Below are 114,897 nucleotides of genomic sequence, written 5' to 3' on the forward strand. Positions count from 1 at the left end.
GGAGCCGCGTGGGGGAATCGAACCCCCGACCTGCTCATTACGAGTGAGCCGCTCTGGCCGACTGAGCTAACGCGGCAGCAGGCCCAGTGTAGCGGCATGCGCCACGTCACTTCCTACCCCACCCGTCGTTAGTCCCCCGGAGGCATGTCACGCCGTTTCTGGGGAGGCCTTCCACATGTCCAGACGTCTGTCCCGCACGCTGGTTCTTCCGGTGACCGTCGCCGCGCTGCTGGCCGGATCGGCTCCGGGAATCGCGGGCGCCGTCCCACGGCGGGGACAGGCGGAGCCGGGACAGACGCAGCCCGGGCACGCGGTCGGCGGCGCCGGGGCGGCGCTGGGTGTGCTCAGGCTGCTGCCAAGTGCGGTGCCGACGAGTTCGATTCTGCCCGGAGTCGCCGATCAACCAAGCAAGTCGGCGCTGGAGGCAGGCGTCGCCGTGTCGACCGCGCGCGCCGATTCGGAGTCCGCGCACGACTACGAACGCGCGATCGCGCAGTCCGCGCCGGCCGCTGTGACCTTGGCTGGGGACGTCCTGAAGACGCCGGGCAGCCTGGCGCAGACCGCGTTGCCCGACAACCCACAGCCACTGGCCGGAGGGCTGACCGCACCACAAAATTCGCTGCTCAACGTCGGCGTGCTGAGCGGCAGCGTGCGCGCCCGCTGGAGCCCTACACTCGGGCCGTGCGTGGGCACCATCGCCGACGCACGCACCTCGGTGGCAAGCCTGGCTCTGCTCGACACCATCCCGACCCTGCCGAACCTGCCGATCGACAAGCTCGCCAACCTGCCGCAGCTCGCCAGTGGCTTCGACCCGGCCAAAGGCCTGCAGACGCTGGGCGGGCTGCTCACGGGTGCGGCTCAGACCGCCACGGACGGCACCGGCACACTGCTGAGCCTGCCGAACACGTTCTCCTCGCGGTCGGTGGTCCAGTTGGTGGACCTGCCGGACTCGCCGAACAAGGCGGTCCAGTCGGAATCCACGTTGCAGGCGGCGGACATCGAGATCCTCAAGGGAACACCGCTGGCCCTGACCTTGAAGATGGTGAGCCAACCAACGCTCCGGGTGACCTCGACCGGCGATCAGTCGACGTCGAAGGTCGAGTACAGGACCCCGGTGATCACCATCGAGCGCCAGGGGCAGGTGCTCTACACGCTCGACGCCGCGCATCCCACCAAGGACATCCCGATCGGACTGCCGCTCAAGGCGCTCACGGACCAGCTCGGGACTGCCGTGCAGAGCCTCCCGGTGGTGGGCGGCCTGGTGGCGACGGTGAACCAGGGACTGCAACAGCTGACCGACACCTCGGGCACCGTGCTCGACCTCGGAGTGCTGCGGCTGAGCATCGCCGAACTGAACGAGAAGGGCCAGCGGTCGGCGAACCCGTTCGACGGCTACCAGCTCTCGGCGTCGGCTCGGCTACTCGACCTGCAGGTGCTGCCCACGTCGGCGCTCAAGAACCTGCTTCCGGGCAGCTCGCTGCCGTCCTCGCTGGCGCAGCTCTCCCTTGGCGAGCAGGTCGGCCGTGCCTACGCCCCGACGGGTGGCGTGGTGTGTCGCGACAGCGCACCCCCGGCGGGCAACGCCGCGCCAGGAGCGCCCGAACAACTCGCCTACACCGAGGGCGCGTATTCGGCGATCCCGCTGTTCTGGGCCGGCACCACCATGCTGCTGGTCGGCGCGATCCTCGTCGCCGCGTTGCCCGCCCGCCGCCGGGTGGCTCCGGTCAAGCCGTCTCCGCGCCCGCGTTCCTGATCACTCAGCCGTGGCGGAGGGCGGTGACCATGGCCTCCACGGCAATCCGTGGTTTGACGTTCCACAGGATCGCTTCCCGGCACGCGAGTACGGCCTCGAGCCGGCGGAGGGTGGATTCGGCGGTCCACTGCCGGGCCGCGGTCGCAACCTGGGATGCGTGGTCGGGGTGGGTGAGGACGGCCTTTGCACCGCTCGCGGTGACCAGCACATCCCGGTAGAAGCCCGCCAGGTCGACCAGGGCCAGGTCGAGGGTGTCCCGCTGGGTCCGGGTCGCCCTCGACTTCTGCCGCTTCTCCAGTGCCTTAACGGCGGCTTCCGCGGCACGTTTCGCGGCAGCGACGCCCTTGCCGGTCGCGTCGCCGCCCATAGCCGTGCGCAGTTCGGCCTTCTCAGCCTCGTCACGGGCCTTGCTCGCCTCGGTCGCGTCACCCTCGGCCGCGTTGATCAACTCGTCGGCGCAGGCGAACACGTCTGCCGGGCGGCTCAGACCCAACGGGATGCGCAGCACGGCCTCGCGTCGCTTGCGGGAACTCTCGTCGGTCGCGAGCCGCCGAGCCCGACCGATGTGCCCGCCGCACACCGACGCGGCCCAACCGGCGAGTTCGGCGTCCACCCCGTCCCGCTCGACGAGTACCCGCGCGATCGCCTCGGGCGGTGATGTTCGCAGGTTCACCAGACGGCACCGGGACCGGATGGTCACCGACACGTCCTCGGGGTGCTCGGAGTGCGCGCAGAGCAGGAACACGGTGCGTTTTGGCGGCTCTTCGACCGCCTTGAGCAGGGCGTTCGAGGCGCCTTCGGTGAGCCGGTCGGCATCCTCGATGACCACCACCTGCCATCGCCCGGTGGTGGGCCTGCGCGCCGCCGTCTGCACCAGCGCCCGCATTTCCGCTACCGAAATGGACAAGCCCTCCGGCACCACGAGCCGCACGTCCGCATGGGTTCCATGCAGGGCGGTTCGGCAACCGGGACACTCGCCGCAGCCGGTTCCCGTCAAGCACTGAAGGGCCGCGGCGAACGTTCGTGCCGCCACCGAGCGCCCGGAACCGGGTGGACCGGTGAGCAGCCAGGCATGGGTCATCGCCCCGGACAACGCAGGCTCCCCGGCCACGATGCGTGCCGCGGCGGCAGCGGCCGAGGACAACATCTCGACGGCGGGCTCCTGCCCGACCAATTGCGACCAGACCGAGCTCACGCTTGTCTCTCCGCGATTGTGCGCGAGACCGTGATCGTGTCGCCAGGGCGCTCCTCACGAGCACACGTCGGCACACCGGGAAGGATGGCCTGCCGCACCGATAGCGGCAAACCGCGCGCCTTGTGGTCATCTTGATTGCCGCGGCTTGGTGCCAGGATGCTCACACCCCCACCGCCTCGATCGGAGCCAGCCCCGACCGCCGACCGACCAGCACGGCCTTCACCGCCGTCCGCACCCGGCCGGCGACCTCGTCCTCGGTGCCGTCGCCATCGACCACCACGTAGTGATCGGGATCGGCGGCAGCCATCTCGCTGAGCAGGTTCTGCACCCGCCAATGGTCCTCGACCGAGATCGGACCGGCGGTGGCTTCGCCCGGATCGGCGTCCAGGAGCACGGTCACGTCGGGCCGCAACCGGCCGGTCGCCCAGTCGGCGAGCCCCTCGAGTTCCTTCGCGTCCAGCCCCGCGACCGCGGAAAGGTGCGCCAGCGGCGAGTCCACGAACCGCTCCATCACGACGATCGCGCCCGCGTCGAGGGCGGGCTGCACGTCCCGTTCGACGATGTCGGCGCGCACCGCCGCCGCGGCCAGTGCCTGCGCCCGCGCGCCGGACAGCGACGCGCCGCTCACCAGCTTGGCGAGCCGCTTGTCGTCCAGTGCCGGATCAGCGGCCAGCACCACCGGCCGGGGACCAGCCGCACGCAACCAGTCGGCGAGCCGTGCCGCCTGGCTCGCGGTGTCCGCCGCTGTCGTGCCCTCCAGCGCGATGAGCAAGCCGTTGACCCGGCGCGGGCGGCGGCGGATGGCGTTGCGGAGATCCGCCATGATCGTCTCGGACCGGCGCGTGTCCATCTGGCGGTAGGCGATCACGCCGACCAGCGCGGCGAGAATCCCGCCGCCGAGCATGACCGGCCGCGTGCCGTCGATGATGATCTCGTTGCCCCACACCGTGATGGTGCGGGGCCTGGTCAGGCCGATCAGCACCGGGACGATCGCGGTCGACCCGAACACGATGATCTTCATCATGGACTGGTAGATCGCGTTGATCCGGCCGCGGATGGAGTCGTCGACCTGGGAGCCGATGATCGTCACGCCGGTCAGGAAGGCCGCCCCGGCGCACGCTCCGACGATCGGCACCGCGACCAGTGAAACGGCGAGATGCGGTGAGATGGCGACCAGGATCAGCGCCAGCCCGGCCAGCACGATCGAGATCCCGAAGAGCCGCTCGTGCGGAAGGCGCCTGGCCAGCTTCGGGGCCCCGCCCAGACCGGTGGCCAGGCCGAGGAAGACCGCCACGACGAGCAAACCCCAGGCCGAATCGCCGGCCAGGAGGCTCGCTGCATACGGCTGGGCGGATCCGACCACCGCCCCGCCCGCGGCGAACGCGCCGGCCGCGCCGATCAGCAGCCCCCGCACGAGCGGAGTGCTCCGGATGAACCCCGCGCCGTCCCGCACCAGGGCGACGAACCCCGCGGGCTTTTCGGCCTTCGGCTTCGGCGCGACCATCGGGGACGCGTGCACGTTGCGCAGGGACAGTTCCGGGATCCGGGTGAGGATCATGATCGCGCTGGTCAGGTAGAGCAACCCGATCAGCACCACGATCACCTTGGCGAAACCGAGCTGGCCGAACACGTTGGCGGGCAGGTGCAGCGTCGGACCGATCCCGGTCACCACGGCATAGATGCCGCCGGCACTGATGACGGCGAGGCCGTAAGTCATCACCATCCCGAGCTGGTTGGCGACCTCCACCTGGTCCGGCCTGCGCAGCAGGTTCGGCACCGCGGCGTCCTTGGACGGGATCCACATCATCGCGCTCGCGCTGGCCAGGAAGTTCGCGATGTAGAGCCACCAGACCGTGCCGACCAGCGCGATCGACATGATGAACCCACAGCGCAGCAGGTCCGCGCAGAACATGATCTTCCGCCGGTCGAACCGGTCCGCGAGCAGGCCACCCGCGGGCGCGAACAGCAGTCCCGGCAGCAGCGCGGACAGCAGCACCCCGGTGAACGCGAAATTCTGCGCGGTGTAGTTCTGGGTCAGCTTGGTCGCCATACTGGTGACACCGAGAATCGTCAGCCAGTCGGCGACGCTGCACAGGTAGGTAACCCCCCACAGCCGACGAAAAGGGCCGATCGCCAGCACGCGCCGGGCCCGGTAAATCGTGGACGCCTCCCGGCCGGCAGGCGCGTCCACCTCAGGTTTGGTCTGCACGACTTCGCTGATCCGACCCACCCCATTAGCTTCCGTGCGCCGGTGTACCCGCCCGGTCGCTAGGGCAATCGGGTCACCAAATGGTGTGGCCAGGGTAGCTCTGTCAACCTGAGGACGGTCAGCCTGTGCTGAATTTCGCGCACCCTCCCGCGCGTTCCCCGCCCGGGCAAGATCGAATCCCGCCCTCGCGATCAGCTGAACAGGCCGGTGATACCGGTGACCAGACTGGCCACGAATTCGATCGCGAGCACCACGAACACGATCACCAGCAGCACCGCGATGATGATCCCCGTCGACCCGCTCGAGGGCTTCACCCGGCGCACGGTGGTCGGATCGGGCATCGAGATACGGGGGATGCGGAAGGCCGGACGGCGCAGTGCGGGCCGGGTGCGGCGCTGGCGTGGGAGCATGCCGAGCGGGGCGGCCGGCGGGATCGGCTCGGCCGGCGCGGCGGGTGGCGCGCTGTCGTCGGTCACCGGGGCATAGGCGGCCGTGCGGCCAAGCCTGTCGCTGGCCAGCTCGGCTTCCACCAGGTCGCGGACAACACCCGGGTCCGGTTTCACCGGCGAGGCGACCCGGGTCAGCTTGAAGTCCTCGGAAGCATCGCTGGCCTGACCGGACAGGGGGTCGCGGAACGCCGGCGCCTGCGTGCCGTCGTCGAAGCGGGCGTCGTCGTCCTTGGCCATCTGGACCACTCCTTCTCCGTCGGGCAGCGCGCGAGCGGAGGCGGGCAAGCACCCCGGTAACCCTCCGTTTCACGTAGCTCCCTTGACTACCGAGAGCTTCCTCTCCAGCGTAGTGGGCATATGGCAGTGATACCGCGCCCAATCGGGCTAGCTGTACGGGATGAGACATGAACACTGCGTTACTCCCGCACGGTCGCCCTGGCCACGCATTCGGCCAGGAACCAGGAAAGCCAGTGGTCGTCGACCGGACCGCAACACGATCATGGTGCCCGTCGAGACGAGCGCATGGCTGGCCGAGCGCGTTGTCGGCTCGGTCGTCCCAGGAACGGGAAGCCGGCAAACGAAGGCGCTCCACGTCGGCGTCGGTGGCGTTCGGGGCGTAGCTGTCGTCGCACAACGGACGGCGGGGCACCGCGTCGAGCACGGGCCGGGCAGCCTCGTCAAGCAGTTCTCGAATAGCGGTCATGGCGCTCAGTGTGCACCCGACCACCGACAGTTTTGGGAACGCCTGCTCGAGGCGGCTACTTCTCCTTGGTCTTCCTGGTGGACGCCTTGCGCTTCGGCGCCGGGCCCTTGGCGCGCTTGTCGGCGAGCAGTTCGGCCGCGCGCTCGGCGGTCAGCTCCTCGATGCTGTCCGTCTTGCGCAGGGTCGCATTGAACTCGCCGTCCGTGACGTACGGGCCGAAGCGGCCGTCCTTGACGACCATCGGCTTGCCCGACACCGGATCGTTGCCGAGCTCCTTGAGCGGCGGCTTCGCCGTGCCCTGCCGTCCCCTGCGCTTGGGCTCGGCGTAGATCCGGAGCGCATCCTCCAGCGTGATCGTGAACAGCTGCTCCTCGCTGTCCAGCGACCGCGAATCGGTGCCCTTCTTCAGGTACGGCCCGTACCGGCCGTTCTGCGCCGTGATCTCGTCCCCGGACTCCGGGTCCTTGCCCACCACGCGCGGCAGCGAAAGCAGCTTCAGCGCGTCCTCCAGGGTCACCGTCTCGACCGACATGGACTTGAACAGCGACCCCGTGCGGGGCTTCGGCTTCCTGGCCTTGCTGGTCTTCTTCCCGTCGACGGGTTCCTCCGGCTCCGGCAGGATCTCGGTGACGTAGGGCCCGAACCGGCCCTCCTTCGCCACGATCTCGTGCCCGGTGACCGGGTCCGTGCCGAGCACCCGGCCCTCCTGCGGGGTCGCGAACAGCTTCTCGGCGATCTCGGTGGTCAGCTCGTCCGGCGGCAGGTCCTCCGGCAGGTTCGCCCGCTGAGAAGTACCCTCCACCTCACGCTCGAGGTAGGGCCCGTAACGGCCGACCCGGACGTACACGGTGCGGCCCGCGTCGTCGTCGAACAGCGGGATCGAGTTGATCTCCCGGGCGTCGATGTCCTCCACACCCGTGCCGACCAGCTTCTTCAGCCCGCCGAGCCGGCTCACCGACCCGTCGACCCCGGTGTCGCCGCCGAAATAGAACTTCGACAGCCATCGTGTGCGCTGCTCGTGACCGGCCGCGATGCGGTCCAGCTCGTCCTCCATGGCGGCGGTGAAGTCGTAGTCCACCAACCGCTCGAAATGCCGCTCCAGCAGCCCGACCACCGCGAAGGCGACCCACGACGGCACCAGCGCGGAGCCCTTCTTCCAGACGTACCCGCGGTCCTGGATGGTCTTGATGATCGAGGCGTAGGTGGAGGGCCTGCCGATGCCGAGCTCCTCCAGCTTGCTGACCAGGCTGGGTTCGGTGTAGCGGGCGGGCGGCGAGGTGGTGTGCCCGTCCGGGGACAGCTCGGTCGCCGTCAGCCCCTGGTCCTTGGCCAGCTGCGGCAGCCGGCTCTGCTTGTCGTCGGCTTCACCGCCGGCCTCGGCGTCCACGGCCTCGACGTAGGCCTTGAGGAAGCCGGGGAAGGTGATCGTGCGGCCGGACGCGGCGAAGGTGCATTCCTCACCGCTCGTGGCCGTGCCGACGATGCGCACGGACATGGTGGTGCCCTTGGCGTCGGCCATCTGGGAGGCGATGGTCCGCTGCCAGATCATCTCGTAGAGCCGGAACCCGTCGGTCTCCAGCTCACCCGCGACCTGGCCCGGCGTGCGGAACACCTCGCCCGCCGGCCGGATCGCCTCGTGAGCTTCCTGCGAGTTCTTCACCTTCCGCGTGTACTGGCGGGGGCTCGGCGAGACGTACTCGGCGCCGTAGAGGGCCGTAGCCTGGTTGCGGGCCGCGGTCAGCGCCGTCTCCGACAGCGTGGTCGAGTCGGTCCGCATGTAGGTGATGTAGCCGTTCTCGTAGAGCCGCTGCGCGATACGCATGGTCCGTTCGGACGAGAACCGCAGCTTGCGGCCCGCCTCCTGCTGGAGCGTGGAGGTCATGAACGGCGCGTACGGCCGGCGCGTGTAGGGCTTTTCCTCGACGCTGGCGACCCGGAAGTCCCGCTCGCGCAGCGCCGCTGCGAGGCGGTTGGCGTCCGCTTCTTCGAGCACCCGCACGTCCTTGGCGGACGACTTGAGCCTGCCGTCGGAGGCGAAGTCCCTGCCGGTGGCCAGGCGAGCGCCGTCGACCGAGACCAGCCGGGCGGGGAAGGTACGCGGCGACGCGTCCGCACCAGCGTCCATCGTCGCCGCGATGTCCCAGTACGAGGCCGAGGTGAAGCGCATCCGCTCGCGCTCACGCTCGACGATGATGCGGGTGGCCACCGACTGGACCCGGCCCGCCGAAAGTTTCGGCATGACCTTCTTCCACAGCACGGGCGAGACCTCGTAGCCGTAGAGCCGGTCGAGGATGCGCCGGGTCTCCTGGGCGTCCACCAGGTCCGAATCCAGGTCGCGGGTGTCCGCCGCGGCGGCGCGGATGGCCTGCTCGGTGACCTCGTGGAACACCATGCGGCGCACCGGGACCTTGGGCTTGAGGGTCTCCAGCAGGTGCCAGGCGATGGCCTCGCCCTCGCGGTCGGGGTCGGTGGCCAGGTACAGCTCGTCGACGTCCTTGAGCAGGTTCTTCAGCTCGGTGACCTTGGACTTCTTGTCCGGGGTCACCACGTAGAGCGGCTCGAAGTCGTGCTCGACGTCGACCCCGAGGCGGGCCCACGCCTCGCCCTTGTACTTGGCCGGCACGTCGGCGGCACCGCGCGGGAGGTCGCGGATGTGCCCGACCGAGGACTCGACCACATAGCCGCCGCCGAGGTAAGGAGCGATCTTCTTGGCCTTCGTCGGCGACTCCACGATCACGAGCCGCCGCCGGGCCGCCCCGTTCGCCCCGGCGTCGTTCTTCTTGGTCCGTGCTCCTGCCACGCTGTCCGCTCTCCTGCCCGTTCCCGTCGCTGCCGCGCGACCTGTCAACCCGCCAGTGTGCACGCTGATGGCCGGTTGTGTCCGCCCAGGCGGCCCAACACGCCGTCCACAACATGTCAAGCGCATCGGCGCCGGGGAGGGCGGCGTTTCCTTTCCACACCTAGCACGTGAGAGTCACCACATGCTCCCCGGGGCCGTCCGGTGACGACCCGGCCACGCTCCGACGTCTGGAATTCGGCCCCACTGTGGTCCTGGTTACCCGGTTGGCCACGGTCACCGCTGCCGAACCTGCCCACGGCGGGTGAGGTGATCGTCGGCTCGTCCGGTCACCGGCCCCGTAGCACCGCCAGGACCTGGGGATACCTACCAGATCGTCGCATGCGTCGGACTCGGCAGCGACCCCGGCCTTGCCCGGCGGGGCCGCCCACCGCGCAGGCCCGCCGCGACCGCCCTGCCGGCCAAGGCACCGGCCGGGGCAGGCCACGCGGGCTCGGCGACGGGTGGCGGCGTGCCGAGCAATTCGGCGAGGGTGGCCAGACGGCGGCGACCGGTGACGTGGATCGCGGGGCCGCCCGCCTTCGGGCCGACGACCCGCACGGGCAGCCCGAGCCGGCAGAAGGCGTCCGCGAGCGGGCAGTGCGTCTCCGGGGACCGCTCGTCAAGCGCGAGCAGGTAGCCGTGCTCCGCGGGCCCGCCTGCCGCGAGCGCCCACAGCCGGAGCGCGGCGCCCGTCAACCGGAACCCGGAGGGAAGCACCTTTTCCTGACCGCACTGCCAGGCATTGGCCAATCCGATCAGATCGATCCGGAACGCGGTGCGCAAAAGCGGCCGCCCGTTCTCGGCACCGACGCCGGCCTCGACCCCGCGGCGACCGAATTCCGTGGCCAGAATTCTCGCGCGCCACTGGTTGTCCACGGCCACGGAAAGCCGGGCCGCGGTGCGCCCGAAACTGACGATCTGCGCCGGCCCGCACAGCAGCCCGGCGAGGTCGGCGAGTTCCGGCCCGCTCGCCTCCGCCGAGAAGAACGAAATCTGGTCCACCCGGCAAGGATAGAACGATAGTTCGATTTGAGCGAGAGTCGCGACCCGACGACTGGCGTGCAGATGGCCAGTTCGAGCCGGGCTCTCATTCGCGTGGAACGTGGCGTAATCGTAGGCATGGCAAGCCCCGCACAGGATGGTGCGGGGTCTTTCGGCCTGACCCGCCGACGACGACTTCGTGCCGATCCCACCGGTTCGCGTTGACGGTTGCCCGGCCATGATCCAGTTCGTCGCCGGTTTACGGCGGGGGCTCTCGCGTGAGGAGTTGTTCGCACACGGGTGCGTGTTCGCTCGCCGTGAGCAGTTCGGGAACAGTCGTGAAACCATTCAACAAGTCGATTTTGGACACCTCGTTGAGCGGATCACGTGCCGCACCGAGGGTCTGCTGGTCGATCTGGGTCGCGTCCCGTGCCTTGTCCAGCCGCTTCTTCGCCTCCGCGGCGTGCTCACGTACCACCGTGAACTGGGAAACCGCGTCCCCGCGCACCTTGTCGCCACCCGCGACGGGTGAAGGCGGCAAGTTGTGCAAGCCCTGCACGGCCTTGTCGAGCCCGCTGATCATCGAGGCAAGCAAATCGCTGGAAGTTCGCACCGCGCGTTGCGGCGAGCTCGGGTCCACACTCGGCATCGTGGCCAACTCGTCGACCAGCGAGCCCACCGCGACGCAGTAGTCGTTGGCCCACCGCGACGCCGCGTCCTGACGGTCCACGTCGTCCTTCGACAGCCCTGGCCCGCCGGGCACTATCCCAGCGGAGGGCGCGGGTGGTCGGCCACACGCCCCGAGTACCGCGCACAAACCGGTCAGCACCACAAGGAAAAGGGCCTTGCCGGCTGGCACGCGAACACCTCCTGACTACGACACCTCCACTCCGAAGGTACCGACCGGCCAACAGTTCGCAAGTCCCGGGCGCGGGAAGTGCGACGGGGCCCGCCGCGTGGTTTTCGCGGCGGGCCCCCGGGTTGTCCCTGCCTATCCGGCCTTGGCGGGCTCGGCCTTGCTGGGCGTGTCCGCGATCGCCGTGCTGCGGCGCTTGGAGACCACCACCGCCGCGACGATGACGGCGACGGCGACCACCGCGATCGCGATCCGCACGGTCACGGAGGCGTCCGGGCCGATCGAGAACTGCACGACCGCCGGCGCGATCAGCACCGACACCAGGTTCATCACCTTGATCAGCGGGTTGATCGCCGGGCCCGCGGTGTCCTTGAAGGGGTCGCCGACCGTGTCGCCGATGACGGTGGCCGCGTGGGCCTCGGAGCCCTTGCCGCCGTGGTGACCGTCCTCGACCAGCTTCTTCGCGTTGTCCCACGCACCACCCGAGTTGGCGAGGAAGATCGCCATCAGGGTGCCGGTGGCGATCGCGCCGGCCAGGTACCCGGCGAGCGCGCCGGTGCCCAGGCCGAAACCGACCGCGATCGGGGCGAACACCGCAAGCAGACCCGGGGTCGCCAGCTCACGCAGCGAATCGCGGGTGACGATGTCGACGACCTTGCCGTACTCGGGCCGGGTGGTGCCCTCCATGATCCCCGGGATGTCCCGGAACTGCCTGCGCACCTCGTAGACGACCGCGCCGGCGGCCCGCGACACCGCGTTCACCGCGAGACCGGAGAACATGAACACCACCGCGGCACCGATGATCACGCCGACCAGGGTGTTGGCGTTGACGATGTTGTTCAGGAACGTACTCGGCAGGCTCGCCGCGGCCTGACCCGCCGTGACCAGTGCCTTCGCGATCGAGTCGGAGTAGGACCCGAACAGCGCCGTCGCCGCGAGCACCGCGGTGGCGATCGCGATGCCCTTGGTGATCGCCTTGGTCGTGTTGCCGACCGCGTCCAGCTCGGTCAGGATCTGCGCCGCGTTCTCGTCCACGTCACCGGACATCTCCGCGATGCCCTGCGCGTTGTCCGAGACCGGGCCGAAGGTGTCCATCGCGACGATGACGCCGACCGTGGTGAGCAGGCCGGTGCCCGCGAGCGCGACCGCGAACAGCGCGACCGAACCACCCAGCAGGTAGGCCCCGAACACCGCGGCGCCGATCACGAGGGCGGTGTACACGGCGGACTCGAAGCCCACCGAAATGCCGGACAGGATCACCGTGGCCGCGCCGGTCTCCGAGGTCTTGCCGACGTTCTTCACCGGCCCGTGCTCGGTGCCGGTGAAGTAGCCGGTCAGCCGCAGGATGACCGCGGCCAGCACGATGCCGATGATCACCGAGACGGTCGCGATGACCGCCGGGTTGCCGCCGATGCCCGCGTGATCGGCCCCGAAGTCGGCGAAAGAGCCGGGCAGGAACACGAACGCGGCGATGGAGCACAGCACCGCGGAGATCACCGCGGAGATGTAGAACGACCGGTTGATGGTGACCAGGCCGTTCTCCCCGGAGCGGGCTTTGGTGATGTAGACGCCGATCACCGCGGTGATGACCCCGATGGCGGGCACGATCAACGGGAACAGCAGGCCGTCCTTGCCGAAGGCGGTGCTGCCCAGGATGAGCGCGGCCACCAGCATCACGGCATAGGACTCGAACAGGTCGGCCGCCATGCCCGCGCAGTCACCCACGTTGTCCCCGACGTTGTCGGCGATCGTCGCGGCGTTGCGGGGGTCGTCCTCGGGGATGTTCTGCTCGACCTTGCCGACCAGATCCGCACCCACGTCCGCGGCCTTGGTGAAGATGCCGCCACCGACCCGCATGAACATCGCGATCAGCGCGGCACCGAACCCGAAGCCTTCCAGGACCTTCGGTGCCTGGCCGGCGTAGGCGAGCACCACTACCGCCGCGCCGAACAGACCGAGCCCGACCGTGATCATGCCGACCACGCCACCGGTCCGGAACGCCACGCGCATCGCCGTCTCACGGCCACCGGACTCGCGCGCCGCCGCCGCGACCCGCAGGTTCGCCTGGGTCGCCAGCCACATGCCCAGGTAACCGATGGTGAACGAGAACACCGCGCCGACGAGGAAGAACACTGAGCGGCCGATACGCTCGCTCCAACTGTCCGCCGGTAGCGCGAACAACAGCAGGAACACCACCACGCCGAAGATGGAGAGGGTGTTGCGCTGCCGCTTGAGATAAGCGGCCGCCCCTTCCTGCACCGCCTTGGCGATCTCCTGCATCTTGGCGGTGCCCTGGCCAGCGGCCAGCACCTCCTTGAGCAGGACGTAGCCAATCGCCAGTGCGGAAAGGGCGACCACGGCGACCACGGCCACGATGCCGTAGTCACCTCCGGAGAGCTCGAGGCCCTCCGCGAGGAATTGCCGGGACATCCGTCCTCCTGGAAACGTCGCCTGTTGCCAACGACGGCTTCGCTGCGGACAGCCTTGCCGGCGCTGGCAGGGGATCTGCACCACATGTGGTGCCGGTTTGCCGGAGTGTATTGGTACTGGTTGCGGCGCGGTCAGGGCGTCCTGCAACGAACACGCTCCGTGCATGTGAGTCTGCTCACTGTTCATGATCGCGTCCGGCGCCCTGCTCGGGTGTCGTACCCCTGTGCGACCCTGGGAAACGTGGCCGAAAGCCTGTCGCCGAACCATCAGCCCGCCCCCGCGGTGGCGACCGAGCGTGCGCGGCGGCTGCTCGGCCGGGTGACCTCCGGGATCCCAGAGGAAGCCAACCCCGTCACGCACGTGGCCGAACAACCGGCGCGGCCCGCGCGGCACGCCGATTGGCCCGCTTGGGCGGACCCGCGCGTGGTGGCCGCGTTCTCCTCCTGCGGAGTGGAACAGCCCTGGGCCCACCAGATCGAGGCCGCCTCGCACGCTGCCTCCGGGCGGCACGTGGTGATCTCCACCGGGACCGCGTCCGGCAAGTCACTGGCCTACCAGCTTCCGGTGTTGTCCACGCTCGCCACCGACGACCGTGCCTGCGCGCTCTACCTGGCGCCGACGAAGGCGCTCGGGGCCGACCAGCTGCGCGCCGTGTCTACCTTGGACATACCTGGGGTGCGTGCGGCCTCCTACGACGGCGACACGCCGATGGCCGAGCGGGACTGGGTTCGCGCCCATGCGCGGTGGGTGTTCACCAACCCCGACATGCTGCACCGCGGCATCCTCGCGGCGCACTCCCGATGGGCTCGGCTGTTTCGCAAGCTCGCCTATGTGGTCGTCGACGAATGCCACAGCTACCGCGGGGTGTTCGGCTCGCATGTGGCCCTGCTCCTGCGGCGGCTGCGGCGAGTGGCACGGTGTTACGGCGCCTCACCGGTGTTCGTCCTCGCATCCGCGACCACGGCGTCCCCCGCCGAGTTCGCCACCCGGCTCACCGGGGAGGAATGCGTGCCGGTGGCCGACGACGCATCACCGCGTGGCGCGCGGGTCGTCGCGTTGTGGGAGCCGCCGCTGCTGGACGACTTCTCCGGCGAGAACGGAGCACCGGTGCGGAGGTCGGCCGGGGCCGAGGCCGGCCGGATCCTGGCCGAGCTGGCCATCGAGGGCGCCAGGACACTTGTCTTCGTCCGGTCCCGCCGGGGCGCCGAACTCACCGCGCTGGGTGCCCGCCGAATACTGGCCGAAGTGGACGCCAAACTGGCGACGCAGGTCGCGGCCTACCGTGCCGGCTACCTACCCGAGGAAAGACGTGCGCTGGAACGCGCGCTGCTGTCCGGGGAACTACTGGGCGTCGCGACGACCAACGCGCTGGAACTGGGCGTGGACATCGCCGGGCTGGACGCCGTCGTACTGGCGGGATACCCGGGCACGCTCGCGTCGTTCTGGCAGCAGGCCGGGCGCGCGGGCCGGGCGGCCGACGACGCGCTTGTCGTGTTCGTGGCCCGTGACGATCCGCTGGACACGTATCTGGTGCACCACCCGGCGGCCATTTTGGACCGTCCGGTGGAGACGGCGGTGCTGGACCCGGCGAACCCGTACGTGCTCGCACCGCAACTGGCCTGCGCGGCCGCGGAACTGCCGATCACCGCGGGGGAACTCGGCACCTTCGGCGGGGCGGCGGCGCGAGAGGTGCTCGACTCGCTGGTCGCGGACAAGGTCCTGCGGAGACGGCCAAGCGGGTGGTACTGGACTTCCCGGGACCGGCCACAGTACGACGTGGACATCCGGGGCTCCGGCGGCGAGCAGGTCGCGGTCGTCGAAGCGGACACCTCACGGCTGCTCGGCACGGTCGATCCCGGCTCGGCGTGCACGACGGTGCATCCCGGGGCGGTGTACCTCCACCAGGGTTCTTCGTATGTGGTGGACGAACTCGATTTGGAGTCGGGGATCGCGCTGGTGCACGCCGAGGATCCCGATTGGACGACCTCGCCACGGGAGGTCGCGGACATCGCGGTGTTGAGCACGCATGAACGGATCGACTACGGCGGGGTGAGCGTCTGTCTCGGAGATGTGGCGGTGAGCTCGCAGGTCGTCGGGTATCTGCGGCGCCGGCCGTCGGGTGAGATCGTCGATCAGGCGCCACTGGACCTGCCTGCGCGGAAACTCCATACCCGCGCCGTCTGGTACACGCTGTCCGCCGAGCTGCTGGAAAGTGGCAGGGCGCCGGGGGGCGCCGGATTGGATCCGGCGCGCGTCCCCGGCGCCCTGCATGCCGCCGAGCATGCCGCGATCGGCCTGCTACCGCTGTTCGCTACCTGCGACCGCTGGGACATCGGCGGGGTTTCGACCGCGTTGCACGGTGACACCGGGGAGGCGACGGTGTTCGTGCACGATGGCCATCCCGGCGGGGCGGGATTCGCCGATCGCGGTTTTGCCGCATTGGTCCCTTGGCTGGCCGCTACGCGGGAGGCGATCGTCTCCTGCGAGTGCCCGGCGGGTTGCCCGTCCTGTGTGCAGTCACCGAAGTGCGGGAACGGTAACGATCCACTGGACAAGGCGGGGGCGGTGGCCGTACTGGACACCGTGCTCGGGGCGGTGCGTCAGCACGGCGAACGGCACGGCCACGTCATTCATGCCACGGCGGATGCCGCCACGAGCCGCTGACTACGAACCTCCCTGCTCTCGGCCTGGTCGAGAGCACGGGCGAGCACCGAGTGAACGGCTTCGGCCGCCGGGAGCCGCCAGCCCCAGACGTCCGGCTTGACCCGCCAGTGCACGACACCGTGGTGGTAAGGGGTAGGCGGCAGCGGAACGAAACTGCCGTCTCCGTGCCAGCGGACCTCGCCGCTGGTGGCGAGCCGCTCCGGCAACTGGTCGGCCACGGTGGTCAGGAACAGCCAACGGCCGTCGGGCGTCGCCACGATCGGCGCGGGGTGACCCGTCGCCCGGAGCAGCCCCGCGGCACGCTTGCCGAGTTCGATGTCCACCTCGACCGCGTCCAGCACCTTGCCGGTCGCGACGAGCAGGCTGTAGGGCTTGGTCCACCACTCGGCGACCTCGGCCGGGTGCACGCCGAACCGCTCAGCCCAGTCCGCGTGCACCGGCTCAGGACCGGCCCAGGTCGTTTGGCCACCGTCCGGGGTAGCCGGAAAGGTGCCGGGCAGCACCGGCCACCCGTGGCAGGCGAGCCCGATCGCCTCCGCACGCAACTCGATGCGGAAAGCGCTCCGCCAGCCATCCGACCAATCCGTGTCCAACATCAGTTACAACTCCTCGTTTACTCCACCGCCCGCGGTGGCTCCTGGATTCACTTAACGACAACTCGCGAAGTGCCGATAGTGCCCACTCGACAACCGGCCGCTAGAGAACGACGAGCAACTGATGGCACACCGCCCGGGCTGAACGCCGTCCAGTGACCATCGCGCGACGACCGACCGCATCGGGCCTATTCAGGTCACCGTGACGACAACCACAGTTTTTCCTTACGCCGCAATGGCTTTACCGCGTAATGCGGCCCGTTGCGGCGGTATGCTCCCGACCGTTCGCCGCGCGTGAACGACCGCCCGTCACGCCGCCCATCGCCTACACCGCCGACCAGCGGCTGCCGTTCGTCGCGGGGACAGGCCCCGCCCTCGCGTGCGCGGAGACGACACCCAGGCCGCCCGGCGCGATCGCCTCCACCTCGACGAGGGCATCCCATTTCTCCAGGCGGCAACCCACGAGACGGACCGCCATGTTCTCGGTCACCGACCGTGCCCGCGCACAGGCCTCGTCGTGACCTCGGTAGGCACGACCTGCGGCGGCGAGCGCCGCGAGATCGGCCGCATCGGTGGCGCGATGCCGCGTGAGCACCACAGAGCCGAAGGCGAACAGCAACCCGGCCACGGCCAGCAGTGCGACGATCGCACCGGCCGTCCATACGGTCGCCATGCCAGAGTCAGGCCGCCGGTCAACTTGTCGCATCGGGTACTCCCAACTCCAGGACGGTTTGGGCGCGGCCACGGAGATGGATGCCGGGCAGGAGGCCGCCTGCCGGTTCGGCACGGACCTCGACGGTCACTTCGTCGCCCACTGTGACGACTACGAGCCGGGCACCCTTCGGCGCGATCCGCGCGACCGCCTGCTCGCCCAGTTGCCGCTCCCCACGGGCGATCAGCCGCGCCGCCTCTCTCGCCGCGTCGGCACACCGGAGCTGGCCGGTCACCGCGGCGATGCCGGTGAAGACCAGCCCGGCTGCCACCAACAGCGCGCACAGGCCGATCGCCGCCTCGACAGTGACCGCGCCACGCTCCGGGTCCGCCATCAGAACGACGCTGTCAACGCGCGCTCGATCAGCGACGTCAGACCGGAGACCACCGAGTCACCGGTGACGATCGCGTAGAGAACCGCAGCGAACGCCGCCGCCGCGAGTGTCCCTATCGCGTACTCAGCGGTACTCATTCCGTCATCGGGCACGGCTCGAAGCCGCCGTCGCACTCTCCTCCAGTCGAGGAACGCCGACCGCCGCCACGGACGTGGCTTGGCGGGGACGGCATGCCTGCCGGAGGACCGGGTTCGCCAGAACATCTTCGGGATCCTTTCTTGTTTGTCTACTTTGGACAGATCAGGGAATCGGGAGCCCGCTTGCCAGCCCGAGCACGACGGGCACCACCCCCAGGCAGAGAAAGGCGGGCAGGAAGCACAGCCCGAGTGGTCCGGCGATGAGCACGCCCGCGCGCTGAGCCCTCGCCTCGGCCCGGTCCGCCGCTGCGGATCGAAGCCGGTTCGCCAGCTCGTCCACGACGTCTGCCAGGGCGCTGCCGGACCGAGCCGTGCGTTGTGCCGCCCTGGCCAGGTCCGCGGTACCGGGACAGGCACGCGCCGGCGCCCATGCGTCACTGGGGGCCGCACCGAGTTCGATCAGGCCGGCGGCCGCCCTGAGCGCGTCGGCTTCCGGTCCGCTCAGGTCTTGGACGACCGCTCGGATCGCGGTCGGCACGGGCAGTCCCGCACGCAGGCAGGCGGCCAGGAGATCCCAGGTGGCCGCGAGCCGGGGGAAGTCGGCTCGCGACCCTCGCCGCACACGCGCGGCCGGGGCAAGCCGCGCGGTCCGGCGGGCCTTGGCGAACAGCCGCGCCAACCGCAGATCAGCGGACGGTTTCCCCGGAACGACAAGCAAGGCCGTCGCGAGAAGCGCCGCCGCGCCGGCCGCGCTCACCGGAACGCCCCCGGGCTGGTCAGGCGAGCGCTCCACGCGACGCCCAGCAGAATGAGCGCGGATCCGATGACCAGGAGCACCTGGCCGGCCGGGGTACCGACGAGCACGTGCAGTCCACCGGCACCCATGGCTTCTCCGAGGAGCAGCCCCAGGCTGGGCAGAGCCGCGAGGACGGCGGCGCTGGCCCGCGGTCCCGACATGCCGGCGTTGACCCTGGTCGCAAACCGCACGGCGGCCAGGATGTCCCGGCGGACGGCATCCAACAGGTCGGCCAGCGGCACGCCGTGCCGGCGGCTGAGCGACCAGGCGGTGGCCAGCGCCCGCTGATCCGGCGCTCCCGCGGGATCAGGCGTGGGCGGATCTCCACCAAGCCGCGCCGTTCCGGCGAGCATCCCCATCGTCGCGGCGGCACGGCCCGCGGAATCGGCGGCGGCAGCTTCGGCGGCGAGCGCGGGTGGCGCACCGGCGCGAAGTTCTGCGATCATCACCCGGATCGCTTCGGCCATCGCCTCGGCCGCGGCGACGTCGGCTTTGGCGCGCCGGGAAACCCGGCGGTGGCACCAGACGGCCGCGCCGAGTAGCCCTGCCGCCAGCACGCCGGCGGGCCCGAGCAACGGAATCGCCGCGACCAGAGCCAGCCCGAGGAACTGCGACCGTCGAAGCCGGACGGCGGGTTTCGGCCTTGGTACTGCTGGAAGTAGCGCCGTCAGCCGGGCTCCAGCGCCGTGTGGGGATGGCCACAACAGCAGCGCCAAGGCCGTGAAAAGCGGAAACAGCGGACTCGCTGAAATCACCACGGCGGCTTCACCCCCCGTTGTTCGAACAGTGCGGAAAGGACGATCCGCCGTTTGGTCCACGTGCCGCCTTCCCACACCGGCAGCACCCGGACGAGGCCCTCCTGGTCACGACTGAGCACCCCTATCTCGGCCAGCCGCCGTTGCCCGGACGCCGACCGTCGCATGTGCAGCACGAGCTGGACCGCCGCGGCGAGTTGGCTGTGCAGGGCCAACCGGGACAACCCGCCCAGCGCGGCGAGTGCCTCCAAGCGGGCCGGTACTTCGGCCGGTGAATTGGCATGGAGCGTGCAGGCGCCTCCGTCGTGGCCGGTGTTGAGCGCGTTGAGGAGCTCGCAGACCTCCCGGCCACGTACTTCACCCACGACGAGCCGGTCGGGGCGCATCCGGAGTGCCTGCCGGACCAGGTCACGCAAGGTGATCTCGCCCGCTCCCTCGATGTTCGGTGGTCTGGCGACAAGCCGGACGAACTGCGGATGGGCGGGCTGGAGCTCTCCGGCGTCCTCGACGCTCACGATGCGCTCCGCCGGCGAGACGGCGCCGAGCATCGCGGACAACAGGGTGCTCTTTCCGGCGCCGGTGCCGCCGGTGACCAGGAACGCCAGCCGGGCGGCCACGACCGCTCCGACGATGGCCACCCCCTCGTCGTCGAAAGTGCCCAAAGCCCGCAAAGCGGGGAGATCATGCGCGGCGGGCCGCAGCACACGGAGCGAGATGCAGGTGCCGTCCGCGGCGATCGGTGGTAGCACGGCATGCAACCGCACCCGACCCCGCGGGCCAGAGCCGGGAAGCCATCCGTCGACGTACGGCTGGGCGTCGTCGAGCCTTCGACCCGCCGCGAGCGCGAGCCGTTGCGCGAGCCGCCGGACCGATTCCTCGCCGGGGAACCGGAGGTCGATACGGCGCAATCCCGTTTCCCCGTCCACCCAGACCTCGTCGGGCGAAGAGACCAGCACATCGGTGACGCCCGGTTCGGCGAGCAACGGTTCCAACGGGCCGGCACCCGTGAACTCCTGCCGCAACACGCGTAGCGCGTCAAGCACGTCGGCGTGCCCGACCGGGCCGCCCGCTTCCGCGCGTATCGCCTCGGCGACCGCCGCCGGATCCGTCCGCGAACCGTTGCCCGCCAAGCGAAGGCGGACCCGTTCAACGAGTTCGGTGTTCATACGCGCTCCTCCACGGCCGCCTGGGACATCTGGAGTCCCGCTCGCGCCTCGGCCAGCACAAGGCGCGCGGCCTTGTCGAGTGGTCCGCGTGGGCGTGGCTCGAACTGACCACTCTCCAGCGCTCTGTCGAGCTGGCGCTCCGGCGCCATCGACGTCAGCAACGGAGCGCCAACGGCCTGGGCGGCATGCTCCGGGCAAAGACCACCCGGTGCCGGACCACGAACGACCAGCCCGATCCGGCCGGTGCGCTCGGCCATCTTCGCCGCGACCCGCCTGGCCGCGGCGCAGGCGCGAACCTCGGCCGGCACCACCAGGACGGCGAGATCGGCCCGCTCCAGCACGACCTCGGCTTCGGGCCCGAGATGACGTGGCAGATCGCAGATGACCGTGTGGCCGGCCCGGCGTCCTGCTTCGACGACGGACGCGATCGCCTTACCGCTTGGCCCGTCGCCCTCGCGGGCACAGGACACGAAGGGCAGCCGGCCGCCACGATGCCGCAGCGCCGGCAACGCTTCGGCCAGCCTGGGCAGCGAAATCCGGCCACCGCCGACCAGTATTCCCGGCCAGCGCAAGCCTTCGCTGCCTTCGGCGCCGAGTAAGAGATCGACCCCACCGCCGAGTGGATCGCAGTCGATGAGCAAGGCGTCCCCCTGACGGCAGGCGACCAGGCCGATGGCCGCCGCGAGCACGGAGGCACCGGCACCGCCGCGACCACCGACCACCCCGACCACCAAGCCCCCAGGCATCCCCGGGCCCTCGGCGATGTCGGCCAGCGTGCTGACGAGAACCGGCTCACCGTCCGGAAGCGAGACCACTTTCTCGACACCCGCTTCGAACACGCGCTGCCACGTTTCCAGCGCGGGCGGGCCCTTGGTGACGAGCAGGATGCCCGGCCTGGCGGGCAACTCGCCCCCCAGCGTCTGCTCGTCGATCAGCACGAGCGGCGCGCGTGCCCAGTGCGGCCGGGCCGCGACGAGGTCCGGGGCGCGCTGGACCGTGCACCCCACAGCCGCGGCGAGCCGCAGGATCTCGTCGACCAGCGTCTCATCGTTGACGACGACGAGCGGACGATCGTGAGTCATCTCGAACCCCCGGAAAACGGTTTGGCGGTGATTTCGGCCTGACTCCACGGTCGCGGGTGGCGCCGGGTCGGACAAGAATGTTTTGCCGCGGCTGTGGATAAGTGAGGCGGTGTGGACAACTCGGACCATGCAGCCCTCGGGCGGGCCGGATTGTCGTTGGGGCGTGGCATAATCCGCGCCCGCCCGCGGGACGGCCGGTGAGGAGCCCGTGCTCGGCGGCCAAAGCCCGGGCACTACCGCCGATCGCTCGCGCCGCGAATTCACCCCGGAAAACACGGGGAAAAAGAAAAGGGGCGACCCCCGCCAGGGGGGAGGGGCGGGGGTCGCCGGGGCTCAGTCCCGGGGGTTGGACTGAACCGCGCCGGTGCACTGCCACCGGATGCGTCCACTGTAACGCCGAATTCAGCCTTTCCGTGCCCGCTGTCCAGCCCACAGTTCGATAACGAAATGAGGCAATCGTTTTCCGGCCAAATGGTAACCAATTTTCGTCCGCGAAACGCCGTTTGTGGCCGGCTCACCAGTTCGAGCTTCTATCCTGAACGCGTGGCAGAACCCAGCGGCTCGTCGCCGAGCCATCCCACCGGTGTCGCGGCGTTCTTCGACCTCGACAAGACGATCATCGCGTCGTCCAGCGCGCTCGCGTTCAGCAAGCCGATGCTCCGGCACGGCCTGATCAGCAGACGCGCCGCGCTGAAGAGCGCTTACGCCCAGCTCGTGTTCTCGTTGTCCGGCGCGGACGAGGACCGCACGGAGCGGATGCGCGCCGAGATCTCCGCGCTGTGCGCGGGCTGGGACGTCGCGCAGGTCCGCGCCATCGTCAGCGAGACCCTGCACGACATCGTCGAGCCCCTTGTCTACGCCGAGGCCGCGGACCTCATCGCGTGGCACCGGGAAAACGGGCACGACGTGATCGTGCTGTCGGCCGCGGGCGAGGAGGTGGTCAGTCCGATCGCCGCAATGCTCGGCACCACCCGCAGCGTCGCCACCAGGATGCAAATCGTCGATGGCCGCTACTCCGGACAGGTGGAGTTCTACTGCTACGGCGAGCAGAAAGCCGTAGCGGCCAAGGAGCTGGCCGCCGACTACGGCTACGACCTCGCCGCCTGCTTCGCCTACAGCGACTCGAGCACGGACGTCCCGTTGCTGGAAACCGTCGGCAAACCGCATGCGGTGAATCCGGACCGGGCACTCCGCCGGGTGGCCACGGAACGAGGCTGGCCGGTGCTCACCTTCACCAACCCGGTGTCCCTGCGCAGCCGGATCCCGGCACCGACGCCGACGACCGTGGCGCTCGGGGTCGGCATCGGGGCGCTGGCGGCGGGAATGACCTGGTACGGGCTGTCCCGCCGGAAGCGCGGAGACGAAACGAGCGCACCAGCATAGTCCCCGAAGGCGCGGTCATCACCAAATCGTGTCTCTTTACCGGTGCACCCGGCAGACCCCTTGAAGTGACCACCGTCACTGAGTAAGAACTACAGGTGCGGACATCTTGTCGGCCAGGGACGGGGCGAAGAGAAGCCCTGATCCACCCCGAAAGATCTCCGTGCGCGGACTCCGGGCACCCACGCACAGCACGCCGCGGGAGGCTTGTCGTCTAGGGACTGCGTATCGGGACGCCGGACGCCGAGTCCAGGTAGGTACGACACGAGTTGCACGCTTGGTCACCCGAGCGGTCCGCGCGGGCGGGCGCCGCCGGCGAAGATGCCGGCGGCGCCCGCGCATGTCCGGGGTAGGTCGTTTGACCAGGATGAGCGTGAGTGAGTAGCTTCCCGATGTCGGCCGTTTCAGGTGGAATTCTTTCCATCTCGGCCGGTCCGTCACCAGGGAGGCCACCGTGGGCTCGAGAGGACACGCCAGACACGCGCTCGCCGCGACGGTCGCCGGGCTGCTCGCCGTGACCGCGACCCCCGCGGCGGCAGCGCCCGGCGTGGACGCGCGAGCCTCGGCTTGGGCACGTGACGTGCTGCGCGGCATGAACCTCGAACAGAAGGTCGGGCAGTTGTTCGTCGCCGACGTGTGGGGCAAGTCCGCGGACGAGGTCAACGCCGGCAACCAGACCAAGTACGGCGTGAACACCGCCGCCCAGGTGGTCGAGAAGTACCACCCCGGCGGGGTCATCTTCTTCAACAACTCGGGCACCGACAACGTCGACGATCCCGCGCAGGTCGCCCGGCTGTCGAACGGTCTGCAGCGGGCGGCGCTGGGCAGTGGCGCGCACCTGCCGCTGATCGTCTCGATCGACCAGGAGGGCGGCCGCGTCACCCGGATCGGCGCGCCGGCCTCCGAGTACCCGGCCAGCATGGCCATCGGCGCGGGCCGCGGCGACGGCGACGCGAAACGGCTGGCCACGATCAACGGGCACGAGTTGCGCGCGATGGGCATCACCCAGAACTTCGCCCCGGACGCCGACGTCAACTCCAACCCGCTCAACCCGATCATCGGCTCCCGCTCGTTCTCCGCCGATCCGGCACTGGCGAGCCGGCTCGTCGTGGCCGAGGTCGACGGCTACCAGAACTCGGGCCCGGCCACGAAAACGGTTTCCTCGGCGGTCAAACACTTCCCCGGCCACGGTGACGCCGCGACCGACAGCCACACCGGGCTGCCGGTGATCAGCCGGACCGTGCAGCAGTGGCGCGAGATCGATCTGCCCCCGTTCCAGGCCGCGATCGACGCGGGCATCGACGTGATCATGACCGCGCACATCACGGTGCCGAGCCTCGACCCCTCGGGTGAGCCCGCGACCCTGTCGAAGCCGATCATGACCGGCATCCTGCGGAACGAACTGCACTACAACGGCGTGGTGGTGACCGACTCGCTGCAGATGGCGGGTGTACGGCAGATGCATTCCGACGCCGAGATCCCCGTGCTGGCGCTGGAAGCCGGGGTCGACCAGATGCTCATGCCGCCGGACCTCGGCATCGCGATCAAGGGCGTGCTGGACGCGGTGTCCAGCGGCAGGCTCACCGAGCAGCGCATCGACCAGAGCGTGCTGCGCATCCTGGAACTGAAGGTCAAGCGCGGCATCCTCGCCCGGCCACTGGTCGACGAGCGCACGGTGACCCGCGAAGTCGGCACTTCCCGCCACCTCGAGGGGATCCAGGCCATCACCGACCGCACGACCACCGTGCTGCGCAACGACGCCGGGCTCCTGCCGCTGAGGAATCCGGGCGGCATCCTGGTGACCGGCTGGAACAACCCGAGTTACCCGGGTTATCCGGCGGAGCCGGTGAACACGCTCGCCGCCCAGCTCGGCGGGATGGCGATGCCGACCGGAGCCGGGCCGACGGCGGCGAAAATCGGCACCGTGACGGCGGCCGCGAAGGACGCGGGCACGGTGATCGTGCTGGCCAACGGCCTGCGGACCAGCCCGCCGCAGCGCGACCTCGTGAACGCGTTGCTCGCCACTGGTAAGCCCGTGATCGCGGTGAGCGTCCAGGAGCCCTACGACCCTGGCTACGCGGACGTGCCGACCTGGGTGGCCACCTACGACTGGCGGGACGTGACCATGAAGTCGCTGGCCAAGGTGCTGCTTGGAAAGATCTCGCCGCGGGGCAGGCTGCCGGTAGCGATCCCCGCCGGGGACGACACGACCAGGACGCTGTTCCCGTTCGGCGCCGGCCTGTCATGGTGAACCGCCGAGGCTTCCTGGCCTCCGCGAGCCTCCCACTGCTCGCCGGGAGCTCCGCGTCGGCCGCTGACTCGCCGGTGACCAAGGTCGTCCCCGGCGCCGACACGCTGGCCGGTCAGGGCTGGCACATGCTGTTGGACCACAAGGTGGGCGTGCTGTCCAATCCGACCGGTGTGCTGGCCGATCTCGACCACATCGTGGATTCGATGGTGGCCGCGGGAGTGCGCCCGGTCGCGGCGTTCGGACCGGAGCACGGCTTCCGCGGCAGTGCGCAAGCGGGCGGGTCGGAGGGCGACTACACCGATCCGCGGACCGGTATTCCCGTTTACGACGTCTACGGCGCGAGCGCCGGCAAACTCACCGAGATGTTCACCAAGGCGGGCGTGGACACCGTCGTGTTCGACGTCGCCGACGTGGGCGCCCGCTTCTACACCTACATCTGGTCGATGTTCAACGCGATGGTCGCGGCGGCCGGGATCGGCGTGCGGTTCCTCGTGCTGGACCGGCCGAACCCGGTGGGTGGCAAGGCAGCCGGGCCCGTGCTGGACCCGGCGTTCGCCTCGGGGGTTGGGCTGAAACCGGTCGTTCAGCAGCACGGCATGACGGTCGGCGAGCTGGCCCGGTTCTTCGCCGGGGAGTACCTGGGGCCGATCCAGCTCGACGTCGTTCAGGTACGCGGCTGGCGGCGGGAGACGCTCTTCGCGGGCACCGGCCTGACGTGGACGCCGCCGAGCCCGAACATGCCCACGCCGGACACCGCGCTGGTGTATCCGGGCCTGGGCATGTTCGAGGGCACCGTGTTTTCGGAGGGGCGGGGCACCACGCGGCCGTTCGAGATCGTGGGCGCTCCCGGCGTGGACTGGCGCTGGCGAGAGGCGCTGACCATGCTCGGGCTGCCCGGCGTGGAGTTCCGCGAGACCTATTTCGTGCCGACCTTCGGCAAGTTCGTCGACCAGACGTGCGGCGGGGTGCAGTTGAAGGTCACCGACCCGAGCGCGTTCGACGCGATCCGCACCGCGGTGGCGATGTTCGTGACGGCGCGGCGGCTGCATCCGGACTCCTTCGCCTGGCGTCCGGACAACTACATCGACAAGCTGTCCGGATCCGCCCGGCTCCGGACCATGATCGACGCCGGCGCCGGCGTGGACGAAATCACCGGCTCGTGGCAGGCCGAACTGGCCGCGTTCGCCGCGAAGCGGCAGCGGTACCTGCTCTACTGGTGAACGGGGGCATCATGCGGATGAGACTGGTCGCCGCGCTCGTCGTCGTGACCATGAGCACCACGGGAGCGACCGCCATCGCCGGAGGATCTTGGATGGGCCGGTTCGACCGGCCCCAGCAGGGTTTCGCGTCCGCCGGCACGGTATTGCGTGCCGGCGGCCCCGGCCAGGTCGGCCTCGATCCGGAGCCGATCTCCGACGCCGAGCGGTTCCTGGCGAGCTGGACCCGTAACGACCCGAGCACGGGCCATCCGCGCTTCTCCGGCGCGGTCGGCCTGCTCGCCCACGACGGCGTGGTCGTCGACCGGTACGCCGTGGGCGAGGCCGTCCGCTACGCCGACGCGGCGGGCACGGAACTGCCCACGGACCAGCAGGTGCCGATGCGCACTGACACGATCTTCGACCTGGCCTCGGTCACCAAGCTGTTCACCTCGGTCGCGGTCATGCAACTGGTCGAGCGGGGCCGGGTGGACCTGGACACACCGGTGGCGCGTTACCTGCCCGAGTTCGCCACGAACGGCAAGCGGGAAGTGACCGTCCGGCAGTTGCTCACCCACACCTCCGGCCTGGACGCCGACCCGATTCCCTCGCTCTGGCAAGGCTATTCGGACATTCCCGCGCGCCGGAAGGCGGTGCTCGACAGCCCGCTGAAGAACCCGCCCGGCACCGCCTACCTCTACTCCGACATCAACCTGATGACACTGGGTTTCCTGGTCGAGGAGGTCACGGGTGCCACGCTGGACGTTGTGATCCGCGACCGGATCACCGGGCCGCTGGGCATGGCCGATACCGGCTTCAACCCGCCCGCGAGCGAACTCGGCCGGATCGCGGCGACGGAATACGAAGCGAACCCTCCGCGCGGCATGGTGCGTGGACAGGTGCACGACGAGAACGCGTGGGCGCTGGGTGGTGTCTCGGGGCACGCCGGAATCTTCTCCACCGCCGGTGACCTGGCCATCCTCGCGCAGGCCATCCTCAACGGCGGAACTTACCGGGGCGCGCGGATCCTCGGCCACGAGACGGTCCAGCGGATGCTGACCAACTACAACACCGCCTTCCCCGGCGACGAGCACGGCCTCGGCGTCGAGCTGGACCAGATGTTCTACATGGGCGGCCTGTCGTCGCCGATGACCGCGGGCCACACCGGCTACACCGGGACCACTCTGGTCATCGACCTGAAGTCACGGTCGATCGCGATCCTGCTCACCAACCGGGTGCACCCGACCAGGAACTGGGGATCGATCAATCTCGCCCGCGAGCGGTGGGCGACCGCGCTGGCACGGGCCCTGGCGGTGTTTCCGGCCGAGGGGCGGGACTTCTGGTTCAGCCAGATCGGCAACCGGGAAACCGCGACCGTCACCACCCGGCCACTCGGCGCGGGCAGCCCGCTGAGGATCGGCTTCGAGGCCTTTGTGGACACCGAGGCGACGGATCCGCTCGTCCTCGAGTCCAGCCCGGACGGCACGAACTGGCAGCCGGTCCCCATGCGCGCCTGGGGACCCGGCGCACCGGCGGGCGCGGTGTACGAGCTCAGTGGTCACGGGCATCGCGCCTGGTGGCGGGTGACGGCCGAAATACCGGCGGCCACTCAGGTGATTCTCCGCTGGCGCTACAGCACCGACGACTCCTACACCGGCCGTGGGGTTTGCCTGGATGGTGTCCGAGTAACCAGCACCAACGGGCTCTTGGTGGACTCTGAACGCGACCCGTCATCACTGAAAGTAGCCGGTTGGCAGCTGAAACACCGGTGAAACACGGAGATCTTTTCTTCCGACACGCGTCATATCATCGAACGTGAGCACTCCATACCACCGAAGCACGACTCGGGATACCGACGAACGTCGGCTGTTTCGGGAACCTCACGAAGTTGCCAACTCGTTAACTAGTAGACGTTAACAGCACTGACCTGGTTGGCGACTTTCTGGGCAACTGAGTCAGCGCAGCTCGGGCGTGCAGGGGCGTACGAGTTGCGATCATCCCGGAGGATGTGGGTAGCCTTGTCTCAAATGCCATCGGTTAGTAACTTTCCCACGGAACTTGATGCCGAATCCGTGACCGCTTCAACACACTCAGGCACGGTTTCCGCAGGTCGTGAGCCCGAGGCGAGCCCGCTGGTGCGCATTCGCTCGCTGCTGCCCGGTTTGGCACGCGCTGAGCAGCGTGTGGCGAAAGTCGTACTCGAAGACCCGTCCGCGGTGGCCCGCCGGAGCATCACCGAGGTCGCGCTCGCGGCCAACACGAGCGAAACGACGGTCACCCGGTTCTGCAAGGCTGTTGGCGTCGGCGGTTACCCCCAGTTACGAATCGCGCTCGCAGCGGACACCGCGCGGTCCGAGGCGCGCTCGACGCGGAACATCGGCGGGGAGATCAGCGCCGACGACGACCTGGCCGCCGTCGTCGGCAAGGTCAGCTTCGCCGACGCCCGCGCGGTCGAGGAGACCGCCGACCAGATCGACATCGCCGAACTGGAGCGGGTGATCGGGCTCCTCGCCGAGGCACCGCGGGTGGACGTCTACGGCGTCGGCGCGAGCGCGTTCGTCGCCGCGGACCTCCAGCAGAAGCTGCACCGCATCGGACGCGTGTGCTTCGCCTGGTCGGACACCCACATCATGCTCACCTCCGCCGCCGTGCTCAGCCCCGGTGACGTGGCGATCGGCGTCTCGCACACCGGTGCGACGGCCGACACGGTCGAGGCGCTGCGCGTGGCCCGTGAGCACGGTGCCACTACCGTCGCGCTGACGAACTTCCCGCGCTCCCCGATCACCGAGGTCGCCGACCACCTCCTCACCACGGCCGCGAGGGAGACGACGTTCCGTTCCGGCGCGACGGCAAGCAGGATCGCCCAGCTCACCGTCATCGACTGCCTCTTCATCGGGGTGGCGCAGCGGCACATGGAGGCCGCCTCGCAGGCGCTGGACGCGACCCGCGAAGCGGTGGGCGGCCATCGGCTCGGGGTCCGGCCGGACGGCCGGAGGCGACCGCGAGAGACCGGAAAGTGACTTCTGGAACGCCGTGAGTGAAATCGTGAGTTCGGCGAGCGAAGTGAGGCCCATGATGACGGTGCCGCAACAGGTAGTCCACGTCAATTCCCCTACCGAGCAACGCAACCCGCGGACGACCGAGATCGACCGCATGTCGACCATCGGTGTCCTCCGCCTGATCAACGCGGAGGACCGCAGGGTGCCCGAGGCGGTCGCCGAGGTACTGCCCGAACTGGCCCTCGCGGTCGACCTCGCGGTGGAGGCACTGCGCGGCGGGGGCCGGGTGCACTACGTCGGCGCCGGCACTTCCGGTCGCCTCGCCGTGCTGGACGCCGCCGAACTCGTGCCCACCTTCAACGTGCCGCCGGACTGGTTCGTCGCGCACCATGCCGGCGGCGAGCGGGCACTGCGATCTCCGGTCGAAAACGCCGAGGACGACTCGGCGGACGGTGCCGCGCAACTGGCCGCCGCGGTCGAGCCGGGCGATTTCGTGCTCGGCTTGACCGCGTCCGGGCGCACGCCGTTCGTCCTCGGCGCACTCGGCGCGGCGAGCCGGCGCGGCGCCCGGACGGCCCTGGTTTCGGGTAATCCGCAAGGAATCCGGCCCGCCGGGCTCGACGTGCTCATCCCGGTGGGCACCGGGCCGGAGGTGATCGCCGGCTCGACCCGGATGAAGGCGGGCACCGCGCAGAAGACCATCCTCACGGCCTTCTCCACCGCGACGATGATCAAGCTCGGCCGGACCTACTCGAACCTGATGGTCAGCGTGCGGGCGACCAACGCGAAACTGCGCGGCCGCACGCTGCGCATCCTCCGCGAGGCGACCGGGGCCAGCGACCAGGACTGCGCGGCCGCACTCGCCGAGGCCGACGGCGATCTCAAGGTCGCGCTCGTGCGCCTGCTGTCCGGGGTCGACTCGGCCACCGCCACGGCACTGCTCGCGGCCAACGGCGGTCACGTCCGGGAGGCCCTCAGCGCGTGCGCCTACACGCCCTGAATCAACCAGCCGCCTCGGCGATCCCGCGTGCTTCGCGGGCTCCCTTCCGCAGCGTTTCACAACTGAAAAGCAGCCAGTCGCGTACACCGGCAGGCTCGCCCGACGCGAACCGCTCCACGGCTTCGCGGTAACGGCGGGCCTGCCTGAGATACGCGACCTCGGGAACCGTCAGCGACTTGGGGTCCACCCCGGTCGCCACCATCGTCAGCCGGGCCGCCGCCCTGGCCACCACGCCGTCCGCGAGCCCGAACGGCCGCACGGCCATCAGTTCCCCATGGACGACGGCGGTGAGCACCACACCCGGCACGGACGTGCCACCGGTGACAAACCGGGCGAGTAGTTCGAGCCGGGCGGCGGTCCCGGCCTGTGGCCTGCCCAGCGCGTTCAGGTCTTCGGTGAGGTCGGCCGCGGCCAGCACGTGCATGCGGGCCAGCGCCTGCCATGGCGCCCGCCGCCAGGTCGGGAGCAAGGGCTCCAGCGCCTCCGCGACCCGCAGGGCACCCGCGAGGACCGGATCGGTGACGGCCGCGTCCGCGGGGATCTCGGGATCGGCGCCTTCGATGGCCGCCGACGCGCGAGCCGCCCGCACGGACGCCTCGGCGGCGGTCGCCGCGGCTCCCCGCAGGTTCACCGGATGCCGGTGCACCGCGAACACCGCCTCCTGCGCCGACTTCACGGCCGCGGCGACGCCTTCAAGATCCAGCAGCGGAGCCAGTGGATCACTCATGCTCTTCCCTCCGCCGGTTCGCGCGCGACCACGATCGTGTCGGCAGCGCACGCCTTATGGTCACCCTGGCTGCCGCGACTCGACGCTGCGCGACTCATGCGTCGAGGACCTGCCCCTCGCGCTGCAGCACCGGCCCCTGACTGGACCACGGGAAGTTGACCCACTTGTCGGTGCGCCGCCACACGTACTCACACCGGACCTGTGAGTGCGGCTTCTCGTAGACCACCGCGCAGCGCACCTCGGCCACCTGATCGGCGCAGAAGTCGCGCACCAGCTTGAGGGTGGCCCCGGTGTCCGCGACATCGTCGGTGATCAGCACCCTCGCGCCGGCGAGGTCGACCGCGTTGGGCACCGGCGGCAGCACCACCGGCAGGTCGAGCCGCTGGTCGACGCCGGTGTAGAACTCCACGTTCATCACGTGCAGGTTCTTGACGTCCAGCGCGTATCCGAGCGCGCCCGCGACGAACAGCCCGCCGCGTGCGATGGACAGGATCAAGCCGGGCCGGTAACCGCTGTCGGCGATCGAGCGCGCCAGTTCCCGACTGGCCGAACCGAACAACTCCCAGGTGAGCTCTTCCCGCTCAGCCATCCGACCTCCTCGCGCGCGACGTCACCGCGAGCATATGAGTCACGCGAACGTGACCTGAGGCTCACCCGCCGTGGAGGGCGTTAATGCGGTCTTTCGCGGCTGGTACTAGCGTCGATACGGTGCTTCCGGCGTGAGCCAAAGCAAGTCCGAACCTCAGGAGGCCGTCCAAAATGACCGAGCAGTCCCCAACGCTGCAGAACCTGCTGACGGAAAACCGGACCTTCCCGCCGGAGTCCGCTTTCGCCGCGCAGGCCAATGCGAAAGCCGATCTCTACGAGCAGGCCGCGGCCGACCGTGAGGCTTTTTGGGCGAAGCAGGCCGAGCGTCTGCACTGGGACACGAAATGGACGCAGGTGCTCGACTGGGGAGGCGCTCCGTTCGCGAAGTGGTTCGTGGGAGGCAAGCTCAACGTCGCGTACAACTGTGTGGACCGGCACGTCGAGGCCGGGCACGGCGACCAGGTCGCGATCCACTGGGTCGGCGAGCCCGGCGACACGCAGGACATCACCTACGCGCAGTTGAAGGACGAGGTAAGCAAGGCGGCGAACGCGTTGCTGTCTCTGGGCGTAACCGCGCACGACCGCGTCGCGATCCAGCTGCAGATGATCCCCGAGGCGATCATCGCGATGCTCGCCTGCGCACGCATCGGCGCGATGCACAGTGTCGTGTTCGGCGGGTTCTCGCCGACGGCGCTGCGGTCGCGGGTGGACGACGCGCAGGCCAAGATCGTGATCACCTCCGACGGCCAGTTCCGGCGGGGCAAGGCCGCCCCGATGAAGGCCAACGTGGACGAGGCGCTGGCCGGGGCGGAGTCGGTGGAGAAGGTCATCGTGGTGCGCCGCACCGGGGACGAGGTGCCCTGGACCGAGGGCCGCGACGTGTGGTGGCACGACCTGGTCGACGGCCAGCCGGCCGAGCACACCCCGGAGGCGTTCGACTCCGAGCACCCGCTCTACATCCTCTACACCTCGGGCACCACAGGTAAGCCGAAGGGCATCCTGCACACTTCAGGCGGCTACCTGACCCAGGCCGCCTACACCCACCACGTGGTGTTCGACCACAAGCCCGGCGAGGACGTCTACTGGTGCACCGCCGACATCGGCTGGGTGACCGGGCACTCCTACATCGTCTATGGGCCGCTGGCCAACCGGGTGACCCAGGTCGTCTACGAAGGCACCCCCAACACCCCGCACGAGGGCAGGCACTGGGAAATCATCCAGAACTACAAGGTCACCATCTACTACACCGCGCCCACCCTGATCCGCACGTTCATGAAGTGGGGCGACGAGATCCCCGCGAAGTACGACCTGTCCAGCCTGCGCGTCCTCGGCAGCGTCGGCGAGCCGATCAACCCCGAGGCCTGGGTCTGGTACCGCGAGCACATCGGCGCCGGCAAGACCCCGGTGGTGGACACCTGGTGGCAGACCGAAACCGGCGCGATCATGATCTCCCCGCTGCCCGGCGTGACCCCCACCAAACCCGGTTCCGCCCAACGGCCACTGCCCGGTACCTCGGCCGTTGTCGTCGACGACGCCGGCAAGGAGGTGGTGAACGGCGGTGGCGGATACCTCGTGCTGGACAAGCCGTGGCCCTCGATGCTTCGCGGCATCTGGGGTGACGACGAGCGCTTCAAGGAGACGTACTGGGCACGGTTCGCCGACCAGGGCTACTACTTCGCCGGTGACGGCGCCAAGTACGACAAGGACGGCGACATCTGGCTGCTCGGCCGGGTCGACGACGTGATGAACGTGTCGGGACACCGGATCTCCACCACCGAGGTCGAATCGGCCCTGGTCTCGCACGCCACCGTCGCCGAGGCCGCGGTGGTCGGCGCCAGCGACCCGACGACCGGGCAGGGCATCGTGGCGTTCGTCATCCTGCGCGGCAACGCGGTGGACGGGGGCGAGGAAGCGGTCCAGGAACTCCGCAACCACGTCGCCAAGGAAATCGGCCCGATCGCGAAGCCACGGCAGATTATGGTCGTGCCGGAACTGCCCAAGACACGGTCCGGAAAAATCATGCGCCGCCTGCTGCGCGATGTCGCGGAAAACCGTCAGGTCGGCGACGTGACCACCCTCGCCGACTCGAGCGTCATGGACCTCATTTCGGCCGGGCTGAAGTCCGGTAAGTCCGAGGACTGACGCCATTGGAGCGGGTGAGCCCGGTGCGGGCCCACCCGCTCCAAGTTCTCACTCAGCCCGTGACGTCGAGGTGGGCCTTCACCGGTGTCGGCGCCGGGGCCTTGCCGTTGGGCAGCGCCCTGTCACCCGCCGGGCCGGCGCCACCACCACCACCACCGGCCGCAGACGAGGAAGCCGGCGCGCTCGTGCGCGAACTCGTCTTGGTACTGCTGGTCGGCTTGGTACTGGTGGAACCGTCGTCACCGTCACCGGGAACGCACGTGGCGGAGGCGAGGTCCAGCTTCTGGATGCCGTCGACATTGATCGAAATCGCGGTCACGGTGACCGAGCCGTCCGGGTGGGTGGTCTGCTTGTTCAGCACGACCGACAACAGCCCTGGCACGGAAACGCCGGTGTTCGGCGGCACCTGGACAGCCAGGTTGACGTCACCGATCTTCGCCTTGGCCAGCGACGACGACACCTTGCCGTGGTGGCAGGAGGCCTCGATCGCGGAAGCACTCAGCAGCGGTTTGCCGACGCCGAGGCCGACCGACACGTCCGCGACGGCCGCCCGCGCCTGGCCAGCACCGGCCTTCGCGGTCAGCAGCCTGAGGTCGAGCAGCGCCGGCGGCAGCTTGAGCTCGGCGAGCGACTGCTGGGCGAAGCCTTCGGAGCTGTCGACCGACGGCGTCGGGTCGACCTTGAGCAACCCGGAGGCGGAGATGGCGAACGCCGAGTCCACCCCGGAGTTCTTGGCCTCGGCGGCACCCGCCGCGGGCGCGAGCACGGCACCGGCCACCAGCGCGGCGGACAGCACGCCGACACCGCCGGCGACAGCCTTCTTCCTGGACAAGAAATCACCTTTCGTCTTCGTTGGGGATGCGAGGAAAGAGCAGAAAACGTGAGCCTGCTACGTGATGTTCACAATGGTGCCGAGCGGAACCTTGGCGAGCCGGTCGAGCGCTTCCCGCGGCACACGGATACATCCGTCGCTGTTGGCCTTGCCGACATAACTGTCATTGGGCCAGGTGTGCAGCCCCACCGTTCCAGGGCCGCCGCCGAACGTCTCCAGCGAATTCGAGTGGTAACTCAACGGGAGCACGATCGGACTGTAGGTGTTCTTCGTCTCCGCGATCGATGCGATGATATAGGCACGCCCGGACGGAGTCGGATGCTCGGGTTTTCCGGTACCGATCGTCCATTTACCGACCGATTTGCCGTTGGCCAGCAGCTCCAGCGTGAACGCCACTCGGTCGACGTTGATCGCGTAGTCGTCCTGCGCGGACTCCGCCGCGGCGGATTCCAGGTGCACCCAGCCAGTCGAGGCGTTTGGCCTGGTAGGCAACAGAACCTCGGCCCATCCGTCCTTTTCGGATACGACGGGAACCCAGGTCGGTGAGCCCATCTGGACGGTCGGCAGCCTGGCGATCGGGTTGCCGCCCAGGCTGGCGTAGACCACCAGTTCGTTCTTCGGGTGAATCACCTTTCCGGCCATCGCCCCACCGGCCGGCTGGGGATCGGTGGGCGCGCCGGAAACGGTGCCGAAAGTATCCGCCTCGGGCAGCTTGGTCAGATCCTCCTGACTGACCGCGACCGGTTCGACCTCGGCCGAATCATTACCGGAGCAGGCTCCGGTAACCAGGACAAGAATCGTCGCACCGACGGTCGGGAGCAGCCGCCTGGACTTTATGTGCATCTACCTACATTCCTCATGAATTTTTTTCCAAGAGTTCACCCCAGCCACGTTCCGCCACGGGACACGTGGCTCCACCGGTGCAATCTCGTGCGCAATTACTTAGCAGCAGGCTCCACGGCAATCAAGCATCGGGCGGATCATCGAAAACACGACAACCTGGGCCAATACCACGTTTACCCAGGTCGGCACGGGAGGCCGGATGCACCCGATCGAGTGCTGATGTGTAACGCCATGCATCGCCGCACACCTTTCGAGCTACCCCGAATACTCGCCCGTTCGAACGATGATCTTGGGCATAGCGGGCAAGTCCGTTGGCTTACCCCGGGGTAGGCGGAGCGAGCGCCCGCGCGACAATGGGCTGGCAGGACCCCATGTTCCCTACGTCGAACGTCTGTTCTAGAATCGCGCAGTCGTAGCCGGACGACCCCACGAAGAGGGAGACCGCACCCGCAATGAGCCTGGACACCACGACCGCCCCGCAGGAGACCGCCGAGGGCGACAACCCAGCCCCGGCGCAGGAGACGAAGGCCGAGGAGAGCCCGCAGCCCAAGCGTGGTCGCGCGAAGGGCGCGGCGGCGCGCAAGACCCGCACCATCGAACTCACGCTCACGGTGACCGGCACCGCGGACGGCGACTGGCAGGCGGAACTCAAGCACGGCAGCACCTGGGTGGCCCGCGGTCTCGCGGTCTCCTCCGCCGCCGTGTCCCGCGCCGCCAAGGAGCTGCACACGGACCTGTCCACACCGATCGACGAGGTGATCAACCAGGCCAAGGAGCAGCAGCGGGCCAAGGTGGCCCAGCTGGAGGCCGAACTCGAGCAGGCGAAGCAGGCGCTCGCCGACCTCGACTCCTGACCGCGTCGTAACCAGAACTCGTCGGGGCGGATGCTCACTCGATCAGGCATCCGCTCCGACGTCTGTCTATCCACTCGACCGCCGGAGCCGACGCCGTCAGGCTTCAACTCGGCAGCGGTCATACGAGCGCACGTAGCCGCGTTCAACGCCCGCGATCTCGACGGCCTCCTCGCGGGCTTCGCCGATGACGCGCTGTGAGTCACGGGAGCCACCCTTTGCCCGCGGACGCGCGGAGCTGACCGAACTCTTCTCCGGCGCGATGACCCAACTGCTCCCGACCCCGCACACCCAAACCCTGCTCGCCGACGGCGACCGTGTAGCTTGTCAGCCCACCGGGACATTGACGCACGACGGGGTCGAAAGAAGCTTCTCCATCGCCGGGTTTCTACCGGCTCGACAACCGCCGGATCACGTCGGCGAAGATCTGTCGTGAAGGTAACGCCGAGTTGGACTAAGGATAGGCACGGCTTAATAAGGAAAGCCATTACTCGGCTTCCCTTCATGAAATAAAATGCGTCGGCCCGTGCTTCAATATGGACATGACCGAAACCAAGGACGCCGTCGAGACCCATGCGCACGAGCCGCACAGCGATGCCCTTGGCGGCCGGCTGAACTGGCTGAGAGCAGGAGTTCTCGGGGCCAACGACGGCATCGTGTCCGTCGCCGGGCTGGTCGTCGGCGTGGCCGGGGCGACCAGTGACCGCGGCGCCGTTCTCATGGCCGGAATCGCCGGACTGGTCGCGGGCGCGCTTTCCATGGCGGGCGGTGAATACGTGTCCGTGAGTACTCAGCGGGACACCGAACGCGCAGCGCTCAGACTGGAGACCTACGAACTGAAAACCATGCCCGAGGCCGAAGAACGCGAGCTTGCCGAGATCTACGAAGGCAAGGGCCTCTCCCCGGAACTCGCGGCCGAGGTGGCGCGTGAGCTCACCGCCGAGGACGCCCTCCACGCGCACGCCGAAGCCGAGCTCGGGATCGACCCCGACGCGCTGACCAGCCCGTGGCAGGCCGCTTGGGCTTCGTTCGTGTCGTTCTCCATCGGCGCGCTCCTGCCCCTGCTGGCGATCACGCTGCCACCGTCAAGCTGGCACGTGTGGACGTGCGCCCTGGGCGTCGCGCTCGGGCTCGCGCTCACCGGCTACGTGAGCGCACGGCTCGGCAGCGCGAGCCCCGCCAGGGCGGTCCTCCGCAATGTCGCCGTCGGGGCGCTGACCATGCTGATCACCTACTACGCGGGGCACCTGTTCGGCGCGGTCACCTGACCCCGGACATCAGGCGGCGCACCAGTGGGCTGATCGCGGCGAGCACCGCGCCGATCGCGACCGCCACGACCCCGATGACGCCGAAGTACGCGCTCTCGTGCTCGGCGCTGTAGTACTCGGCCAGCGAACCGGAAAGCGCGGTGCCTAGCGACACCGACAGGAAGAACAGCGCCACCATCTGGGTCCGGAACGCCTCGGGGGCCAGTTTCGTGGACAGCGACAGGCCGACTGGCGAAAGCAGCAGCTCGGCGATGGTGAACACGAGCAGGATGCCGATCAGCCCGAGCAGGGGCGCGCTGTTCGGGCCGCCGCCCGCCATCGGCAGGAACAGCAGGAACGCCACGCCCATGATCGACGTGCCGAGCGCGAACTTCATCGGGGTCGACGGCTGCCGCGGCCCCAGCTTCGTCCACAGGGCCGCGAAGACGGGCGCCAGTGCGATGATGAACACCGGGTTGATCGACTGCACCCAGGACACCGGCATCTCCCAGCCGAACAGGTCGCGGTCGAGCCGCTGGTCCGAGTAGATCGTCACCACGGTGAACTGCTGCTGGTAGAGCGACCAGAACGCGGCGCTGGCGATGAACATCGGGATGAACGACAGCACCCGTTTCCGTTCCACCGCGGTGATCTTCCTGCTGGCCAGGATGATCGCGAAATAGCAGACCGCGGCCACGCCGACGATCCACACGACGATGTCGGACAGGTTGGCCGCGGTGACCAGCCCGGTGAGCATGGCGACCAGGACCACCGCCACCACGGCCAGCACGATGCCCACCACCGGAACCCGGCGCGGCGCGGGCAACGGGTTGGGCACCTCGCGAGACTGCTCGGGAAGGTTCTTCCGGCCGAAGGTGTACTGGATCAGGCCGAGCGCCATCCCCACGGCCGCCAGACCGAAGCCGAGGTGGAAGCCGACCGAACTCTGCGCGAGCCCGGTGAGCAGCGGCCCGACGAACGCGCCGAGGTTGACACCCATGTAGAAGATCGTGAACCCGCCATCGCGGCGCTCGTCCTTCCGGTCGTACAGCGTGCCCACGACCGCGGTGGCGTTCCCTTTGACCCCGCCGCTGCCGAGCGCGACGCACACCAGGCCGACGCCGATTCCGGCGTATCCGGGCAGCACGGCGAGCGCGATGTGCCCGAACATGATCACCACCGCGCTGTAGAACAGGGTTCGCTCGGCCCCGAGCAGCCGGTCGGACACCCAGGCGCCGACGATCGTGGACAGGTACACCAGCCCGCCGTAGGCGCCGACGATGCTGGTGGCGGTGGCCTCCGGCATCGCAAGGCCGCCTTCGGCCACCGAGTAGTAGAGGTAGATCGGCAGGATGCCGAGCATCCCGTAATACGAGAAGCGTTCCCACATCTCGACACCGAAGAGGTTCGCGAGCCCCAGCGGGTGCCCGAAGAACTTCGTGTCGCGCTTGACCTCGGTGGTGGCCATATCGCCTTCTCGGTCCGGATGACGTCGCTTTTTCACATCCTAGGTCTTCCACGACCGCACCACGAAACGCTCACGCGCCCACGAAAAGAACCACTAAGCGAGCCTCGGAAAGCGGCACATGGCACGATGGCCCCCGTGAGCAGCCAGGAGCACGAACGCAGCGGCCAGGGCGGCCTCGGGGCCGTGCCCTACATCCCCCTGTCCAGCGATGACGAGCAGACCTTGGAAGGCCAGTCGATCGGGAGCCTGGTCAGCCAGGCGACCCAGCACATGTCGACGCTGGTCAGGGCGGAAGTCGAGCTGGCCAAGTCGGAGGTCGTCCGCGAGGTCAAGAAGGGCGTCACCGGCAGCGTCTACTTCGTCATCGCCGCCGCGGTCGGCCTCTACAGCTCCTTCTTCTTCTTTTTCTTCCTCGGCGAACTGCTCTCCGACTGGTGGGGTCTGCGCTGGCCGGCGTTCCTCACGGTTTTCGGCCTGATGCTGGTGATCACGGTGGTGTTCGCGTTCCTCGGCTACCGCAAGATGAAGAAGCTGCGGGCGCCCGAACGGACGATCAGCAGCGTCAAGGAAACCGCGGCGGCGCTGAAGCCGCGGCGGGAAACCGCAGCCTGATCGCACTCGCCCGTGCAACCACCCGATCCGTCCACCGTCCGGATTGACGGGCCGTGGACGCACCGCGACGTGTCCGCCAACGGCATCCGCCTGCACATCGCGGAGGCGGGTCGCGGCCCGACCGTGCTCCTGCTGCACGGGTTCGCCGAGTTCTGGTGGGCCTGGCGGCACCAGCTGCTTTCCCTGGCCGAAGCCGGGTTCCACGCGGTCGCCGCGGACCTGCGGGGGTACGGGGACTCCGACAAGACCCCGCGTGGTTACGACGGGTGGACCCTGGCCGGGGACATCGCCGGCCTGGTGCGCGCGCTCGGGGAACGGCGAGCCCATCTCGTCGGGCATGCGTGGGGCGGTCTGCTCGCCTGGACCGCGGCCGCGCTGCATCCACGGCTCGTCGAGTCGGTGAGTGTGCTCGGCGGGGCGCATCCGCTGGCGATCCGGTCCGCCGTCGCGCGTCGATCGGCTCAGGCGTGTGCCTTCGGGCATCTGTTCCGGTTCCAGATACCGATGGCGCCGGAACGGCGGCTCGTCGCGAACGGCGCGGCGGCGGTCGAGGACCTGATGCGCTCCTGGTCCGGTCCGGAATGGGCACGCACGGAGGACTTCGCGGAGGCGGCGAAGGCCTTTCGCCAGGCCATGCAGGTGCCCGGCGTGGCGCACAGCGCGCTGGAGTACTACCGGTGGGCGTTCCGCGCGCAGTTCCGCGGCGAGGGCCGGCGTTTCAAGGCCGCGGTCGACGGACGGGTCAGCGCGCCCGTACTGCAGCTCCACGGGGACGCCGACACCTGCGTGCTACCCGACACGGCACGAGCCTCGGCTCCCTGGCAGGGGCCGGGCTCCCGGTTCGAACTCCTCGCCGGCGTCGGGCACTACCCGCATCTGGAAGACCCCGAGCGCACGACCAAGGCCCTCCTCGCGTTCCTGGGAAGGTAAGGGCTCAAGCGGCGCAGGAGCCCGTGCTGACCCGGGTGCTCATGCTGGACGCACCCTCGACAACCGAGCGGACCTGTTTCGCGGTCAGCGTGAAACCGGTGTCGGCGTCCTCCACCGACGCCCCGAACACCACGCCGATCACGTCGCCGGCCGGGTTGATCAGCGGGCCGCCCGAGTTACCCGCCTGGACCTTGGCACGGACCGTGAAAACGTCCCGGCGGACCGTGCGCGACTCATAGATGTCCGGCCCCTGCAAGGTGATCTCGTTACGGATGCGAGCCGCCGTCGCGGTATAGCCACCGTCGAGCGGATAACCGAGCACGACTCCGCTGTCCCCGGTCTTGGCCGTCTCCGCCGCCAGCGTCAGCGCGGGCGCCTGCAGCCTCGGCACGGCCAAGACCGCGACGTCCACCTCGGGATCGAAGTACACCACCCGGGCCGGCAGCCTGCCCTGCTGGGTTTCCACCGAGACCTCGTCGGTGCCCGCCACCACGTGCGCGTTGGTCACCATGCGCTGCGGCCCGACCACGAAGCCGCTGCCCTCCAGCGCCTTGGAGCACTGCGACGCCGTGCCGCGGATCTTCAGCACACTGGTCTTCAACTGCTGCACGATCGCGCTGTCCTGGAGCGCGGTGTCCGGCGGCTCGGTCTCGTTGATCTCGGTCTTCTGGAAAGGGTCCACAATGGACGGGAATCCGGAGACGTCGAGCAGCTTGCGCAGGTCCGACGGCAGGCTCTCCGCCGAGGCCGGCATCGCCCGGTCCACCGCGCCGAGCACCGCCGAGTTGTTGATCGCCTTCGCCAGCCCGGGCAGCGCCGCGACACCGGTCAGCGGCACCGCGATCAGCCAGGCCACCAGCAGCACCACCAGGCCCTGCACGATCGCGCCGAGCGTCTGGTCGATGCCGGTCAGCCTGTCGGTGTTGAACCGGCGCTTGACGGCCTGCTTGAACCGGCGGCCGGCCCACACCCCGATGGTTTCGCCCAAGGCGACCAGGAACACCACCGTGGCGACCGCGAGGGCGACCTTGACCGCCGGATTGGTCACCAGCTCGACCACCAGTGGCGCGAGCCGGATCCCGACGATGGCACCGCCGATCACGCCGACCAGCGCGGGCAAGGCGATCACCACGCCCTGCCGCGCCCCGGAGATCGCCGCGAGCAGGGCCAGTGCGATCACCAGCAGGTCGACCCAGTTCACTTCGTCTCCCACCCCGCGAGGTCGCGGACATCGTCTCGGTCCCACTCGCGTTCCCAGCCGCCGAGGGACAGCAACACCGACAGCAGGCCAGCGGTGAACCCCCAGATGAACAGACCGTTCACGGCGAACGCGGGCCCCTTCCAGTTCACGCCTTCCCGCCGCACCAGAAACCGGTGGGCGGGGTCGGCGAGGTCCGCCACGGCGACTCTGGCCACCGCGGCGGTCTCGGCCGGGTCAACGGCGTGGACCGGCGTCGGGTTCACCCAGTGCGCCAGCACCGGGGTGACCGCGAACCGGGAGACCGGCACGAACAGCTCCGGGAGTACCGCGACCGGCCGGACGCCGAGCGGATCGACCCCGGTCTCTTCTTCGGCCTCCCGCAGCGCGGTGGCGACCGGACCGTCATCGTGCTCGTCCGCCCCTCCGCCGGGGAAGGCCACCTGACCGGCGTGCGAGCCGAGCGTGTCGGCGCGGCGCAGCAGCAGCACATCCGGACCGCCGGAACCTTCGCCGAACAGGATCAGCACGGACGCGGCACGGGTGAACTCGTCCCGTGGCGGGACGAACCGGGTGAAGGTCTTCGAATCCACCTTGCCGCTGACTTCGACCAGCGGGCGCAGCCAGGCCGGCACCGAGGCGGCGTCGACGAGCGGTCCGTTGTTCACTGACCCTCCACCGCGGCACGCACCTGGTCAGCGTTGACGAAGGTCCGTGGGTTCGAGATGAAGTGAATTCGCCCGTCACCCGCCACCAGGTAGGACGCCGGGAGCGCGGAGGGCAGCCTCAACGCGGTGCTCACCGGGCCGTTGGTGCCGGTCCCGTCGTACACGGCGGGCAGGCGCACCCCGAGCCGGGCGAGCAGGGCCAGCCCCTCGGACGGGTCTCCGGCGACCTGGACGGTGAGGACCGTCGCCGCGCCGGGTTCGGCGGCGTAGGCGTTGAGCACGGGCAGTTCGGTTTTGCAGGGCTCACACCAGGTGGCCCAGAAGTTGATCAAAGTGGTGTGCCCGGCCAGTGCGGTGCCCAGGTTTACCGTCGCGCCGTCGCCGAGGCACTGGGCAGTCACGCCCTTCAGGCTCGCGACCTCGCCGCTGCCCGACGGGCACGGCGCGAGCGCGGCCGAGGCGCGCGCGGCGGAAAGATCGGGGGTCGTCGCGACCGTTTCCGGCTGCCGCGAAGTGCGTGGCAGGAACGCGACGATCAGTCCGATCACGAGCACTCCGACCGCCAACGCCCACTTCGCCGTTTTCGTCACTGGGCCCGAACCATGGCGAGCAGATGATCTCGCTCCGGCCCCTTGACCAGCTTGGCCGCCTCGCCGAAGCCGGTCGGGCCCGAGCCGAAGGACGGGCAGTCACGGGCCAGCGGGCAGGCCCCGCACGCGGGCTTGCGCGAGTGACAGACACGGCGGCCGTGGAAGATCACCCGGTGCGACAGCATCGTCCAGTCCTTGCGCGGGATCAGCTCACCGACCGCCTGCTCGACCTTGACCGGATCCTCCTCCCTGGTCCAGCCCCAGCGCCGCACCAACCGCCCGAAATGCGTGTCGACGGTGATGCCGGGCACGTCGAAAGCGTTTCCGAGCACCACGTTCGCGGTCTTGCGTCCGACGCCGGGCAGGGTGACCAGGTCTTCGAGTTTGCCGGGCACCTCACCGCCGAACCGGTCCACGAGCGCGGCGCCCAAGCCCGTCACCGAGTTGGCCTTGGCGCGGAAGAAGCCGGTCGGGCGCAGGTACTCCTCCAGCTCGGTGCGGTCGGCGCCAGCGAAGTCGGCGGCCGTCCGGTACCGGTCGAACAACGCCGGGGTGACCTCGTTGACCCGCTTGTCCGTCGTCTGCGCGGACAGCACCACGGCGACGAGCAGCTCGAGCGGGTTGGTGAAGTCCAGCTCGCAGTGCGCGTCCGGATACGCGTCGGCGAGGCAACGCACCATACGTCGTGCGCGTCTTACCAGCGCTAGCCGAGTCTCCTCACCCTTTCGGGGTGGCTTGTAACGGACGGCATTGGGCACCCCGATAGCCTACGGAAAGGCCCCGGGACGCGTTTACGAGGCCGACGCCGCTAGCCGACCTGACCACCTAGATCGAAGCGCGGTAAGCGAGGATCTGAAGTCGATGACTGTTTGGTTCGTAGTTGCGGTGCCGCTGGTGATGATGTTCTTCGCGCTCGCGATGGAGCGCGTGGAAACCCGCCTCAAGCACGTTGCCGTGCAGGAGGAAGAGGTCGAGGAGTTCCTCGAGCAGGCGAGGCCCAACGAGGTCAGGGCGCTCTACGGGCATGGCATCGGCCGCGCGCTGGAGCTGTTCCGGTTGCGCCGCCTCGGCGGGAGGGCGGCCAAGCTTCGCCCCCGCCGCCTGCGGAGCTAGCCTCGCCTGTCACCAACGCGGCGGTGGCGCTGCGAGGTGCGGTCCTGCCCGGCAGTCCTTTCACCGCACCCTCACACCACACGCTCCGTGTGGCAGTCTTAGGCTGGTTGTTCGTGCGAGATCGTCACCTCTCGCACTAGCGTTAGCATGCTGGCGGGGTGAGCCACGCGGGGTTTTAGCCCGAACGGCTTACACTGCACGCACGTAAGTGACCGGCGCTACGTTATGTGTTACACAGCGTGGTGGCACCGACGAGGAGGCACGAGGTGGACGAGACCCTGGCCCGGGCGGGCATCTTCCAGGGTGTGGAACCAGCCGCGGCCGAGGCGCTCGCACAGACCTTGGAGACCGTGGAGTTCCCGCGCGGCCACGTGATCTTCACCGAGGGCGAGCCAGGCGACAAGCTGTACATCATCCTGTCCGGCAAGGTGAAGATCGGACGAAAGTCCCCGGACGGCCGCGAGAACCTGTTGTGGATCGCCGGCCCGTCGGACATGTTCGGGGAGCTGTCCATCTTCGATCCCGGACCGCGTACGTCGAGCGCGACAACGGTGACCGAAGTGCGCGCCGTGAGCATGGACCGGCCGTCGCTGCGCAAGTGGATCTCCACCCGGCCGGAGATCGCCGAGCAGTTACTGCGTGTGATCGCCCGGAGACTACGCCGCACGAACAACATGGTGGCCGAACTCATCTTCACCGATGTCCCCGGCCGGGTCGCGCGTGCGCTGTTGCAACTCGCGCAGCGCTTCGGCAGCCAGGAAGCCGGGATCCTGCGAGTCACCCACGACCTGACGCAGGAAGAGATCGCCCAGTACGTCGGCGCCTCCCGCGAGACCGTTAACAAGGCCCTCGCCGACTTCGCCCACCGCGGCTGGCTACGCCTCGAAGGCAAGAGCGTCCTCATCCTCGACCCCGAACGCCTAGCCCGCCGCGCCCGCTAAACCCTCGACAGCCCCGAGGACACGGGACTCCCACACCGCAAGCGTGGGACTCGCAAACGGCGAATGTGGAACTCGCGCGCGGCCGAGTGGGACTCGCTATCGCCAGTGCGGGACTCGCACGCGCTGAGTGGGACTCGCAACCCGTCCGAGCGAAGCGAAGGACACCCGCGACACCCAAGGTGACCATCAGCGAAAGCCGCGGGGGTCCAGGGGGCTTACCCCCCAGTGTGACGCCCTTCGGCCCCCGCGAAGCAGACACCAGGGGCCGCGAGTCGGAAACCCCCGCACGAAGGGCCGGGCGCCACCCCCGACGTGGCGCACCGGCCCTTCGCGTTCGCGCGGGCCATCCCCCGACGGACCGCGCTCCCCGCCCTCCGGTTTTAGGCCCCGACCCGTTGCCCGGAGGGAGTTTCCTCTGTCATCTCACCATGCCACGGCCCCTACCCCGAAGTTCAAGACCGTTCACTCCCAAAGACGCGACCGTGGCCACTTCGTTGCCTTCGGTCCCTTAAATCCGGACACCCGTTATTCAACCGAGACAAACTCACCCTGTTGGGCGCAACCGAAATCAGTGGTACTGGCGTACCACAATGCTGCATACTGGTACGCATGTCCCAATCTCGCGTCTCCCTTGCCGACTACCGCACCGCGCTGACCACGCCCGGCATGGCCCGGCCGGTGATCGCTTCTCTGCTGGCGCGCCTGCCGATCGCGATGATCGGCCTGTCCGCGTTGCTCTATGTACAGCGGGAAACGGGATCGTTCGCGACGGCAGGTCTGGTCTCGGCGGGCAGCCTCGTCGGAGTCGCGCTGGGCGCGGTCGCCCAGGGGAGGCTGATCGACCGGCTCGGCCCCACCCGGCCGCTGCTCGTCGTTTCGGGCATGTTCGCGGTCGCACTCGCGAGCCTGGCGCTGGCCATCGAGCTGCACGCGCCCACACCGGTGCTGGTGCTGCTGGGCGGCGGGATCGGAGTCACCGAGCCGATGATCGGCTCCGCGTCCCGCGCGCTGTGGACACGGGTCGTCACAAGCGAATCGGTCCGTGACGCCGCGTTCTCCTACGAGGCGATCAGCATGGAGACGTTCTTCATCCTCGGCCCTGGTCTGGCCGGGCTGCTGGTCGCCGCGCCGTGGCCGGGCACCGGCATGGTCGCCGGCGGCGGCTGCATGGTCACCGGTGCGGTGCTGTTCGCGCTCAGCCCGGCCGTCCGCGCCTGGGGACCGGCCGAGGCGGGGCGCCGCTCACTGCTCGGCGCGCTGGTCAGCCCGGGGATGCGCACGCTGGCGCTGGCGGTGCTGGGATTCGGCATGGTCATCGGGTTCGTCGAGGTGGCGGTGCCCGCGGCCGCGACCGAGGGTGGCAGGCCCGCACTGGGTGGGGTGCTGCTTTCGCTGATGTCGGTCGGTTCGGTGGCGTTCGGCGTGGCGTACAGCATGCGGCCGTGGCCGCGGCGGATGTCGTGGCGGCTGCCGGTGCTGCTGGCCGCGTTCGCCCTGCTCGTCGCGCTGCCCGCGTGGCCGTCCACGCTGTGGGGCCTGGCGCTGGCGCTGCTCGCGCCGGGTGCCCTGATCACCCCGCAGTCGGCCGCGCATTCCACGGCCATCGAGACGGTGGCCCCGCCCGGGACCGCGGCCGAGGCGTTCGGCTGGGTGCTCACCGCGGTGACGCTGGGCCTGGCCATCGGCCAGTCGGTCAGCGGTTACCTGGTCGAACGCCATGGTCCCCCGGCGTCCTTCCTCGCGGCCGCCGCGGTCGGCCTGCTGCTCGCGGCCGCCGTCTGGCTGCTACGGGGGACCGTCCGCCCGGTGCGCGCCGAAGCTCGGGCCCGCGAGGAAATGGTCGCCGCCTGAGCCTGGTCCTGAGATGTCGACGGCCACGCGTTTGCCCGCAGCCCTAGGCGCCGCGGAGGTAGTCGAGCTGGGCGCGGACGCTGTGCTCGGCCGGCGCCCACAGCGCGGGATCGACGTCCGCGTAGACGTGCTCGACGATCTGGCGTGGTGTGGCGTCGTCGCCGAGTACGGCCAGCGCCGCACGGACCTGGTCGAGACGCTGCTCGCGGTGGTCGAGGTACCCCCGCACGGTGACGCGGAGATCACCGAGTTCGGGCCCGTGGCCGGGCAGCCCGGTCAAGCCGGCCGGCAGCTCCAGAAGCCGTCGCAGCGTGCCCAGGTACGACCCGAGGTCGGTCAGCACCGTGGTACCCCGGCCCAGGATCGTGTCACCGGTGAGCACCTGGTCGTCGATCCGGAGGCAGACCGAATCGCCGGTGTGGCCGGGGGTGTGTACCACTTCGATGTCCAGCCCGGCGGCGGAAATCGTCTCACCGTCCACAATAGACTCCGCACCCCGGCACAACACCGGATCGAACGCGCGCACCGGGGCGCCGACACGCTCGGCCACCCAGGGCGCGCCCTCGGCGTGGTCGGGGTGTTGGTGGGTGAGCACGATCAGCGCCACCGTCCCGAGTTCGGTGAGTTTCGACAGGTGGTCAAGGTCTTCGTAACCCGGGTCCACGATCACGCACTCGGCGGCGCCGGGCACACGCAGCACCCATGTGTTCGTGCCGTCCAGGGTCATCTCGGACGGGTTGTTCTCCAGCAGCACCGACGCGACCGGGGAAACCTGGCGCAACTGCCCGTAGGCGGGATGGGTCACGGCAACGCCTCCGCGGCTTGACACGGGCTACTCATGGCACACCACCCGGATCCGGTCTTCCTCACGGATCAGCGTGGGAATGATCGCCTCGACCGTGCGTTCGGCGGCCAGCGCCTCGGCGGCCGAGCCGAACTCGGCGAGTTCGGTCAACGTGTGCCAAGTCGGCGGCATGAGCACGCTACGGCCGGCCTCCGCGTCCGTCAGTGCGTCCGCGGGGCGTTGCCAGCCCGAAGCGTCCGCCTCGGTCGTCGCCCCGTCCGCGTGCTGCCCCGCCGGCAGCACGGCGGCGAAGAACCTGGTGTCGTAACGGCGTTTCTCCTGGACGGGAGTGATCCAGTGGGCCCACGGCCGGAGCAGATCGGCGCGCAGGGTCAGCCCGGCGCCGGCGAGAAAGGCCGCCAGCGAAAGCTCACGGGAGACCAGGGCTTGCCGGGCCTCCGCATACAGCCGCGCGTCGCCGACCACACCGTTTCCCGAGCCGGCCAGCAGGACACCGGACTCCTCGAAAGTCTCCCGCACCGCCGCGCAGACGAGGGCACGCGCTCCTGATTCGGTGGCGCTGAACCATTCCGCCCACCGCGCCGGCTCGGGGCCCGTCCATCCCACCGACGCGTCCGCGTCCCGCTCGTCTACGCCGCCGCCGGGGAAAACGGTCATTCCGGCGGCGAACGCCATCGCGGCCACCCGGCGCTGCAGGAACACTTCGAGACCCTGATCGGTGTCACGAAGCAGCACCACGGTCGCCGCGTCCCGCGGCACCGCGGGGTTCTCCGGCACCGCGTCCGAGAACGGCATTCCACCCGGCAGGTCGAAATTCAGCTGAGGCACGCTGACAATCTAAGACTCGGAGAAGTTCTCGCCCCAGCGCGGCTGGTCGTCACCGCGGCCGGAACCGTTCAAGCGGACCTTCTCCGCCTCAACCCGCTCCCGCTCGACCAGCTCGGCGTGCAGCTCACGCAGGAGCTGACGGTCGCGCTCGGACAGCTGCGGGTCATCGAGGTCGAGCTCGGGGATCTCGATCACCTCGTCGGGACCGATGGCGGCCGAGACGATCGCCTTGCCCTTCTCGGGATTCTCCGCCAGCGCCGCGCGCAGCTGCGCCACTTCCGCCGAGGTGAGATCCATAGTGCGCTCGGGGCGCTGCTCGGGCTCCGGGCCCTCCTCACGCGGGCGGAACATGTGCCCCGGACCGCTACGGGTCTCCAGCTCGTCCGCCGCCACGTGCCGACCGGACTTCTCCTCCGCGACAACCGACGCGACCGCCTTCTGCGGCGGCTTCGCGGGCGAGGACGACACGGTCGAACCGGCCAGCCAGACCGCGGTCGCCGAGGTCAGCGCCTGATCGTGAAAGCGGGTCCGCTCGGCACCGGGACCGGTGACCTCGACGACCGTGCGGATACCGGCCCGGCGGAGCGCCGAGTCGATCCGGTAGGCCGCCGCGGGTGGATTGCCGTCCGGCCCGATCTCCACGAGCACGACCCGTTGGGGCAGCGGGCCAGGCACGCTTCCCGCCGGGGTGTTGCGCCACACCGCGTGCACCGAGCGCAGGTCGGGCAGCACCCGCAGGGTGCGGTCCAGCGCGTCCGCGATGCCTTCCTCGGGGTGGTTCTCACCGCTGAAGCGGTGCAGCACGCCGTTGTCGGCTTCCGCGTCGTTGACCGTGAGATGGTCGGCGAGCGTCGCGTCGGACCGGCTCAGTTCGAGGACCAGCCCGAGCTCGTGCTGCTCGGATTCACGGACCGGAAGCTTTCCCGCGATCAGCGCCCCGGTGGTCAGCTCGGCCGCCTCGTCCAGCCGGGCCCGCGCGGTCAGCTCCCGCGCTTCGGACAACGCGCTGTCGTCCAGCCTCCCGGCCAGCGAGAGCAGCAAGTTGTGCAACCGCAACGGCACCGCGAACCCGTCGCTCGCGACCCCGTCGTGGACCTCCGCCATGTGCCCTTCTCCCTCCAGCGGCTCGTGCAGGGGTGTGCTGTCCGGGGTGCGACCCCCAGACTCCGCCCGGGGGCAGGCCCCAGACCACTCCGTCATGCGGCTATGCGGCGGCGAGCCGGTGCCCGGTGTCCGCCGCACCGGTGCACACCAGTTCGGAACTGGCCAGCGCGGCCCGGTGGTAGGCCGGCAGGTCGAACCGCGGCGGCATGACCTCGACACTGGGCTCCTCGTCGCCCAGCACGCGCAGCACCCGCTGTAGTTCACCGGTCAGCCTGGGCAGACCGGCCGTCGCCGTGATCAGCAGCACCCGCTTCGGCTCCCCGTCGCCGTGCCGCCAGCTTTCCCGCACCTCGCCGACATCCGGCCGGCCGCGCAACGTTGCGTGTACCAACGCGGACACCTGGTCCACCGAGTTCATCCGATCGGGTGCAGTCCCGGTGAATGTGTACCTGTTCTCGTCGACGTCGTCTACCCCGAGCGTCGAACTCACCTGGTGCCAGTCGGCGCCGTGCGGCACGAGCCCGGCGACGAGCAGGCGGTACTCCGGCTGGTCGAGATCGATGTTGTGCTTGAGCAGAGTCCGCGGGAGAGTCCGCGCGAGCGTGGTCATCGCGCCCTCGCCGAGCCAGTCCCGGTAGCGCCAGAGCAACTGGTCCGGCATGCGGCCGGCCAGGCGAAGCAGCAGCTCGTGACAGGCCGCCTCAATATCCGGATCCATCACTCCACCTCCAGGATCAGTTCGATCTCGACAGGAGCTCCCAGGGGAAGTTCGACCACGCCGACCGCGGACCGCGCATGGGCCCCGGACTCGCCGAAGATCTCCCCCAGCAGCTCGGAAGCGCCGTTGATCACCGCCGGCTGACCGGTGAACCCCTCCGCGGACGCGACGAAACCGACCAGCTTCACCACCCGGACGACCGAGTCGATACCGGTCAGCGCGTGCGCCGCGGCGAGGGCGTTGAGGGCACAGGTGCGGGCGTGCCGCTGCGCCTCCTCCGGGCTGACCTCACCACCGACCTTGCCGGTCGCGGCGAGCTCACCCTCGATGAACGGCAGCTGCCCCGACGTGTAGACGAGCGAACCGGTACGCACGGCGGGCACGTAGGCGGCGACCGGCGCGGCTACAGGGGGAAGGGTGATCCCCAGCTCGGACAGACGATCCGTCCAGCTGTTCACGCTGTCTCCTCCGCGACTTCGCGCGCGACCGCGAGCGCGTCGATTAGGCGCGCCTTGTGGTCACCGTGGCTGCCGCGGCTTACTACTGGGGCGTTCACCCCTTGACCCGCTTGAGGTAGGCGACATGCTGTTCACCGCTGGGGTTCGGAAGCACCGTCACCAGCTCCCAGCCGTCCTCGCCCCACTGGTCCAGGATCTGCTTCGTGGCGTGGATCAGCAGGGGAACGGTGGCGTACTCCCACTTGGTGGCGCTCATGGGCACCAATGTAGCGGTGACGTGAACCACCCCCGCCCAGGGTCGCGCGTGGTGCGCGTCGCTCTGGCCCGCATTCCCGGTCAGCGCTGGTTACGCTGCAGTAGTGACCACACCGCTGGTCGGCTGGACCGACGAACTCGCCCGCGCCCGGCTGCACTTCGTCACCGGCAAGGGCGGCACCGGCAAGACCACGATGGCCGCGGCACTCGGCCTCGCCCTGGCCAGCGGCGGGCGGCGGGTGCTGCTCATCGAGGTGGAGGGGCGGCAGGGCTTCGCGCAGCTGTTCGACACCGAACCGCTGCCCTACGCCGAGCAGCGGGTCGCCTCCGCGCCGGGCGGCGGGGAGCTGCGGGCCCTGCACATCGACGTCGAAGCGGCGCTGCTCGAGTACTTCGAGATGTTCTACAACCTGGGTTTCGCCGGGCGGACCCTGCGCCGCATGGGCGCGATCGAGTTCGCCACAACCTTGGCTCCCGGCCTGCGTGACGTGCTGCTCACCGGGAAGATCAAGGAATGCGTCGGGCGGACCGAGTCCGACGGGCGGCACACCTACGACGCCGTTGTCGTCGACTCGCCGCCGACCGGCCGCGTGGTCAAGTTCCTCGACGTCACCAGGGCGCTGACCGACCTGGCCAAAACCGGGCCGATCCGGTCGCAGGCCGAGGGCGTGGTGCGGCTGCTGCACTCCGGCGAGACCGCCGTGCACATCGTCACCCTGCTGGAAGAAATGCCGGTGCGGGAGACCGTCGAGGCGGTCGCCGAGCTGGACGGCGCGGACCTGCGTCCCGGCGCGGTGCTGGTCAACCGCGTCCGCCCGCCACGGCTGCCGGCGCGCTCGGTGAGTCCCGCCGCGGACGGCCGCGTCGACGCCTCCCGGATTCGTGCCGGGTTGACCTCCGCCGGGCTCGAGCTGGCCGAACGCACGCTCGACGCACTGGTCGAAGAAACCGTCGAGCACGCGATCCGGCTCGCCGCCGAGCAGCGCGCCCGTAACCAGCTCGCCGAGGCCGACCTGCCGACGCTGGAGCTGCCCGATCTCACCGACGGGGTGGACGTGGCCGCGTTGTACGACCTCGCCGAAACGCTCGTCGACCAGGGCGTGCGGTGACGGGAGGAGATTGCCCGTGAACACGATCGACGTCGACACACTCATCGACGACCCACGCACCAGGGTGATCGTCTGCTGTGGCTCCGGCGGAGTCGGCAAGACCACCACCGCGGCCGCGCTCGCCCTGCGCGCGGCCGAACGCGGCAGGCAGACCGTGGTGCTCACCATCGACCCCGCGCGGCGGCTGGCCCAGGCGCTCGGCCTGCGAGAACTGGGGAACCATCCCCGGCAGGTGCTCCTCCCTGGCTTCGAGCCCAAGGGCGAGCTGTGGGCGATGATGCTGGACATGCGGCGCACCTTCGACGACATGGTGCGCACCCACGCCGGCCCGGAGCGCGCCGAGCAACTGCTCGCCAACCCCTTCTACCAGACGATTTCCACGTCGTTCTCCGGCACGCAGGAGTACATGGCGATGGAGAAGCTCGGCCAGCTCGCGGCCACCGACTCCTGGGACCTGATCGTCGTGGACACCCCGCCGAGCCGGTCGGCGCTGGACTTCCTGGACGCGCCGAACCGGCTGTCCACCGCGCTCGACGGGCGGATGATCCGGCTGCTCACCGGGCCCGCGAAGGCCGGCGGCTGGGGTATCCGGAAGGTCGTCACGGCCGGGTTCTCGATCTTCGCCAAGGCCGTGTCCACCATCATCGGCGGCCAGTTGCTCACCGACGCGTCGGCGTTCATGCAGGCCTTCGACAGCATGTTCGGCGGGTTCCGCGAACGGGCGCGCAAGACCGCGGAGCTGCTGCGCTCCGACGGCACGGCGTTCCTGGTCGTGGCGGCCCCCGAGCCGGACGCGCTGCGAGAGGCGAGCTTCTTCGTGGATCGGCTCTCGGCAGAGTCGATGCCCCTGTCCGGTCTGGTGGCCAACCGGACACACCCGGTGCTCGCCGACCTCTCGGCCACGGCGGCGTTGTCGGCGGCCGAGAAGGTCGAGTCGAGCGCGCCGCTGGCCACCGCGGTGCTGCGCCTGCACGCGGACCGGGTCGCCCTCGCGAACCGCGAGGACCGGCTGCTCGCCCGGTTCACCCGCGCGCATCCCGAGGTGCCGATCGCCGGTGTGCCCGCGCTGCCCGGCGACGTGCACGACATCGCCGGGCTGCGGGAAATCGGCGACCGGCTGGCCTCCTACGAGACTTCGACGTAGTCGCGTTTGGCGGATTCGAGCAGCTCGGCCCAGGATGTCACGTCCGGACGTCGACGCAGCAGAGCCCGACGCTCACGCTCGGTCATCCCTCCCCAGATGCCGAAGTCGATCCGGTGGTCCAGCGCCTCTGCCAGGCATTCCGTCCTGACCGGGCAGCCCATGCACACCATCTTCGCCCGGTTCTGCTCGGCACCCCGCACGAACAACTCGTCCGGGTCGGTGTCGCGACACAAAGCGCCGACTCGCCAGCTCTGTTGCTTGGAGTCCATGCCCCCAGCTCCCTCTCCCTCGGCTCACGTGCCCCTCGTACGTGAGACGTTGACGGACCATAGGGCCAATCGGTTCCCTAGCCAAGATCTGACGAGCGATTCGTTATCGGAAAACGTCGCGAGAAGGGGACCGACGTGGTAAGCGGCCGGACGTCGCCGACCGCATATGCGACGGGGCTACCCTGGCTTGCGTGCGGAAGACGGATGCTTTCTTCAAGCTGCTCGGTCTGTGCCTGCTCGCGGGGATCCTGGTCGCGGGGGTGCTGTTCCCGATCGCCGGGGCGGCCGGGGTGGCGTCCAACAAGGCCAGCGAGACCGTCGACTCCATGTCGGCCGAACTGGCCAACGTGCCGCCACCACTGGTCACCACCATCACCGACTCGGCGGGCAACAAGATCGCGACCCTGTACGACCAGTACCGCATCCCGACCGCGACCAGGCAGATCAACGACGCCATGCGGTGGGCTCTGATCTCGGTCGAGGACAAGCGCTTCCTGGAGCACCACGGTGTGGACTGGACCGGTACGCTGCGCGCCGCGCTGAGCAACAGCGCCGGCGCCGACACCCAGGGCGCGTCCACCCTGACCCAGCAGTACGTGAAGAACTACCTGATCAACGTCATCTATCGCAACGACGAAGCCGGCCAGCAGAAGGCGCAGGAACAGTCGATCGCGCGCAAACTCAAGGAAGCCCGGATCGCGATCCAGCTCGAAACGAAGATGAGCAAGGACCAGATCCTGACCAGCTACCTCAACGTTGTCGAGTTCTCACGCAAGATCTACGGCGTCGGCGCGGCCGCACAGGCCTATTTCAACACCACTCCGGAGAAGCTCACCGTCACCCAGACGGCACTGCTCGCCGGAATGGTCAACAACCCGCCGTTCTACGACCCGTGGAACCATCCGGAACGCGCCACGGAACGCCGGAATCTGGTGCTCGACCGGATGGTGGACAACCGCAAGCTGTCACCGGAGGACGCGGCGAAGCTCAAGCTGGAGCCGCTGGGAGTGGTCCCGGACGGCCCGAGCAAGCCGGCCTCCAACTGCACCGGCGCCGGCCCGGAGAACGGCTTCTTCTGCCAGTACGTGCAGGACTACCTGCTCACCAACGGGATGACCAAGCAGGACCTCTACGCCGGTGGCTACACCATCAAGACCACAATGGACCCCAACGCCAACCACCAGGCGAAGGTCTCCGCCGAGACCCAGGTCAAGAAGACGCAGAAGAACGTAGCCAACACGCTTTCCCTGGTGCGGCCGGGAAAGAACCGGCACGAGGTGGTCGCGCTCGCCGCCAACCGGGACTACGGCACGGACAAGGACAAGGGCCAGACCACTTACGCGCTACCTTCGGACGTGGCCAACGTGACCGGCGCCGGGTCGAGCTACAAGATTTTCACGGCCGCAGCCGCGCTGGAACAACACAAGACGGGCATCTACGCGACCATCCAAACACCACAGAGCTACGTGTCGAGGGTGTTCGTCGGCGGCCAGAAACCCGGTTGTCCCCAGGTCGACCGAGGCACCTGGGCCTACTGTCTGCAGAATTACGGTGAAGGCAACTACGGACCCTCGATGAGCCTGCAGCAGGCGCTGGCCACCTCGCCGAACACCGGTTTCGTGATCCTGGAAGAACAGGCCGGCATGGGCGCGGTGGTCGACATGGCGCGCCGCCTGGGCATGCGGAACGCGATGGCGTCCAACGCGGCGAATGGCGGGCCGGTTGATCCGAAGAACGTCAGGCCTGAATACAACATGCCGCAACAGAAGTTCTACGGGCCCGGCGGTGTCTCGCGGAACGGCCTGGGCGCGTTCACCCTGGGCGTGAGCCCGACCAGCGGTCTCGAACTCGCCAATGTGGCGGCCACGATCGTGAGCGGTGGCGTGTGGTGCCCGCCGACACCGATCAGCCAGATCACCGACCGGGACGGCAATCCCGCCTCGCCGGTTCACGAAGCACCATGCGAACAAGCCGTGCCCGAAGGCCTCGCCAACGCCCTGGCCGTCGGCATGAGCAAGGACATCTTCGATGGCACCGCGAAGGGAGCGCGCCCCGAAAGCTGGACCCGGCCGACCATCGGTAAGACCGGAACCACCGATGTCAGCGGTTCGGCGGCCTTCGTCGGCGCTGTCCCACAGATGGCCGGTGCGGCGATGGTGTTCCGTCCCGACTTCCCGATCGGTGGCCTGTACGACGGCGGACCCGGCAACGTCAGCGCGGCCCCGGGCAGCCAGGACGGCAACATGTTCGGTGGCAAGACACCGGCGCGAACCTGGTTCGGCGCCATGGTCAACATCATGGCCGGTCAGCCCGAGATGCCACTCCCACCGTCGGATCCGGCCTACGAGCGTTGACCCGGGGCTTTCCCGGTGGTGCGGTACCGCCGGTGTGGCGTCATCGAAGAATGGCGTCTGAGCTGCGGTGATACGGCTTGCCTGAGCCCGCCTACAGCGGCTGGGCAACGTATCGACGGCGAGGCAGGGGAAAGGGGGCAGGAGATGGTGCTCAGTCCCGTGGCGCCCCTTCCCCCGTCGGTCACTGGATGCGCCCGACCGAACCAGTCACGTACCCTCGTCGTCGTGGGCACGGACGGTAACACCAGAACGGGCGTGATCGCGCCGACCCGGATCCTCGCGGGCATCTTCGGACTCGGCGCGGCGGCGCTGGGGTACGCGATGGGTATCGAACGGCGGCGCTGGACGCTGCGGACCGCGGAGCTACCCGTGCTCGCGCCCGGGGCGCAGCCGATCCGCGTGCTGCACGTGTCGGACCTGCACATGATGCCGGGGCAGAAGTCCAAGCAACGCTGGGTCGGCATGCTGCACGAGCTGGAGCCCGATCTGGTCGTCAACACCGGCGACAACCTCGCGCATCCTCAGGCCGTGCCGTACGTGCTTCGGGCGCTCGGGCCGCTGCTGGAGCGGCCCGGGGTGTTCGTCTTCGGGAGCAACGACTACTACGCGCCCAAGCCCAAGAACCCCGCCCGCTACCTGATGCGGCGCGGCAAGAAGAAGCGCGTCCACGGCCGCAAGCTGCCTTGGCGGGATCTGCGGGCGGCGTTCGTCGAGCACGGCTGGACCGACCTCACCCACGTGCGGCGCACCATCAAGGTCGGCGGTCAGACCGTGCTCGCCGCCGGGCTGGACGACCCCCACCTGCACCGCGACCGGTACCACCACATCGCCGGGGCCGCCGATCCGAACGCCGTGCTCCGGCTCGGCGTCACCCACTCGCCCGAGCCCCGTGTCCTCGACCCGTTCGCCGCCGACGGCTACGACCTCGTGCTCGCCGGGCACACCCACGGTGGCCAACTCCGCATCCCCGGCTACGGCGCGCTCGTCACGAACTGTCAGCTTGATCGCTCCCGCGCCCGCGGTGCCTCCCGGTGGGGCGCGCGGATGTGGCTGCACGTGTCGGCTGGGCTGGGCACGTCGCCGTACGCGCCAGCCCGTTTCGCCTGCCCACCCGAGGCCAGCCTGCTCACCCTCGTCCCACGCGGCACACCAGTCACCGAGACCGAAAAGGAAACCCGGCGGAAGGTCCCCAGCGACGTCCGCTAGACTCTCTTCCGGCCCGTTAAGCAGTACCTCGGGGTGTGGCGCAGCTTGGTAGCGTGCCTCGTTCGGGTCGAGGAGGTCGTGGGTTCAAATCCCGCCACCCCGACACGCGGAAGACAGAAGACCCCTGTCCGTGGAAAGCACGGACAGGGGTCTTCCGCGTTGTGACACTGGGGGCCAAGCCCCCAGACCCCCAGCCAGGGGGCAAGCCCCCAGGACCCCCCGCGGCGTGTGGTGGGGGTTACCTTGGGGGGCCGCGTGGGCCCTTCGCTTCGCTCGGGCGGGTTGGCGGGTGCGAGTCCCGAATCAGGCATGCGTGTGTCCCACGTTTGCGGCGCGTGAATTCTGCGTTCGCAGGGTTCGCAGGGTGTAAACCTGTGTGTTCCGTGTTTTGGTGCGGGTGTGCGGCCCTCGGCGCGCGGGGGTTACTTGGTGGCGGTTAGTTCTTGCCAGCATTGGGTGAAGTCGCCGTCGCCGGAGTGGGACCATGACCAGGCCGAGCGGGCGGCGCTGGCTAGCTGGTCGCGATCGGCCGGGGCGGCTTTCAGGGCTTCGTCCAGGCGTGATTCGATGTATTTCGCCAGGGCCCGGTAGGGCATGTCCGGGCGGAAGCGCGCATGGGAGTGGATGTCGCGGAAGCCTGCGTGCGTGACGTGGGTGGCGATGTGCTTGCCCGCGAACGGGTCTCCGCCGGTGCGACGGCGAAGGAGATAGTGGCCGCGTAGTGCCGCGTCGACGTTGGCCGTTCTCGGGCGCAGCCTGGCCCGACTCCAGTCCGAAGTAGACAGAGCGAGTGTGCCGCCGGGTTTGAGTACCCGGCGAAGCTCGGCGAGGGCTTCGGCCGGACGTCCCAGATGCTCGAACAGGGCGTGCGCGAAAACGACGTCAACACTCTCCGACGGAATGGGCAGCGCGTAGACCGAGCCCGCGACGAAGTCCACAGTGGAATCCTGCGGAAACCGCGCCGGCACCGGATCGATGCCGAGCACCCGGCCGGCGCCGCCGACGACCGGAACGAAACCGCGGGTGATCGTGCCGGGCCCGCAGCCGACGTCGAGCACCCGCATCCCCGGACGCAGCAAGCGCAGCACGAACCCCGCCTGGTCACCCACGGTGCGCGCGGACATCATCGACAGCGCGTCATCAGCGTAACCCGGTGCGTATCCTTCGGCGTCAGCCTGAACACGGGCCGCGGCAGACCCACTCTCCAGCACGGGGTCCACCGTACGGGTTCGACCTGGCAGGATCGAGGGGTGACTACCCAGCACCCGCCCGCCGCGATCCCTGACCGGCTCTTCGACGACGCCGAGGCCGAAGCCCTCTGGCGCGCCCGGTTCCAGGCATCGCGCATGTCGACCCCGGCCTGGGCGATCGACGCCCCGGACGCCAACATCTACGTCTCCAACGCCAGCGGCGTCTGGGAGGTCTACGCCTGGAACCGGGCCACCGGTGAGCACCGCCAGGTCACCGACCGGCCCAACGGCACCCTCCACGCCATCACCTCCCCGGACGGTGCGTGGATCTGGTGGTTCAACGACACCGACGGCGACGAGTTCGGCTCGTGGGTGCGCGAGCCGTTCGCGGGCGGGACCGGTGAACGAGCCATGCCGGACGTGCACGAGGGTTATCCGGCAGGACTGGAGATCGGGCACCGGCTGGTCGCGGTCGGCGTCTCCACCGACGACGGCAGCGAGTTGTTCGTGCACGCGGACGGCGAGACCAAGCGGTTCTATGTCAGCAAGGACGACGCGAGCGTCGCCGCGCTCTCCCGGGACGAGCGCCTTCTGGCCATCTCGCATTCCGAGCACGGCGACTCTCGCCACCCCGCGGTGCGGGTCCTGGCCACGGACGGCTTCGCGGCCGTGGCCGAGAAGTGGGACGGCGAGGGCAAGGGGCTGACCCCGCTGGCGTTCTCCCCGGTCTCCGGCGACTCCCGCCTGCTCCTGCTGCACGAACGTCGCGGGCGCGAAGAGCTGCTGGTGTGGGACGTCGAGCGGGACACCGAGAGCGAACTGGCCCTCGACCTGCCCGGCGAGGTTTCCGCGGGGTGGTATCCGAAGGCCGACGCCCTGCTCGTCGTGCACTTCCATCAGGCGCGCAGTTCGCTGTACCGGTACGACCTCACCACCGGCGAACTGTCCTCTTTGGCCACTCCGCCGGGCAGAATCGGTGGCGCCGCGGTGCGGGACGACGGAACCGTGGAGTACTCGTGGTCAAGCGCGGCGGAGCCGACCGTGATCCGGGCACGCGCCGCCGACGGCACCGAGGGGGTCCTGCTGACCCCGCCCGGTGAACCCGCCCCAGGCTCGGCGCCGATCACCGACGCCTTCGTGGAGGGCGCGGGGGGACGCATCCATGCGTTGGTCTCCCGTCCCTTCGACGCGCCGGACGGCCCGCTGCCGACCGTGTTCACCTTGCACGGCGGACCGCATTCGGCCGACGAGGACCGCTTCTCCGCCTACCGCGCGGTGTGGCTGGACGCCGGTTTCGCCGTGGTCGAAGTGAACTACCGCGGCTCGACAGGTTACGGCTCGGCATGGCGGGACGCGATCGAGGGCAGACCGGGACTGACCGAACTCGACGACGTGGCCGCCGCGCACGACTGGGCCATCCAAAGTGGACTGTCGGACCCGGGGCGATGCGTGGTCAACGGGGCTTCCTGGGGCGGTTACCTCACCCTGCTGGCGCTCGGCACTCAGCCGGAACGCTGGGCGGCGGGGGTCGCGAGCGTGCCGGTGGCGGACTACGTCGCCGCGTACGAGGACGAGATGGAGCAGCTGCGGGCCTTCGACCGGGCACTGTTCGGTGGCTCGCCGGAGACCAAGCCCGCCGTGTACCGCGAATGTTCGCCGATCACCTACGTGGGCGCGGTGAAGGCGCCGGTGCTGGTGCTCGCCGGGGACAATGACCCGCGCTGCCCGATCCGGCAGATCGAGAACTATCTCAAGAAGCTGGCCGCGCGTGACGTGCCGTACGAGTTCTACCGCTACGACGCCGGGCACGGCTCGCTCGTGATCGCCGAAACGATCAAGCAGACGGCGGCGGAAGTGCACTTCGCGCTCCGCTCTGTCGGCCTGAGGAAGAGCTGAGATCACGCGGTGCCGGACCGGCTCCGTGGCCTGTCCTACGGCGCCGACGACCACCCGGTGAAGCCCTTCGTCCTGGCCGAACCGGTGGCCAGGGGCGGTGCTGATGGACCGCTGAACCTCAGTGATGGAACGCGGTGCTGGTCTCCGGCGGGTGCCGCGGAGCCTCCTGCTTTTCGAGTTCGGGCAAGATGCGGGCGAGGTCGTCGACCAGCAGGTCGGCGAGGTCGTGCGTGAACCCGTTGCGGCAGACGATCCGCAGCACCGCCAGGTCCGTCCGGTTCTCCGGGAAGGTGTACGCGGGCACGAGCCAGCCGCGTTCCCGGAGCCGCCGCGACACGTCGAACACGTCGAACGCGGTGACCTCCGGCTTGGTGGTGAAGGCGAACACCGGCAACTGGTCGCCCCTGGTCAGCAGCCGGAACGGGCCAAGCTCGGCGATCCGGTCCGCCAGGTCGGTCGCGACGTCCCGCAGGACCTGCTGCACCGCGCGGAATCCCTCGCGCCCCAACCGCAGAAACATGTAGTACTGCGCGACGACCTGTGCGCCGGGCCGCGAAAAGTTCAGCGCGAAGGTGGGCATGTTCCCGCCGAGGTAGTTCACGTTGAACACCAGCTCGGCGGGCAGCGCGTCGCGGTCCCGCCACAACACCCAGCCGACGCCCGGATAAACCAGGCCGTACTTGTGTCCGGAGGTGTTGATCGAGGCCACGCGGGGCAGCCGGAAGTCCCATTCCAGCTCGGGGTCCACGAAGGGTGCGATCATCGCGCCCGACGCGCCGTCGACGTGGATCGGGATGTCCAGGCCGGTCGAGTCCCGCAGTTCGTCGAGCGCCGCCGCGATTTCGGCCACCGGCTCGTAGCTTCCGTCGAACGTGGACCCGAGGATCGCCACCACGCCGATGGTGTTCTCGTCACAGCGCGCCACGGCCTCTTCCGCGGTGAGATGGAACCGCTCGCCTTCCATCGGCACGAGCCGTGGCTCGATCTCCCAGTACTCGCAGAACTTCTCCCAGCACACCTGGACGTTCGCGCCCATCACCAGGTTCGGCCTGCCCGCGCGACCCAGCTTGGACCATCGCCGCTTCAACGCCATCCCGGCGAGCATGCAGGCTTCCGACGAGCCCGTGGTGGAGCAGCCGATGATCGCGGCCGGGTCGGGCGCGTGCCAGAGATCGGCGAGGATGTTGACGCAGCGCTGCTCCAGATCGGCGGTCTGCGGGTACTCATCCTTGTCGATCATGTTCTTGTCGCCGCACTCGGCCATCAGCGCGCGTGCCTGCGGCTCCATCCACGTCGTGACGAACGTGGCGAGATTGAGACGAGCGTTGCCGTCGAGCATCAGTTCGTCGCGGACGAGTTGATGTGCGGTGTCCGCGGGCAGCGGCTCGTCACGGAGCTTGGTGTGCGGTACTTCGAGAGTGGCGGCGAGGACGGGGTCCACACTGCCCAACAACGGATTGCGGCCGCCGCGCCGCCGGCCGGTCTGCTTGCCCTCATGCAACATGTCCCGACCCTAGCCCGCCGCGCCGCGGTCGCGACCACCCAAAGTTGTTGACCCGCACAGGCGACAACCGGCGTGACGCGAGCGTCACGCCGGTTGTCCCTTCCTGGGGTCAAGCCCCAGACCCCTCGCGTCAGGCCTGCTGGGCCTGCCACATCCAGTGCTGCTTCTCCAGCTCCTGGGTCACTTCGAGCAGCAGGTCCTGGGTGACCAAATCACTCTTGTCGGTCTCGTCGATCCGCTTGCGCAGACGCTGGATCAGCACGGCGAGGATCTCCACGATCGCCGCGACCGTCGACTCCACGCTCTGCCACTTCTCCGGGTAATCGGGCAGTCCCGAACTCTCCGCCACGGTCCTGGCCTTGCCGTTCGGCGAGACGCCGATGGCACTGGCCCTCTCGGCGACGTCGTCGACGAAGCCGCGCGCGACGTCCACCAGCTCGTCCAGCTGGAGGTGGGCGCTCCGGAAGTTCGAACCCACGACGTTCCAGTGCGCCTGTTTGGCGATCAGCGCCAGGTCCACCAGATCCGTCAGGGTGGCCTGCAGCACGTGGCCGGTGATCTCCTTGTCGCTTTCGGTGAGCGGACTCCTGATCGGTGAGTTCGCCATCGAAACCTCCCTTGTGGTTGCTCAGGTCGTGGCCGCTACCTCGACCTCGATGTTTCCGCGGGTGGCCCGGGAATACGGGCACACCTGATGGGCCTGCGCGGCCAGCTCGTTGGCCTTGCCCTGCTCCAGCCCGGGCAGGTGGGCCACCAGCTTGACCTTCAGCGCGAACGCGTCACCGTCCTTGCCGATACCAACCTGGGCGGTGACCTCGGAGCCACTGAGCCGCACGTTCGCCTGTCGCGCCACTAGTTGCAGCGCGCCGTGGAAGCAGGCCGAGTAACCCGCGGCGAAAAGCTGTTCCGGATTCGTCCTCGAGCCCCCGGGACCGCCCATCTCCTTGGGCACCGCGAGCTGCTCGTCAATCAACCCGTCCGACGAGGTCACCTCGCCGTTACGGCCGTCGCCGCGAGCTGTCGCGGCGGCCGTGTACAACACGTCGACCATCTGGCTATTACCTCCCGCCACGGTATACCCAGAGCGGGAGCCGACAATCCTCTACCGCCCGCGGGCGAACTCCACGACGTGCCTGCCGATCAGGCGGAGAGTCGTGACGATCTTCTCGTCGGAGGCGCCGCCTGCCTCGTCGAACTTGACCTCCGCCGTGTTCACCGACCCACCGAGCGGCGTCGGCCAGCCGCGCAGCGCGTGTGTGATGGTGCGGAGCTGGTCAAGCGTGGTGACGGCGGCCTGCCAGCCGTAGGCGACCGCGACCAGGCCGACCCCACGCCCGTCGAGGTAGGGCCGGGCGTCGGGGCGAAGGTCCTCGACGTAGTCGAGGGCGTTCTTGATCAGCCCGGAGAGGGCGCCGTGGTATCCGGGCGACACGATGATCAGGCCGTCGGCCTGCCGGATCGCCTCGATCAGGCGAAGGGCCTCAGGCGTGCGATCCGGGATCCCCGAGTCGTAGAAGGGCAGGACGAGGTCGCTACCGGTAATGGCGTGCGCTCGCGCCCCTGCCTCTTCGGCGCCCTGAAGCGCGATGTGCAGGGCGCGTTCGGACTGGGAGCCCGCGCGCAGGGAACCGCCGATACCGAGCACCTTGACCATCGAGTTCTCCGCCACGTCATCGAGGCTAGTACCTCCAGTTGACCCGATGACCAGATTCTGAGACTGCCACCACCCCACGGAAGTCGGCAGCGTGCTCCCGCGCGAACGGCGTGGCGGGCCGCGCCATGGAAGCCGCCGTCGTGACACACGAAGCGTTCGGATGCAACGATTCGTGCTCCGTAACGGTCTCTGCTGGCCCTCGCGCGTACTCGAAAGTAACCTCCATTCATGCGGATCCCACTCCGAAGCCGCGTGGAAGCGGCCTCGCTGAAGATGATCTTCTCTTTGCCACGCCCACTGCGCAGACTCATCGCGGGCAGGCCGATCAGGCTGGATGGCCTTGAACTCGCGCTCGAAGCCCAGCTGCTGCTCCGGCTCCACCGGATCGCGGGCGTGACGCTGAGCGGAGGCGACCCCGCCGAGATTCGCGCGCGGCTGGCCACCTCCCAGAATGCGGCCGCCGGCAAGCCGATCGAGCCCGTCAGCATCCGCGAACTGATGCTCGGCGACGACCTGCTGGCCACTTTGTACACACCGGGCGGGCTGCCGAGGGGATCCGGCATGCTGGTCTACTTCCACGGTGGCGGCTGGGTCATCGGTACGCGGGCCAGCCACGACAACACCGCCCGGTACTTCGCCCAGCGGGCGGGTGTCCGGGTCCTGTCGGTCGAATACCGCCTCGCACCGGAGAATCCGTTCCCGGCGGCCGCCGAGGACGCGCTGGCGGCGTTCGACTACGCGCATGCCAAGGCGCAGGATCTGGGCGCGAACCCGGACCGCATCGCGGTCGGCGGCGACAGTGCGGGCGGCAACCTGGCGGCGGTCACCGCCCAGCTCACCACCCGTCGCGGCGGTCCCGCCCCCGCCTTCCAGTTGCTGCTCTACCCGGGGGTGGACGCGACCACGCGAAGACGATCCCGGGAACTGTTCGGCAGCGGGTTCTTCCTCACCGACGAGGACATGAACTGGTTCCTCGACCACTACGTGCCGGTCGGTGTCAACCGGGACGACCCTCGGCTCTCTCCGTTGCTGGCCAGAAATTTCTCGGGGCTGCCACCCGCCTACATCGCGACGGCGGGCTTCGATCCGCTGCGCGACGAAGGCGAAGCGTATGCGGAGAAGCTCAGGGACGCCGGCGTGCCGGTCGCGCTCAGCCGTCAGCCGGATCTCATTCACGGCTACGTCAACTTCTTCGGCATCGGCACCCGGTTCCGGGAGGCGATGGCCGAAGCGGCGGGCGCCCTGCGCATGGGCTTGGCCCGCCTTCCGGATTAAAGCGGCAGTCCGGCCTCGAGCCGGGCGAGCCCCTCGTCGAAGGCCTGGATGAATCGTCCCGGCTCATCGGAGGTTTCGAGGAACGCGGCGAGCACGACCCCCACCACCACACCCGACCAGGTCCGCACGGCGGGATCGCCGGGGCTCCGCCCGGTTCGCTCGGCCACGGCGTGGTTGAGCAGATCCATCCCGGCGGTGATCTGGTCCATCAACCTCATTCGCAGTTCGGGCACCGTCATGATGAGCCGCTGCCGCGCGCTCTCCAGTTCGGACTCTTCGGCTCGCAGGGACGCACGCATCTGCCGGAGGGCGGTCCGGAGGGCGGTGATCGGCGGCAAATCCGGCGGCTGGTCAAGGAAAGCCCGCATCGCGATTGGGTCCAGCCGGTCGTAGGCGATCGTGTCCTCCTTGGTCGGGAAGTAGCGGAAGAAGGTGCTCTGCGAGACCTCGGCCGCGGCCGCGATCTGCTCGACCGTGGTGTTCTCGTAGCCCTGCTCGATGAACAGCCGCAGCGCGTGGTCCTGGATCGCGGCCCGCGTCCTGGCCTTCTTCCGCTCCCGTAATCCCGGCTGGTCACCCCGCGACGAACTCATGCCCCGATTCTGCCTGCACCACATCCTCGGCGGTGCGCGGCAGGAAGACGGCCGCCAAGATCGCTCCGACGACCGCGACGACCGCGCAAACCCACAGCGTGCCGCTCATCCCGTGCACGAACGCCGACCGCACCGGCCCGGCCATGCCCGGGAAACGCACCCCGGACACCGCACCGTCCCGGACCGGCCCCGGCACGTTTCCGGGGAGCCGGTCGCGGTAACCGGCGTTGAGCACCGTGCCCAGGATCGTGACCCCCAGCGTGCCGCCGACCTGGCGTAATGCCTGGATCAAAGCCGATCCGACGCCGCTGCGCCCCGGCGAACCGGGGGCCACGAGCGCACCCATCGCGATGTCCATCGCGGACGGAAGCGCGAACCCGAGACCCAGCCCGACCAGGCTCACCCAGATCACCACGAACGAGTACCCGTCGCCGGTGCCGGTGAAGGCGCCCGTCACGAGCCCGGCGCCCATCAACAGGAAACCAAGCGCCGCGACGACTTTCGCGCCGAACTTCCTGCGGACCCGGTCGGCGATCTGCACACCGGCGAGCAACCCGCCCACCAGCGGAAGCAGCCGCAGGCCGGTACCGAGCGCATCCGTGGCGAACATCGCCTGGAAGTACTGCGGCAGCAGGAACATCGCACCCATCATCGCGAAGGAGGCAAGCGTCGCGAGCACGCTTCCCCAGCGGAAACCGGGCGAGCGGAACAGGCCGACGTCGACCAGCGGATGCGCCGCCCGCCGCTGCCAGGCGACAAAGGTCGTGATCAGCCCCGCCCCGGCGATCATCGGCACCAGCGCGGAAGGAGCGCCCCAGCCGCGATCGCCCGCCTCGACCAGACCATAGGTCACGGCGACCAGCCCGGCACTGGACAGCAGGATCCCGCCGACATCGATCCGCTGGCCGGGGTTTCCAGGCAGTTCCGGCAGCAACCAGGCCAGCAGTGCCACGCCCACCGCGACCAGCGGCACGTTGATCAGGAACGCCGAACCCCACCAGAAGTTGTCCAGCAGCCAGCCACCGACCACCGGCCCGAGTGGGATGCCGACCGCCATGGCCGCCGACCAGACGGCGATCGCCCGGCCGCGCTCCCGGCCCGGAAACATCTCGGTGAGCACCGACATCGACAGCGGGACCAGGAACGCCGCGCCGACGCCGAGCACCGCTCTGGCGGCGATGAGCATCCCCGCCGAACTGGCGTACGCGCAGCCGAGCGAAGCCAGGCCGAACAGGGTGAGCGCCGAGATCAACAGCTTCTTCGGCCCGAACCGGTCGCCGAGCAGGCCGGCCGGTAGCAGCCCCGCTGCCAGGACCAGCGTGTAGGCGTTCGAGAACCACTGCAACTGGCTCGTCGACGCGTGCAGGTCGAGCGCGAGCGTCGGCAACGCGACCGACAGGACCGTGACGTCGAGCCCGAAAGCCAGCAAGGCCACGGCGAGCGCACCCAGCGCCCACCACCTCCGTACCGCCATCTCTCGTCCTCCAATCTGAATGCGACTACCTTTTGATAGTAGCTTTCACTTTCTCGATTGGCGAGAGAAAAGACTTGCACGGTCGTGCCAGACTCCGATGCGTGCGCGCGTATCGGAACGTGCTGGGGCTGCCCGGCGTACCAGGCATGTTGCTGTTGATGCTGCTGGCGCGAGTGCCGTTGACCGCGACGGGCATCACACTCACCCTGCATGTGGTCACCGATTTGGGCCGCGGCTACGGGGCCGCCGGACTCGTCGGCACCGCGACCACGCTGGGCAGCGCGATCGGGGCCCCGCTGGCCGGGCGGCTGATCGACCGCTACGGCCTGCGCCCGATCATCGCCTGCTGCGGCATCGCGTCCGCCGCTTACTGGGTGGCCGCCCCGCATCTGCCGTACCAGGCCCTGGTCGCGGTCGCGCTACCGGCGGGAATGCTCGCCGTGCCGGTGGGCTCGATCGCGCGGCAGGCGCTGACCGCGCTGGTCCCGCCGGAGCACCGGCGCACGGCCTTCTCACTGGACTCGATCTCGCTCGAGGCGTCGTTCATGATCGGGCCGACGGTGGGCGTCGCGCTGGCCACTCAGGTGTCCGGCACCGCCGCGCTGACCGGGATCGGCATCAGCCTCGGCCTGCTCTGCCTCGTACTCTGCCTGCGGAATCCGCCCATCCGGCGGGAGAACGAGGAAATCGGAGATCGCCCGCCGTTGCGGGGCTGGCTCAGCGTGCGGCTGCTGGCCATCCTGCTTATCGGCTTCGGCGTGCTGTTCTGCCTGGTCGGCACCGAGGTAGCCACACTCGCCACGCTCCGCGCCACCGGGGCGGTCGAGTGGACCGGCGCGGTGATCACCGCGATGTGCCTCGCCTCGGCGCTGGGCGGGGTTCTGCACGGCGCGGTCCGCCGCCCGCTCTCCCTGCCGGCACTGATGATCCTGCTGACCGTGCTGGTGATCCCGGCCGGCCTGTTCGGCCAGCCATGGTGGCTGCTCGCGATCGCGCTTCTCCCGACGAACTTCGCGTGCGCGCCGACGCTTTCCACCACCGTCGAGGAGGTCACCACGCTGTCCCCGGCCAAGGTTCGCGGCGAGGCGATGGGCCTGCTGGATTCCGCGACCCGGCTGGGCCTGGCGGTCGGCGGCCCGGTCGCGGGGTTCGCGATCGACCGCTCCACCCCGGCGATGGGTTTCGTCGCGGCAGGGCTGGGCGGCCTGGTGATCGCCTCGGCCGGGCTGGCCCTGCGCCGGACGGCGCCGCTCCAGCAGGTCGCACCAGCCGAGGTTTAGAGGCAGGCGGCGCGGAGTGCGGCGATGTTGTTCGCGTTCCGCCGAATCCAGTCGGCGGTGTTGCCGAGTTCGTCGGCCTTGCGCTTCTCCATCGAGACGTAGAAGTCGGCGAGGGTGAACAGATTCTGCTTCAGGTCCTGGTCCGAGACCTCGTTCGCCAACTGCTGCAACCGGTCGGCCTTCTGCGCCGCATCGCTCACCAGCTTTTCCGGATCGACGTTCGGGTTCAGGTTCGCCAGGCCGAGTGCCTCGGTGCAGACGCTCGCCTTGTCCGCCGCCGAGCCGACCTGCTCACACGCCGTCAGCAAAACCAGCAACCCGATCCCCAGACCGACCGTCCGCACCAGCTTCATGTCCCCAAAGTACCGGTGACATGGCGGCTGTCGTTTCCGAACACGCTGAGCAACGGTGAGTGGGGTGCGAGGTGCGCCCGCGCGAGCGCGGTGAGCCCGGGGCCGGAAACGGCCTCCCAGTCGGCTCCGAACCGGAAGGCCGAACTCGCGCGCCTGAACGCGGAACTCGCCCGACCGGAAAGCGGGATGTCTCGCCCCACACGAAACCCGGACTCGCCCACCATGGAACCCGGACTCGCGTGTCGTGAAGGCCGGACTCGCCTGTCGCGGGAGCCGGACTCGCCCGACGGGAAAGCGGGACTCGCGGCGGGTAGTTGCGGTACGGACCTATGCGGCGGCCGCGATCAGTTCGGCGATCTGGACCGCGTTGAGGGCCGCGCCCTTGCGGAGGTTGTCGTTCGAGATGAACAGCGCCAGCCCGCGGCCACCTTCGACGCCGGGATCGACTCGGAGGCGGCCGACGTAGCTCGGGTCCTTGCCCGCCGCCTGGAGCGGGGTCGGCACGTCGGTCAGCTCCACACCCGGCGCCCCGGCCAGCAACTCGGTGGCACGCTCCACCGACAGCGGCCGCGCGAACTCGGCGTTGACCGACAGCGAGTGCCCGGAGAACACCGGCACGCGCACGCAGGTCCCGGACACCAGCAACTCGGGGATGTCCAGGATCTTGCGGCTCTCGTTGCGCAGCTTCTGTTCCTCGTCCGTCTCGAGCGAACCATCGTCCACAATGGACCCCGCCATGGGCAGCACGTTGAACGCGATCGGCCGGACGTACTTCGCCGGTTCGGGGAACGGCACGGCGTCCCCGTCGTGGGTGAGTTCGGCCGCTCGCTCGCCCACCGCGCTCAACTGGCTCGCCAGTTCGCCGACGCCGGCCAGCCCGCTCCCCGACACCGCCTGGTAGGTGCTGGCGACCAGCCGGACGAGCCCGGCTTCGTCGTGCAGCGGCTTGAGCACCGGCATCGCCGCCATCGTGGTGCAGTTCGGGTTGGCGATGATCCCCTTGCGGGCCCGGCCGATCGCGTGCGGATTGACCTCGCTGACCACGAGCGGGACCTCGGGGTCCATCCGCCACGCGGACGAGTTGTCGATCACCGTGACCCCGGCCGCGGCGAACCGGGGGGCCTGCGCCTTCGACGTCGCCCCGCCCGCGGAGAACAGCGCGATGTCCAAACCGGACGGATCCGCGGTGGTGGCGTCCTCGACCACGATTTCCTGGCCCTGCCACGACAACTTGGTGCCCGCCGAGCGAGCGGATGCGAAGAAGCGGATCTCGCCGACCGGAAGGTTCCGCTCCGCCAGCAGTCTGCGCATCACGCCGCCGACCTGGCCGGTCGCGCCGACGACTCCCACTCGCAGTGTCCTGCGGGACGCCCGCACCTGGTCGGTCTTGGGCTCGACCACCGCTCGCACGTCCGCCATCAGCGACCACTCCCCGCGTACACAACCGCTTCCTCGTCACCGCCGAGCTCGAAGGCGTCGTGGATCGCGCGCACGGCGTCGTCGAGCTGCGTGTCCCGGATCAGCACCGAAATCCGGATCTCCGAGGTGTTGATGATCTCGATGTTGACGCCCACCTTGGCCAGCGCCTCGCAGAAGGTCGCGGTCACCCCGGGGTGGGAGCGCATGCCGGCGCCGACCAGCGAGACCTTGCCGACCTGGTCGTCGTAGAGCACCGAGTCCAGGCCCAGCTCCTCCTTGATCTTCTCCAGCTGGGCGACCGCCTTGGGACCGTTGGCCTTGGACAGCGTGAAGGTGATGTCGGTGCGGCCCGCCGTGTTGGACACGTTCTGCAGCACCATGTCGATGTCGATCTCGGCATCGGCGATCACCCGGAAGATACGGGCGGCGGCCCCGGCATGGTCCGGCACTCCCGTGATGGTGATCTTGGCCTCGGACCGGTCGTGCGCCACACCGGTGATCAGCGCTTGTTCCACGGGGATCTCCTCAATCGAACCGGCCACCGTCGTGCCCGGCTTGTCACTGTAGGAAGAACGGACACGGATCGGCACGCCGTAACGCCGGGCGTACTCGACCGAGCGTAGGTGCAGGATCTTCGACCCGCTCGCCGCGAGCTCGAGCATTTCCTCGTACGGGATGGTGTCCAGCTTCCGCACGTTGGGCACGATCCGGGGGTCCGCCGTGTACACACCGTCCACATCGGACAGGATCTCGCAGACGTCCGCGTTCAGTGCCGCCGCCAGCGCCACCGCCGTGGTGTCCGAACCCCCACGGCCGAGCGTGGTGATGTCCTTCGTGTCCTGCGAGACGCCCTGGAACCCGGCGACCAGCGCGATATAGCCCTGGGCCAGCGCGTCCGTCACCCGGCTCGGCGTGACGTCGATGATCCGCGCGTTGCCGTGCACCGCCGTGGTCACCACCCCGGCCTGCGAGCCGGTGAACGACCAGGCTTCGGCACCGTGCGCGGAGATGGCCATCGCGACCAGCGCGTTGGAGATGCGCTCGCCCGCGGTGAGCAGCATGTCCATCTCGCGCTCGGGTGGGACCGGGTTCACCTGCTGGGCGAGGTCGAGCAGTTCGTCGGTGGTGTCACCCATCGCGGAGCAGACGACCACCACGTCGTTGCCCGCCTTCTTGGTCTTGACGATCCGTTCGGCCACGCGTTTGATCCGATCGGCGCTCTCCAAGGATGAACCGCCGTACTTCTGGACTACGAGCGCCACGATGAACTCCGCCTCCTCGGTGCCCTGTCGCTTGCAGACTACCGGGGTGGCGGCCGACGGCCAGCTCACTGTGTGGTAGCCGCCACTGGCATACCCCTGGTAGGCGGATTGTGGAAAACTCACGAGGTGGTCGTAACCGAACAAGAAGTTCTCCCACTCGCCGAACCTCCGACCGACCGCGCGGCGAGATGGCGGCCCTTCATTCCGGCGGCGATCTTCCTCGGCGTCCGTGCGGTCGGCGTCGGCGTGCTCGCGATTTTGTCGTCGTTCAACAGCTACACCCTGGTCGACCGGCTCACCGCCTGGGACGGCCTGTGGTACCTCCGCATCGCCGCGTACGGCTACGAGCTCGGCTACTTCACCGACGCACAAGGCCACCCGAACTTCTACACACCGCGCGCCTTCTTCCCGGCCTATCCCTACCTCACCCGCGCGTTGTCGCTGGTGACCGGCATGAACCTGATCACGGCCGCGCTGCTGTCGACGACCGCGTGCGGGCTGGCCGCGGCCTACGGGGTGGCCAGGCTCGGCCTGCTGGCGCGCGGCGGCTCGCCGCGGACCGGCTACCTGCTGGTCGCCCTGTTCGCCGCGGCACCGATGGGTATCGCCTTGTCGATGGCCTACACCGAGGCGATGTTCTGCGCGCTGGCCGTCTGGGCGCTGATCGGGGTGCTGGAGCGGCGCTGGTGGCTGGCCGGCGTGTGCTGCGCGCTGTCCGGGCTGGTGCGCTCTTCGGCGTTCGCACTCATCGTCGCGGTTGGGCTGGCGGCACTCGTGTTCGCGGTGCGGGCGAGGAACTGGCGGCCGCTGGTCGCGGTCGTCCTCGCACCCACCGGGCTGGTCGGTTACCTCTGGTGGGTGGGTCATCAGGTGCGGCCGGGAGCCGGCCTGATCGACCAGCTCGGCACCTGGTCCGAACTGGAATGGCAGGGCTGGGACACCCGGTTCGACTGGGGCGCCGAGACGGCGAAGTTCATCGGCGAGGTGCTGGTCTCCGGCGGGTACACGATGAGCGTGCTCACCCTCGCCGTGATCGCCGGCGCGGTCGCGCTGCTCGGCGTGGGCATCCGGCAGCGGGTGGCATGGCCCCTGCTCTGGTACGCGGGCCTGGTCATGGTGATGGCACTGGCGTCCAGCAGCCTGATGCACGCCAAGGCGCGGTTCCTGCTGCCCGCGGCGATCATCCTGCTCATCCCGGTCGCGATCGGCCTGGCCAACCGGCGTACGAGCACGGCCGTGCTGGCGGTGCTCGGTATCACGCTGGCCAGCGCCTGGTTCGGTGCCTACTCGCTCACGATCTGGAAGTACGCCGTTTGATCATTTTCCTAAAACAATGTTCAACCGACCGCTGGCAGACCTCGCCAGCGGGACGAAGCACACCTCGACCAGGAAAGGACGAGGTTCCCGACGACCCAGCCCACTCCCGTGCCGCAGGGCGACTTCCCCGCCTCCGCCCATGCCGCCGAAGACAAGGGCGCCGCGCAGGGGCTTCGCGATCACCGCGCTCGTGCTCGGCATAGTGGCCCTCTGCGGTTCACCGATCCCGATCCCGAACAACGTGACCATCATCGCCGGGGTGGTCGGCGTGGTCTTCGGGGTGATCGCACTGTTCGGTGTCCACCGGGTGGTGGCCGGGTCCGGTACCGGTCACCTACAGCGTCAGCGGCAGCAAGGACGGGGACGCGATCGTCACCGCCCACGGGCGGGGCGGTACCCGGTTCAGGAGCACCGTGGTGCGAACGCCGCCGAGCAGGGTCGCTCCCCGTGGCGACGGTGACCGACGTGAGTTGCTCGTAGTATGCGGTCTGATGAGCCCGTTGCGAAAACCTGCCGAAACCAGTGCGCCCCTGGCGGAAGACATCGGTGAGCGGTGGAGTCCGAGGGCGCTCGACGAGACCGCGGAAGTCAGCTGGGACCAGCTGCGGTCGCTGCTCGAAGCGGCGAGATGGGCGGCCTCGTTCGGGAACACGCAGCCGGCGCGGTACCTCGTCGGGCGCCGCGGCGATCCGACGTACCAGCGCATTCTGGGCGCGCTGACCGAGCGGAACCAGTCCTGGGCACACCGCGCGGGCGCGCTGCTGGTCGCGATCATGGTGACGCGCAACGAAAAGGGCGAGATCCAGTACGCGGAGTACGGTCTCGGCCTGGCCGGGCAGAACCTCGTGCTGCAGGCCGTCCACGAAGGGCTGGTCGCGCACCAGATGGCGGGGTTCGACCCCGAAGCGGTCCGCCGTGACTTCGCGGTGCCACCCGAAGCCGTCCCGCGCGTTGCCATCGCGGTCGGGACGCAGGCCGAGCCCGAGGTGCTGGGGGCGGAGCGGGACGTGGCCCGCGAGCGTTCCCCTCGCAAGCGGCTTCCCCTCGCCGAGTTCGCCTTCACCGGGACCTGGGGCAAACCAGCCTGGGACCCCTCGTGACCGTGCTGCGCGGCGCCAAGGTGACGTTGCGCCCGGCCGAATCCGGCGACATCGAAACGTTGGCGGTGAGCCGCACTACCCCGGAGGTCCACGCCCGCTGGGGCGACGATCTCGCCGCCGAACTCGCCGCGCCTGACCTCCGCGTCCTGGCCATGGAGCACCGGGATGAGACCGTCGGCGCGATCCAGTGGTCGGAAGAGGGCGATCCGCGATACCGGCACGCATCCATCGACATCTACCTCGCGATCCGCGCGTGCATGGGCAGGGCCTGGGCACCGACGCCCGTGCGGACCCTCGCCCGGCACCTGGTCGACGAGTTCGGCCACCACCGGCTCGTCATCGGCCCCGCCCCGACAACGAGGCGGCGATCGCCTGCCACGCCAAGGTCGGATCGGTGTCATGCGCCAGTACGAGCGCGGCCCGGGCGGCACCTGGCACGACGGCTTGCTGATGGATTCGCTGGCCGACGAACCGCACTGGAAACCAGCAACGAGCGCCAGTGGCCACCGGCTCCTTCGGCTCAGGATGTGGCGGCGCCGCCGAGACGGCGGATGATCCGGGCAAGGATGCTGGAGACGATCAGCCAGAACAGTGCGGCGACGCCGTAGTTCACCAGCACGCGCAGCTTTTCGTCGTCCGGCTGGAACAGGTCCTTGAACCCGATCGCGAGCGTGTCGGCCCAGCCGCGCATCCACGACACGATGCCGTTGGCCGGGTTCGCCGAACCCACCACGAAGATGACGTGGAGCACGAGGATGGCGGCGAAGATCAGGCCGGCCCAGCGGACGACACCCGCGAGCAACAAGACACCCTGGTCCTTCACCCGGCGCCAGTCCACGTCGGCAGCTCGCTCGGTACGCGGCGAGTGGTTGTCGGCATCTTCGGCGTGCTCGGCCATGCGGGGAGTCTGACACGCCGATTACTACCCGTCAGTAGGATCAGCGATAACGGTTGGATCTCATACCCGGCTTCCAATATCAACTTTCTCCCGATAGGGTGGCTTCCGTGGCACGCGCTCTCCTGCTTCGCTGCCGCGACGGGGCCTGATCAGACCGGCCCCCCGTCGCGGGTCTCAGCGATGCCGCCGGTCGCCGTTGACGACAACCCGGCAGGAGAACTATCCGTGAACAACATCCGCAAGCCGTCCCGTCCCGCGCCCGCCGACCAGCCGGTCTGGAATCCGCAGCGCGGCAGTTCGATGCCGGTACACCGGTACAAGCCCTGGTACCGATTGGTCGAGGACATCGACCTGCCCGACCGGACCTGGCCCGCAAGCCGCATCGAGCGCGCGCCGCTGTGGTGCGCGGTGGATCTGCGCGACGGCAACCAGGCGCTGATCGACCCGATGTCCCCGGCCCGCAAGCGCAAGTTCTTCGAACTGCTGGTACGCATGGGCTACAAGGAGATCGAGGTCGGCTTCCCGGCGGCGAGCCAGACCGACTTCGACTTCGTCCGCGAAATCATCGAAGAGGAAGCCATTCCCGAGGACGTCCGGATCCAGGTGCTGACCCAGTGCCGGCCCGAACTGATCGAGCGGACGTTCCAGGCGCTGGAAGGCGCGCCGCGCGCGATCGTCCACATCTACAACTCGACGTCCATCCTCCAGCGCCGGGTGGTGTTCCGCGAGGAACGGGAAGGCATCAAGAAGATCGCGTTGCAGGCCGCCGGCCTGGTCGTGGAATACGCGGCGAAGTACTCCGACACCGACTTCCGGTTCGAGTACTCGCCCGAGTCCTACACCGGCACCGAACTGTCGTACGCGGCCGAGGTGTGCAACGCGGTCACCGACATCTGGCAGCCGACGCCGTCGCGCCCGGTCATCCTGAACCTGCCGTCCACTGTGGAAATGGCCACACCCAACGTCTACGCCGACTCCATCGAATGGATGGGCCGCAACCTGGACCGCCGGGACTCGGTGATCCTGTCGCTGCACCCGCACAACGACCGCGGCACCGCGATCGCCGCCGCGGAGCTCGGGTACCAGGCCGGGGCCGACCGGATCGAGGGCTGCCTGTTCGGCAACGGCGAGCGCACCGGGAACGTCGATCTGGTCGCGCTGGGCATGAACCTGTTCAGCCAGGGCATCGACCCTCAGATCGACTTCTCCGACATCGACGAGATCAAGCGCACCGTGGAGTACTGCAACCAGTTACCGGTGCACGAACGCTCGCCGTGGGGCGGTGACCTGGTGTTCACCGCGTTCTCCGGCAGCCACCAGGACGCCATCAACAAGGGCTTCGACGCGCTGAACGCGGCCGCCGAGAAGGCCGGGGTACCGGTCGACGAGTTCGGCTGGGAGGTCCCGTACCTGCCCATCGACCCCAAGGACGTCGGCCGCACGTACGAGGCCGTGATCCGGGTCAACTCCCAGTCCGGCAAGGGCGGCGTCGCCTACATCATGAAGACCGAGCACGGGCTCGACCTGCCACGCCGGCTGCAGATCGAGTTCTCCCAGGTGGTCCAGCGGCACACGGACACCAGGGGCGGCGAGGTCGACCCGGCCACCATGTGGAACGCGTTCTCGGCGGAGTACCTCGAGCCGCGATCCCCGCTGGAGCTGCTCAGCCAGCACGTCACGGCGAACGGCGACTACCGGCTGAACGCCGTCGTCCGGCTGGACGGGGACGAGCAGGAGATCGTCGGCACCGGCAACGGGCCGATCGCCGCCTTCTTCGACGCGCTGGCGACGATCGGCTTCGACCTGCGTCTCATGGACTACAGCGAGCACACGCTCACTCCGGGCGACGACGCACAGGCCGCGTCGTACATCGAGTGTGCCATCGGGGACAAGGTCTACTGGGGCGTCGGGGTCAACCCGTCGATCGTCACCGCGTCGCTGCGGGCGGTGGTCTCGGCCATCAACCGCGCCCACCGGTAGGTCACCGAGGGCCACCTTCGACGGCAGCGGCCACTTCCGATCGCAGGCAGGACAGGACGGTGGACACGGCGGGCCGCCCGGAAGCACCGGTACGCAGCACGGCTTCGACGTGCCGGCCCGCCCGGATGCTCGAGAGCGGGCGGCGCGTCAGCCGCCCGCTCTCGACGTCCATCGTGTAGCGAGGCAGCAGCGCGATCCCCAGCCCGGCCGCCACAAGTGCCTCCGTGATCCGGAAGTCGTTGATGCGCTGGACGATTCGCGGCCGGATGCCGGTGCGCACCGCCAGCGAGCGCAGCACGTCGTCGACCGGGAACCCGACGTCCACCGAGATCCACCGCTCCCTGGCCAACTCGGCCAGCCCCACGTCTCCACCGGAAGCCAGCGGATGGTCGGACGGGAACGCGACGTCAAGGGGTTCCCGCAACAGGTGCACGACCTCGAGGCGGTCGGCTGGGAAGGGCTCGGCGTGCTCGTCGCGATGTGCGACCACGATGTCGAAGTCCGCGACCAGCGCGGGTACCTCGGGTGGCGTCATGTCGACGTCACGGACGTCCACGTCCAGACCATCGAACTGGGCGACCCTGCGGAGCAGACCAGGAAGCATCAGCAATGCGGCGGACGGGAAGATGGCCAGCCGCACGCGTCCGCGAGGTGCGCGCCGGTAAATGTCTAGTTCGGCCTCGGCGCGATCAAGTACGGCCAGCACCTCGTCGGCCCTGATGACCAGTGCCTGTCCAGCGTCGGTGAGGCGGAGTCCCCGCCCCGCCGGTTCCGTGAGCGGCAAGCCGACCTCGGCCTGTAGTGCGCGGAGCTGCTGGGAAACCGCCGACGGCGTGCAGTTCAACGCCCGTGCCGCGGCCGTCACACTGCCTCTGTCGGCGAACTCCCGCAGTGCCCGCAGCCTGCCGATATCCACGTCCATCAAGCATAGCTGAACGGTTTGTTAAATCAATATCGATTGTTCTTGACAATGGACGGCGACAAGCTGTGTCCATGAGTTTGCGCGATCGCTTCCTGGCCATCGGCGTCGCCCTCCTCTGGGGTATCAACTTTCTCGCCATCCACGCCATGCTGGGGCAGTTCCCACCCCTGCTCGCGGGCGCGCTCCGGTTCGCGGTCATCGCGGTGCCCACGATCCTGTTCATCCCCCGGCCGAAGGTGCGTCCGGGCTGGCTGATCGGCTACGGACTCGGATTCGGCACCGGCCAGTTCGCGTTCCTGTTCCTGGCCATGGACGCGGGCATGCCGACCGGACTCGCTTCTTTGGTGCTCCAGGCGTCCGCGCCGTTCACCGTCGTGCTCGCCGGGTCGTTCCTGCGCGAACGCCTGTCGGCCCGGCAACTGACCGGGATCGCGCTCGCCGTGGGCGGAATGGCCATGATCGCCTGGCATCGCGCGGAGGCCGCCGCCCTGCTCCCGGTACTGCTCACCCTGCTCGGCGCGCTGAGCTGGGCCATCGGCAACATCTGCACCCGCCAGGCCCGGCCGGCCAACCCGCTGCACCTGGCGCTGTGGATGTCGGTCGTGCCGCCGATCCCGATGTTCGCGCTGTCCCTGCTGTTCGAGGGACCAGCGGCGCAGTGGCATTCGCTGGCGACCCTGGGCACCGCGAGCGGGTGGCGCGGCCTCGGCGGGCTCGCCTACGTGGTGATCGTCGGCACGGTGATCGGCACCGGCGTCTGGGTCACGCTGATGCGCCGCAACGCCGCCGGGGTGGTGGCACCGTTCTCCCTCCTCGTCCCGGTCGTGGGGATGACCGCGTCGTTCCTGCTGCTCGGCGAGCGCCCGGCGGTGATCGAGGTTTTCGCCGGGATCGTCGTCGTCGGCGGCGTGCTACTGGGCTCGCTGCGCGAACGCCGGCGGTCGGCGAGGGAGCCCGCGAGTCCGGCTCTCACGACGCGCGAGTCCGGCTCTCGTGACGCTCTCGCACACGCCGAACGGGGGACTCACGCGCGCTGAGAGGGGGACTCGCGGCGGCGAGTGGGGACTCGCGGGGGTCAGCGGTCGGCGGTGGCGGCGGGGCTGGCGGGCTCCTCGTCCTCCTGGTGACTGCCGTGGGTCATGCGCTTCTTGACCACCACGCTGATGATCAACCCCGCGACGATCGCGATTGCCAGCGCCACGTACGAGAACCGTGAAAGCCACTTCTCGGCCGCGATGCCGAGGAAGTACACCGCCGCCGTGGTACCGCCGGCCCATACGATGCCGCCCAGGGCGTTCGCGGCGAGGAACTTCGGGTAGCGCATGTGCAGCGACCCGGCCAGCGGTCCGCACAGGATCCGCAAGATGGCGACAAACCGCCCGAAGAAGACCGCCCACACACCACGTCTGGCGAAGATCCGTTCGGCGTTGGCAACGTGCTCGGGACCGAAGTGTTTCGGGAACTTCCGCCCGGCCCAGTCGAACAGGCGCTTGCCACCCCGGCGCCCGATCGCGTACCCGATGCTGTCGCCGACGATCGCACCGGCACTCCCGCAGACGCCCACCCACAGCGGGTCGATACCGATGTGCCGGGAGGACAGCAACGCGGCACTGACGAGCACGATCTCACCCGGCAGCGGGATGCCGAGGCTTTCGAAGCCGATCACCCCGCCGACCATCAGGTACACGACGAGCGGCGGAATCGTCTCCAGCCAGTGGTCGATGTGCAAAGTCCAACCCCTTTTGTCGAGATCCCCTTGCAGTGCAGGGTACGCGGAAGAGGTCGCCGAAGCGTCAGGGTTCGAGCATCTCGGTCACGGACGCGGCGCGTGGGACCGCATCGGGGTTCACCGGGACCTCCGTTTCGACCAGTTCGGGCCGCACCTCGTGCGGCTCGATCCGGCCCGCCCGGATGTCCTCGGCGTAGTGGCAGGCCACCCGATGTCCCGCGCCGATTTCCCGCAACCGGGGACGCTCGGTGCCACACCGGGTTTCCTGCCGCCACGGGCAGCGCGTGTGGAACCGGCAGCCGGACGGCGGCGCCGCGGGTGAGGGCAGGTCACCGGCCAGCAGGATCTGCTCGCGGTTGTCCTCCACCACCGGATCGGGCACCGGGATCGCCGACAGCAGCGTCCGGGTGTAGGGGTGCGCCGGCTCGGCGTACAGCGTTTCCGAATCGGTCTCCTCGACCAGCGAGCCCAGGTACATCACGCCGATCCGGTCGGAGATGTGCCGGACCACCGCCAGGTCGTGCGCGATCACCAGGTAGGTGAGCCCGAGCGACTCCTGCAGGTCCTCCAGCAGGTTGATCACCTGGGCCTGCACCGAGACGTCCAGCGCCGACACCGGCTCGTCCGCCACGATCAGGTCCGGTTCCAGGGCCAGCGCCCGCGCGATGCCGATGCGCTGCCGTTGCCCGCCGGAGAACTCGTGTGGGTACTTGCGCAACGAGGTTTTCGGCAGTCCCACCGCGGACAACAGCTCGCGCAAACGTTTGCGCGCACTTTCCTTCGACTTGTCGAGGCCGTGCGCCCGCATGCCCTCGACCAGGATCGACTCCACCGACTGACGCGGGTCGAGACTGGACAGCGGATCCTGGAAGACCATCTGCATCCGCCGCCGCATCTTCCGCAGCGACTCGCCCTTCAACGTTGACAGATCGACACCATCGAAGACGACCCGGCCACCGGTCGGCTCGACCAGCCGCAGCAGGCCGCGGCCGAGCGTGGTCTTGCCACAGCCGGACTCGCCGACCAGGCCGTAGGTCTCCCCGCGCTGGATCTCCAGATCGACCCCGTCGACGGCGTAGACGTGGCCGACCGTGCGGTCGAGCACGAGACCCCGCTTGATCGGGAAGTGCACCTCGATGCCTTCCACGCTCACCAGGGCGGTCATGAGTCCACTTCCTCCTGTGTCATGCGGGACACCCGCACCCGGTCGTCATGTGGGACACCCGCACCCGGTCGTCATGTGGGACACCCGCACCCGGTCGTCATGCGGGACACCCGCACCCGGTCGTCATGCGGGACCGCCGCGCCCGGGGGCTTCGCCAGTGTCGCTCATCGGCGCTCCGCCGCCGCAGTCAGCGGGCCGACGGGGTTGTGGCAGCGCAGCATCCCGCCGTTGTCCGGTTCGAGCTTCGGGCTCACTTCGCGGCAGCGGCCCAGCGCGTTCGGGCAGCGTGGGGCGAAGGCGCAGGCCTGATCCCACGGAATGTTGTCCGCGACCGACCCCTTGATCGGTACCAGTTTCTCGCCGCGCGGCGCGTCCAGCCGCGGGATCGACGCGAGCAGCCCGTGCGTGTACGGATGGCGGGAGGCGCTGAACAGCGCGTGACGGGAGGCCCGTTCGACCACCCGGCCGCCGTACATCACGTTCACCTCGTCGCAGAGCCCGGCGACCACGCCGAGGTCGTGCGTGATCATGATCAGCGCGGTGCCCGTGTCCCGCACCAGTTCGGACAGCAGCGCCAGGATCTGCGCCTGGATCGTCACGTCGAGCGCGGTGGTGGGCTCGTCGGCGATGAGCAGCCGGGGACGGCAGGCCAGGGCGATGGCGATCAGCGTCCGCTGCCGCATCCCGCCGGAAAGCTGGTGCGGGTACTCAGACAGGCGCCGCGACGGGTCGGGGATCCCGACCCGGTTCAGCAGATCGGCCGCCTCGGCCCGCGCTTGCCGGCGGGCCATCCCGCGATGCCGCTCCAGCACCTCGGTGATCTGCAGACCGATCGGGATCACCGGGTTCAGCGAGGACAGCGGGTCCTGGAACACCATGCCGAGGTCACGGCCGCGGCGGTCACGAAACTGCTTGTCGGACAGCGTGAGCAGGTCGGCTCCCTCGAACCGGACCGAGCCACGAACCTCGGCGCCGCGCTTGGGCAACAGCCCCATGATCGCCAGCGCGGTCACCGACTTCCCGCTGCCCGACTCGCCGACCAGGCCGACCGTCTGGCCGGGCTCGACGTCGAAGCTCACGCCGTCCACCGCGGTGAACGGCGTCGTGCCCTTGCGGCGGAACACCACCGAAAGGTCGCGGACTTCCAGCAAGGCCATCCGTTACCGCCTGTTCTTCGGGTCGAGCGCTTCGCGCAGTGACTCGCCGAGCAGGGTGAAACCCAGCGCCACCAGGATGATCGCGATCGCGGGATAGAACGCGAGCTCCGGCTTGACGTCCAAATAGGACTGTGATTTACCCAGCATCAGGCCCCACTCGGCCCGGCTCGGGTCCGAGTCGCCGAGGCCGAGGAAGGACAGTGCGGCCGCGTCGATGATCGCGGTCGCCAGGGTCAGTGTCGCCTGCACGATGACCGGGCCCATCGAGTTCGGCAGCATGTGCCGGAACACGATGGTGCGCCGCCGCACGCCCAGCGCGGTCGCGGCGAGCACGTGGTCGCTGGACCGCTGGGCGAGCATCGCGCCGCGCAACAGCCTCGCGAAGATCGGCACGTTCACCACCGCGACCGCGACAATGACCGTCCACTGTGTACCGTGCGCGAACAGCGCGGCGATCGAAATGGCCAGCAGCAGCGAGGGAATCGCGAGGAGGATGTCGGTGAACCGCATCAGCAACGTGTCGACCCAGCCACCCGTCGCGCCGGACAGCCCGCCGATGACCATTCCCACGGCGACACCGATCAGCGTGGCGCACACGCCGACGATCAGTGTCTGCTGAGAGCCGACCAGCAGCCGCGAGAAGAAGTCGTAACCGTTCTGGTCACTGCCGAGCACGAAACCCGGCATCGGGCCGGGAATCGAGTCCGGCCGCAGGGTGGCCCTCAGCTCGTCGTAGGGAATGTAGGGATTCTTCGGGGCCAGGAACGGCGAGAAGATCGCCAGCAGTACGAAAAGGACGGTGATGACCGCTCCGGTGATCGCCACCGGGCTGCGCGACATCCGCTTGAACGCGTCCGCCGCGAGGCTGGTCCCACCCGAAGACGAGGCGAGGTCGTCGATCCGGCCGGCCTTGCGCTTGAGCGGTTTCGGGGCCGTCATCGCACCCGCATCCTCGGATCGATGATCGCGTAGGAGATGTCGACCAGCAGGTTGACGATCACGTACACGAGTGCGGCCAGCAGCAGCAAAGCCTGCAGCCGTGGATAGTCGCGGCGCGCGATGCCTTCGGACATCAGCGATCCCAGCCCCTGCCAGTTGAACACGGTCTCGGTGAGCACGGCCCCGGCGAGCAGCAGGCCGGTTTGCAGGCCGATCGTGGTGGACACCGGCAGCAGCGCGTTACGCAGGATGTGCCGCTGCCGGATCACCGTCGTGGTGAGGCCCTTCGACTCCGCGGTGCGCACGAAGTCCTCCTGCTGCACGTCCAGCACGGAAGCCCGGGTGATCCGCACGATCACCGCGAACGGAATGCTGCCCAGCGCGATCGCCGGCAGGATCAGGTGTTTGATCGCGTCCCACGATGCGTCGAACTCGCCGGTGAGCACGCCGTCGAGCACGAAGAACCCGGTGAGGTGCGTGGCGTCGATGGTCACGTCCTGCCTGCCCGAAGGCGGCAGGATGCCGAGTTTCTGCGCGAAGACGTACTTCAGTAGCACACCGAGGAAGAACACCGGGACGGCGACGCCGACCAGCGTGGTCATCACCGTGGCGTTGTCCAGGAACCGCCCGTGGTAGCGCGCGGCGAGGTAACCGAGTGGAATGCCGAACGCGACCGCCAGTACCAGCGCGCACACCGAAAGCTCGATGGTGGCCGGGAATCTACGGCCGATCTCGGCGAGCACCGAGTCCCCGCTGGCCAGCGAACTGCCGAAGTCACCGGTCAGCACGCGGCCGAGGAACTTGAAGTACTGCACGAAGATCGGCTGGTCGAGGCCGAGAATCCGGTTCATGTCGGCGATCTTGGCGGGGGTCGCCTTGTCGCCGAGCAGCGCGCCCGCCGGGCCGCCGGGCAGCAGGCGCAGCCAGGCGAACACCAGGATGGACAGCACGAGCAGAGTGGGAATCACCTGGAGCAACCGGCGAATGATGAATCTCAGCATGTGATGGGGCCCTTGACGAGGGGCACTCCGGGCGAAGTGTCCTTATACCGCGAACGGTAAGGACACTTCCCCCCCAAAGCGCCGGATCAGCCCTTCGAAACGGTCGCGAAACGCTCGTCGGTGAGCGGCGACGGGACAAGGCCGTGGACGTTCTTCGCCACCACGATCGCCGGCGGCGACGAGGTCAGCGGAACCGCCGGCACGTACTGCGAGATCAGCACGCTGGCCTGCTCGTACGCCGACTTCTTGGCATCCGGGGTGACCTGGGCGTCCGCAGTGGACAGTGCGGAGAAGATCTGCGGGTTGTTGAACCCGAACTCGCTCTTCTGCCTGCCGAAGAAGGTACCGATGAAGTTGCCCGCGTCGGCGTAGTCACCGGTCCAGCCGAGCAGGTGGAGGTCCTGCTTGCCGGTTTTCTGCACGTCGTCCTTGTAGCCGCCGTTCCACGGCTCCTGCACCACGTTCACCTTGATACCGACCGCCTTGAGGTCGTCGGTGATCGCCGCGCCGATATCCACCGGGCTCGGCATGTACGGCCGGGTGACCTCGGTGGGCACGTAGAAGTTCAGCGTCAGGTCCGTCGCGCCCGCGTCCGCCAGCAACTGCTTCGCCTTGCCCGGGTCGTAGTCGAACTTCGCGACCGAGTTGGTGTGGCCGGCCACGTTGTTCGGCAGGAACTGGTCCTGGGCGTAGGCGCCTTCGGGCAGCTTGTTCTTCGCGAGTTGCTGCTTGTTGATCGCGTACTCGATGGCCTGGCGGACCCGCACGTCGGTCAGCTTCGGGTTGTTCTTCTGGTTGATGGCGAGGTACAGGATGTTGAACGCGGGCCGGATCAGCACCTGGTCACCGGCCTGCTTGAGCGAGTTGTAGTCGGCCGGGCTCGGGAAGTCGTAGCCGTCGATCGTGCCCGCCGCGAGCTCCTGCTTGCGCGCGTTCTCGTCCGGGATGATCTTGAAGATCAGCTTGCCGACCTTGGCTTTGTCACCCCAGTAGTCGTCGTTGCGGACCAGGGTGACGGTGTTGTTGGTCTTGTCGAAGCTGTCGAACTTGAACGGGCCGGTGCCGGTCGGGTGCTCGGTGGCGTACGCGGGGTAACTAAAAGAGTCGCCGCTCTGGGTGACGTTGTCCGCGTCGTACTTCTTCAGCGCGTCCGGGCTGGAGATGCTCAGCGAGGTGAGGCCGAACGCGTCCGGTAGGGCGCCCTTGGCCTTGTTCAGGTTGATCACCGCGGTGGTGTCGTCCTTGGCCTCGCAGGACTTGTAGACCGGGCTGCCGGTCGCGTCGCCCTCGTTCTTGGCGAAGCCCTCGAAGACGTCGCCGTAGTAGATCATCTGGCTCTGCGCGGCGGCGCCCTTCATGTTGTACCACCGGTCGAAGTTGAAGCAGACCGCGGCGGCGTTGAACGGGGTGCCGTCGTGGAACTTGACGCCCTGCCGCAGGGTGAACGTCCAGCTCTTGCCGTCGGGACTCGGCGTCCACGCGGTGGCCAGGTCGGGCTCCAGTTCCGTGGTGCCGGCCTTGTACCGGACCAGGGTGTCGTACATCTGGCGGATGGGCCGGAAGCTCTCACCGTCGTCGTTGAAGATGGGATCGAAGTTCTTCGGCGCACCGGCGGCGCCGAAGACGAGCGTGTCGTTGACACCCTCACCCGAGCCGCGCTTGGACCCGCACGCCGCCATCGAGACCGTAAGTGCGCCCGCAAGCCCGATCAGGGCAACGCGGCGCAGTCTGGCCACCCGCTTGGGGAGCATGGTGAAACTCCTTGTGAAGGTTGCAGTTGGTGATCGCCGACCCTAGCCGGAACTTGGCCAGTGTTTAAGCATGCCAGGTTACGATCGCGATACTTAAAAGGTGAACGAATCACACTTTCGAGCCTAACGATCACTCACCGTTTCCAAAGTAGCCGGTTTGGCCGCCATGGGTTAGACCACACAGGTGTCCGTACTCGCGGGTACGGTCCGCCGCGAACCAGCCCCGCTCGAACGCCTGCCAACGCTCGAGATGCGACCGGGTCGCCTCCCCGTCCCGCGCGACGGCGCGTTCCAGGCGGGCCCGCTCGCCCGGACCATCGAGCCAGCACAGCCCGGACAGTCTTGGTCGTAGCGACGCACGGCCCGCCGACACGCCCTCGAGGACCAGCACGTCCGGTGGCTCGATCGTGAACCACTCACCCGGTCTCGCGGTGCCGGTCGACCAGTCCAGCCCGCGATAGCTCGCCGGCCTTCCCTCGGCAAGTGGTTCGAGCACTTTTGAGACGAGTTCCGGCCACCACGCCACAGGGTTTTCCCAGGTCGCGAAGTCGTCCGTGCCGACAACAGCGGTGACGGCCCCACGCGCTTCGAATTCGCCGCGCAACGCCTGCGCGAAGGTCGACTTGCCGGCCCCCGACGGCCCGTCGACCGCCACAAGCCACACCTGCCCCAGCCTCGGTGCCCCACCGAGCACCCGGTCGATGAACGTCACAAAGCCCGGCGGCCCGACAACGCGCGGCCGAGCGTGAGTTCGTCGGCGAACTCGAGGTCGCCGCCCATGGGCAGGCCCGACGCCAGCCGCGTGACGGTCAGGCCGGGGAAGTCTCGCAGCATGCGCACGAGGTAGGTGGCGGTCGCCTCGCCCTCGGTGTTCGGATCGGTCGCGATGATCACCTCGGTGACCTCACCGCCGATCCTGGCCAGCAGCTCCCGGATGCGGAGCTGGTCGGGGCCGATCCCGGAAAGCGGATCGAGCGCGCCGCCCAGCACGTGGTAGCGCCCCTTGAACTCGCGCGTGCGCTCCACCGCGAGCACGTCCTTCGGCTCCTCGACCACACAGATGACCGTGGCGTCGCGGCGGGTGTCCCGGCAGATCCGGCACTGCTGCTGCTCGGAGACGTTGCCGCAGATCTCGCAGAACTGCACGCCCTCACGGACCTTGCCGAGCACGTCCTGCAGCCGCGCGATGTCGGCGGGATCGGCGGCCAGCAGGTGGAACGCGATGCGCTGCGCGCTCTTCGGACCGATGCCCGGCAGATGGCCGAGTTCGTCGATGAGGTCCTGAACTACACCCTCGTACAAGCTGCGCCCTGTCCGTGCCCGCTCAGCCGAGCCCGGGCAGCCCGAGGCCGCCGAGATCGGGCATACCGCCCCCGCCGAGCGCGCCGGCCACCGGGCCGAGCTTCTCCTCGGTGAGCTTCTGCGCGTTCTTCGTGGCGTCGCGCACCGCGGCGACGACCAGGTCGGCGAGGGTTTCGGTGTCTTCGGGGTCGACCACCTTGGGGTCGATCGTGAGGTTCTTGAGCTCGAGGCTGCCCGAGACGGTCGCGGTGACCAGGCCGCCGCCGGACGTACCGGTCACCTCGGCCCGCGCCAGCTCCTCCTGCGCGGCGACGAGTTGCTGCTGCATCTGCTGCGCCTGCTGCAGGATCGCCTGCATGTCGGGCATGCCACCACCGGGTTGGACCATGATTGCCGCTTTCCGATCCGTGAGGGAATTGTGGTCTTGACCCAGCGTATCTCGCGCGCGTATGGCACCGTGTTGCCCGTGCGGTGCGGTCGCCTGGTACTCCTGACGCTCGTGGGATCGATGCTGCTCACGGGATGCCAGGGCGGAGGCGCGGCCGCGGGGACGCCGACCTCCGTGGCGCCGACTTCCGCCTCGGTCTCGGCCCCCGCCGCGTCGAGTTCGTCCCCGGCGCCGTCGAGCACCACCACCACCATCGCCGCCCGGGTCGTGGTACTGGACCCCGGGCACAACGGCGGGAACGCGCGGAACCCGAGCGTGATCAACAAGCCGGTGCCCGCCGGACGCGGGCAGACCAAGCCGTGCAACACCACCGGGACCGCGACGAACGCCGGGTACAGCGAACACGCGTTCACCTGGGACGTGACCCAGCGGGTCGGTGCGAAGCTGTCGGCGAAGGGGATCCGGGTCGTTTACACGCGGGACGACGACAACGGTGTCGGTCCGTGCGTCAACGAGCGTGCCGCGATCGGGAACCGGGCCGGGGCCGCGGCGGTGGTCTCGATCCACGCCGACGGGTCGGATTCGGCAGGAGCGCACGGTTTCCACGTCGCCTACTCGAACCCGCCGCTCAACGCGGCACAGGGCCAGCCGTCGATCTCGCTGGCCCAAACGCTGCGGGACAGCCTGCGCTCGGGCGGCTTCGCCGTGTCGAACTACCTGGGTGGCAACGGGCTCGCGCCACGCAACGACCTCGCCGGGCTCAACCTGTCCGAGCGTCCCGCGGCACTGATCGAGTGCGGCAACATGCGCGACGCCACCGAGGCCGCTTTGATGTCCACAGCGGACGGTCGGCAACGCTATGCGAACGCGATCGCCGCCGGCGTCCTCACGTATCTCTCCTGAGCGGTTACTGTGCCGTGTCCGGGGCTAACTGATCCGGCGGCGTACCCAGGCGAGGGTGGCGACACCGAAGAGGACGGTGAGGACCAGCAGGCCGCTCGCTTCGATCACCTGGAAGTCCCAGAACCGGCTGATCGGTTTCCCACGGCGTGTAGTGGTGGTCGACAAGCCACTCATTCGAGCCTTTGACGATGTTCCGCGGCAGCTGCGCGGCGACCCTGGCCAGGTCTCCGGCCGTTCAGGTCGGTCCACCAGGTGCTCAGAATCCATTTCCCGGCCGGCCCTCCGGTCGCCTGATCCGTGATCGGGGGCATGAACCGCGGGCGGAGAACCAACACCGTCACGAGGGCGACCGCGAAGCCGGTCGCGGCCATCGCGGCTACCGTGCGACGAAGCACGGCGCCGAAAAACGCACCCAGAACGAACACGAACAGGGTGCGGGCGGCGAAGACGATCCCGTCGACCTCGGCCGCGGAACCGCTGATGCCGCCGGCCAGCTGGGTGAACGACGCATGCCACCAGTGGAAGAGCCGCCTGAAGGCCAGTGACGCCGCCGTGACCGCGCCACCGAGCACGACCAGCTTGGTGATCGTCCCACCGGGCTGGCCTCCCACCCGGCCAGGGCCGGCAGCCGACCGCGCAGCCTGACCGGCAGGTGGGCCTGAGCCGTTCCGCGGCGATCGTGGATGACCGGCAGCGGCTCCGCGACCGCGTCGGCCCGTTCGGCGGGACCGGTCAGCAGGTCGTCCACCTCGCCGGCCACCTGGACCCGGCCGCCGGACAGCACGATGAGGTAGTCGCAGACCCGCTCGAGTTCGGCTACCACGTGCGAGGAGAACACCACGGAAAGCCCGTCCGACGCGACCGCGGCCATCAGGACGGCCATGAACTCATGGCGGGCGAGAGGATCGAGCCGGCCAGCCGTTCGTCGAGCACGAGCAGCTCTGGCCGCTTGGCCAGGGCGAGCGCCACCCGGGACTGCTGCCCGCCGGAGAGCTTGCCGCACGGCAGTGGCGTCCAGCACCAGGCCGTTCCGGACGGTCAGTTCAACCGGGGTTCGGCCCGCTAGTCGAGCGGGCGGGCGCCGAGGTGTTCGGCGAGGAGTTTGTGCGCCACGGCCTCGGGGTCCACGGCGGGAACGGGAAAATCCGTGGACATGGCTTCTTCGGCGAGCATTACTTCCTCGTCGTCCGGCTCGGGAGGCAGCGGGATGTCAGGCTCGGGCCGCTCCCGCACGGGTGCCGGAGCGGGCGTGGGCTGGGCGGCGGGGCGCTGGTAAGAGCGTTCCGGCGCCGGGCGATGGGGCGGATTCGGTTGCGGGCGCGGGCCGGGGTTCGCCGGACGGGCCGAGCCACCGCCACCCCCGCCGTGCACACAACGCACCTGCCAGGTGCCACCGAGCACCTCGTGCAGCGCGGCGGCGATGAAGTCGGCGTTGCGCGGTTCGGACAGCCTGCGCGCCAGCGGTTCCGCGGTGTGCGCCAGGACCACGGTCGAGCCTTCGACGCTCTGCACCGTCGCGTTGGTGAGCATGGCTTCCGTGCTGCGGCTGGTCTTGCGGATGGCCGCCAGCAACGCCGGCCAAGCCCTCCGCACCGCCGTCTCGTCGATGACCCCGGGGGCACTCGCCGCGGGTTCCGGCGCCGGGGGTTCCGGTGCCGCGACGGGTTGGGCGGGCGGTTGCGGCGGGCGAGCCGGTGTCGTCGGCGCGGGCTGCGGAGTCACGGCCCGCTGCGACGGCCGCTGAAACGAACGTTCCGGAGCCGGAGACGGGGCCTGCTGCCCGTCGGCGGCGGGTGCGGCGGGCGCGGCGGCCCGTCGTTCGAGTCGTTCGAGCCGGTGCAGCAGCGCGGACTCGTCGTCGGAAACGCCGGGCAGCAGCATCCTGGCGCACAGCAACTCCAGCAGGAGCCGGGGCGCGGTCGCCCCCCGCATCTCGATAAGTCCATTGTGGACAATCTCGGCGTACCGGGTGAGCGTGCCGAGGCCGACCCGCTCCGCCTGGGCGGTCATCCGGGTCAACTCCTCCTCGGGCGCGGAAACGAGGCCACGGGAGGTGGCGTCGGGCACCGAGCGCACCAGGATCAGGTCGCGCAGCCGGTCGAGCAGGTCGGAGGCGAAACGGCGGGGATCGTGACCGGCCTCGGTGAGCCGCTCGACGGTGCCGAACACGGCCGCGGAGTCCTCGGTGGCGAGCCCGTCGATCATGTCGTCGATCAGCGCCACGTCGGTGACCCCGAGCAGTGCGACCGCACGCTGGTAGTCGACCCCCTCCGGACCCGCGCCGGCCAGCAGCTGGTCGAGCACCGACTGGGTGTCCCGCGCCGAGCCGCCGCCCGCCCGGATCACCAGCGGGTACACGGCCGGATCGACATGGATGCCCTCGGCGGCGACGTTGCGTTCGAGCAGATCCCGCATCGCGCTCGGCGGGATCAGCCGGAACGGGTAGTGGTGCGTGCGGGAGCGGATGGTGGGCAGCACCTTGTCCGGCTCGGTGGTGGCGAAGATGAAGATCAGGTGTTCCGGCGGCTCTTCGACGATCTTGAGCAGGGCGTTGAAACCCTGCGTGGTGACCATGTGCGCCTCGTCGATGATGAACACCCGGTACCGCGACTCGGCCGGCGCGTAGAAGGCGCGGTCACGCAGCTCGCGCGCGTCGTCGACACCACCGTGACTGGCCGCGTCCAGCTCGGTGACGTCGATGCTGCCGGGCCCTTCCGGGGCGAGCGCGCGGCAGGAGTCACATTTGCCGCACGGGTCCGGCGTCGGCCCCTCGGCGCAGTTGAGCGAGCGGGCCATGATCCGCGCGCTGGAGGTCTTCCCGCAGCCGCGTGGTCCGGAGAACAGGTACGCGTGGTTGATCCGCCCGGCCGAGAGCGCGGTGCGCAACGGTTCGGTGACGTGCTCCTGCCCGACGACCTCGGCGAAGGTCGCCGGACGGTACTTGCGGTAGAGAGCCAGAGCCACGAGGCGAGAGTACCGGCATCCACCGACATCCGGCCCCGCTGGTCCATGGCCCACGACCCGGTCGTGGTGCCGATCGTGGCAGGTCGGGAAATCGAACGTCACGAAAGCCCGACTCGGACGTCACGAAAGGCCGACTCGCGTGTCACGGAAGGCGGACTCGCGGGAAAGAAGGGGACCCCCGCACCCGTCAGAGCCTGCTTATCCTTGCTGCCTTCCGGCCCTGGGGAGGTTCACAGGATGGACGCCGCGGGGGTCCGTGGCCCAGTGTAGGTCAGGGCGATGCGAGGGGCTTCGTCAGGTCGTACAGCGTCGCACTACCGACCGTCAGCGACTGGAAGTTCTGCCGCACCCACGAGGCGATCGAGCTGGAGCCGCCTCGCCCACCGAAACCACCGAAACCACCGAAACCACCGCCCATGCCGCCGGAGACGTAGTAGGTGATCTCGTGGTTGGCCACGTACTGCTCGAACTCCTCCGGGGTCGGCGCCGGGTCGCCACCGTTGAAGCCGCCGATCGCGATCACCGCCTTGTCCGAGTACAGGGCAAGGCCCGCGGCCGACTGGGAGCCGGTGGTGGCCGCCGCCCACTTCGTGGTGGTCTGCTTGAGCAGCGAGATCAGCTCGCCCTCCGGCTGGCCTTCCCCACCGGGACCACCACCGAAACCACCCATACCGCTGCCTTCGGGGCCGGACGTCGGGATCGACCCGGTGTGCCCGTGGCCGGCGGTAGCGAGCGCGTAGGACGCCGAGCCGAGCAGGCCGGTGCAGGCCGCGACGACCGCGAGGACGATCCCGGCGTTACGTAGCCGGTCGATCCCGAACAGCAGGCCCGCGACGACGAGTGCGGTCAGCAGCAGGATCAGGTACCGCAGCCACGGCTGCCAGGACGAGTCGCGGTCCAGCAGGATGAAGTCCCAGACGCCGGTCGCGGCGGCCATCACCGCCAGCACGACCCTCGCCGCGTAGTTGTGCCGGCCGCGCCACAACTCGACCGCGCCGATGCCGGCCATGCCACCGATCCCGGGCGCGAGCGCCACCGTGTAGTACGGGTGGATCGTGCCGCTCATGAAGCTGAAGACCAGCGCGGTGACGACCAGCCAGCCACCCCACAGCAACAGCCCGGCGCGGCTGACGTTGGTCCGGGGCGCGAACCGGGTGAACCACAGGCCGGCGACGAGCGCGATCAGCGCGGCGGGCAGCAGCCACGAGACCTCCGTCCCGAAGGTCTGGCCGAACATCCGGGTGACGCCGGTGGCGCCGCCGAACCCGGTGTTGCCACCGAAGCGACGACCACCGTTGCCCTCGCCACCGAAGATCCGGTTGAGCCCGTTGTAACCCAGTGCCAGCTCGAGCGCGCTGTTGTTGGTCGACCCGCCGATGTACGGGCGGCTCGACTCCGGCCAGAGCGCCGCCGCGGCGAGCCACCAGCCGCAGGAGACGACCACCGCGACGGCCGCGCCCGCGAGCTGCAGCAAGCGCTTACCCAGCCCGGCCGGCGCGGCCACCAGGTAGACCAGGGCGAAGGCGGGCAGTACCAGGAACGCCTGCAGCATCTTGGTGAGGAAGCCGAAACCGACCGCGGTCCCGGCGAGCAGCAGCCATTTCGTGCCCGCCTTTTCCAGTGACCGCACCACGCAGTAGGCGGCGGCGACGAGCAGGAGGGTCAGCAGCGCGTCCGGGTTGTTGAACTTGAACATCAGCGCCGCGACCGGGGTGAGCGCGAGCGCGGTCCCGGCGAGGAGCCCGGCGACCGGGCCCGACGTGCGCCGGACGGCCGCGTAGAGCAGGTACACCGAGCCGACCCCGCACAACGCGTCCGGCAGCAGCATGCTCCAGCTCGAGAACCCGAAGATCCGCCCGGAAAGCGCCATCATCCACATCGCGGCCGGCGGCTTGTCGACCGTGATGACGTTGCCCGGGTCCAGCGAGGCGAAGAGGAACGCTTCCCAGTTCTTCGTTCCGGCTTGGACGGCCATCGCGTAGAAGTCGTTGGCGTAGCCCGAGGCGGTCAGGTTCCACAGGTACAGCACGGCGGTCGCGAGCAGCAGGACGGCCACGGCGGGACGAACCCATCGTGGCCGGCCTGGTTCGCGAGTGGCTGCGACGGGGCCGGACCCCACGATCAGGGGTGGCGCGGCGGACGCAGTCGTCATCGGCGAACTTCTCCTATTCCATTCTTGCGGAAGACCCAGTTGCGGAACAGCAGGAAGCGGAGCACCGTCCCGGCCAGGTTGGCCAGCACCAGCACCGCGATCTCCGCGACCCGGCCCGGTTCCACGGACGCGTGCAGCGCGGCGAGCGAACCACTGGTCAGGGCGAGCCCGAGGCCGAACACGATCAGTCCTTCGAACTGGTGCCGGCCCGCGCTCGACGAACCGCGGACGCCGAAGGTGAACCGCCGGTTGGCGGCGGTGTTGCCGATCGCGGTCGACAGCAGCGAAATCAGGTTGGCCACCTGTGCGCCCATGGTGCCGCGCAGCAGAACGTAAAGCACCAGGTAGGCAAGGGTGCTGGTGACGCCGACCGCGGTGAAGCGCACGAGTTGCGTCGCCAGTTTCGGGGACACGCCCGGTGTCGAAACCTCGATCGGACGGCGACCGAGCTGTGCGCGGATCTGGCTGATCGGCAAGGTACCCTTCGCGAAGGCCCGGAGCATGCGGGCGACCCCCTTGAGGTCGGCGGTGGCGGTGCCCACGATGTCGACCGACGAGTCGGGGTCGTCGATCCAGTCCACCGGGACCTCGTGGATGCGCAGGCCCGACCGCTCGGCGAGGACGAGCAGTTCGGTGTCGAAGAACCAGCCCCCGTCCTCGACCAGCGGCAGCAGTCGCCTGGCGACATCGGCCCGGATGGCCTTGAAACCGCACTGTGCGTCGGAGAACTTCGCGGCGAGCGTGCCCCGCAGGATCAGGTTGTAGCAGCGGGAAACGAATTCGCGCTTCGATCCCCGCACGACCCGCGCGCCACGCGCCAGCCTCGAGCCGATCGCCAGGTCCGAGTGACCGGAGATCAGCGGAGCGACCAGCGGCAGCAGCGCGGCGAGATCGGTCGACAGGTCGACGTCCATGTAGGCCAGCACTTGCGCGTCGGAGGAGGACCAGACGGCGTTCAGCGCGCGTCCCCGGCCCTTCTGGTCGAGGTGGTGGACCTCGACCTCGGAAATCTCGTCGGCGAGACGGCGGGCGATGGCGAGGGTGCCGTCCGTGCTGGCGTTGTCCGCGACCGTGATCCGGTAGCGGTACGGCACCACCTCACGAAGGTAGGCGTGCAATCTCCGCACGCACGGATCAAGGTCCTTTTCTTCGTTGTAGACGGGGATGACGACGTCGAGAACCGGGGGTGAGCTTCCTTCGGGTGAGTCGGCCCGCGCCGCTGCGGGGGTAGCGTCTGCGGAGATCGTCATGCCAAGAAACTTGGCCCGTGGCCATGTGGTGACCATGTGGCCGAGCTGTGCGGAGGCTGTGAACCCGGCAGTGATCAAGGTACGTTTTGCCCGCCAGCACCAGGTGCCGATCGCACGTTTCGAATGCGGCCTGACTTCACATGGCCGCGATCAACGGCTGTTTCGCAATTCCCCTACCGGGGCGAAATGCGCGGCCGGGCTGAACGCCGGGAAGCACACGATGACCTCGGTCCGGCCCGGCTCGCTGGACACCCCGACTTGACCGTTGTGCGCGCTCACCACGGCGGCCACGATCGCCAGCCCGAGGCCCGTGCTGCCCGCCACCCGGGAACGCGAATTGTCGCCCCGGGCGAACCGCTCGAACACCTCGGGCAGCACTTCCTTCGGAATTCCGGGACCGTTGTCCATGACCGTCAGGGTCACCAGGCCGCCGGTTTCGGCCAGTTTGGTGGTCACGACCGTGCCCGGGGGCGTGTGCGTGCGCGCGTTGTTCAGCAAATTGATCACGACCTGGTGCAACTGGTCCGGGTCGCCCAGCACCGTGATCGGCTCGGCGGGCACGTCCAGCAGCCACCGGTGGTCTCCACCGGCGACATGCGCGTCGGACACCGCGTCGGCGATCAGCCGGGAAAGGTCCACCGGCTCGTGGACCCGGCGGCGTCCCGCGTCGAGGCGGGCGAGCAGCAGCAGGTCCTCGACCAGCGTCGTCATGCGCGCGGACTCCGCCTCCACCCGCCCCATCGCGAAAGCGATGTCCGGCGGCACGGCGTCTCCGCTACGTCGGATGAGTTCGGCGTAGCCGCGGATGGACGCCAGTGGGGTGCGCAGCTCATGGCTGGCGTCGGCGACGAACTGGCGAACCCGGCTCTCGCTCGCCTGGCGGGCGCTGAGCGCGGCGGCGACATGTTCCAGCATGCGGTTGAAGGCGGCGCCGACCTTGCCGACCTCGGTCCGCGGATCGGTGTCCTCCTCACGCACCCGGACCGAAAGCGCCACTTCGCCCTTGTCCAGCTGGATCTCCGAGACCTGGGCGGCGGTGCGCGCGAGCCGCTCCAGTGGGCGCATGGTCCGGCGGATGGTGATCGCGCCGACCGTGCCGGCGAGCAACAGGCCGCCGAGCGCGACGCCGCCGAAAACGAAACCGAGCTGCCACAGGGTCGTCGTGATATCGCGCATCGGCAGACCGAGGATCCGGATGGCGCCCTTGGGCAGATGTTGCGACACCACCCGGTACGAGCCCAGCGGGTCACCGAGGTCGACCGTGCGGATCTTCCCGTCGGGCGGCAGGCCCACCAGTCGCGCTTGCTGACTGCCAGACAGCGGGTCGCTGGGGAAATCGCCCGAACCGGGGTGGGGGGTGCCGCGGATGACGCCGGAGCGCACCGAGCCGTCGGCGTCGATGAGCATCCCGAGGGTCTCGGCGCCCAGCCCGGGCACCTTCAGAAAGTCGGGCGGGGGCGCGTTCGGCGTGGAGAAATGCATGTCGGGAGGTGGCTCCCGCACCCGCTCGTTGGCGGCCGCGAGCCGGACGTCGAGCTGATGGACGAGGAACTGGCGCAACGCCACCTCGGTGACCACCCCGACCACCAGGCAGACGACCGAGAGCAGGGCGATGAGCTGCGCGATCAGCTTCCCGCGCAGCGAAGAGGGCAAAAACCGTTTAAGTGGCCGGTTTGAGGACATACCCCGCGCCACGCATCGTGTGGATCATCGGCTCCCGGCCCGCGTCGATCTTCTTGCGCAGGTACGAAACATAGAGTTCCACGATGTTGGCCTGGCCACCGAAGTCGTAACTCCACACCCGGTCGAGGATCTGGGCCTTCGACAGTACGCGCTTGGGGTTGCGCATGAGAAAGCGCAGCAACTCGAACTCGGTCGCGGTGAGCGAGATCGGCTCGCCCGCGCGCTGCACCTCGCGGCTGTCCTCGTCGAGCGTCAGATCGCCCACGACCAGCGTCGATCCCTCGTGGGCCGAAACCACCCTCGACCGGCGCAGCAGGGCGCGCAGCCGGAGCACCACTTCCTCCAGGCTGAACGGCTTGGTCACATAGTCATCGCCGCCCACGGTGAGACCGGCGATGCGGTCCTCCACCGCGTCGCGCGCGGTGAGGAAGAGCACCGGGAGATTCGGCGCCTCCGCCCGCAGCTTGGTGATCACCTCGAGACCGCTGAAGTCCGGCAGCATCACGTCGAGCACGACCGCGTCCGGCCGGAACTCGCGGGCGATGCGCACCGCTTCGGTACCCGTGCCCGCGCTCCGGATCTCCCAGCCCTCCATTCGCAGGGCCATGGACACGAGCTCGGCGATCGAAGGCTCGTCGTCGACGACGAGAACGCGAACCGGCGACCCGTCGGCGCGCCGCAGGTCGGCTTTGCCCAGAGAGGAGACGGCGTTCATCGAGATCATGGTGCCATCTTCGGTGTCGCTGGTTGGCCGTCGCTGTGTGAATCCTTTGTGTTTCCTGTGAACGAATTCTCGTGATCTCGCCGTACACAGGTATGACCCATCCCGGGCACAGGTTCCGCACAGGAAAACTGCCGAATCTGGTCGCGGTAAGGGCGATACCACCCGCCGTCGCATTCGTGGAGAGGAAACGATGACTACCGAGCCGACGACCACACCCCCGGCTCCCCCTGCCTGGGGTGATCCTGGGCCCCCGGCGCCCAAGTGGTCCGGCGGGAAGACCGCGGTGGCCGCGGCGGTGACGGTCGCGATCGTCGCGGTGGGCGGGGCCGCGATCTACGCGGGGACCTCGGCGAACAACAGCAGCGGGCTGCAGGGCCCGCGCGGCATGCGTGGCTTTGGCGGCCCGGGTGACCCGATGGGCGGGTTCGACGGCCGTGGAGGCGGAATGTCGTTGCCGGTCAACGCATTGCACGGCGACTTCGTCGTGTCGTCGGGTGGCAGCTATCTCACCGAGCGCCTACAGCGGGGGACGGTAAGCGCGGTCAGCGCCACCTCTGTCACCGTGAAGAGCGCCGACGACTACACGCAGACCTACACGATCGACTCGTCGACACGGAAGGCGAACGACGTGGCGACCGGCGCGGAGGTGACCGTGATCGCCAAGGTGTCCGGCGGCACGGCGACCGCGACGACCATCACCGACGGCGAGCAACAGGACGGCCCGGGCGGCTTCCCGCACGGCGGCAACGGTCAAGGTGGTCAGGGAATCCCGAACGGGTAGCGGAACTCCGGCACCGCTACCACGGGCGGCATGCAGGCCATAGGGGCACCTCGCAGCGTCGCGAGTCCACCGAATGTCGGCGTGTCGTCGCCCGGGTGTGTCAAGGTGATCGGGTGCGGGATGTCAGCGGGTCACTGACGTGGCAGTCGATACTCGTCTCCGGGATGTGCGTGGTGTCCGACGCGGGGATCTTCCTGATCATCGGCCCACCGCTGGACGACTGGCGGGTGTGGACGGTGCTGGTCGCCTGCGTGCTCGCCGACGCCGCGCTGACCGCGCCGGCCAGGCTGTCCGGGCTGGTGGCCGTCGCGCACGCGGTGCTGCTGGTCGCCGGCCCGCTGCTGACGTCGACCCGGGTAACGAACAACGCCGGAGTGTTGATCGCCGGTTACCGGGCCGGCGCCTGGCTACGCACCGGTCCGGCGCTGATCGCGCTCTCCACGCTGATGGCGGGGATCGTGACCTGCCGGGTGCAGGCGGGCAGCCGGATCGTCCAGGACTGGCGGCTGACCGTTCTCGACGCGCTCACCAGTAGCTTGCTGCCGTGGCTGGTCGGCCGCTACACGACCGCCCGCCGTGCCTACATCTCCGATCTCGAGCGGCGCGAAACCGAGGCCGTGCGCCGCGCGGTCGCCGAGGAGCGCAGTGCCATCGCCCGCGACCTGCACGACGTCATCTCGCATCATGTCAGCGCGATCGGGATGCACGCCGGTGCGGCCCGGCTCGGCCTCGGCGAGGGAATTGGCCCGGTGTGGTGCTCCCTGACCGCGGTCGAGTCGGCCAGCCGCTCGGCGATGGCCGATCTGCGCAGGCTGCTGGATCTCCTGCACGGCCAGGACACCGACGCGCGCCGCCAGCCTGGTCTGGAAAACCTCGGCGAACTGCTCGACGGGCTCCCGGCCCGCCTGGGCATCCGCGGCAAACGGCTCGAACTACCCGGATCGCTGGACATCGCGCTCTACCGGATCGCGCAGGAAGCGCTTACCAACGCGCTGCGGCACGGCGACGGCGGGATCGTGGAGGTCGAACTCGCCTACGGGGACGACGAAGTCGCGCTGAGCGTCAAGAACGACGTGAAGCAGCGGGAAAAACGGGCCGGCGAGCGGCACCACGGCCTCACGGGGATCCGGCACCGGGTGGCGCTCTACGGCGGTCACCTCACCTACGGCCCCGAAGGGGATTCCTGGCGAATCCGCGCCGCGTTCGGCCTGGAGTCCGGATGCCGGTGAGAGTGCTGCTGGCCGACGACCACGCGCTGTTCCGCTCGGGACTGCGCGCGGTACTGCACACCCAGCAGGACCTGGACTGCGTCGCGGAGGTGGCGGACGGCCGCACCGCGGTCGGCGAGGTCGCCCGGCTGCGCCCCGACGTCGCCGTGCTCGACGTTCGAATGCCGAAATTGGACGGTCTCGCCGCGACGGAGGAGATCCTCGCCGCCCCGGGCAACGACACGAAGGTGCTGGTGCTCACGACCTACGACTCGGACGACTACGTCTACCGCGCGCTGCGCGCCGGGGCAAGCGGGTTCCTGCTCAAGAGCCTGCCTCCGGAGGAGATGATCTCCGCGGTGCGGGTGGCGGCGCGGGGAGACGCGCTCATCGATCCGTCGGTGACCAGCCGCCTGATCACCCGGTTCGCGACCAGCATCGAGCCGCCCGCCACCCCGCCGGGAGGCGCGCGGCTGACCTCACGGGAACGCGAGGTGCTGCTGCTCATCGCGAACGCGCGCAGCAACGCCGAGATCGCGGCGGAGCTGAACGTCGGCGAGGAAACGGTGAAAACGCACGTTTCGCACGTGCTGGCCAAGCTCGGCCTGCGCGACCGTGTGCACGCGGTGGTCTATGCGTACCGGCACCGCTTGGTGCACCCGTAGGCGTGTCTCCCCCGAGGGAGGGATCGCCGGTCCCTCTTTGCCGTGACGCAATCGGGCCCCTGACTGCCTAACTTCGACAGCGATGAACGGCAGGGGGTTCTTCACGGCACTGGTACTGGCCTGCACGCTGTCGCTCGTGCCGGACGCGGCGCCCGCGCTCGCGGACGGCATGCGGACCGGCAGCGATCTGCACGTGGCGCAGACGCTCGGCGAGCGCGAACTGACCGTGGTCATCCGGCGCGTCGAGCCCGTGCCAGGGCCGCTCCGGGTCGAGGTGGTCACGCACGCCGGAACCGCTCCCGGCACGCTCGGCCTGCGGGCGACGGCGTCTTCGGGTGGCGCAACCCCCAGCACCACCTCGGTCGTACTCGGCGCTGCCCCGGGTTCGTACCCGGCAACCCTGGCCGTCGACGAGCCGGGGCCGTGGGAACTCGCCATCGACGACGGTCAGCGGGTCGCGCGGATACCGTTCATCGTGCCGGCGTGGGTCGTTTCTCCCTGGGAGAAGGTGAGCTACGGCGGATTCGTCGCCGCCGGGGCGCTGTTGCTGGTCGCGTTGGCGACCGCGATCCGGGCCAAGCGCGGGTGGGTGGCGCTGGTGCCGGCCGCGGGCATGGTGGCCGCGGTGTCGGTCGGCGTCACGGCCGCGCTGCTGTCCGCGAGCACACCCCTGCCACCACAGCCAGGGACGCAGCTGGATCCCACGCCCGGCAACGTCACGGACCCCTACTCGACACCATCCATAGTGGACTATTCGCGCCCGCCGGTGAACTTCGTGGTGACCGTCGGCGCGGGCGCCGAGCTGGACCTCACCTTCGCCGACGCCGCCACCGGCTGCCCCGTCGACGACCTGCTGATCCACGACAACGCGCTGGTCCACCTGGTGATCGTCGGGCCGTCCGGCGAACTGTGGCACCTGCATCCGGTGCGGGTCGGCCCCGGCGCCTACCAGGTTCCGCTGAACGCGCCCGAACCCGGTGTGTACGCGGTCAGTGCCGAAATCGCCCGCCGAGGCGGTGGAGTTCAACTGCTTCGGTCCACAGTGGACCTCCGGCCGGGCGGGCAGGCCACGCCCACCACGGCTGGAACCGTCCGTGCCACGGTGGCCGGCGCGGGAAGTCCGAGCGCGATCACCGCACGCTTCGGCGACACGGCCGATCTCCAGCCCTGGCTGGGCATGCTCGGACACCTGATCATCGTCGGCCCACTGCCCGCCGGAACGAACCTCGGCGCGGCCGCGTATTCGGCACCGGTGTGGGCGCATGCGCACGCGATGCTGCCGCCGGCGCCGGGTTCGGTCGGTGGCCAGCCCGACGAGACCGTCGCCGGCTACGGGCCGGACGTCTTGTTCACCTACACCTTCCCCGCTCCCGGCCACTACCACCTGTGGGTCCAGGCCGAGCGCGGGTACCAGGTGCTGACCGCGGCGACGACCGTCGACGTGCCCGCGAAGGGAGCAGGAGGATGAAACGGAGGGCAGTCTTGCTTGCTCCCGCGGTGGCGGTGGCGGTCGCCCTCGCCGTCTGGCTGTGGTGGCCGTCCGGCAGCAGCGCCTCGGTGCAGCAGGCGACCGGGAAGCGATATCAGGTCCGGCTCACCGTGCCGGACCCTCGCCTGGGCGGCAACACGCTGACCCTGGAACTCGCTCCGTCCAAAGCAGACAGTGTCACGGTCGACCCGGTGATGCCGCAGATGGGGCACGCCCTCGCGCCGGTGCCGGCGAGCCCGGCCGGTCCGGGGCGGTACCAGGCGGAAACCACGCTGCCGATGACCGGGCAATGGGAGATCACCGTTGTCGTGCACGACCAGTCGGGTGCCGACCAAATCGTCTTTCCGTTACTGGTCAGGGGATAGGAGAAGGAATGGATACCGCCGCGCACCGGGTGGCCGTCACGCACGCCGCCGGAGCGAGAGGGATGTCTCCGGCGTTGACCGTGCTCGGCGGCACCGTGATCTCGTTGATCGGACTGACCTGGGACGTGCAGTGGCACAGCGACGTCGGCCCCGACACGTTCTTCACGCTGCCGCACCTGTTCCTGTACTCGGGAAGCGCGATCTCGGGGATCGCCAGCCTGGTGGTGGTGCTCGCCGCGACAGCCGCGCAACGCGCCGGGCAGCGGCACGACCCGGCGATCGGCGGGCGCGCCGTCCGCACGCTCGGCGTGTTCGCCGCCCCGATCGGCTACCTCGTGTCAGGCGTCGGCGCGGCGTCGTTCCTGGCCTACGGCCTGTGGGACCTGTGGTGGCACGGGCTCTACGGATTCGACGCGGTGATCAACTCGCCGCCGCACATCGGGCTGCTCCTGTCCATCAGTGTCACCATGGTGGGTGCGGTGATGGTGTTCGCCGCGGCTCGTGACCAACGCTGGGGCCGGGTCGGGACACTTTGCGCGCTGTCCGTACTGCTGGCGTTCAGCACCGTGACCGTGCTGGGGTTGCAGAACCTCGAGGGCACGGTGAGCTGGATCGACGCGGGCACCGGGTTCGTGTCCGTGCTGATCCTGCTGGTCGGCGCCGGCTGCCAAGCCGGTCTGCGGGCTTCCCCCCAGGCGGGGTCCGCCCCCGGCCAGCACGGCAGGCCGGGTGGCGCGTTGCTGATCGCGGTAGGGCTCGGCGTGATCCAGGCGGTGTTCTGGTGGTTCTCACCATGGGCCGCGCACGCTTACGCCGACGCCGTCGGTCTGCCGGTGCGGGACTACGTCAACGGCGTGCCGGAAATGCCGTCGCTGATGCCGATGTGTCTTGTCGCGGTGGCCCTGATCATCGAGAGCCTGCTGGCCTGGGGCCGCTCGGCGCGCTGGACACCGGCGGTCGTGGGAGCCGTCGGAGCGCTGATCGTCGCGGCGTGCGCGCCGTTCCAGTCGGCCCTGCTCTACGGCAAGCACGTGTCCAGCACCATGTCGATCGTCGCGACCAGTGTGGCCGGCGCGGTCCTCGGACTGCTCGCCGGGTTCCTCGGCTGGCGGTTCGGGCGGATGCTCCGGCTGCTGTCCCCGGCGGAAGGACATTGATCATGCGAAGGTTTCTCGCGGCCCTGGTCGCCGCGCTCGGGCTGACCGTGGTCGCCGCGCCCATGGCCTCGGCGTACGAGCCGGTGAACATGGTACATACCGAACGGGTTCAGGCGGGGCCGTACGGGCTGACCGTGGGGTTCAGCGTGTGGCCGCTGCGGGCCCAGCAGTCGCTGGACTTCACCTTCATTCCGGACGGTGGGATCGACGGGAAATCGGGCACCCTCACCACGGTGAATCCGGTGACTTGTACGTCCCGGCCGCAGCCGCTGGCCCGGCATCCACGCAAGCGGGACGTCTGGGGGCTGGACGTCCGCGCGCTCAGGGTCGAAGGTGACTGGACCTTCCGGTTCCAGCTCGCCGGGCCGCTGGGACAGGGAACGGGTGAGCTGCGGGGCCTGACGGTGCTGGCCCAGCCCGGGCCGCCGATGGCGCTGAGCTGGTCGATCAGTATCCTGCCGCTCATCGCGCTGGTGGCCTTCCTGGTGGCCGCCTGGCGGCGCACCCGGGCTCAGGTGGCCGGAACAGTTCCGGCCACCTGAGTCACCCGAGTTGCCAATAACACACCGAAGACAAAAATCCGAATTACCGCAGGAGGTCGAACTGGCCGGCCTTGACGCCGGCCAGGAAGGCCTCCCACTCTCCCACATCGAACACGAACACGGGACTGGACGCGAGTTTGGTGTCCCGCACCCCCACCAGCCCGGAGCTCGAGAGGTTGACCTCGACGCAGTTCCCGCCGTTGGGCTCGCTGGCGAAGGACTTGACCCACTTCTCCTCGTCGAAGAACCTTCCGGCCGTGTCCGGGTCGTAATCAAGGTGGCGCAGCTGTTTCGCCATGGGGCCTACCTCCGTGCGTGCTCGGCCGCTCGTCTGACCTGTGGAAACGAGCGTCCCCAACATCACCTGGACCCCCACCGGCGGGTCCAGCCGAGCGATCCGATCATTGACCACTCGACAACGAGATTATTCCAGTAGTAGGATTAATCAGCACGGCCGGGTAGGTGACTTTCGGCCAGGACCTTCGAGCAGCAACCTCGCGGGGGAGGTGTACCAGTGCCTGGAGCAGACACGGCGCTCGCGCCAGGGCGGTTCGAGGGCCGGGCACGGCTCAACGCGGCACAACGGCTACCTGCGATGGCGCCGTTCATGGTCGTCGGACGGGTCAACGGTCACGAGGAGTCCGCGCGAGCGTCAAGCCCGGCGGACGCCCTGGCGAGAATGCTCGAATGGCTGCGGCGCGACGACGACGCGTCGGCCGTATGGTACCTGCGCGAGGACTGGCCCACCGCGGTGACCGTGATCGGCAGGCTCGCCCCTGGCCTGGCCGGCGAGACCCGGCGCAGCGCACACCTGTTCCAGCTCAACCCCGGCACCGTGCTGTACGGCACGATGATCGCCCACTGCGGGGCGGAGCTGTCCCTGCCCGACATCGAATGGCTCAACCTCGGCGCCGGCATGCCCTGCGAATGCTGCCTCGTGCTGTCCACCCCGGCACGGCCTTGCCTGGAGGGATGATGACCGTCCGAATCGGAGAGGTTGAGCGATCCATTGAGGTACGGGCCCGGGAAGACAGCCCGCGCGATTTCTCCGACGAGGACGAACGCGCTTCGGTGCGCGCGCCGTCGCGTCGGCCTCGGATCATCCGCCGGTTTTCGGCTCAGGCCATTCTGAAGCTGAAGGGCTGAAGGACCGCTACAAACCCATTTGGGCGCGATAGGAGTCCGCCATGTCCTTCAGGAACTCACGGGTTTCCTGACGTTCCAGCGCGGCCCCGCGCAGCCGGTCCCAGGCGTCCACGAACAGCTGGAAATCCTTCTGGTCGTCCAGATAGATCCCGCCCGCGGAGTGTTCGATGTAGACGAAGTCACGGGTCCGGTCGGGAAATCGCATGATCGTGAAGTCGTTCGGAACGGCCGCCAGCCGCGCCTCGAACCTGAGCACGTGAATGTAGACCCGCTGCCGGCGGTCCAGGTCCATCAGATGCTCGATCTGGTCGAGCATAACCGCCGGCGCGGAACCACCCGGCGCCCGCCGCAAAGCGGCTTCGCTGATTATGAAACGATAATACGGCGGCTGCGGTTGGTCGAAGACGGCCTTGCGGTCCAACCGGTTCCGCACCAATGAGGTCACGTCGGTCGCGCCGAACTCGGTGAACTGCTTGAGCATGTAGTGTTCGGATTGGAGCGGGCCCGGAATACGCTCGCCGTGCCACGTCATAACCTCGACCGCGGCCGGTTCGAGATCGGTGAAGGTACGGAACCAGTGCGGCACCACCGAGCGGTAACCGGACCAGTGCCCGCGCTGCCCCGCCGCGGCGCGGGCCAGATTCATCAGCGCTTCGGACTCTTCTCCGTTGATGCCGAAGGCCTCCAACATCGTCCGGACGTCGCCGAGCTTGACGCCGACCGCGCCGGACTCGATCTTGTTGACTTTGCCCTGGGTACAGCCCAGCACCTCGGCGACCTGCTGCTGCGTCATCTTCGCTGCGGCGCGCGCGTGCCGCAACTCGTTCCCGAGCTGCTTTCGGCGGGAGGTAACGGTGCTAGCCATCTTTCACTCCCAGGGCCGCTCCCGTTCGTATCCGTGGTCGTAAGCCGTCGACCTCACCGTACTCACGCACAGGGTAGATAGCGTAACCGTCCGAGGGATTTCAGGGAACGGGGTCTATGGCTCGTTACCCACGCGCGTTCAACAGGGACGGTGTATCCAGCACGCTAGGGTTGGAGCAGGGGCCGTAGACGGGAAGGCAGGCAATGAGCAAGAAGGCGAGCATCGGCGTCACCGGGCTGGCGGTCATGGGCCGGAACCTGGCCCGGAATCTGGCCCGGCACGGGCACACCGTCGCCCTGCACAACCGTTCCGACCAGCGAACCCGCGACCTCGTGGCGCAGTTCGGCGACGAAGGCGACTTCATCCCGGCCTACTCCGCCCAGGAGTTCGTGGACGCCCTCGAGCGCCCACGCCAGGTGGTGATCATGGTCAAGGCAGGCGGGCCGACCGACGCGGTCATCCAGGAATTCGCGCCGCTGCTGGAGAAGGGCGACGTGATCGTCGACGCCGGCAACGCGCACTTCGCGGACACACGCCGGCGGGAAGCGGCGTTGCGGGAACAGGGCCTGCACTTCGTCGGCACCGGTGTTTCCGGTGGAGAGGAAGGCGCGCTGCACGGCCCGAGCATCATGCCCGGCGGCTCCACCGAGTCCTACGAGTCGCTCGGGCCGTTGTTCGAGGACATCTCGGCCAAGGTGGACGGCGCGCCGTGCTGCACCCACATCGGACCCGACGGCGCCGGCCACTTCGTGAAGATGGTGCACAACGGCATCGAGTACGCCGACATGCAGCTGATCGCCGAGTCCTTCGACCTGCTGCGCGGCGCGCTCGGCTACGAGCCGGCCCAGATCGCCGAGGTCTTCCGGACGTGGAACACCGGGCGGCTGGACTCGTACCTGATCGAAATCACCGCCGAAGTGCTCGCGCACACCGACGCCGCGACCGGCAAGCCGTTCGTCGACATCGTGGCCGATCAGGCGGAGCAGAAGGGCACCGGACGGTGGACCGTCCAGATCGGCCTTGATCTCGGCGTTCCGATCAGCGGAATCGCCGAGGCGGTGTTCGCGCGTTCGCTCTCCGGCAGCGCGGGTCTGCGCGCGGCGAGCCGCGGCCTGCCCGGCCCCACCCGGGCGCCGCTTTCCGGTGCCGCGGCGGAGAGTTTCGCGGACGACGTCGAGCGCGCGCTGTACGCGTCGAAGATCGTCGCCTACGCGCAGGGCTTCAACCAGATCCAGGCCGGGGGCGCCGAGTACGGCTGGGACATCGATCTTGGTGCGCTGGCCTCGATCTGGCGGGGCGGCTGCATCATCCGGGCGAAGTTCCTGGACGACATTCGCGCCGCCTACGCCGCCGAGCCCGGCCTGCCGACCCTGCTGACCTCGGGCGACTTCCGCAAGGCCGTGGAGGATGCGCAGGATTCGTGGCGTTCGGTCGTTTCCACGGCGGTGCGGCTCGGCATTCCGACGCCGGGCTTCTCCACCGCGCTGGCCTACTACGACGGCCTGCGCGCCGAGCGGCTGCCCGCCGCGTTGGTGCAGGGGCAGCGGGACTTCTTCGGCGCGCACACCTACCGCCGCGTTGACCGCGAGGGTTCGTTCCACACCTCCTGGGCCGCCGACGGCCGCCCGGAGTCCCCCGCCTAGTCGCTCGCTGGGAAGGGTGTTCACCTTACGTGAACACCCTTCCCCCCGCGAGTCCCACCTTCTCGTTGCGCGAGTCCCACCTTCGCGGCGTGTGAGTTCCACCTTCGCGACGCCCGAAAGCCGAACTCACCAGACGCGAGGGCCCGACTCGCGCGACCCGAAAGCCCGACTCACCAGACGCGAGGGCCGGACTCGCGCGACCCGAAAGCCGAACTCACCAGACGCGAGGGCCGGACTCGCGCGTCACGGAAGCCCGACTCGCGGGACGCGAGGGCCCGACTCGCGGGAGGCAAGATCAGACGAAGGGGAGGCCGGCGTAGTTCTCGGCGAGGCTCGTCGCCGCGGCGCGAGAGGACGCGGTGTAGCGCAGTTGGGAGAGCTGGAGGCGGCGGTCGAAGTCGTCGGCGGTGGGGTCGACGTGCAGCATCGAGGTCATGTACCAGGAGAAGTGCTCGGCCCGCCATACCCGCTTCAAACAAGTGTCCGAATAGGACTCCACGAGCTCGGTTCGCTTGTGCTGCAACAACTCCACGAGTGCGCGGGAGAGCACCCGGACGTCGGCGACAGCCAGGTTCATGCCCTTGGCACCGGTCGGCGGGACGATGTGCGCGGCGTCGCCGGCCAGGAACAGCCGGCCGTGGGACATCGGTTCGATGACGAAACTGCGCATCGGGGTGATGCCCTTGTCGAGGATCGGCCCCTCCCGCAACGAGAAGTCCTTGTTGCTGGTCTCCAGACGTTCGGCCAGCTCCGACCAGATCCGGTCGTCGGACCAGTCGTCGATCTTCTCGTCGTGCGGGACCTGCAGGTACAGCCGAGTGACCTCGGGCGACCGCATGCTGTGCAAGGCGAACCCGCGCGGGTGGTGGGTGTAGATCAGTTCCTCGTGCGAGGGTGGGGTTCGCGCGAGCACTCCCAGCCAGGCGAACGGGTAGTCCCGGTTGAACATCTTCGCCCGTTCGGCCGGAATGGACGGACGGCTGACCCCGTGAAAGCCGTCGCAGCCCGCGAGCACATCGCAGTCGAGCCTGCGTTCGACGCCATCGACATCCCGGTATGTGATGTGCGGGTTTTTCGTTTCCAGGTCGTGAAGCGCGACCTCGGACACCTCGAACTCGATGGGCCAGCCCCGCTCCTCGTGCGCGGCGATCAAATCTTTGACGACCTCCTGCTGGCCGTAGACGGTAATCGTCTTCCCGGTCAGTTCGGTGATCGCGATCCGATGGTCCTGGCCGTCGAACCGGAGCGAGAATCCCTGATGCGGCAACCCCTCGGCGTCCAGCCGGGTGCCGACGCCGATCTCGCGCAACAGTTCCACGGTGGGGTGCTCACAGACCCCTGCGCGTACCCGCTTTTCCACGTACTCGCGGCTGCGCGCCTCGAGTACGACGGCTTCGATGCCCTCACTGTGCAGCAGGTACGACAGCAGCAGACCGGCCGGCCCTGCCCCGATGATCCCAACCTGCGTGCGTGCCACCTGTTGCCTCCCAAGCGTTTCCGGGTGGCCATCAGCATGCTTCCTGACACCGTTCCGCGCAGCGCTACTTCCACTCACCGGAAGTTCAGAAGGGCTGACGCAAGGCCCGCGGGGCGCCGAGCGATCGCGAGATGCCCCTGGCCGCGGCGCGCACCGCGGGGACCAGGGTGCGCAAATCGACTCCCTCCGCCGGGACCACGATGGAAATCGCCGCGACCACCGTGTCATCCCGCCCGTAGACCGGCGCCGCGACCGAACGCGAGACCAACTCGACCTGCCGGTCGCTGATCACGAACCCGTCGCGGCGGACGTCGGCGAGCACCCGCCGCAGCCGTTCCGGAGACGAGATCGTCTTCGACGTATAGGCCTTGAGCGGCCGTGACAGGACCTCCTCCTGCACCTCGGCGGGAGCGTTGGCGAGCAGCACGAGCCCGACACCGGTGGCGTGGGCCGCGAGCCGTCCGCCTACTCGGGAGATCACGCTCACCGCGTTGCGCCCGGAGATTCGCTCGACGTATACGACATCGGGCACGTCGAGCACCGCGAGCTGGACGTTTTCGTGTGTCGCCTCGTACAGGTCCTCCAGGAAGGGCATGGCGTTCTCGCGCAGGCCCATCCCCCGCGGTGACAGGGACGCGACCTCCCACAGCCAGAGACCGACCCGGTACCGCCCGTCCTCCTGCCGTTCGAGCGCGCCACGGCGGGTCAGCTCGCCGACGATCCGGTGGGTGGTGGACAGCGGCAGCCGGGCGCGGCGGCTCAGATCGGACAGGCTCAGCACCGACCGTTCCGGGCTGAACGCACCGAACACGTCCAGCACGCGATCGACCACTGAAGGCGCCTGTACCGAAGTGTGCCGCATAGTGCCAGGTTACGGGGAGGGGATCGAAAGACTTGCTGTTAGCCGGGGGGTGGGGGCAGGCGGGCACGGACGGCGTGCCGTCCCTCGTCCGCGCCCCGTAGCGACCCCGGCATCAGCCCCAGACGAGGGCCGCCGTTTCGACGATCCGCTCCAGCTTCGCCTTCTGTTCGTCCTCGGTGAGTTCGTTGCCCTCTTCGGTCGAGGAGAACCCGCACTGCGGCGACAGGCAGAGCTGGTCGAGATCGACGAACTTGGCCGCTTCGTCGATCCGCCGCCGTAACGCGTCCACGCTCTCCAGCTCGCCACGCTTTGTGGTGACCAGCCCGAGCACGACGTACTTGCCCTTCGGCACGAACCGCAGCGGTTCGAACCCACCCGAGCGCTCGTCGTCGAACTCCAGGAAGTAGCCGTCCACTTCCAGTTCGTTGAACAGCGCGTCCGCGACGAAGTCGTACCCGCCCTCGGCGGCCCAGGAGGACCGGAAGTTCCCCCGGCACAGGTGCGTGGTGATGGTCAGTCCCTCGGGCCGGCCGGCGAGCGCGGCGTTCATCGTCCGGATGTTGCGCACGTGCTGCTTGTCGGGGTCGCCGCCCATCTTCGCGACCAGGGCGCGCTGCTCCGGGTCGTTCAGGTAGGCGAGGCTGGTGTCGTCGAGCTGGAGGTAGGTGCAGCCCAGGGCGGCCATACTGGCGACCTCCTTGGCGTACGCCTTGGCCAGATCGTCGTAGAACTCCTCGAGGTCGGGATAGACGGTTTCGGGCACCGCGGCCCGGCCGCCCCGGTAGTAGACCATGCTGGGCGACGGGATGGTCTGCTTCGGAGTGACCGGTGGCTCCACGTTGGACCTCAGGAAGGTGAAGTGGTCACCGAAAATGACGCCGTCGAGGTCGACCCTGGCGTCGATCTTGAGTCCCGCCGGGCTGAACTCGATGTCGCCCTGCGCGTTGTGGAACTTGACGTGCAGTTTCTCGTCGCTCTTGCCGACCCCGTGGAGCTGGTAGATGAAGTCCATGTGCCAGCTGGCTCGGCGGAACTCGCCGTCGGTGGCCGACAGCAGGCCGGCCGAGCGCTGCAACTCGACGGCGCGGCGGATCGCGTCGTCCTCCACGGCACGCAACTCGTCGGCGCCGATGGCCCCCTTCGCGAACGACTCGCGGGCCTCGTGCAGTTTGGCGGGGCGAAGCAGGCTGCCCACATGGTCGGCGCGGAACGGCGGTGTCGCACGCGGCGTCATGGCCCGATCCTGCTTCAGCCGCAGCCGACAAGCAAGGCGCCTTCCACGGTGTGACAAGTCCTCCGCGGGGGCCGCCCCGGACCGCCGGTGTCTCAGCCGACGTGCACGAGCGGCCGCTGGTGCGGGTCCGGCTCGGCGCGCCGCAAGATCTCGCGCGTGACCGGGGGAATGTCGCCCTCACCGGAGAAGATGTACCGCAGCAGGAACCGGAACGGGTTGCCCTCGGTCCAGGCGAAGTAGATATGCGCCAGCAGTTCCGTTTCGTCGCGGATGGCCAGCAGGATCGCGGCGATCGCGTTGGCGATCGACGGGCTCTCCACCGACAGGACCCGGTAGCCGTGCCGCCGCTCTCCGTGCACCTCGAGGGTGGACTGGAATTCCGACGCGTCGCTGATCGTCACCTCGAGGAAGATCACCGGCGAATCGCGCGGGAGGTGGTTGTCCTCCCGCGCTTCCTGTTCCTTGTCGCGGTACTCGGCTTCGTCCCGGACGTCCGGTTCGTTCGCGATTATCCGGACGTGGCCGGCATTCACGGCCTCGTCGAGGATGGCCCGGGCTTCCTCGTCGAACTTCACCTCTTCCACCCGAAGTTCCAGGGAACGGGAGGCCCTGGACACGAACGACACGATGATGATCGCGAAGATGAAGAACCCCGCGATCTTCACGCCGTCCGGACGCTCGATGACGTTCGCGATCGTGGTGTAGGCGAACACCAGGGTGATCACGAGATAGGCGACGAACGCGCCGTGCTGCTTCTTCCGCCACGCCGCCAGCGTCACCGCCAGCGCCGCCGACGAGATCAGCACCAGCACACCCGTCGCGTACGCGCCACCCTGCGCGTCCACGCTGGCGTCGAAAATCCAGGTGATCACGAACGCGATCACCGCGATCACGATCACCAGCGGGCGGGTGGCCGCCGCCCAGTTCGGGGCCATGCCGTAGCGCGGCAGGTACCGCGGCACCAGGTTGAGCAGGCCGGCCATCGCCGACGCGCCCGCGAACCAGAGGATCGCGATGGTGCTCAGGTCGTAGACCGTGCCGAAGGCGTTGCCCAGGTAGTCGTGCGCCAGGTAGGCCAGCGCGCGACCGCTCGCCTGGCCGCCCTCGGCGAACTCCTCCTGCGGGATCAGCACCGTGGTGGCGAAGGAACTGGTGATCAGGAACGCGCTCATGATCAGCGCGGCGGTGGTGAGCAGCTTCCGCGTGTTGCGGATGCGGCCCGTGGGCTTGCCGGGGGTGTCGCCGGGCGAGCCGTTCACCAGCGGCATGACCGAAACGCCCGTCTCGAAACCGGACAGGCCCAGCGCCAGTTTCGGGAACACGAGCAGCGCCACACCGACCATCGCCCAGACGCTGCCATGCTGGTTGAACAGCAGGTTCTGCCATTGCACGACCAGCTGCGGGCTGCGGAGCACGTGGATCAGCGAGTCGACCACGACGACCAGGTTGAGCGCCAGGTAGACCCCGGTCAGCACGACCGCGACACCGATCGCCTCGGCGAACCCGCGCAGGAAGACGGCACCGAGCAGGGCGACCAGCAGCATCGTGATCAGCATGTTCTGGTCGTGCAGGAAGTTCGGCACGTACGGGTTTTCCACCGCGTGCGCGGCGGCGTCCGCGGCGGAGAGGGTGATCGTGATGACGAAGTCGGTGGCCGCGAAGCCGAGCAGCACGAGGACGAGCAGCTTGCCCTTCCACCGGGAAAGCAGCCGCTCGAGCATGGCCAGCGAGCCCTGGCCGTGCGGGCTTTCCGCGGCCACCCTCCGGTAGATCGGCAGCGCGCCGGCCAGGGTGAGCACGACCAGCACGATCGTGGCGATCGGGGAGAGCAGACCGGCGGCGAGCGCGGCGATCCCAGGCTGGTAGCCCAGGGTGGAGAAGTAGTCGACGCCGGTCAGGCACATGACCTTCCACCAGGGATGATCGCGCTCCCTGGCCTGCTCCCGCGTACTGCCCGTGAGCTGCTGTGCCCGTTTGTGCTCGCCTTCGAGCAACCACGCCCTGAACCTGCTCGCTTCCCTGGTGGGAACAGCCACCCTTCCTCCAATCCAGCGCGTGCCTGTCCCCGTCATCTTCCCTGATGGCCCCCTTGCCGACCGCAGCCGGCAAGGGGTCGGGTCAGGCCGCCGGGGCGAGCACGACAGCGGTGTTGTTGCCGCCCATGCCGAGCGAGGACTTCAGCGTGAGCCCGTCTCCAATGGGCGTCTTTCCGCTGATCAGCTGCGGGTGACCGGGTGCCACCCGCGGGGGCGCGGGCAGGTAGCCCCGCTCGTAGGCCATCGCCGCCACCGCCAGCTCGACCCCGGCCGCCGCGCCCTGGCAGTGCCCGACGAGCGGTTTGACCGAGTAGATGCCCGTCTCGGGGGTGAAGAACTCCTCCAACATCATTGATTCGGCCCGGTCGCACTGCGCCGTTCCCGGCCCGTGCGCGTTGACATAACGGATGTCCGACCCCGACACACCCGCGTCGGCCAGGGCCTTTGTGTAGCAGGCGCGTAACTGATCCAGGTCAGGGTCGATGGAGATCACGTGATAGGCGTCCTGGGTGATGGCGCCGCCCAACGCCCGGGCGTAGGGCCGGTCGGACCGCTTGGACAGCACGAACGCGGCCGAGCCCTCGGCCATGGGGAAGCCGCGGCTGCCCTCCTGGAACGGGCGGCAGGCGGTCAGCGGATCGGCGTCGGCGACCACGACCCCCAGCCGGACCATGTGCCACAGCTGCTGCGGGTTGATCGTCAGGTCGGTGGCGATACACACCACGTCGTCCACGATCCCGGCGTCGAGCCAGGTCTTCGCGGTGATCAGGGCCGCGTTGCCGGACGCGCACATCGCGCCCACGGCGAGCGACGGCCCGTGGAAGTCGAACTCCTTCATGAACATCGACGGCGCCGTGGACGGCATCATCGACAGGTAGTCCCGAACCCGCCCGAACCGGTTGCTCGCGTAGAACTCCGCCCAGCTCAAGGTGTCGTGCAGCACTTCCCCGTGGACGACACCGACACGTGGCCCCGGCCGCCAGCCGCGCTCGAACGCGTCCAGGACCGCTTCGCGGGCGGCCGCGCGCACCGACTTGGCGAAACGGGTCGGCCCGTCGTCATCCTCGCCGCCCTCGGGCACGCGGATGACCCAGGCGAGTTCGTCACAGTCGGGCCCGTAGCCGCCTTCGAGTCTGGCCGCGTGCTTACCCGAACTGAGCCCTTCCCACAAACGGTCGCGTCCCCAACCATAGCCGGTAACCGCGCCGATTCCGCAGATTGCAATTTCCAGCGAGCCCATAACACTCGCCCCTTCCGAACTGGTACCTCTAGGATCCGTTCGGGGCCGAACGGACCTATCCCTCAAACGACCAGGTACGGAGGGTCCGTGTCCACCCTCAAACGAACGGGTTGGGTTCGGTACTTCCAGCCCACAACGGCCCCACCAGATGGTCTAATCTCGGCTAGCGAAACAATCGGCGGATCGGACGAAACATGGAGGCAAACGCCAATCGCCCCCTGCCGGTCGATCACGAACAGGTGATCGACCTGGCGCTGTCCGCCGAGCGCACCGTGGTCTGGTCCCTGGATTCCGCGAGTGGCCTGCTCGGCTGGCACGAGGGCCTGCCCGAACTACTCGGCCTGCCCGAGGACCAGGTGCACACCACGCTGACCGAAGTGATCGAGCCGCTCAGGGCGGCTACCGAAGTCTGGCAGGACCTCGACCTCGAACGGCCCTTCGAGGACCAGCACGGGCGAACCCGCTGGATCCGCTTCCAGGCCAGAACCACCGGCGGCCGGCTGCTGGGCACAGCCACCGACGTGACCGATCGGCACGACGAGCGCCGTGAGCTCGCCGACCGGTACCGGCTGCTGGTGGAACTCAGCCCGGATCTGATCGGCGTGCACCAGGACGGGCTCGTGGTCTACGCCAACCCGAGCCTGGTGCGCTTCGCCGGTGGTACCACCAGCGCCGACCTGCTGGGCAAACCCATCACGGAACTGGTGGCCGAGGAGTCGGTCCCCGGCATGCTCGATCGGATCGCCTCGCTGACCGAACCGGGTGCCAGGACCGCGCCCGCGGAGGCGCTGCTCCGCTTCGCCGACGGCGAGAAGGTGCCGATGGAGGTCGTGTCGGTACGGACGACCTGGGAAGGCAGGACGGCCTACCAGGTGATCCTGCGCGATCTCAGCGCGCAGAAGGCCGCGCAGGCGTCGCTGCACTACCAGGCCGCGCTGGTCGAGCACGTCAGTGACGCGATCATCGCCACCGACGCCGACGGCCGGGTGACCAGCTGGAATCCGGCGGCCGAGACGATCTACGGGCTGCCGGACAGCGTCGCGCTCGGGCGGTGGGTCGGCGAGTTGGTCGGTGCTCCGCTGGACCCCGGCGAGGTGCTGCGTGCCGGCGGCGTCATCGCGGCGAGCCACCGTTCGGCCGATGGTGCCGCGCTCGAAGTTCGAGTTTCGGTAGCCGAAATGAAGGACGGGTATGTGCTGGTCTGTGCCGACGAGACCGCCCGGCGCCGGGCCGAACGGCAGTACAGCACGGTCGTTGCCGCGCTCGACGAAGGCGTGCTGGTGGTCGGCCCGGACGGCATGGTGGTCTCCGCCAATCCCGCGGCCGAGCGCATCCTCGGCGTGCCGGAGTCCATGATGATGCGCTCCTCGCCTCGAGAATGGCCCCTTTACGACGAATCGGGGTACCGCTTCACACCGGCGCAGTTTCCGTCAGCGCAGGTCCGCCGGACCGGCGTCCCCCAGCTCAACCGTGTGCTGCGCGTGCTGCGACGCGACGGCCGAACGGTGTGGCTTTCGCTGTCCTGCCGCGCGATGCATCCGGAGGACATCAAGAACAGCTCGTTCGTGCTGTCGTTCAGCGACATCACCGAGCGCCTCGCGATCGGGGAACGGCTCGAGCACGACGCCACC

Annotated in this window: 106 protein-coding genes, 2 tRNA genes and 1 other RNA gene (1 of these 109 only partly in view); 41 read left to right on the forward strand and 68 right to left on the reverse strand. The window is 69.1% G+C overall.

Annotated features, from left to right (window positions below):
- Positions 1-2: 2 nt before the first annotated feature.
- Positions 3-76: transfer RNA gene (locus VJT49_RS09425), tRNA-Thr, on the reverse strand.
- A gap of 99 nt (positions 77-175) precedes the next feature.
- Here VJT49_RS09425 and VJT49_RS09430 point away from each other — a divergent pair.
- The gene (locus VJT49_RS09430) at positions 176-1,753 is read left to right on the forward strand and encodes a hypothetical protein (RefSeq protein WP_324164358.1); all 1,578 of its coding nucleotides are present in this window, start codon (positions 176-178) and stop codon (positions 1,751-1,753) included.
- 4 nt (positions 1,754-1,757) lie between these two features.
- Here VJT49_RS09430 and VJT49_RS09435 read toward each other — a convergent pair whose 3' ends face one another.
- The 7 genes from VJT49_RS09435 to VJT49_RS09465 all read right to left on the reverse strand — a co-directional run bounded on the left by VJT49_RS09435 (position 1,758) and on the right by VJT49_RS09465 (position 13,415).
- Positions 1,758-2,948 carry a DNA polymerase III subunit delta' gene (locus VJT49_RS09435; RefSeq protein ID WP_324164359.1) on the reverse strand — a complete coding sequence of 397 codons (1,191 nt, stop codon included), beginning with the start codon at positions 2,946-2,948 and terminating at the stop codon, positions 1,758-1,760.
- A gap of 160 nt (positions 2,949-3,108) precedes the next feature.
- Positions 3,109-5,178: a dTMP kinase gene (locus VJT49_RS09440; RefSeq protein ID WP_324164360.1), complete on the reverse strand. Its 2,070-nt coding sequence runs from the start codon at positions 5,176-5,178 to the stop codon at positions 3,109-3,111.
- 170 nt (positions 5,179-5,348) lie between these two features.
- Positions 5,349-5,843 carry a hypothetical protein gene (locus VJT49_RS09445; protein ID WP_324164361.1) on the reverse strand — a complete coding sequence of 165 codons (495 nt, stop codon included), beginning with the start codon at positions 5,841-5,843 and terminating at the stop codon, positions 5,349-5,351.
- 521 nt (positions 5,844-6,364) lie between these two features.
- A complete protein-coding gene (gene topA / locus VJT49_RS09450; RefSeq protein ID WP_324164362.1) occupies positions 6,365-9,109 on the reverse strand; it encodes a type I DNA topoisomerase in 2,745 nt (914 codons plus the stop codon).
- 363 nt (positions 9,110-9,472) lie between these two features.
- A complete protein-coding gene (locus VJT49_RS09455) occupies positions 9,473-10,150 on the reverse strand; it encodes a hypothetical protein (RefSeq protein ID WP_324164363.1) in 678 nt (225 codons plus the stop codon).
- Positions 10,151-10,388: 238 nt separating this feature from the next.
- Positions 10,389-10,988 carry a hypothetical protein gene (locus VJT49_RS09460; RefSeq protein ID WP_324164364.1) on the reverse strand — a complete coding sequence of 200 codons (600 nt, stop codon included), beginning with the start codon at positions 10,986-10,988 and terminating at the stop codon, positions 10,389-10,391.
- Positions 10,989-11,120: 132 nt separating this feature from the next.
- Entirely contained in the window at positions 11,121-13,415 is a 2,295-nt protein-coding gene (locus tag VJT49_RS09465) for a sodium-translocating pyrophosphatase (RefSeq protein ID WP_324164365.1), read from the reverse strand.
- Between the two features lie 240 nt (positions 13,416-13,655).
- On the opposite strand from VJT49_RS09465, the gene VJT49_RS09470 reads away from it, so the two are divergent.
- On the forward strand, positions 13,656-16,079 hold the full coding sequence (locus VJT49_RS09470) for a DEAD/DEAH box helicase (RefSeq protein ID WP_324164366.1): 2,424 nt from the start codon (positions 13,656-13,658) through the stop codon (positions 16,077-16,079).
- On the opposite strand, the gene VJT49_RS09475 is transcribed toward VJT49_RS09470, so the two are convergent.
- From VJT49_RS09475 to ssd, 8 genes are all read right to left on the reverse strand, one after another.
- Positions 16,046-16,675 carry a bifunctional DNA primase/polymerase gene (locus VJT49_RS09475; RefSeq protein ID WP_324164367.1) on the reverse strand — a complete coding sequence of 210 codons (630 nt, stop codon included), beginning with the start codon at positions 16,673-16,675 and terminating at the stop codon, positions 16,046-16,048. The genes VJT49_RS09470 and VJT49_RS09475 overlap by 34 nt on opposite strands.
- A gap of 322 nt (positions 16,676-16,997) precedes the next feature.
- Positions 16,998-17,345 (reverse strand): Rv3654c family TadE-like protein, encoded by a 348-nt coding sequence (locus tag VJT49_RS09480; protein ID WP_324164368.1) that lies wholly within the window; start codon positions 17,343-17,345, stop codon positions 16,998-17,000.
- A 19-nt stretch (positions 17,346-17,364) separates the two neighbouring features.
- Complete coding sequence (locus tag VJT49_RS09485) at positions 17,365-17,718, reverse strand: TadE family type IV pilus minor pilin (protein WP_324164369.1); 354 nt, start codon at positions 17,716-17,718, stop codon at positions 17,365-17,367.
- Positions 17,718-17,981, reverse strand: coding sequence for a DUF4244 domain-containing protein (locus tag VJT49_RS09490; protein WP_324164370.1), 264 nt, complete (start codon positions 17,979-17,981; stop codon positions 17,718-17,720). The genes VJT49_RS09485 and VJT49_RS09490 overlap by 1 nt, the downstream gene beginning before the upstream one ends.
- Positions 17,982-18,018: 37 nt before the next feature.
- Entirely contained in the window at positions 18,019-18,612 is a 594-nt protein-coding gene (locus VJT49_RS09495; RefSeq protein ID WP_324164371.1) for a type II secretion system F family protein, read from the reverse strand.
- Positions 18,609-19,226 (reverse strand): hypothetical protein, encoded by a 618-nt coding sequence (locus tag VJT49_RS09500; protein ID WP_324164372.1) that lies wholly within the window; start codon positions 19,224-19,226, stop codon positions 18,609-18,611. Before VJT49_RS09500 ends, VJT49_RS09495 begins: the two co-directional genes overlap by 4 nt.
- A 176-nt stretch (positions 19,227-19,402) precedes the next feature.
- Positions 19,403-20,572 carry a TadA family conjugal transfer-associated ATPase gene (locus VJT49_RS09505; protein ID WP_324164373.1) on the reverse strand — a complete coding sequence of 390 codons (1,170 nt, stop codon included), beginning with the start codon at positions 20,570-20,572 and terminating at the stop codon, positions 19,403-19,405.
- On the reverse strand, positions 20,569-21,654 hold the full coding sequence (gene ssd / locus VJT49_RS09510; protein ID WP_324164374.1) for a septum site-determining protein Ssd: 1,086 nt from the start codon (positions 21,652-21,654) through the stop codon (positions 20,569-20,571). Before ssd ends, VJT49_RS09505 begins: the two co-directional genes overlap by 4 nt.
- A gap of 543 nt (positions 21,655-22,197) precedes the next feature.
- On the opposite strand from ssd, the gene VJT49_RS09515 reads away from it, so the two are divergent.
- From VJT49_RS09515 to murQ, 6 genes are all read left to right on the forward strand, one after another.
- Positions 22,198-23,037 (forward strand): HAD-IB family hydrolase, encoded by an 840-nt coding sequence (locus VJT49_RS09515; RefSeq protein ID WP_324164375.1) that lies wholly within the window; start codon positions 22,198-22,200, stop codon positions 23,035-23,037.
- Positions 23,038-23,488: 451 nt separating this feature from the next.
- On the forward strand, positions 23,489-25,285 hold the full coding sequence (locus VJT49_RS09520; RefSeq protein WP_324164376.1) for a glycoside hydrolase family 3 protein: 1,797 nt from the start codon (positions 23,489-23,491) through the stop codon (positions 25,283-25,285).
- Positions 25,279-26,505 (forward strand): DUF1343 domain-containing protein, encoded by a 1,227-nt coding sequence (locus VJT49_RS09525; protein ID WP_324164377.1) that lies wholly within the window; start codon positions 25,279-25,281, stop codon positions 26,503-26,505. Before VJT49_RS09520 ends, VJT49_RS09525 begins: the two co-directional genes overlap by 7 nt.
- Positions 26,506-26,516: 11 nt before the next feature.
- Positions 26,517-28,253, forward strand: a complete 1,737-nt coding sequence (locus VJT49_RS09530; protein WP_324164378.1) for a serine hydrolase domain-containing protein — start codon at positions 26,517-26,519, stop codon at positions 28,251-28,253.
- Positions 28,254-28,508: 255 nt separating this feature from the next.
- On the forward strand, positions 28,509-29,501 hold the full coding sequence (locus VJT49_RS09535; protein ID WP_324164379.1) for a MurR/RpiR family transcriptional regulator: 993 nt from the start codon (positions 28,509-28,511) through the stop codon (positions 29,499-29,501).
- Positions 29,502-29,553: 52 nt separating this feature from the next.
- On the forward strand, positions 29,554-30,480 hold the full coding sequence (murQ, locus tag VJT49_RS09540; RefSeq protein ID WP_324164468.1) for an N-acetylmuramic acid 6-phosphate etherase: 927 nt from the start codon (positions 29,554-29,556) through the stop codon (positions 30,478-30,480).
- 1 nt (position 30,481) lies between these two features.
- Here murQ and VJT49_RS09545 read toward each other — a convergent pair whose 3' ends face one another.
- Positions 30,482-31,207, reverse strand: coding sequence for an oxidoreductase (locus tag VJT49_RS09545; protein ID WP_324164380.1), 726 nt, complete (start codon positions 31,205-31,207; stop codon positions 30,482-30,484).
- 94 nt (positions 31,208-31,301) lie between these two features.
- The gene (locus tag VJT49_RS09550) at positions 31,302-31,796 is read right to left on the reverse strand and encodes a phosphoribosyltransferase (protein WP_324164381.1); all 495 of its coding nucleotides are present in this window, start codon (positions 31,794-31,796) and stop codon (positions 31,302-31,304) included.
- 170 nt (positions 31,797-31,966) lie between these two features.
- Here VJT49_RS09550 and acs point away from each other — a divergent pair, with 170 nt between their 5' ends.
- A complete protein-coding gene (acs, locus tag VJT49_RS09555) occupies positions 31,967-33,937 on the forward strand; it encodes an acetate--CoA ligase (RefSeq protein WP_324164382.1) in 1,971 nt (656 codons plus the stop codon).
- A gap of 52 nt (positions 33,938-33,989) precedes the next feature.
- Here acs and VJT49_RS09560 read toward each other — a convergent pair whose 3' ends face one another.
- Both VJT49_RS09560 and VJT49_RS09565 read right to left on the reverse strand, forming a co-directional pair.
- Positions 33,990-34,769, reverse strand: a complete 780-nt coding sequence (locus tag VJT49_RS09560) for a choice-of-anchor P family protein (protein WP_324164383.1) — start codon at positions 34,767-34,769, stop codon at positions 33,990-33,992.
- 57 nt (positions 34,770-34,826) lie between these two features.
- Positions 34,827-35,612: a L,D-transpeptidase gene (locus tag VJT49_RS09565; RefSeq protein ID WP_324164384.1), complete on the reverse strand. Its 786-nt coding sequence runs from the start codon at positions 35,610-35,612 to the stop codon at positions 34,827-34,829.
- 452 nt (positions 35,613-36,064) lie between these two features.
- Between VJT49_RS09565 and VJT49_RS09570 the strand changes: the two genes are divergently transcribed.
- Together VJT49_RS09570 and VJT49_RS09575 are read left to right on the forward strand one after the other, a co-directional pair.
- Positions 36,065-36,466, forward strand: a complete 402-nt coding sequence (locus VJT49_RS09570; protein WP_324164385.1) for a DUF6319 family protein — start codon at positions 36,065-36,067, stop codon at positions 36,464-36,466.
- 539 nt (positions 36,467-37,005) lie between these two features.
- Entirely contained in the window at positions 37,006-37,731 is a 726-nt protein-coding gene (locus tag VJT49_RS09575) for a VIT family protein (RefSeq protein ID WP_324164386.1), read from the forward strand.
- Here the strand turns inward: VJT49_RS09575 and VJT49_RS09580 are convergent.
- On the reverse strand, positions 37,724-39,178 hold the full coding sequence (locus tag VJT49_RS09580; protein ID WP_324164387.1) for a peptide MFS transporter: 1,455 nt from the start codon (positions 39,176-39,178) through the stop codon (positions 37,724-37,726). The genes VJT49_RS09575 and VJT49_RS09580 overlap by 8 nt on opposite strands.
- Positions 39,179-39,313: 135 nt before the next feature.
- Between VJT49_RS09580 and VJT49_RS09585 the strand changes: the two genes are divergently transcribed.
- Together VJT49_RS09585 and VJT49_RS09590 are read left to right on the forward strand one after the other, a co-directional pair.
- The gene (locus VJT49_RS09585; protein ID WP_324164388.1) at positions 39,314-39,790 is read left to right on the forward strand and encodes a phage holin family protein; all 477 of its coding nucleotides are present in this window, start codon (positions 39,314-39,316) and stop codon (positions 39,788-39,790) included.
- 12 nt (positions 39,791-39,802) lie between these two features.
- Positions 39,803-40,720 carry an alpha/beta hydrolase gene (locus VJT49_RS09590; RefSeq protein WP_324164389.1) on the forward strand — a complete coding sequence of 306 codons (918 nt, stop codon included), beginning with the start codon at positions 39,803-39,805 and terminating at the stop codon, positions 40,718-40,720.
- 4 nt (positions 40,721-40,724) lie between these two features.
- Here VJT49_RS09590 and VJT49_RS09595 read toward each other — a convergent pair whose 3' ends face one another.
- From VJT49_RS09595 to nth, 4 genes are read right to left on the reverse strand one after another with little or no spacing between them, the layout of a single operon-like run.
- Entirely contained in the window at positions 40,725-41,921 is a 1,197-nt protein-coding gene (locus VJT49_RS09595) for a MarP family serine protease (RefSeq protein ID WP_324164390.1), read from the reverse strand.
- Positions 41,918-42,586, reverse strand: a complete 669-nt coding sequence (locus tag VJT49_RS09600; RefSeq protein ID WP_324164391.1) for a CoA pyrophosphatase — start codon at positions 42,584-42,586, stop codon at positions 41,918-41,920. Before VJT49_RS09600 ends, VJT49_RS09595 begins: the two co-directional genes overlap by 4 nt.
- On the reverse strand, positions 42,583-43,176 hold the full coding sequence (locus VJT49_RS09605; RefSeq protein ID WP_324164392.1) for a TlpA disulfide reductase family protein: 594 nt from the start codon (positions 43,174-43,176) through the stop codon (positions 42,583-42,585). Before VJT49_RS09605 ends, VJT49_RS09600 begins: the two co-directional genes overlap by 4 nt.
- On the reverse strand, positions 43,173-43,856 hold the full coding sequence (gene nth / locus VJT49_RS09610) for an endonuclease III (RefSeq protein WP_324164393.1): 684 nt from the start codon (positions 43,854-43,856) through the stop codon (positions 43,173-43,175). The genes VJT49_RS09605 and nth overlap by 4 nt, the downstream gene beginning before the upstream one ends.
- A gap of 181 nt (positions 43,857-44,037) precedes the next feature.
- On the opposite strand from nth, the gene VJT49_RS09615 reads away from it, so the two are divergent.
- The 3 genes from VJT49_RS09615 (at position 44,038) to VJT49_RS09625 (ending at position 47,081) form a co-directional block, all read left to right on the forward strand.
- On the forward strand, positions 44,038-44,289 hold the full coding sequence (locus tag VJT49_RS09615; protein WP_324164394.1) for a hypothetical protein: 252 nt from the start codon (positions 44,038-44,040) through the stop codon (positions 44,287-44,289).
- 266 nt (positions 44,290-44,555) lie between these two features.
- Positions 44,556-45,230: a Crp/Fnr family transcriptional regulator gene (locus VJT49_RS09620; RefSeq protein ID WP_027942814.1), complete on the forward strand. Its 675-nt coding sequence runs from the start codon at positions 44,556-44,558 to the stop codon at positions 45,228-45,230.
- A gap of 609 nt (positions 45,231-45,839) precedes the next feature.
- Positions 45,840-47,081: an MFS transporter gene (locus VJT49_RS09625; RefSeq protein ID WP_324164395.1), complete on the forward strand. Its 1,242-nt coding sequence runs from the start codon at positions 45,840-45,842 to the stop codon at positions 47,079-47,081.
- A 43-nt stretch (positions 47,082-47,124) separates the two neighbouring features.
- Here VJT49_RS09625 and VJT49_RS09630 read toward each other — a convergent pair whose 3' ends face one another.
- The 6 genes from VJT49_RS09630 to VJT49_RS09655 all read right to left on the reverse strand — a co-directional run bounded on the left by VJT49_RS09630 (position 47,125) and on the right by VJT49_RS09655 (position 51,250).
- The gene (locus VJT49_RS09630; protein ID WP_324164396.1) at positions 47,125-47,886 is read right to left on the reverse strand and encodes an MBL fold metallo-hydrolase; all 762 of its coding nucleotides are present in this window, start codon (positions 47,884-47,886) and stop codon (positions 47,125-47,127) included.
- A 27-nt stretch (positions 47,887-47,913) separates the two neighbouring features.
- Positions 47,914-48,681: an NUDIX hydrolase gene (locus tag VJT49_RS09635; protein ID WP_324164469.1), complete on the reverse strand. Its 768-nt coding sequence runs from the start codon at positions 48,679-48,681 to the stop codon at positions 47,914-47,916.
- Positions 48,682-48,723: 42 nt separating this feature from the next.
- A complete protein-coding gene (locus VJT49_RS09640) occupies positions 48,724-49,818 on the reverse strand; it encodes a hypothetical protein (protein WP_324164397.1) in 1,095 nt (364 codons plus the stop codon).
- Positions 49,819-49,918: 100 nt separating this feature from the next.
- Complete coding sequence (locus tag VJT49_RS09645; RefSeq protein WP_324164398.1) at positions 49,919-50,536, reverse strand: hypothetical protein; 618 nt, start codon at positions 50,534-50,536, stop codon at positions 49,919-49,921.
- The gene (locus tag VJT49_RS09650) at positions 50,536-50,994 is read right to left on the reverse strand and encodes a RidA family protein (protein ID WP_324164399.1); all 459 of its coding nucleotides are present in this window, start codon (positions 50,992-50,994) and stop codon (positions 50,536-50,538) included. Before VJT49_RS09650 ends, VJT49_RS09645 begins: the two co-directional genes overlap by 1 nt.
- 94 nt (positions 50,995-51,088) lie before the next feature.
- A complete protein-coding gene (locus tag VJT49_RS09655) occupies positions 51,089-51,250 on the reverse strand; it encodes a hypothetical protein (protein WP_324164400.1) in 162 nt (53 codons plus the stop codon).
- Between the two features lie 103 nt (positions 51,251-51,353).
- Between VJT49_RS09655 and VJT49_RS09660 the strand changes: the two genes are divergently transcribed.
- Positions 51,354-52,358, forward strand: coding sequence for an ArsA-related P-loop ATPase (locus VJT49_RS09660; RefSeq protein ID WP_324164401.1), 1,005 nt, complete (start codon positions 51,354-51,356; stop codon positions 52,356-52,358).
- Positions 52,359-52,374: 16 nt separating this feature from the next.
- A complete protein-coding gene (locus tag VJT49_RS09665) occupies positions 52,375-53,502 on the forward strand; it encodes an ArsA family ATPase (RefSeq protein ID WP_324164402.1) in 1,128 nt (375 codons plus the stop codon).
- Here VJT49_RS09665 and VJT49_RS09670 read toward each other — a convergent pair.
- Positions 53,484-53,771 (reverse strand): WhiB family transcriptional regulator, encoded by a 288-nt coding sequence (locus tag VJT49_RS09670; protein ID WP_324164403.1) that lies wholly within the window; start codon positions 53,769-53,771, stop codon positions 53,484-53,486. The genes VJT49_RS09665 and VJT49_RS09670 overlap by 19 nt on opposite strands.
- 191 nt (positions 53,772-53,962) lie before the next feature.
- On the opposite strand from VJT49_RS09670, the gene VJT49_RS09675 reads away from it, so the two are divergent.
- From VJT49_RS09675 to VJT49_RS09685, 3 genes are all read left to right on the forward strand, one after another.
- Positions 53,963-56,125 carry a transglycosylase domain-containing protein gene (locus VJT49_RS09675; protein WP_324164404.1) on the forward strand — a complete coding sequence of 721 codons (2,163 nt, stop codon included), beginning with the start codon at positions 53,963-53,965 and terminating at the stop codon, positions 56,123-56,125.
- A 321-nt stretch (positions 56,126-56,446) separates the two neighbouring features.
- The gene (locus VJT49_RS09680; RefSeq protein ID WP_324164470.1) at positions 56,447-57,331 is read left to right on the forward strand and encodes a metallophosphoesterase; all 885 of its coding nucleotides are present in this window, start codon (positions 56,447-56,449) and stop codon (positions 57,329-57,331) included.
- Between the two features lie 29 nt (positions 57,332-57,360).
- A tRNA-Pro gene (locus VJT49_RS09685) sits at positions 57,361-57,434 on the forward strand.
- A 319-nt stretch (positions 57,435-57,753) separates the two neighbouring features.
- Here the strand turns inward: VJT49_RS09685 and VJT49_RS09690 are convergent.
- Positions 57,754-58,455 (reverse strand): methyltransferase domain-containing protein, encoded by a 702-nt coding sequence (locus VJT49_RS09690; protein ID WP_414635886.1) that lies wholly within the window; start codon positions 58,453-58,455, stop codon positions 57,754-57,756.
- 126 nt (positions 58,456-58,581) lie between these two features.
- Between VJT49_RS09690 and VJT49_RS09695 the strand changes: the two genes are divergently transcribed.
- Complete coding sequence (locus VJT49_RS09695) at positions 58,582-60,417, forward strand: S9 family peptidase (protein WP_324164405.1); 1,836 nt, start codon at positions 58,582-58,584, stop codon at positions 60,415-60,417.
- 118 nt (positions 60,418-60,535) lie between these two features.
- Here the strand turns inward: VJT49_RS09695 and VJT49_RS09705 are convergent, their stop codons facing one another.
- The 4 genes from VJT49_RS09705 to VJT49_RS09720 all read right to left on the reverse strand — a co-directional run bounded on the left by VJT49_RS09705 (position 60,536) and on the right by VJT49_RS09720 (position 63,566).
- Positions 60,536-61,921, reverse strand: coding sequence for a glutamate decarboxylase (locus tag VJT49_RS09705; RefSeq protein WP_324164406.1), 1,386 nt, complete (start codon positions 61,919-61,921; stop codon positions 60,536-60,538).
- Positions 61,922-62,051: 130 nt separating this feature from the next.
- Positions 62,052-62,528: a DNA starvation/stationary phase protection protein gene (locus VJT49_RS09710; protein ID WP_324164407.1), complete on the reverse strand. Its 477-nt coding sequence runs from the start codon at positions 62,526-62,528 to the stop codon at positions 62,052-62,054.
- A 21-nt stretch (positions 62,529-62,549) separates the two neighbouring features.
- A complete protein-coding gene (locus VJT49_RS09715; RefSeq protein WP_324164408.1) occupies positions 62,550-62,972 on the reverse strand; it encodes an organic hydroperoxide resistance protein in 423 nt (140 codons plus the stop codon).
- 51 nt (positions 62,973-63,023) lie between these two features.
- Complete coding sequence (locus tag VJT49_RS09720; protein WP_324164472.1) at positions 63,024-63,566, reverse strand: NADPH-dependent FMN reductase; 543 nt, start codon at positions 63,564-63,566, stop codon at positions 63,024-63,026.
- Positions 63,567-63,803: 237 nt separating this feature from the next.
- On the opposite strand from VJT49_RS09720, the gene VJT49_RS09725 reads away from it, so the two are divergent.
- Positions 63,804-64,850, forward strand: coding sequence for an alpha/beta hydrolase (locus VJT49_RS09725; protein WP_324164409.1), 1,047 nt, complete (start codon positions 63,804-63,806; stop codon positions 64,848-64,850).
- Here the strand turns inward: VJT49_RS09725 and VJT49_RS09730 are convergent.
- Positions 64,847-65,443, reverse strand: a complete 597-nt coding sequence (locus tag VJT49_RS09730; RefSeq protein ID WP_324164410.1) for a TetR family transcriptional regulator — start codon at positions 65,441-65,443, stop codon at positions 64,847-64,849. The genes VJT49_RS09725 and VJT49_RS09730 overlap by 4 nt on opposite strands.
- Positions 65,424-66,917: a DHA2 family efflux MFS transporter permease subunit gene (locus tag VJT49_RS09735; RefSeq protein WP_324164411.1), complete on the reverse strand. Its 1,494-nt coding sequence runs from the start codon at positions 66,915-66,917 to the stop codon at positions 65,424-65,426. Before VJT49_RS09735 ends, VJT49_RS09730 begins: the two co-directional genes overlap by 20 nt.
- 158 nt (positions 66,918-67,075) lie before the next feature.
- Here VJT49_RS09735 and VJT49_RS09740 point away from each other — a divergent pair, with 158 nt between their 5' ends.
- On the forward strand, positions 67,076-68,197 hold the full coding sequence (locus VJT49_RS09740; protein ID WP_324164473.1) for an MFS transporter: 1,122 nt from the start codon (positions 67,076-67,078) through the stop codon (positions 68,195-68,197).
- Here the strand turns inward: VJT49_RS09740 and VJT49_RS09745 are convergent.
- The 3 genes from VJT49_RS09745 to VJT49_RS09755 all read right to left on the reverse strand — a co-directional run bounded on the left by VJT49_RS09745 (position 68,194) and on the right by VJT49_RS09755 (position 71,231).
- A complete protein-coding gene (locus VJT49_RS09745) occupies positions 68,194-68,550 on the reverse strand; it encodes a hypothetical protein (RefSeq protein ID WP_324164412.1) in 357 nt (118 codons plus the stop codon). The genes VJT49_RS09740 and VJT49_RS09745 overlap by 4 nt on opposite strands.
- A gap of 327 nt (positions 68,551-68,877) precedes the next feature.
- A complete protein-coding gene (locus VJT49_RS09750) occupies positions 68,878-69,969 on the reverse strand; it encodes an aspartate-semialdehyde dehydrogenase (RefSeq protein WP_324164413.1) in 1,092 nt (363 codons plus the stop codon).
- Positions 69,969-71,231: an aspartate kinase gene (locus VJT49_RS09755; RefSeq protein ID WP_324164474.1), complete on the reverse strand. Its 1,263-nt coding sequence runs from the start codon at positions 71,229-71,231 to the stop codon at positions 69,969-69,971. The genes VJT49_RS09750 and VJT49_RS09755 overlap by 1 nt, the downstream gene beginning before the upstream one ends.
- A gap of 126 nt (positions 71,232-71,357) precedes the next feature.
- On the opposite strand from VJT49_RS09755, the gene VJT49_RS09760 reads away from it, so the two are divergent.
- The 3 genes from VJT49_RS09760 (at position 71,358) to VJT49_RS09770 (ending at position 73,648) form a co-directional block, all read left to right on the forward strand.
- Positions 71,358-72,548, forward strand: coding sequence for a hypothetical protein (locus VJT49_RS09760; protein WP_324164414.1), 1,191 nt, complete (start codon positions 71,358-71,360; stop codon positions 72,546-72,548).
- A 139-nt stretch (positions 72,549-72,687) separates the two neighbouring features.
- A complete protein-coding gene (locus VJT49_RS09765; protein ID WP_324164415.1) occupies positions 72,688-73,008 on the forward strand; it encodes a hypothetical protein in 321 nt (106 codons plus the stop codon).
- Between the two features lie 31 nt (positions 73,009-73,039).
- Positions 73,040-73,648 carry a nitroreductase family protein gene (locus VJT49_RS09770; protein ID WP_324164416.1) on the forward strand — a complete coding sequence of 203 codons (609 nt, stop codon included), beginning with the start codon at positions 73,040-73,042 and terminating at the stop codon, positions 73,646-73,648.
- Between the two features lie 520 nt (positions 73,649-74,168).
- Here VJT49_RS09770 and VJT49_RS09775 read toward each other — a convergent pair.
- Positions 74,169-74,546, reverse strand: a complete 378-nt coding sequence (locus VJT49_RS09775; RefSeq protein WP_324164417.1) for a hypothetical protein — start codon at positions 74,544-74,546, stop codon at positions 74,169-74,171.
- A 180-nt stretch (positions 74,547-74,726) separates the two neighbouring features.
- Here VJT49_RS09775 and leuA point away from each other — a divergent pair, with 180 nt between their 5' ends.
- Positions 74,727-76,526 carry a 2-isopropylmalate synthase gene (gene leuA, locus VJT49_RS09780; protein ID WP_324164418.1) on the forward strand — a complete coding sequence of 600 codons (1,800 nt, stop codon included), beginning with the start codon at positions 74,727-74,729 and terminating at the stop codon, positions 76,524-76,526.
- A gap of 1 nt (position 76,527) precedes the next feature.
- On the opposite strand, the gene VJT49_RS09785 is transcribed toward leuA, so the two are convergent.
- Positions 76,528-77,442, reverse strand: coding sequence for a LysR family transcriptional regulator (locus VJT49_RS09785; protein ID WP_324164475.1), 915 nt, complete (start codon positions 77,440-77,442; stop codon positions 76,528-76,530).
- A gap of 77 nt (positions 77,443-77,519) precedes the next feature.
- Between VJT49_RS09785 and VJT49_RS09790 the strand changes: the two genes are divergently transcribed.
- The gene (locus VJT49_RS09790; RefSeq protein ID WP_324164419.1) at positions 77,520-78,485 is read left to right on the forward strand and encodes an EamA family transporter; all 966 of its coding nucleotides are present in this window, start codon (positions 77,520-77,522) and stop codon (positions 78,483-78,485) included.
- A 38-nt stretch (positions 78,486-78,523) separates the two neighbouring features.
- Here the strand turns inward: VJT49_RS09790 and VJT49_RS09795 are convergent, their stop codons facing one another.
- The 9 genes from VJT49_RS09795 to VJT49_RS09835 form a co-directional block, all read right to left on the reverse strand.
- The gene (locus VJT49_RS09795; RefSeq protein WP_324164420.1) at positions 78,524-79,177 is read right to left on the reverse strand and encodes a DedA family protein; all 654 of its coding nucleotides are present in this window, start codon (positions 79,175-79,177) and stop codon (positions 78,524-78,526) included.
- Between the two features lie 64 nt (positions 79,178-79,241).
- Positions 79,242-80,342, reverse strand: coding sequence for an ABC transporter ATP-binding protein (locus tag VJT49_RS09800; RefSeq protein WP_324164421.1), 1,101 nt, complete (start codon positions 80,340-80,342; stop codon positions 79,242-79,244).
- A 164-nt stretch (positions 80,343-80,506) separates the two neighbouring features.
- Positions 80,507-81,499, reverse strand: a complete 993-nt coding sequence (locus VJT49_RS09805) for an ABC transporter ATP-binding protein (protein ID WP_324164422.1) — start codon at positions 81,497-81,499, stop codon at positions 80,507-80,509.
- 3 nt (positions 81,500-81,502) lie between these two features.
- The gene (locus VJT49_RS09810; RefSeq protein WP_324164423.1) at positions 81,503-82,438 is read right to left on the reverse strand and encodes an ABC transporter permease; all 936 of its coding nucleotides are present in this window, start codon (positions 82,436-82,438) and stop codon (positions 81,503-81,505) included.
- Complete coding sequence (locus VJT49_RS09815; RefSeq protein WP_324164424.1) at positions 82,435-83,439, reverse strand: ABC transporter permease; 1,005 nt, start codon at positions 83,437-83,439, stop codon at positions 82,435-82,437. The genes VJT49_RS09810 and VJT49_RS09815 overlap by 4 nt, the downstream gene beginning before the upstream one ends.
- 86 nt (positions 83,440-83,525) lie before the next feature.
- The gene (locus VJT49_RS09820; RefSeq protein WP_324164425.1) at positions 83,526-85,190 is read right to left on the reverse strand and encodes an ABC transporter substrate-binding protein; all 1,665 of its coding nucleotides are present in this window, start codon (positions 85,188-85,190) and stop codon (positions 83,526-83,528) included.
- A gap of 130 nt (positions 85,191-85,320) precedes the next feature.
- On the reverse strand, positions 85,321-85,902 hold the full coding sequence (locus tag VJT49_RS09825) for a uridine kinase (protein ID WP_324164426.1): 582 nt from the start codon (positions 85,900-85,902) through the stop codon (positions 85,321-85,323).
- Positions 85,899-86,492 carry a recombination mediator RecR gene (gene recR / locus VJT49_RS09830; protein ID WP_324164427.1) on the reverse strand — a complete coding sequence of 198 codons (594 nt, stop codon included), beginning with the start codon at positions 86,490-86,492 and terminating at the stop codon, positions 85,899-85,901. The genes VJT49_RS09825 and recR overlap by 4 nt, the downstream gene beginning before the upstream one ends.
- A gap of 22 nt (positions 86,493-86,514) precedes the next feature.
- Positions 86,515-86,880, reverse strand: a complete 366-nt coding sequence (locus VJT49_RS09835) for a YbaB/EbfC family nucleoid-associated protein (protein WP_324164428.1) — start codon at positions 86,878-86,880, stop codon at positions 86,515-86,517.
- Between the two features lie 120 nt (positions 86,881-87,000).
- On the opposite strand from VJT49_RS09835, the gene VJT49_RS09840 reads away from it, so the two are divergent.
- Complete coding sequence (locus VJT49_RS09840) at positions 87,001-87,783, forward strand: N-acetylmuramoyl-L-alanine amidase (protein ID WP_324164476.1); 783 nt, start codon at positions 87,001-87,003, stop codon at positions 87,781-87,783.
- 24 nt (positions 87,784-87,807) lie between these two features.
- On the opposite strand, the gene VJT49_RS09845 is transcribed toward VJT49_RS09840, so the two are convergent.
- Entirely contained in the window at positions 87,808-87,948 is a 141-nt protein-coding gene (locus tag VJT49_RS09845) for a hypothetical protein (protein ID WP_324164429.1), read from the reverse strand.
- A gap of 5 nt (positions 87,949-87,953) precedes the next feature.
- The gene (locus tag VJT49_RS09850; RefSeq protein WP_324164430.1) at positions 87,954-88,394 is read right to left on the reverse strand and encodes a hypothetical protein; all 441 of its coding nucleotides are present in this window, start codon (positions 88,392-88,394) and stop codon (positions 87,954-87,956) included.
- A 41-nt stretch (positions 88,395-88,435) separates the two neighbouring features.
- On the opposite strand from VJT49_RS09850, the gene VJT49_RS09855 reads away from it, so the two are divergent.
- Positions 88,436-88,849, forward strand: coding sequence for a hypothetical protein (locus VJT49_RS09855; protein ID WP_324164431.1), 414 nt, complete (start codon positions 88,436-88,438; stop codon positions 88,847-88,849).
- Here VJT49_RS09855 and VJT49_RS09860 read toward each other — a convergent pair.
- From VJT49_RS09860 to VJT49_RS09885, 6 genes are all read right to left on the reverse strand, one after another.
- A complete protein-coding gene (locus tag VJT49_RS09860; protein ID WP_324164432.1) occupies positions 88,846-90,747 on the reverse strand; it encodes a DNA polymerase III subunit gamma and tau in 1,902 nt (633 codons plus the stop codon). The genes VJT49_RS09855 and VJT49_RS09860 overlap by 4 nt on opposite strands.
- Positions 90,748-90,909: 162 nt before the next feature.
- Positions 90,910-91,008, reverse strand: an RNA gene (ffs, locus tag VJT49_RS09865) — signal recognition particle sRNA small type.
- A 10-nt stretch (positions 91,009-91,018) separates the two neighbouring features.
- The gene (locus VJT49_RS09870) at positions 91,019-92,899 is read right to left on the reverse strand and encodes an ArnT family glycosyltransferase (RefSeq protein WP_324164433.1); all 1,881 of its coding nucleotides are present in this window, start codon (positions 92,897-92,899) and stop codon (positions 91,019-91,021) included.
- On the reverse strand, positions 92,896-94,149 hold the full coding sequence (locus VJT49_RS09875) for a bifunctional glycosyltransferase family 2/GtrA family protein (RefSeq protein ID WP_324164434.1): 1,254 nt from the start codon (positions 94,147-94,149) through the stop codon (positions 92,896-92,898). The genes VJT49_RS09870 and VJT49_RS09875 overlap by 4 nt, the downstream gene beginning before the upstream one ends.
- 150 nt (positions 94,150-94,299) lie before the next feature.
- Positions 94,300-95,832 (reverse strand): sensor histidine kinase, encoded by a 1,533-nt coding sequence (locus VJT49_RS09880; RefSeq protein WP_324164435.1) that lies wholly within the window; start codon positions 95,830-95,832, stop codon positions 94,300-94,302.
- Positions 95,810-96,556 (reverse strand): response regulator transcription factor, encoded by a 747-nt coding sequence (locus VJT49_RS09885; protein ID WP_324164436.1) that lies wholly within the window; start codon positions 96,554-96,556, stop codon positions 95,810-95,812. Before VJT49_RS09885 ends, VJT49_RS09880 begins: the two co-directional genes overlap by 23 nt.
- Positions 96,557-96,746: 190 nt before the next feature.
- On the opposite strand from VJT49_RS09885, the gene VJT49_RS09890 reads away from it, so the two are divergent.
- The 7 genes from VJT49_RS09890 (at position 96,747) to VJT49_RS09920 (ending at position 102,763) form a co-directional block, all read left to right on the forward strand.
- The gene (locus VJT49_RS09890) at positions 96,747-97,337 is read left to right on the forward strand and encodes a hypothetical protein (protein ID WP_324164437.1); all 591 of its coding nucleotides are present in this window, start codon (positions 96,747-96,749) and stop codon (positions 97,335-97,337) included.
- A gap of 113 nt (positions 97,338-97,450) precedes the next feature.
- A complete protein-coding gene (locus VJT49_RS09895) occupies positions 97,451-98,566 on the forward strand; it encodes a sensor histidine kinase (RefSeq protein ID WP_324164438.1) in 1,116 nt (371 codons plus the stop codon).
- The gene (locus VJT49_RS09900) at positions 98,557-99,210 is read left to right on the forward strand and encodes a response regulator transcription factor (protein ID WP_324164439.1); all 654 of its coding nucleotides are present in this window, start codon (positions 98,557-98,559) and stop codon (positions 99,208-99,210) included. The genes VJT49_RS09895 and VJT49_RS09900 overlap by 10 nt, the downstream gene beginning before the upstream one ends.
- 82 nt (positions 99,211-99,292) lie before the next feature.
- On the forward strand, positions 99,293-100,678 hold the full coding sequence (locus tag VJT49_RS09905; protein WP_324164440.1) for a hypothetical protein: 1,386 nt from the start codon (positions 99,293-99,295) through the stop codon (positions 100,676-100,678).
- Entirely contained in the window at positions 100,675-101,064 is a 390-nt protein-coding gene (locus VJT49_RS09910) for a FixH family protein (RefSeq protein WP_324164441.1), read from the forward strand. The genes VJT49_RS09905 and VJT49_RS09910 overlap by 4 nt, the downstream gene beginning before the upstream one ends.
- Positions 101,065-101,072: 8 nt before the next feature.
- Positions 101,073-102,221 carry a hypothetical protein gene (locus tag VJT49_RS09915; protein ID WP_324164442.1) on the forward strand — a complete coding sequence of 383 codons (1,149 nt, stop codon included), beginning with the start codon at positions 101,073-101,075 and terminating at the stop codon, positions 102,219-102,221.
- Positions 102,222-102,223: 2 nt separating this feature from the next.
- Positions 102,224-102,763 carry a hypothetical protein gene (locus VJT49_RS09920; RefSeq protein ID WP_324164443.1) on the forward strand — a complete coding sequence of 180 codons (540 nt, stop codon included), beginning with the start codon at positions 102,224-102,226 and terminating at the stop codon, positions 102,761-102,763.
- A gap of 43 nt (positions 102,764-102,806) precedes the next feature.
- On the opposite strand, the gene VJT49_RS09925 is transcribed toward VJT49_RS09920, so the two are convergent.
- Positions 102,807-103,061, reverse strand: coding sequence for a DUF397 domain-containing protein (locus tag VJT49_RS09925; protein WP_324164444.1), 255 nt, complete (start codon positions 103,059-103,061; stop codon positions 102,807-102,809).
- A 216-nt stretch (positions 103,062-103,277) separates the two neighbouring features.
- Here VJT49_RS09925 and VJT49_RS09930 point away from each other — a divergent pair, with 216 nt between their 5' ends.
- Positions 103,278-103,739 (forward strand): hypothetical protein, encoded by a 462-nt coding sequence (locus VJT49_RS09930; protein WP_324164445.1) that lies wholly within the window; start codon positions 103,278-103,280, stop codon positions 103,737-103,739.
- A 177-nt stretch (positions 103,740-103,916) separates the two neighbouring features.
- On the opposite strand, the gene VJT49_RS09935 is transcribed toward VJT49_RS09930, so the two are convergent.
- Positions 103,917-104,774 carry a helix-turn-helix transcriptional regulator gene (locus VJT49_RS09935; protein WP_324164446.1) on the reverse strand — a complete coding sequence of 286 codons (858 nt, stop codon included), beginning with the start codon at positions 104,772-104,774 and terminating at the stop codon, positions 103,917-103,919.
- Between the two features lie 203 nt (positions 104,775-104,977).
- Here VJT49_RS09935 and gndA point away from each other — a divergent pair, with 203 nt between their 5' ends.
- The gene (gene gndA / locus VJT49_RS09940; RefSeq protein WP_324164447.1) at positions 104,978-106,417 is read left to right on the forward strand and encodes an NADP-dependent phosphogluconate dehydrogenase; all 1,440 of its coding nucleotides are present in this window, start codon (positions 104,978-104,980) and stop codon (positions 106,415-106,417) included.
- A gap of 295 nt (positions 106,418-106,712) precedes the next feature.
- On the opposite strand, the gene VJT49_RS09945 is transcribed toward gndA, so the two are convergent.
- The 5 genes from VJT49_RS09945 to VJT49_RS09965 all read right to left on the reverse strand — a co-directional run bounded on the left by VJT49_RS09945 (position 106,713) and on the right by VJT49_RS09965 (position 113,266).
- Positions 106,713-107,894 (reverse strand): 4-hydroxybenzoate 3-monooxygenase, encoded by a 1,182-nt coding sequence (locus VJT49_RS09945; RefSeq protein ID WP_324164448.1) that lies wholly within the window; start codon positions 107,892-107,894, stop codon positions 106,713-106,715.
- Positions 107,895-107,979: 85 nt separating this feature from the next.
- Positions 107,980-108,756: an IclR family transcriptional regulator gene (locus tag VJT49_RS09950; RefSeq protein WP_324164449.1), complete on the reverse strand. Its 777-nt coding sequence runs from the start codon at positions 108,754-108,756 to the stop codon at positions 107,980-107,982.
- A 112-nt stretch (positions 108,757-108,868) separates the two neighbouring features.
- On the reverse strand, positions 108,869-109,990 hold the full coding sequence (locus tag VJT49_RS09955; RefSeq protein ID WP_324164450.1) for a 5-methyltetrahydropteroyltriglutamate--homocysteine S-methyltransferase: 1,122 nt from the start codon (positions 109,988-109,990) through the stop codon (positions 108,869-108,871).
- A 92-nt stretch (positions 109,991-110,082) separates the two neighbouring features.
- Complete coding sequence (locus VJT49_RS09960) at positions 110,083-112,026, reverse strand: amino acid transporter (RefSeq protein WP_324164451.1); 1,944 nt, start codon at positions 112,024-112,026, stop codon at positions 110,083-110,085.
- Positions 112,027-112,108: 82 nt separating this feature from the next.
- Complete coding sequence (locus tag VJT49_RS09965) at positions 112,109-113,266, reverse strand: beta-ketoacyl synthase N-terminal-like domain-containing protein (protein ID WP_324164452.1); 1,158 nt, start codon at positions 113,264-113,266, stop codon at positions 112,109-112,111.
- 194 nt (positions 113,267-113,460) lie between these two features.
- Here VJT49_RS09965 and VJT49_RS09970 point away from each other — a divergent pair, with 194 nt between their 5' ends.
- Positions 113,461-114,897 carry the 5' portion of a sensor domain-containing protein gene (locus VJT49_RS09970; RefSeq protein WP_324164453.1) on the forward strand. 1,254 nt of this gene lie beyond the right edge of the window, so 1,437 of the gene's 2,691 nt are visible here — the first part of the coding sequence; its start codon is at positions 113,461-113,463; the stop codon falls past the right edge of the window.

The sequence above is a fragment of the Amycolatopsis sp. genome (assembly GCF_035276945.1).
Taxonomy (GTDB): Bacteria; Actinomycetota; Actinomycetes; order Mycobacteriales; family Pseudonocardiaceae; genus Amycolatopsis_E.

Coding starts and splice junctions, on each gene's coding strand:
- VJT49_RS09430 (WP_324164358.1), top strand. CDS start 176: ATGTCCAGACGTCTGTCCCGCACGCTGGTTCTTCCGGTGACCGTCGCC.
- VJT49_RS09445 (WP_324164361.1), bottom strand. CDS start 5,843: ATGGCCAAGGACGACGACGCCCGCTTCGACGACGGCACGCAGGCGCCG.
- VJT49_RS09465 (WP_324164365.1), bottom strand. CDS start 13,415: ATGTCCCGGCAATTCCTCGCGGAGGGCCTCGAGCTCTCCGGAGGTGAC.
- VJT49_RS09475 (WP_324164367.1), bottom strand. CDS start 16,675: ATGTTGGACACGGATTGGTCGGATGGCTGGCGGAGCGCTTTCCGCATC.
- VJT49_RS09480 (WP_324164368.1), bottom strand. CDS start 17,345: ATGGCGACCGTATGGACGGCCGGTGCGATCGTCGCACTGCTGGCCGTG.
- VJT49_RS09485 (WP_324164369.1), bottom strand. CDS start 17,718: ATGGCGGACCCGGAGCGTGGCGCGGTCACTGTCGAGGCGGCGATCGGC.
- VJT49_RS09490 (WP_324164370.1), bottom strand. CDS start 17,981: ATGTTCTGGCGAACCCGGTCCTCCGGCAGGCATGCCGTCCCCGCCAAG.
- VJT49_RS09505 (WP_324164373.1), bottom strand. CDS start 20,572: ATGAACACCGAACTCGTTGAACGGGTCCGCCTTCGCTTGGCGGGCAAC.
- ssd (WP_324164374.1), bottom strand. CDS start 21,654: ATGACTCACGATCGTCCGCTCGTCGTCGTCAACGATGAGACGCTGGTC.
- VJT49_RS09525 (WP_324164377.1), top strand. CDS start 25,279: ATGGTGAACCGCCGAGGCTTCCTGGCCTCCGCGAGCCTCCCACTGCTC.
- VJT49_RS09530 (WP_324164378.1), top strand. CDS start 26,517: ATGCGGATGAGACTGGTCGCCGCGCTCGTCGTCGTGACCATGAGCACC.
- VJT49_RS09535 (WP_324164379.1), top strand. CDS start 28,509: ATGCCATCGGTTAGTAACTTTCCCACGGAACTTGATGCCGAATCCGTG.
- murQ (WP_324164468.1), top strand. CDS start 29,554: ATGATGACGGTGCCGCAACAGGTAGTCCACGTCAATTCCCCTACCGAG.
- VJT49_RS09545 (WP_324164380.1), bottom strand. CDS start 31,207: ATGAGTGATCCACTGGCTCCGCTGCTGGATCTTGAAGGCGTCGCCGCG.
- VJT49_RS09550 (WP_324164381.1), bottom strand. CDS start 31,796: ATGGCTGAGCGGGAAGAGCTCACCTGGGAGTTGTTCGGTTCGGCCAGT.
- acs (WP_324164382.1), top strand. CDS start 31,967: ATGACCGAGCAGTCCCCAACGCTGCAGAACCTGCTGACGGAAAACCGG.
- VJT49_RS09565 (WP_324164384.1), bottom strand. CDS start 35,612: ATGCACATAAAGTCCAGGCGGCTGCTCCCGACCGTCGGTGCGACGATT.
- VJT49_RS09570 (WP_324164385.1), top strand. CDS start 36,065: ATGAGCCTGGACACCACGACCGCCCCGCAGGAGACCGCCGAGGGCGAC.
- VJT49_RS09575 (WP_324164386.1), top strand. CDS start 37,006: ATGACCGAAACCAAGGACGCCGTCGAGACCCATGCGCACGAGCCGCAC.
- VJT49_RS09580 (WP_324164387.1), bottom strand. CDS start 39,178: ATGGCCACCACCGAGGTCAAGCGCGACACGAAGTTCTTCGGGCACCCG.
- nth (WP_324164393.1), bottom strand. CDS start 43,856: ATGGTGCGTTGCCTCGCCGACGCGTATCCGGACGCGCACTGCGAGCTG.
- VJT49_RS09615 (WP_324164394.1), top strand. CDS start 44,038: ATGACTGTTTGGTTCGTAGTTGCGGTGCCGCTGGTGATGATGTTCTTC.
- VJT49_RS09625 (WP_324164395.1), top strand. CDS start 45,840: ATGTCCCAATCTCGCGTCTCCCTTGCCGACTACCGCACCGCGCTGACC.
- VJT49_RS09635 (WP_324164469.1), bottom strand. CDS start 48,681: ATGCCGTTCTCGGACGCGGTGCCGGAGAACCCCGCGGTGCCGCGGGAC.
- VJT49_RS09640 (WP_324164397.1), bottom strand. CDS start 49,818: ATGGCGGAGGTCCACGACGGGGTCGCGAGCGACGGGTTCGCGGTGCCG.
- VJT49_RS09645 (WP_324164398.1), bottom strand. CDS start 50,536: ATGGATCCGGATATTGAGGCGGCCTGTCACGAGCTGCTGCTTCGCCTG.
- VJT49_RS09655 (WP_324164400.1), bottom strand. CDS start 51,250: ATGAGCGCCACCAAGTGGGAGTACGCCACCGTTCCCCTGCTGATCCAC.
- VJT49_RS09670 (WP_324164403.1), bottom strand. CDS start 53,771: ATGGACTCCAAGCAACAGAGCTGGCGAGTCGGCGCTTTGTGTCGCGAC.
- VJT49_RS09680 (WP_324164470.1), top strand. CDS start 56,447: ATGGGTATCGAACGGCGGCGCTGGACGCTGCGGACCGCGGAGCTACCC.
- VJT49_RS09690 (WP_414635886.1), bottom strand. CDS start 58,455: ATGTCCGCGCGCACCGTGGGTGACCAGGCGGGGTTCGTGCTGCGCTTG.
- VJT49_RS09705 (WP_324164406.1), bottom strand. CDS start 61,921: ATGTTGCATGAGGGCAAGCAGACCGGCCGGCGGCGCGGCGGCCGCAAT.
- VJT49_RS09710 (WP_324164407.1), bottom strand. CDS start 62,528: ATGGCGAACTCACCGATCAGGAGTCCGCTCACCGAAAGCGACAAGGAG.
- VJT49_RS09715 (WP_324164408.1), bottom strand. CDS start 62,972: ATGGTCGACGTGTTGTACACGGCCGCCGCGACAGCTCGCGGCGACGGC.
- VJT49_RS09725 (WP_324164409.1), top strand. CDS start 63,804: ATGCGGATCCCACTCCGAAGCCGCGTGGAAGCGGCCTCGCTGAAGATG.
- VJT49_RS09730 (WP_324164410.1), bottom strand. CDS start 65,443: ATGAGTTCGTCGCGGGGTGACCAGCCGGGATTACGGGAGCGGAAGAAG.
- VJT49_RS09735 (WP_324164411.1), bottom strand. CDS start 66,917: ATGGCGGTACGGAGGTGGTGGGCGCTGGGTGCGCTCGCCGTGGCCTTG.
- VJT49_RS09740 (WP_324164473.1), top strand. CDS start 67,076: ATGCTGCTGGCGCGAGTGCCGTTGACCGCGACGGGCATCACACTCACC.
- VJT49_RS09745 (WP_324164412.1), bottom strand. CDS start 68,550: ATGAAGCTGGTGCGGACGGTCGGTCTGGGGATCGGGTTGCTGGTTTTG.
- VJT49_RS09750 (WP_324164413.1), bottom strand. CDS start 69,969: ATGGCGGACGTGCGAGCGGTGGTCGAGCCCAAGACCGACCAGGTGCGG.
- VJT49_RS09765 (WP_324164415.1), top strand. CDS start 72,688: ATGCCGCCGAAGACAAGGGCGCCGCGCAGGGGCTTCGCGATCACCGCG.
- VJT49_RS09770 (WP_324164416.1), top strand. CDS start 73,040: ATGAGCCCGTTGCGAAAACCTGCCGAAACCAGTGCGCCCCTGGCGGAA.
- VJT49_RS09775 (WP_324164417.1), bottom strand. CDS start 74,546: ATGGCCGAGCACGCCGAAGATGCCGACAACCACTCGCCGCGTACCGAG.
- leuA (WP_324164418.1), top strand. CDS start 74,727: ATGCCGCCGGTCGCCGTTGACGACAACCCGGCAGGAGAACTATCCGTG.
- VJT49_RS09790 (WP_324164419.1), top strand. CDS start 77,520: ATGAGTTTGCGCGATCGCTTCCTGGCCATCGGCGTCGCCCTCCTCTGG.
- VJT49_RS09800 (WP_324164421.1), bottom strand. CDS start 80,342: ATGACCGCCCTGGTGAGCGTGGAAGGCATCGAGGTGCACTTCCCGATC.
- VJT49_RS09805 (WP_324164422.1), bottom strand. CDS start 81,499: ATGGCCTTGCTGGAAGTCCGCGACCTTTCGGTGGTGTTCCGCCGCAAG.
- VJT49_RS09810 (WP_324164423.1), bottom strand. CDS start 82,438: ATGACGGCCCCGAAACCGCTCAAGCGCAAGGCCGGCCGGATCGACGAC.
- VJT49_RS09815 (WP_324164424.1), bottom strand. CDS start 83,439: ATGCTGAGATTCATCATTCGCCGGTTGCTCCAGGTGATTCCCACTCTG.
- VJT49_RS09820 (WP_324164425.1), bottom strand. CDS start 85,190: ATGCTCCCCAAGCGGGTGGCCAGACTGCGCCGCGTTGCCCTGATCGGG.
- VJT49_RS09835 (WP_324164428.1), bottom strand. CDS start 86,880: ATGGTCCAACCCGGTGGTGGCATGCCCGACATGCAGGCGATCCTGCAG.
- VJT49_RS09840 (WP_324164476.1), top strand. CDS start 87,001: ATGCTGCTCACGGGATGCCAGGGCGGAGGCGCGGCCGCGGGGACGCCG.
- VJT49_RS09870 (WP_324164433.1), bottom strand. CDS start 92,899: ATGACGACTGCGTCCGCCGCGCCACCCCTGATCGTGGGGTCCGGCCCC.
- VJT49_RS09875 (WP_324164434.1), bottom strand. CDS start 94,149: ATGACGATCTCCGCAGACGCTACCCCCGCAGCGGCGCGGGCCGACTCA.
- VJT49_RS09880 (WP_324164435.1), bottom strand. CDS start 95,832: ATGTCCTCAAACCGGCCACTTAAACGGTTTTTGCCCTCTTCGCTGCGC.
- VJT49_RS09885 (WP_324164436.1), bottom strand. CDS start 96,556: ATGATCTCGATGAACGCCGTCTCCTCTCTGGGCAAAGCCGACCTGCGG.
- VJT49_RS09890 (WP_324164437.1), top strand. CDS start 96,747: ATGACTACCGAGCCGACGACCACACCCCCGGCTCCCCCTGCCTGGGGT.
- VJT49_RS09900 (WP_324164439.1), top strand. CDS start 98,557: ATGCCGGTGAGAGTGCTGCTGGCCGACGACCACGCGCTGTTCCGCTCG.
- VJT49_RS09905 (WP_324164440.1), top strand. CDS start 99,293: ATGAACGGCAGGGGGTTCTTCACGGCACTGGTACTGGCCTGCACGCTG.
- VJT49_RS09910 (WP_324164441.1), top strand. CDS start 100,675: ATGAAACGGAGGGCAGTCTTGCTTGCTCCCGCGGTGGCGGTGGCGGTC.
- VJT49_RS09915 (WP_324164442.1), top strand. CDS start 101,073: ATGGATACCGCCGCGCACCGGGTGGCCGTCACGCACGCCGCCGGAGCG.
- VJT49_RS09920 (WP_324164443.1), top strand. CDS start 102,224: ATGCGAAGGTTTCTCGCGGCCCTGGTCGCCGCGCTCGGGCTGACCGTG.
- VJT49_RS09925 (WP_324164444.1), bottom strand. CDS start 103,061: ATGGCGAAACAGCTGCGCCACCTTGATTACGACCCGGACACGGCCGGA.
- VJT49_RS09935 (WP_324164446.1), bottom strand. CDS start 104,774: ATGGCTAGCACCGTTACCTCCCGCCGAAAGCAGCTCGGGAACGAGTTG.
- gndA (WP_324164447.1), top strand. CDS start 104,978: ATGAGCAAGAAGGCGAGCATCGGCGTCACCGGGCTGGCGGTCATGGGC.
- VJT49_RS09950 (WP_324164449.1), bottom strand. CDS start 108,756: ATGCGGCACACTTCGGTACAGGCGCCTTCAGTGGTCGATCGCGTGCTG.
- VJT49_RS09955 (WP_324164450.1), bottom strand. CDS start 109,990: ATGACGCCGCGTGCGACACCGCCGTTCCGCGCCGACCATGTGGGCAGC.
- VJT49_RS09965 (WP_324164452.1), bottom strand. CDS start 113,266: ATGGGCTCGCTGGAAATTGCAATCTGCGGAATCGGCGCGGTTACCGGC.